This is a genomic window from Novosphingobium sp., from assembly GCF_036803765.1.
Lineage (GTDB): Bacteria > Pseudomonadota > Alphaproteobacteria > Sphingomonadales > Sphingomonadaceae > Novosphingobium.
The window spans coordinates 1-88,741 of record NZ_DAIRTS010000017.1; the positions used below are offsets into that span (position 1 = coordinate 1).

Genomic DNA, 88,741 nt, shown 5'->3' on the forward strand with positions numbered 1-88,741 from the left:
GCACCCCGACTGCGGCCCCCGTGCCCTCGGGGGCCGCAGTCGGGGTGCCGACGCCGCCGCCCGCCGAACCGCAGGTCGAGGCGCCGCCTCCCGTGGCGATGTGGACGCTGCAGGATGCCAAGGATCTGCTCTCCGCCATCCGCGGCATCGGCCAGGAAGGCCTCTATGCGCGCGATTACCAGCCCGCCGCGCTGGCCGCCGCGATCGCCCAGGGCGAAGGTGACCAGCTCAATGAACTCGCCAGCCGCCTGTTCGTGTGGCTGGCCGAGGACCTGCGCGATGGCCGCACGCCGATGCCCGCGCGCGTGCAGTGGTTCGCCGTCGATCCCGACCAGGACCTGCACCCCAATTCCGCGCTGCTGGCGCAGGCGACCGAGACGCACGACGTCAAGGGCACGCTGCGCAGCCTGCTGCCCACGCATCCCGACTATGCGCTGCTGCGCCAGGCGCTGCAGACCACGAAGGATCCCAAGCAGCTGGCGATGATCCGCGCCAACATGGACCGCTGGCGCTGGCTGGGCCACGACCTCGGCCTTCAGTACCTCATCATCAACGTGCCCGAGCAGATGCTGCGCCTGACGGTGAACAACCAGATCATTACCACCTACCGCGCCATCGTCGGCAAGCCGGGCAAGACCGCCACGCCGCAGCTGGCCGAAATGGTCGAGAACGTGGTGTTCAACCCGACCTGGACGGTGCCGCAGTCGATCGTCAAGGGTGAGGGCCTCGGCGCCGACCTGCTGGCGCATCCCGCCAAGGCCAAGCGCATGAACTATGCGGTCAAGCAGCTCTCGGACGGCACGATCCAGGTGGTGCAGCAGCCGGGCGAGAACAATTCGCTGGGCCGCGTCAAGCTCGACATGCCCAACGAGTTCGCCATCTACATCCACGACACGCCCAACCGGAACCTGTTCGCGCAGGACAACCGCGCGCTGTCGCACGGCTGCATCCGCGCCGAGCGCGCGACCGAACTGGCGATGACCATGGCGATCCTCGGTGCCGACCTGCCCAAGGACACCGCGGTCGAGTACAACCTCTCGGGCAAGTACACCAAGGTCCCGATGACCAAGCCCTTCCCGGTCTACATCACCTATTTCACGGTGGCGCGCGACGTGAACGGCACCATGCGCAACTTCACCGACCTCTACAGCCGCGACGCACCGGTGATCGCCAGCTTCGCGCAGCCGCGCCAGCTGCACACCACCCAGCGCAAGAGCAATGAGGCGGTCACCAAGCTGGACAACCCGCTTTAAGGCCTGGCGGGGCTGGTGATGGCCCCTCCACCACCGCTTCGCGGCGGTCCCCCTCCCCGCCTCACGGCAGGGAGGATCTCATAGATCCTCCCCATCCATGATGGGGAGGTGTCAGGCGCGCAGCGACTGACGGAGGGGCGAGGCCTTAAACGACCCCACCCTCAGACGAAGCCAAGACGCTCCGAATAGATCAGCCGCCCCGCCGCCAGGCGCCACATCGCCTGCGGGAAATCCGCCTCAGGCAGGGCGAAGCAGCCGTCGCTGCGGCCAAGCTTGCCCCATTTGGCCAGCATGTCGGGATTGGCGTACCATGCCGGGTGAACCACGATCGCGCGGTCCTGTGCCATGTTGTTGTCGGGGTCGACGCCGGTCAGGCGGATCGACTGGCCATACTTGCCGCGATACCATTCGTTGGTGACGAAGGCCCCGCGCGAGGTGGCCAGGCTGTTGATCTGGTTCGAGAAGAGCTTGAGGTAGCCGTCGTGCTGCGGGTCGGACCCGCGGCCGTGGCAGACGAGCAGCGAGTCGACGCGTCCGGCGACGAGATCGGCGAAGTGGAACCGTGGCAGCGACGAGGGCTGGCCGAAGTCCGCCACGCCCACGACATCGGTATGCCACAGCAGGTTGGCGACACGGTCGCGCTGCTGTGCCGCCACGGCGAGGATCTGGCGATGCTGCGGCGAGATCGACCAGGCCTGGGCAAAGGCGCGCGGGCCCGCTGCGGCGGCCAGGGCCACCCCCCCGGCGCGCAGGATTGAACGACGGGAGAGCAAGCGGTCGGCAGGAAGTTCAGGCGGCGCGTTCATAGATCCATTCGTGCCATGGTGCCCATGGGCCGAAGCTGAATGATCCTACCACGCGTCAGTTCCGCCCGACAGCCCCCAGATGCTGCAGCGCAGCGTCATCGACGCGCATGACGGTCCATTCGTCCATCATCCGGGCGCCGAGCGACTCGTAGAACGCGATCGCCGGGGCGTTCCAGTCGAGCACCGACCATTCCAGCCTTGCGCAATCCCGCTCCAGCGCGATGCCGGCGAGGTGTTGCAGCAGCGCCTTGCCCAGCCCCTTCCCGCGCGACTCGGGGCGGACGTAGAGATCTTCGAGATAGATCCCCGGCTTGCCCTCGAAGGTCGAGAAATTGTGGAAGAACAGCGCGAAGCCCTGTGCCACGCCATCGGCCTCGCCGATCACGACTTCGGCCATGGGGCGCGGCCCGAACAGGTTGCGCTCGAGCGTCGCCTCGTCGAAGCGGACCGCATGGGCCAGCTTCTCGTAGTCCGCCAGCTCGCGGATCAGGGCGGCAATCAGCGACAGGTCGGCAAGCGTCGCCGGGCGAATCGTACACGACATCGGAAATCCCCTCGAAAATCGGCTGGTGTCAGGAGGCCGGGGTGGCAGGATCGTCGAGCGCGATCCACAGCGTGAGCGGCTGGTTGGCCTCGGTCTGGATGGCTTGGACCACCGACCAGCGGTGCGGCCCGTCGCGCAAGGTCGTCTCGCCGGTTACCTTCATGCCCAGCAGCGCCAGCGCGGTATCCTTTTCCGCCGGGCTGACCACGGTCCACGCGGTCTCGCGCGAAGCCCCGTCGCGCCCGCCGGTGATGCTCTTGAGCAGCGCGACGATCTCGGCGTGGCGGCGGGCGGCTTCTGGGGCGCGGCCCAGCGATGTCAGCGCCTGCTCCGCCACGTAAAGCGCGTTGAGGTTGAGCGGATCGATCGCCAACTGGGTTTCGGCGAGGGCCAGGGCACGGGCTGGCTTGCTTTCAAGCGCGGCCATCGCCTCGGCCGATGCGGTCCACTCGGGCAAGGTGCCGCCCAGCCGCATCCGGTTGGCCTGACGCAGGCTTTGCGTATCGAAAGCGGGATCGCCCTGCTCGAAGCGGGCGAGATCAGCGCGGAACCGGGCCGGATCCTCGATCGGCGCGGCCGCGACGAGCAGCGGCGCCGCCGCCAGCCAGAGATGCTTCATCTCGAATGCCTTCACTCGCCAGCCATTCACTCGGCCGGCTCGCCCACCTTGGTGCCCGCGATCGCCGCCGCGGCATCGGCCTCGGCCTCGAGCGCGGCGGCCTTGGCCTCTACCAGCGCGACGATATGGTCGAGCATCTCTTCGGACTGGATCGTGTGATCGGTCACGCCCGAGAGATAGACCATGTGCTTGCCGTTGCCGCCACCGGTCAGCCCGATGTCGGTCTCGCGCGCCTCGCCGGGGCCGTTGACCACGCAGCCGAGCACCGACAGCGAGATCGGCGTCTTGATGTGCTGCAGCCGCTCTTCCAGCGCCTCGACCGTGCGGATCACGTCGAAGCCCTGGCGCGCACAGCTCGGGCACGAAACGACGTGAACGCCGCGGGTGCGCAGGCCCAGGCTCTTGAGGATCTCGAACCCGACGCGCACTTCCTCTTCCGGCTCGGCCGAAAGCGAGACGCGCAGCGTGTCGCCGATGCCCGCCCACAGCAGGTTGCCGATGCCGATCGCGGACTTGACGGTGCCACCGATCAACCCACCCGCCTCAGTGATGCCGAGGTGCAGCGGGCAATCGACCGCTTCGGCCAAGCCCATGTAGGCCGAGACCGCCATGAACACGTCGGAGGCCTTCACCGCCACCTTGTATTCGTGGAAATCGTGGTCCTGCAGCAGCTTGATGTGATCGATCGCGGATTCGACCAGCGCCTCGGGGCACGGCTCGCCATACTTTTCGAGCAGGTGCTTCTCGAGGCTGCCGCCGTTGACTCCGATGCGGATCGCGCAGCCGTTGGCCTTGGCCGCGCGCACGACCTCGGCGACGCGATCGGACGAGCCGATGTTGCCCGGATTGATGCGCAGGCATGCAGCGCCAGCGTCGGCCGCCTCGAGCGCGCGCTTGTAGTGGAAATGGATGTCGGCGATGATCGGGATGCGCGCGGCGCGCACGATCTTGCCCAGCGCCGCCGTGCTTTCGACATCGGGGCACGAGACACGGATGAGGTCCGCCCCCGCATCCTCGCAGCGGCGGATCTGGTCGATCGTCGCCACCGCGTCCGAGGTCAGGGTGTTGGTCATGGTCTGGACGGTGATCGGGGCGTCGCCACCCACCGGCACGTTGCCCACCATGATCTGGCGGCTCTGGCGGCGCACGATGGTGCGCCAGGGACGGATCTCGCTCATGGCGCCGGCTTATACGCGGCCCGGACGCAGGATGCTACCCGGACCTTTCGGCTCCCCCGTGTGCCGGGAGGTCAGTGCCAGCCGCAAAGCTGGACCCCGGATCAAGTCCGGAGTCCAGCTCGACAAGATGCACGACGCCGAGACCCTAAAGCCTCAGCGCATAAAGAAATTCAGGGTCGCAGTGATTGCCGACCCAGAATTCGATGTCGGCGATCTTGGCGAAGCCGAAGCGGTGGTAGAAGCGCTGGGCATCCGGGTTGTCGCTATAGACCGTCAACTGGATCTCGTCCGCCCCGCGTTCGCGCGCCACCGCGATCGCCCAGTCCATCAGGCGCCGCCCGAGGCCGCCGCCGATGCGGTCTGGGTCGGTGTAGAGCTGCTTGAGTTCGAGCGGGCGCTCGGGCGCGGTGAATTCGCGCGGCAGCGTACTGTCGAGGACGAGCTTGCAGAACGCGACCAGCGCGCCGTCCTCGGCCTCGATCACCGCCACGCGCATGCCAAGATCGGCGATCTGCCGTGCCGTGGTGGCGTCGCTGTGTGCCTCCTCCATGAAGGCGGCAAAGTCGGCCGGGTCGTAGAGGTGCTCGAACTTGGTCGAGATCGCCCGGCGCGCGAGGGCGGCGAGCGGCAGGGCATCAGCGGGCGTAGCAAGGCGCAGCGTGGTCATCGCTGCGCCATACCGCGGCTTCGCGCCGGCGCAAAGCCGGCGGATCAGTTCGCCTGGGCGACCTTGGGCGGACGAGTATAGGGCACGAACTTGTCGAGCCCGACGAACCCGCGATAGAAGCCGCTGGTGCGGTCGCGCAACTGCACCGTGTCGATCGAGCACAGCTGCGAGCCGGTCAGCCGCGTGACGAGGATGTCGTCGTCGCGCAGGCTTTCGGCCCCGACCTTGGGCCTTTGCACATAGAGCGTGCTGCCCGCGTCATAGACGATCGCGGTCTTGTCGTAGACCTGCGAGCTGGAGATCATCGGCATGGTTATGCAGTCGACCGGCTTGCCCGGCACGCGGCCGGCCAGTCGCTTGTCGAGCTGTTCCTGCGGGGTCAGGCGCGGCTTGGCCTCGGCCATCGTCCCGGCGAGCACCATGCCCCCGGCGGCGAGCGAGAGAGCCAGCATTCGTGCAAGCGTCTTCATGGTTTCGCCTCTCATCTTCGAGTCGGTCATCGATCCTCGATCGATGCCACAGTGGTGCTGAACCGGCGCTGACCGGTCGGCGTCAAGCCGTGCCACCCACGGTCAGGCCATTGACCAGCACGGTCGGCTGGCCGACGCCCGCCGGCACGCTCTGCCCGCCCTTGCCGCAGATGCCCACGCCCTCGTCGAGCGCGAAGTCGTTACCGATGCCGGTCACGCGGGTCAGCACCGTCGGCCCGTCGCCGATCAGCGTGGCGCCCTTGATCGGGTCGCCCAGCTTGCCGTCCTTGACCCGGTAGGCCTCGGTGCAGGTGAAGACGAACTTGCCGCTGGTGATGTCGACCTGCCCGCCGCCGAACGACTTGGCATAGATCCCGTCCTTGACGCGCGAGAGCAGTTCGGCCGGGTCGTCGTTGCCACCGCGCATGAAGGTGTTGGTCATGCGCGGCATCGGCGCATGGGCATAGCTTTCGCGCCGCCCGTTGCCGGTGGGGGCCACGCCCATCAGCCGCGCATTGAGCCGGTCCTGGATATAACCCTTGAGGATGCCGTCCTCGATCAGCACGTTCTCCTGCGTCGGCGTGCCCTCGTCGTCGATCGAGAGCGAGCCGCGGCGGCCCTGCCCGCCGATGCCGACGAGCGTGCCGTCGTCGACCACGGTGACCCCGGGCGCGGCCACGCGCTGGCCGATCCGGCCCGAGAAGGCACTGGTGCCCTTGCGGTTGAAATCGCCCTCGAGGCCATGGCCGACCGCCTCGTGCAGCAATACGCCGGGCCAGCCGGGTCCGACCAGCACGGTCATCTCGCCCGCCGGGGCCGCGACCGCCGAAAGGTTGACCACCGCCTGCGCCAGAGCCGTATCGATGCCGCGCTGCCAGGTCTCTTCGAGGAACAGGTCGTCGTAGAGGCGGCGCCCGCCGATCCCGAACGAGCCGGTCTCGCGCCGGCCGTTCTCCTCGACCACCACGCCGACGTTCAGCCGCACCAGCGGCCGCACGTCGTGCGCGACGAAGCCGTCGGCACGCACGATCTCGACCACTGACCACGAGCCCGACAGCGATGCCGAGACCTGGACCACGCGCGGATCGCGCGCCCGCGCCGCCGCGTCGATCTGTTCGAGCAGTCGGACCTTCGCCTCGAACGGCACGGCGTCGAGCGGCGAGGCTTCGGTATAGAGGTGGCGGTTGTTGCGGCGCGGCGGGGGCGCCGCCTGGCCCTTGGCGGGATCGAGCAGCTTGAGCGTCTCGCCCGCCCGCGCGATCGCCGCGGCGGAGATGTCATTGGCGTGGGCAAAGCCGGTCATTTCGCCCGAAACGCCGCGCAGACCGAAGCCCGCGTCGCGCGAATAGTCGGCCGTCTTGAGCCGGCCATCGTCGAACCCGAAGCTCTCGCTGGCGACGAACTGCATGTAGAGTTCGCCATCATCGCACGCGCTCAGCGCCTCGCGCGTCAGGCGCAGCGCATCATCGGGCGTCAGCAGGCCGGGGCGATAAAGCAGCGAGCGGGTGTCGGCGGATATGGTCATCCTGCCGATATAGGAGCGTCACCCGCAGATGGCCATGGCGGTGTGAAAGGAAGCGAGCGCCCGCCCGCGGCCCGACCGCCCGCGTACTTCAGGCGGCCTGTTCGGCGCCCGTGTCGGCGGGGCCACCCTTGAGCACGAAGCGGCGGTCGCAATAGCCGCACTCGACGTAGCCCTTCTCGTCGATCTCCAGCCAGACGCGCGGATGGCCGAGCGCCGAAGGCTTGAACGTGCCATTGCTGCGGATGCCGGTGGCCCCGTCGCACGACACGCGGGAGGCATCGGTGAAGATCGTTTCAGGAGGCTGGATCATGGCCAGCCGCCTAGCAAAAGCCGATGCAGCGCACAATTGGCGTTTTGCGCCAAGGCAGGGGTTTACCTCGCCCCGTTCCGGCGGCAGGAAGCTGCCCATGACTGAGCCCGCCCCCAGCATCGAGATCGCCGCCGAACCTGCCATCCGCATTCGCGACGTGGTGAAGCGGTATGCCGCCGTCGGCAAGGCGCCGGCCAAGCTCGCGCTCGACGGCGTGAGCTTCGACGTGCCGCGCGGGCAGATCTTCGGCCTGCTGGGCCCCAATGGCGCGGGCAAGTCGACGCTGATCAATACACTGGCCGGCCTCGTCCTCAAAACATCGGGAACGGTGGAGATCTGGGGCCACGACATCGACACCGACCGACGCAACGCCAAGGCCGCGATCGGCATCGTGCCGCAGGAGATCGTGTTCGACCCGTTCTTCACCCCGATCGAGGTGCTCGACATCCAGGCCGGACTCTATGGCGTTCCCAAGCCGCTGCGCCGCTCGATGGAACAGCTGCGCGCGGTGCATCTGGCCGACAAGGCCAAGGCCTATTCGCGTTCGCTGTCGGGTGGGATGAAGCGCCGCCTGCTGATCGCCAAGGCGATGGTCCACACCCCGCCGGTTCTCGTGCTCGACGAGCCGACTGCGGGCGTCGACGTCGAACTGCGGCGGCAGTTGTGGGAACTGGTGGGCGAATTGAATGCCGGCGGCGTCACCGTCGTGCTGACCACGCACTACCTCGAGGAAGCCGAGCAGCTGTGCGACCGCATCGCCATCATCAACCACGGCCGCCTGATCGCGAACAAGCCGACGCGCGAACTGGTCGGCATGGCGCGCGAGAAGGTCGTGGTCCTGACGCTGGATCGCACGCTGGACCAGGCGCCGCAGCATCCTGCCTTCCTCAAGTCGACCCTTAACGAAAGACAGGTCGAGATCACCTACGACAAGGACCGCAGCAATGCGGGCGAGGTCCTCAGTGCCATCCACGCGCTGGGTGTCAACGTGCTCGACGTCTCGACCCGCGAGGCCGATCTCGAAGACGTCTTCGTGCGCCTGACCGCCGACGCCTGAGCCCGCCTGCCGCCACGCGGTGGGATCATCGGCTTTTCGCGCCGCACAACAACGCGAACCGCTTTGTCAGGGCTGGCGCGCCTCGGGTGAACCCTTGTGCTCCAAGGCCTTGGTATCGGCCTCGCGCCAGCCGCCGCCCTGCTTGCGATAGACCGGCTTACCGCAGCGCACACAGTGCGAGGTATAGCGGAACGAGTCCCACACGACGCTGCGTCGTGACGGCTTGTGCCGGTTCAACAGGCAGGACAGATAACCGAAAATCATGTCGCGCTCGACTCCGCGGGGGGATCGGTAGGGAACGGCGAACGGCGTGGGATCCGCATGCGTTACGTACAAACCCTTAGCGTTTCGCCGGATGAAACCCAAGTCAAATCAGACTCATTCCTATACTTAAGTTAGTATCTCGGATCCGCCCCGTAAAACCCGGGATGCGAGGCCCTGCCGCCTGCCTCGCCCTTCCGGGCAGACCATGGCAGGGCTTTTCAAACGGGGGGTGGCGATGCAAAGAGGCGGCGTGATGCGAAGCCCCCCTCCCCCCTCTCGCCGCGCTCCCACCGCACCCTTCCTCGCGCCGACGCAAACGGCGGTACCGAACCGGCTTTCGCCATGCCGGGAGGCACGGGCATGAGCACCGGCGACGTCATCATCATCGGCTCGGGCGCGGCCGGCCTCACTGCGGCACTGGTCCTTGCCGAGCGCTGCCGCGTCACCGTGCTCGCCAAGGGGCGGCTCGACGGGGGATCGACGGCCTGGGCGCAGGGCGGCATCGCCGCGGTGCTCGACCAGGGCGACACCTTCGAGGATCACGTGCGCGATACGATGATCGCAGGGTGCGGCCTCAACCGGCGCGAAACGGTCGAATACGTCGTCGAACATGCGCCCGATGCCATCGCCCGGCTTGCCGAGATCGGCGTCCCCTTCAACGAGGAAGCCGGCAGCCTGCACCTGACGCGCGAGGGCGGGCATTCGCACCGCCGCATCGTCCACGTTGACGACGCCACCGGCGCTGCCGTGCAGCAGGCGCTGATCAAGGCGGCGGTCGCGCATCCCAACATCACGCTCAAGCCCGACATGGTCGCGATCGACCTCGTCACCGACCGGCACCGCGCGCACCCCAAGGGCGATCGCCGCGTGTGGGGCGTCTATGCCCTCAACACGGGCAGCGGCAAGGTCGAGTGCCTGACCGCGCGCGCGACGATCCTGGCAACCGGGGGCGCAGGGCGCACCTACCTGTTCAGCACGGCGCCGCGCGGCGCGACCGGCGACGGCATCGCCATGGCCTGGCGCGCGGGCTGCCGGGTGTCGAACATGGAATTCATGCAGTTCCACCCGACCTGCCTCTACAACCTCGAGGTCAAGAACTTCCTCATCACTGAGGCGGTGCGCGGCGAGGGCGGACATCTCAAGATCCCGCCCGGCTACCCCGGTGGCGGCGAGCGCTTCATGCCGCGCTTCGACCCGCGCGAGGAACTGGCCCCGCGCGACGTGGTGGCCCGCGCGATCGACCACGAGATCAAGCGGCTGGGGCTGGACTACGTCCACCTCGACATCAGCCACAAGGACCCGGAATTCGTACGCGGTCACTTCCCCAACATCTACGAACGCCTGCTCGGCCTCGGCATCGACATGACGCGCGAGCCGATCCCGGTGGTCCCGGCGCAGCACTATACCTGCGGCGGCGTGCTGGTGGACCTTACCGGGCGGACCGACCTCGCCGGCCTCTATGCCGTGGGGGAATGCTCGGAAAGCGGGCTGCACGGCGCCAACCGGCTTGCCTCCAACAGCCTGCTCGAATGCTTCGTGTTCGGCGATGCCGCCGCGCGCGACATCCTCGATCGCTGGGACGAATTCGCGCAGCCGCCCGAAGTGCGCGCATGGGACGAAAGCCGCGTGGCCGATTCCGACGAGGACGTGGTCATCAAGCAGAACTGGACCGAGCTGCGCCGCTTCATGTGGAACTACGTCGGCATCGTGCGCACCAACAAGCGCCTCGAACGCGCCGCGCATCGCATCAAGCTGCTCAAGAACGAGGTCAACGAGTACTACGGCAACTTCCGCGTGACCTCGGACCTGATCGAGTTGCGCAACCTGCTCCAGGCCGCCGATCTCATCGTCAAGAGCGCCCGCGCGCGCCGCGAAAGCCGCGGGCTGCACTACAACCAGGACTATCCCCAGAGCCAGCCCGCCGCCCGCGAAACGATTCTGGTCCCGAACTGAGCGCCTGTTTGCAAATTGGGGGGCCTCGTGCCGCCGCTTACCAGAAGTGGCGGCCGAGGAAGATCAGCAGCATCGCACCCAGGATCGAGGCGAGGCAGCCGGCACGGTTGAACCCCTCGCTCACCGTCCCGCGCCCGGCAAGGCTCGAGGCGAGTCCGGCGACGAGCGCGCCGCCGATGCCGAGCAGGATCGTGCGCGCCCAGCCCATCTCGATCGCGCCGGGATAGAGAAACCGGGCAACGAGGCCGACAAGCAGGCCGGAAATGAGCATCGAGATGATGTCGCGCAACGCACATGGCTCCTTGGCTGGAATGTTCCGGGGCGGGGCTTGTCCGTGCGGCCCTGCCGATGCTTAAGGCATAATCCGCAGCGCCGGTGGCCGTCCACCCCTGTGGCAGCCCTCGCCCTCGTCATGCAGAGGATGCAGCGACTGCTTCTCCATCGCCCGTCCCCTTGGATTGACACTAGTTTACTCGACGATCCTGCCATTTTGGAGGTATCCTGCCGCAAGGGGAACCCCTGCGAGAAAGGACTTTCCATGCGCAAGACCGCATTTGCCGCCATCGCCATCCTGTCGCTTTGCGCCGCGCCCGCCGTGGCGGGTGCCGCGCCGTGCAAGGACGCCAAGGGCCGCTTCATCAAGTGCCCCCCGCCCAAGGCCGCGCCAAGCAAGCCCTGCAAGGATGCCAAGGGCAAGTTCGTGAAGTGCCCCAAGTAAGCCGATAGCGCAGACCTTGCCGCAGGGGCGGGTCGCCCGGCCGGAAGGTCGCGGGCGTCCCGCCCCTGCCGCCCGCCCCTGCCGCCCGCTCTTGCCGTTTGCATCCTCGTGGAGGAAGCGACCTGGGTCGCGGTGGTGGAAATCTTGGGCGTCGGTCTGGACATTGCGATTGTCCACAACAAAGCCCGCCGCGCCCGATTTATTTCCTCCCCCCTCACTTTCCACTTGAACCGTTGAAATCCGGCGCGTCGCACCCGATTGCAGGGGGACGGCAGCGCCAGAACGAATCGTACGTACGACGAATCGCGGTGCCCCTATGGGCCACCCCCTCTTGCGTCTGGAAACGGATCAGGCACTATGGGTTGTGGTCGCAGCGGCCAACAACACCAGACCTAGTTAGCACAGGGGTCGTGATCGGGAGCGCCCCGCAGCGTCGGCAGACTTGTTTTGCCGGCGATGCCTTGCTGCCTGAGGAACAGGGGTTTTTTGACGCTGCGACGAAACGAGAGGGGAATCTGTTCCCTTTTTGTTTTCATTCATGGCATGATCGTCCCGCGCCTGAGTCGCCGGGTCCGTCATGCCGTTCGATCGGTATCGCCGGTGGCTGCGCAATCGTGCTGCCCTTGCGGTGCCGGACCAGGTGGGGCCCGGTCCATCGCGTGCGGTGGACCTCGTGTGAACGGGGAATGGACGTGAACTTCAGGACCGGCGATTTGAACGGTGAAACGGTTTCGGTGATGGAACAGGACGAACTCGGACTCGACAGCGGCACGCCCGCCAAGGCTGCCAAGCCGGCGAAGGCGGCACCCGCCGCTTCCATGAAGGGAGAGGACAGCGCGAGCGCCGACCTCGTCGCGTCAGCTGCTGCCGCGATGGCTGCGGCCATGGCGCCTGCCACCAAGGCACCGCTGGATTCCAAGACGGTCAGCGCGCGTCGCTTCACCGTCGTCACCGACGCATCGCGCGATGCCAAGCTGACCGATTTCGGCAAGGACACGCTCGACGACCGCTACCTGCTGCCCGGAGAGACCTACCAGGATCTCTTCGCGCGCGTCGCCGATGCCTATGCCGACGACGAGGGCCACGCCCAGCGCCTCTACGACTACATCTCGAACCTGTGGTTCATGCCGGCAACGCCGGTGCTGTCGAACGGCGGCACCGGGCGCGGCCTGCCGATCTCGTGCTATCTCAATTCGGTCGAGGACAGCCTCGAGGGCATCGTCAAGACCTGGAACGAGAACGTCTGGCTCGCCTCGCGCGGCGGCGGCATCGGCACGTACTGGGGCAACGTGCGCGGGATCGGCGAGAACGTCGGCCTCAACGGCAAGACCAGCGGCATCATCCCCTTCGTGCGCGTGATGGACAGCCTGACGCTGGCGATCAGCCAGGGCTCGCTGCGCCGCGGCTCGGCCGCCTGCTACCTCGACATCTCGCACCCCGAGATCGAGGAGTTCCTCGAGATCCGCAAGTCGTCGGGCGACTTCAACCGCAAGGCGCTCAACCTGCACCACGGCGTGCTGCTGACCGACGAGTTCATGGAAGCCGTGCGTGACGGCAGCGAATTCGCCCTGCGCAGCCCCAAGGACAATTCGGTGCGCGGCAAGGTCGATGCGCGCTCGCTGTTCCAGAAGCTGGTCGAGGTGCGCCTCGCCACGGGTGAGCCCTACATCGTGTTCAACGACACGGTGAACCGCACGATGCCCAAGCATCACCGCGACCTGGGCCTCAAGGTCTCGACCTCGAACCTGTGCTCGGAAATCACGCTGCCGACCGGCATCGACCATCTCGGCAACGACCGCACCGCGGTGTGCTGCCTGTCCTCGCTCAACCTCGAGACCTGGGACGAGTGGCAGGGCGACAAGCGCTTCGTCGAGGACGTGCTGCGCTTCCTCGACAACGTGCTGCAGGACTTCATCGATCGCGCGCCCGACGAGATGGCCCGTGCCAAGTATTCCGCCGCACGCGAGCGTTCGGTCGGCATGGGCGTGATGGGCTTCCACTCGTTCCTGCAGAAGAAGGGCATCGGCTTCGAGACCGCTATGGCCAAGGCCTGGAACCTCAAGATGTTCCGCCACATCGCCGCCAAGGCCGACGAGGCCTCGCTGCTGCTCGCCCAGGAACGCGGCCCCTGCCCCGACGCCGCCGACATGGGCGCCATGCAGCGCTTCTCGTGCAAGATGGCGATCGCCCCGACCGCATCGATCTCGATCATCTGCGGCGGCACCTCGGCCTGCATCGAGCCGATCCCGGCCAACATCTACACGCACAAGACCCTGTCGGGCTCGTTCGTGGTGAAGAACCCCTACCTGGAAAAGCTGCTGCGCGAGAAGTCGAAGGATTCGACCAACGTGTGGAACTCGATCCTGGAACGCGGCGGTTCGGTCCAGCACCTTGAGTTCCTCTCGGCCGACGAGAAGGCGGTCTACAAGACCAGCTTCGAGATCGACCAGCGCTGGCTGCTCGAATTCGCGGCCGATCGCACGCCCTATATCGACCAGGCGCAGTCGCTGAACCTCTACATCCCGGCCGACGTCGACAAGTGGGACCTGCTGATGCTGCACTTCCAGGCTTGGGAGAAGGGCATCAAGTCGCTCTATTACCTGCGGTCGAAGTCGGTGCAGCGCGCAGGCTTCGCCGGCGGCGTCGAGGCGGACAACACCGCCGAGGCGCGCAGGATCGAGATCGAGGTCAAGCAAACTGACTACGAGGAATGCCTGGCCTGCCAGTAAGGCCCCGGCTTCGCGATGCCGCCGGTGCGTCCGGGCGGCGGTAGCCTCCCGGGCCGCCGTCTCCCTGCGTACCGGCACGTCGCCCCCGGTTCCATCGGACATCCGCCACCATGCCCCAAGCCCTCATGATACACTTGATGACACTTCGCAGCTTGTTTTTGCGAGGCATTATCGTTCATGGACAGGTTGCGCGCGACGCAGGATGCATCATGTGCGTGGACTTTAGGGGATCGATCAATGCGCAAGTGGCACCGATGGCTATCGGTATTCTTCGGGGTGTTTCTGTTGTGGATCGCGGTGACCGGCACGTTGAGCCAGGTCGTGCCGCTGGTGATGGGCGGCGGCGAGCGCGGCCCGCCCGAGGCGCAGGGCGTGGACGCGGCGGCAGGCAAGCCCGCGTTCGTCTGCCCGCCCGACTACATGTGCCGGCCCAAGCCCAAGGGCGGTGGCCGCTCGATCGTGGGCTTGCTGCATCACCTGCACTCGGGCGAGAGCTTCGGTCCGATCGGTGTCCTGATCGGGACGCTTTCGGGCTTCGCGATGATCTTCTTCAGCTTTTCCGGCCTCTGGCTCTACATCCAGATGTGGCGCAACCGGAAGGATCGCAGCCTCAAGCCCGGCTGGTTCTGGAAGTAACCTCGAACGGAAAAAGCGCCTCGCCACTTACGACGTGGAGCGAGGCGCCTTCCGGTCGCCAGGGACGACCTAGCCGCGAAGGGGACGCGGCTTATCGTAAAGGGATATGCCCCCCTTTATTCGCCTTCTTCTTCCTCGAAGGTGAGCGCCACGTCGGCATTGGCCGAGAGGCGCACCGTGTCACCCTCGACGCCGGCCACGAGGCCGAGCGAGAGGTAGTGATGGTGGCCGGCGTGCGCGCCGCTCTTGGCCTTGGTCAGCTTGATGCGGTCGCCGTCGATGTGATCGACCGTGCCGACCGGGGCGCCGTCCGCACCGATCACGTTCATGTGTTCACGGATCTGCTGGGCGATGGGGTTGCTGTCGGTCATGGCGGGTCTCCTCGCTGTGATGTTGGTGGGCCCGCCGGCCATGGGCGCCAGCGGGCATCTGACCGGACAATGCCCCGTCCGGGGCGCCGTTCCCGCCCGTTCGGCCATCACGACACCCGCTATCAGCCAGGTAGTGTGCGACGCGCGGCGTGTTGCCTGCGCGCGAGCACGGCGCCGCCCCGCACGGCTTCCATCCCGGCCTGAACGCCCTACTTTCCAAGACATCCCAACAGGACTGCTGCCATGTCACTTCTCGAAGCCCGCAAGACCTACAAGCCCTTCGAATATCCCTGGGCCTACGAATACTGGAAGCGCCAGCAGCAGATCCACTGGATGCCCGAGGAAGTGCCGCTGGGCGAAGATTGCCGCGACTGGGCGCAGAAGCTCTCGGACCACGAGCGCAACCTGCTCACGCAGATCTTCCGCTTCTTCACCCAGGCCGACGTCGAGGTGCAGGACTGCTACCACGAGAAGTACGGCCGGGTGTTCAAGCCCACCGAGGTGAAGATGATGCTGGCCTCGTTCTCCAACATGGAGACGATCCACATCGCGGCCTATTCGCACCTGCTCGACACGATCGGCATGCCCGAGAGCGAGTACGGCATGTTCCTCGAATACGCCGAGATGAAGGACAAGCATGACTACATGCAGAACTTCGGCGTGGAGAACGACGAGGACATCGCGCGCACGCTGGCGATGTTCGGCGGCTTCACCGAGGGCCTGCAGCTGTTCGCCTCGTTCGCGATGCTGATGAACTTCCCGCGCTTCAACAAGATGAAGGGCATGGGCCAGATCGTCAGCTGGTCGGTGCGTGACGAATCGCTGCACTGCGAGGGTATCACCCGTCTGTTCAAGGAATTCTGCGCCGAGCGTCAGTGCCTGACCAAGGCGGTCAAGGAAGACATCCTCGACTGCTGCCAGAAAACCGTGCGCCTCGAGGACGCCTTCATCGACCTGGCCTTCGAGCAGGGCCCGGTGCCGGGGATGAGCGCCAAGGAAATCAAGCGCTACATCCGCTTCATCGCCGACTGGCGCCTCGGCCAGCTGGGCTTCGAGCCGATCTACATGATCGACGAGCACCCGCTGCCGTGGCTGACCCCGCTGCTCAACGGCGTCGAGCATGCCAACTTCTTCGAAACCCGCGCGACCGAGTATTCGAAGGCGGCGACGCGCGGCAACTGGAACGAGGTCTGGTCGAACTTCGACGGGCGCCGCAAGGCCAAGGCCGCCAATGCCCCGCTCGAGGTGCCCGAAATCGACATCGACATGTTCGGTGCGGCAGGGATCGCCGCCGAATAAGCGTCGCGGTCAACGCCAGAAATCAGGCCCGGTCGGAAACGTCCGGGCCTTTTTCGTACCCGGAATCAGGCGTGCTTGTCGGCCTTGCGCTGGCCGAAGCGCATGCCGCGCTCCAGGCGCGCGCGCAGCTGGGTGTAATAGGCCTCGAGAAAGGCGCGTTCGTCGCCGCGCCCGTGGCTCCAGCCGATCTTGGCGCAGATCGCCCGCGCCACGTCGACCATCGCCTCCTCGCGGTTCTCGCGCAGCACTCGCTCGAGCACCTGCAACTCGTACTCGCCATAGACCGCCAGTTCCGCCTCGCCGAAGCGGTACTGCGTGTCGGTCACGTCGCTGCGCCCCTGCGCCGCCGCCGTGCCGGTCGACAGCGCGGCCTGCAGCTTGTCGCGCCGCGCCTCAACCACCCAAGTGCCGGCCACCAGGTCGCCGGCACGCAGGGCATCGCGGTTGCAGAACGGGAACAGCACGAAGATCAGGAACCACCCTGCCCCGGCCCAGCCGGCGAATGTCGCGTCCTCGCCCTGTGCCAGCGCGCTGCTAACGAAGATCAGCGGCAGGAACAGCTCGAGATCGCGGATGAGGTTGCGCGCCACGACCGCCTCGGTCGTCAGCCGCCCGCCATCGCGCGCGGCGACGCGCAGGCCGAGTACCCGCTTGCCAGGCGTGGCCCCGCGCGGCCCCAGTTCGAAGAACAGGAACCAGACGTGGCGCGAGAGGAACATCATGACGATCCAGACCGCCGCCAGCGCCTGCGCCGCCGCCTGCGATCCGGGCAGGTGATCGATCCCGGCCGCGCGCGCCAGGCGATAGAGAATCACCGTCATGCCGATGATCGCGCCCAGCAGTAGCGTGAGATCGATCATCAGCGCGAGGGCGCGCGCGCCGCGACTGCCGATCACGAAAGGCAGCGGCACGCCTTCGGGCGTCACCACCTGCCGCTGCCGCCGCCCGGCATCGCGCACCGCATAGCGCGCCATCAGCGCCCCGTCCCGGCGGGCAACCCCGGCCGTACCCAAGGTCTCTCCGGGCGCCAGGCGAAGAAATAGGCGCACCACAGCGCCAGCATCGTGCCCCCGATCGCGAGACGCGCGAACGTGCTGTCGACCAGCTGGCGGCCGAACCCTTCGAGCAGGGCCGCGACGATGAGCATCAGCACCACGCCCACCATGACCTGCGCGGTGCGCCGCCCGGCAGCGGCCGCGGCGTCGATCACGCGCACATCGCCCGGAAAGGCCATGGCGCGGCCGATATGGATGCCCGAGGCGCCGGCGAGGAGAATGGCGAACAGCTCGGTCGTGCCGTGGATCGAGAGCCACCCGACCAGTTCGAGCGTCAGCCCCCGGCCGTGGTACAGCCACAGCAAGGCGCCGAGGCCAGCCGTGTTGTGCACCAGCAGCAGGATCGAGGGCACGCCGAACGCGAAGCCCAGCGCATAGGCGAACAGTGAGACCTGCGAATTGTTGCCGAACAGGAAGGCCGCGAACAGGCCGAGCCCGTTCTGGTCCTGCTGCCCGAACAGCGTGCGCTGCAGAGCCTCGCGGCTGGCGCCGGGCACGCGCACATCGTCACCAAGCCCACCCATCAATGTATAGAACCAGTCGGAATTGCCCGATACGAGCAGCCAGCCGACCACCGTGCCCAGCACCATGATCGCCAGCGCCAGCAGCATCTCGAAGCTCAGGCCGCGCACGGCTGCCCCCCAGCCGCCGAGAAAGAAGTGCCGCAGCCAGGCGCCCAATCCCTCGCGCGGGCCATAGAGTGCAAACCACGCGCGCCGTGCCAGCCCTTCGAGATAGGCGACGAGCGCGGCATCGAGCGACGTTTCGCGCGCAATGGCGAGGCTGGAGACCGCGGTGCGATACAGCGTCGGCAGGGCCAGCAGGTCGTCGTCCGACAGGCGGCGCAGGCGTCCGCCCTCGATCCGCGTGACGATCTGCTCGAGACGCTGCCAGTCCGCCTCACGCGCCTGGCGGAAGCGGTCGGACCGCAGCGCCGCGGCCTCGACCGCGGCGTCACCGGCCCCGCCGCGCGTGAACCAGCGCGCCATCATCCCAGGCTTCCTTCCTGCTTGACCGAAAGATAGGCGTCGATCAGCCGGTTGCCGACCTGCTGATAGGGCGCCTCGACCACGCGCACGCCCAACTGGCGCAAGCGCTGCAGCACCAGCGCACGCTGGCGCAGCAGCCCGCTGGCCGTGACGGCGCGGGCCATGCCGTCGAGATCGGCGGGTTCTGCGGTGGCGAAATCGCCCAGCTCGGCATCGGCCAGCACCACGAACAGCACGCGGTGGCGATCGAGCAGCCGCGACAGGCTTTCCACCATCAGTTCCGCACTGGTCGGATCGGTGAAGTCGGAGAACACCACGATCAGCGAGCGGCGCTGCAGCCGCGTTGCCAGCCGCGCCATGGCGAACGTGAAGTTCGGCTCCTCGCTCGTGTAGTCGAGGCTTGCGGCGGCGCGCTGCAACCGGTCGAAGTCGCGAGGTGCGGTGACGAACGGGGAAAGCACCTGGGGCCTGGCGGCAAAGCCATAGACCGCTACGCGGTCCTGCGCCTTGAGCGCGACCCAGGCCGTGGTCAGTGCCGCGGTGATCGCGCGGTCGAGCCGGGCAATGCCGTCGATCGGCTCGCACATCGCCTGCCCGCAATCGAACGCGAAGACGATCTGGTTGTTGCGCTCGGTCTCGTATTCCTTGGCGAAGAGACGACCATGGCGGGCCGAGCTTTTCCAGTCGATCCGGCGGCGGTCCATGCCGGGCTCGTAATCGGCCAGCGCCTCGAACTCAGTGCCTGCCCCCCGGATGCGGCGGGCAACGAGCCCGAACGCGGCATCGCGCAGGAAAATCTGCAGCGCCGGGCTGCGCACCGGCGCGATGTCGGGCCGCACATAGGCGACACGCGCCAGCGGCCGCACGACCTGCCGATGCCCCAGCCCGAGTGGCCCGGTCCAGCGCAGCCACAGCGCATTCACGCTGGCAGGGCCGCGGCGCTGCGGCGTCAGGATCGTGGACCCGGACCAGCCCGTCTCATCGGCGACCAGATCGACGCGGGCCTGCCCGGTCCCCGCCAACCGCGTATCGAGCGCAAGCATGGCGACCGGCGCGCCGGCAGCGCCCGACAAGCGTGCCGACAACGCGACCCGCAGCGGCTGGCCGACCTCGGCATCGGCCGGAACGGATAAGGTGACGTCATCCAGCCGCCCAGCGAACAGCGCATCGAGCAGGGCCAGCATCAGCAGCGCGACCCCGGCCGCCGGCACCACGATCCAGCCCTGCGGCGCGAAGGTCGCCACGACCAGCCCCGCCGGCGCGGTCAGCGCAAGCAGCAGCACGGTACGCACCGTGGGGTACAGCGCCGGTGCGCGCAGCCTAGGCGCGCTTAACAGGGCAGGCCAGCGTGGCTTCACCGGATCAGCGCGGCGCTTCGGTGCGCTGGACGAGATCGGCGACGATCGCCTCGGCCTGGCGTCCGTCGATCTCGGCGGCGGGGCTGAGCACCATGCGATGGCGCAGCACCGCGGTCGCCAGCGCCTTGGCGTCGTCGGGGATGACATAGTCGCGGCCTGCCAGTGCGGCGCGGGCGCGGGCCGCGCTGGCCAGCAGCACGGCGGCGCGCGGGCTCGCCCCGGCGACCAGATCGGCGCTGTCACGCGTGCCGCGCACCAGCTGCACGATGTAGTCGACCAACGGATCGGCCAGCATTACCGCGCCCAGCGCGGCTTGCGCCTCGGCCAGCCGCGCAGCATCGCACACCGCCGTCACGCCGAGGTCGGCCGGGTGGCGGCCGGTGCGCTTGTCACCGTAGCGCGCCACGATGCGCGTCTCCTCCTCGATCGAGGGATAGTCGACCAGCAGCTTGAACAGGAAGCGGTCGAGTTGCGCCTCGGGCAGCGGGTAGACGCCCTGGCTCTCGATCGGGTTTTGCGTCGCCACCACCATGAAGTGAGGGGGCAGGTGATGCACCGCGCCATCGAGCGTCACGCGGCGCTCCTGCATCGCCTCGAGCAGGGCGGCCTGGGTCTTGGGCGGGGTGCGATTGATCTCGTCGGCGAGCACGAGGTCATGGAAGATGGGCCCGCGCGTCAGCGTGAACTGGCTGGTCTGGAAGTTGAACAGGTTGGACCCGAGAATGTCGCCGGGCATCAGGTCGGGCGTGAACTGGATCCGCCCGAAGTCGAGCCCCACGGCAGTTGCGAAACTTTGCGCCAGGAACGTCTTGGCCGTGCCCGGCGGCCCTTCGAGCAGGACATGGCCGCCAGCCATCAGCGCGATCAACAGGTGGTCGACGGTCTCGACCTGGCCGATCACCGCCTTGCCGACCTCGGCACGGATCGCATCGGCAAGCGCGCGCACGGTATCGAGCTGTTCGGTCACACCAGTTCCTTTTCGAGAGCATGAAGACGCGCGGCCGCCCGCACCGCATCGGGGGAGCGGCGTGCCGCCACGAGCGCGGCGACAGCGTCGGAAAACGGGGTTTCGGCGGCGCCTGGGCGGCGCAACCGGGCATCGAGCGCGGCATCGACGGCCTCGGCGGCGCGCCCGCGCGGCAGGCCAAGGCGTGCCACCAGCCGCTCGCGCACCGCATCGGCATAAGGGCCGGTGACGAGATGCAGGCGCCGGGCGCGGCGGATAAGCCCCGCGCTGTTGACCACCAGCGTGGTCTTGCCCGGTGGCAGGGCCAGCACCGCGACTTGCGCCGGGCCGAACCGGCAGAAGGCGCGCCAGCCCACCGCGACCATGGCGAGAATCAGCCCCAGTGTCGCAGCCAGGAACGGCGGCTCGAACGCGACGGTCAGCAGGTTGCGGCCAGCGCCCAGCCCCGCCAGCGTAAGATCGAAGGTGACGGCACCGGTGCGCCCTTCGGCGGCAGTGGCGTGGAGCAGCGCGAGCGCCAGCTCCGCCCGGCCGCGGTCGGCCAGCCCCATGTTGTCGATGAGGTCAGGCTCGAACACCAGCACCAGCGGCTGCATGCCGTTGTCGTCGCCGCCGATGTCGACCCCGGCCATGGCGTTGAGCGTGGGATAATACCCGGCATCGTCGACATAGGCGGCGAGCATGCGCCCGTCGACGGTGGTCACCAGCGGAACGAGCGACTCGCCGCTGCCGGTGAGGATGGTCGTGTCCTGGGGCAGCCGGCCGCTGCGGCCGTCGGCCAAGTGCCAGCCGCGCGCCGGCCGGCCGCCGAGTGTCACGGTCACGTCGTCGAGGAAGCCCCGCCACTCGGGCGCCTGCGTCCCGGTCAGCCGGGTCCAGCCGCGCGGCCGCTTCCACTTGTCGGGCAGCGCCTCAGCCTGCCACTTGGGCGTGACGACGATCGTCGGGCCCACTTGCCGCCGCGCACTGACGATCCGCTCGATATCCGCGCCCTTGGTCTGCGGCTGCGGCGTCAGCACCAGCACACCCGGCGATGTCAGCGCGGATTGGCTGCGCGCCCGCGTCACGGACATGCCGTCTGCCTCGGCCAGCGCGGCAAGGCCCGCAAACCCGTTGAGGCCGCGCCCGCCGGCATGGCCGCCGCCGTTGTTGGCCGGCGGGCCGCCATGACCCATGTACCACAGCATGCCGACGAACAGCGCGGCGCCGATGACCAGCAGCGCCAGCACCGTGCCACGCGCGAAAGGCGGTGCGTTCATGCCAGCCGCTCCAGCGCGAAGGCGGCATAGGCGGCGCGCGCGCGATCCCATTCGCTGCGGCCCGCCGCGCGCAGGGCGTAGCGCGCCCGCTCGACCTCGTCGGCCATGACGGTGAAGGCGCGCCGCGCCGCGGCCGGCAGCGCGGCAAGCCCGGCGATCTCGCGCGCCGTGCTCGACGGCGCCACCCAATCAGGCCGTGCAGACACGATGTCGGCCACGCTGCGCCGAAGCAGGAGGTGGACTGCTTCCTCGTATTGCCCCGCCTCGGCCAGCCGGTCGGCATCCTCGAGCAGGGCGAGCGCGGCAGCGGGGGCCGGGGTCCATTCCGGGTCTGCCTGGCGCCGGTCGCGCAGGGCACGCAACCAGGGCGCCAGCGCCCCCCAGGCGAGCCAGAGCAGGGCCGCGGCCCCGGCGATGATGACCAGCAGGAGCAGCAGGTTCCACCCGCGCGCCAGCCCCAACCCGAGGGGGCCGAGGACATGGTCGCCCAGCCACACCAGGACCCGGCCGATCGCGCGCGCGATCACCTCGAGCCAGTGCGGCGGCACATAGGGGGGATCAGGCGGCGGCGGGGTGACGGGGGCGAACTGGATATCGCCCATGCCGCGCATCGTGCGCCATGCCTGGTCGGCATGGGCGACGGCATCGGCAGGCCCGCTGGCGGGCGCGACGGAAGGGACCGCAGCGGCATTGCTCACGCCGCCGTGGTCGCATGGCCGGTGCGCGGCGGCAAGCCTCGTTTGCACCACGGCGGAAGCGGCGCAGCAGAGCGCCGCTCTCGCCAGCGATCAGCCGCGCGCGCGTTCCAGCGGGTAGGAGCCAAGGATGCGCAGGTTCTTCGAGAAATACGCCAGTTCCTCGAGCGCGCGATCGACCGCCGCATCGCCCGGCGCACCGACGATGTCGGCAAAGAACATCGTCGCGGCGAAGCTGGCCCCCTTCTGGTAGCTTTCCAGCTTGGTCATGTTGACCCCATTGGTGGCGAACCCGCCCATCGCCTTGTAGAGCGCGGCGGGGATGTTGCGCACTTCGAAGACGAAGGTGGTCAGCGCGGTCCCGGCATGCTCGGCCGGATCGCGCGGGGTGCGCGAGAGCAGCACGAAGCGCGTGGTGTTGTCGTGCGCGTCTTCGATGTTGTCGGCGAGGAGATCGAGGCCATAGAGTTCGGCGGCGATGCGCGGCGCGATCGCGGCGATGCCCGGCTCGTCGCTCTCGGCCACCAGCGCCGCCGCCCCGGCGGTATCGGCATAGGCCATCGGCGTGATGCCGCGGTCGCGCATGTAGAAGCGCGACTGGCCCAGCGCCTGCGGATGGCTGTAGGCGGCCCGGATCTCGCCGGCGTCGCGGCGCGCCATCAGCGCATGGTGGATGTCGAGGAAATGCTCGCCGACGATGTAGAGGCCGCTTTCGGGCAGCAGGAAGTGGATGTCCGCGACGCGCCCGTGCTGCGAGTTCTCGATCGGGATGATCGCGTGGCCCGCCCGGCCTTCCTTCACCGCGTCGAGTGCGTCCTCGAACGAGAAGCAGGGCAGCGGCAGGCCATCGGGCAGCACTTCCATCGCCGCGCGGTGCGAATTCGCACCCGGCGCGCCCTGGAACGCGACCGCGCGCGCAGGGTTGGCAGCGGCGGCGGCGCTCATGCGTTCGACGAGCAGGCGGGCGGGTTCGGGAAAACTTTGCATCGGCCCTGCCGTTACGGCGAAACCCTGCGCCAGGGCAAGCATCAGCGCGACTGCCGTGGCTGCGGCAAATTTGTCCTGGATCACAGACGGGGTTCGCCCCTTGCCGCACATCGCGGCGCACATCGCACTTGCGCACGTGCGGGGGGCTGGGTATCGCTTCCGCAAAAGGCGCGTATCGGCAATGGGCCGGATGTTGCGCGATAAATGGGGCTGGGAATGGACGACCGTTTCAATACGATCGCGGGATGGACACTGTTTGGCGGCATCGTGGCACTGGGCCTGTCGACGTTGTCTGCCCATTACTTCCTGGCCGACAAGCCCGAGCGCCCCGAGAAGATGGGCTACGCCATCGCCGGCGTGGAGCCCGAAGGTGGAGCCGGCGCGGCCGTGCTCGAACCCATCGCCAACCGCCTCGCCAAGGCCGACGCCGCCAAGGGCGAGGCGATCTTCGCCAAGTGCAAGGCCTGCCACACCATCGACCAGGGCGCGGCCAACGGCATCGGTCCCAACTTGTGGGGCGTCGTAGGTGACGAAACCGCCGCCGGGCGCGGTGGCTATGCCTTCTCCGATTCGCTCAAGTCCAAGGGCGGCAAGTGGGACTTCGCCCGCCTCGACGAGTGGCTGACCAACCCCAAGAAGTTCGCCGACGGCACCAAGATGTCGTTCGCCGGTCTCGCCGATCCGATGGATCGCGCCAACGTCATCCTCTACCTGAACTCCAAGGGCTCGAACCAGCCGCTGCCCCCGCCCGAGGCCATGCCCGTCGCCGGTGCCGCACCCGCTGGCGGAACGGCCGCTGCCGCCGCCGTGGTGGGCGATGCCGCCAAGGGCGAGAAGGTCTTCGCCAAGTGCCAGGCTTGCCACACCATCGACCAGGGCGGCGCCAACGGCATCGGCCCCAACCTGTTCGGGGTGGCCGGTGACGCCATCGCCGAAGGCCGCGGCGGCTTCGCCTTCTCCGACGCGCTCAAGGCGCACAAGGGCACCTGGGACCAGGCGACGCTCGACCAGTGGCTGACCGCCCCGGCCAAGTTCGCACAGGGCACCAAGATGACCTTCGCCGGCCTGTCGAGCGCGCAGGATCGCGCCGACGTGATCGCCTACCTCAACAGCAAGGGCGGCAAGCTCACGCTCGCCGGCCCCGCCGCCGCACCGGCCGAGGCAGCACCGGCCAAGTAACGCCGGCACAGAAAGACTTCGATAGCGCGGGGGCGGAGTGTGCTTGCACACCCCGCCCCCGCCGTCTATCCGCCCCCCGTCGCCCGCTCCCGGGTGCTTAGGGTACCGGTTTGTCCACGATCATTCCCCTCGCCGACGTCGATCCGCAGCTGGTCGAGGACCTGCTCGATGCCGCCTTCGAGCCGGAGCGGCGCCAGCGCACCGCCTATCGCCTGCGCGAGGGCGCCGAGTGGCTGCCGGGCCTGTCGTTCGGCGCGCTGGACGAGGACGAGATGCTGGCCGGCACGATCCAGTGCTGGCCGGTCGCGCTGACCACGCCCGACGGCCGCCGCGTGCCGATGATCATGGTCGGCCCCGTCGCCGTGCTGCCGGGTCTCCAGGGCCGCGGCTACGGCAAGGCGCTCGTCACCGCCAGCCTCACCGCGATCGACCCGCGCGCACCGCTGCCGCAGGTCATGATCGGCGATCCCGATTACTACGAGCGCTTCTTCGGCTTCAGCAATGCGCATACCGGCGGCTGGCAACTGCCCGGCCCGTTCGAGGCGCATCGCCTGCTCTGCCGCACCGCCAATCCCGCCGTCCTGCCGCAAGAGGGCACGTTGGGGCCTTGGCGCGGCTGAGCAAGTCTGGCATCGGCGACCGGTGCCATACGAACCTCCCCCCGAACTGGCCGGACTCTCGCTGAGCGAGATCGCCGCGCTCGCCGAAAGCCGCCGCCTTCCCCCGCTCGACCAGTGGTCGCCCGCGCACAGCGGCGAGAGCCACATGCGCATCCTCGCCGATGGAACCTGGCTGCACGAAGGCAGCCCGATCACCCGCCCCGCCATGGTTCGCGCCTTCGCCACGCTGCTGATGCGCGATGCCGATGGCCAGCACTGGCTGGTCACCCCGCACGAGCGGCTGGCCATCGCGGTCGACGATGCCCCCTTCCAGGCGATCGACCTCGAGGTGCGCCACGATCCGGCCAATGGCGAGCCGGTGCTGGCGTTCCGCCTGAACACCGACGATGTCGTGATCTGCGGGCCCGATCATCCCTTGCGCGTCGCCGGCACGGCCGACCTGCCGGCCTTCTACCTCGCGGTGCGTCACGGCACCGAGGCGCGGCTCAACCGCAGCACGTATGGCCAGCTGATCGACCATGCCCTGACCGTCTCCCCGGCCGAGGCGCTGGCGGTGCGCAGCAAGGGCGCGGCCTTCGCGCTGGTGCCCGCCGCATGAGCCAGTCGTTGTTCGACCGGCTGAATACGCTTTACCTGACCGGCCACGCCGGCCCCGCCCCCGACCTGATCGACGACTGGCGCGTTGTGCCCGACGGCCTGCGCCCTGCCGCGGTATTGATCGCGATCACCGATCGCGTCGGCCATGGCGACGGCCCCGGCGTGCTGCTGATCCATCGCCCCAGCCACATGCGCGCACATCCCGGGCAGGCCGCCTTCCCCGGCGGCAAGATCGAGCCAGGCGAATTGCCGGTGGAGGCGGCGCTGCGCGAGGCGAACGAGGAACTGGGCATCGACCCCGCCATGGTTCGCGTGATTGGTGCGACCGACCGCTATCGCACGGGCACGGGCTACGACATCACGCCGGTGCTCGCCGTGGTGCCCGAAGGCCTGCCGATCAAGCCGAACCCCGCCGAAGTCGCCGGCTGGTTCGAGCCGCCACTGTCGCTGCTGCTCGACCGGCGTGGCCACGGCTGGATCGAGGCCGAATGGAACGGCCAGAAGGGCCGCACGATCGAAATCGTCTGGCAGGGCCACCGAATCTGGGGCGTGACCGCGGCGATCATCGCCAACCTGGCCAGGCGTCTGGCAATCGCGGACACGGCATGACAACGCTCCCCGCCGCGCCATGGACCCAGCGCGAAGACCTCGCCGCGCTCGTCGCCGCGCTCGACCCCGCCGGCGAGGGCCTGTGCCGCTGGGTGGGCGGTGCGGTGCGCGACACGCTGCTGGGGCTGCCGGTCAAGGACATCGACATGGCCACCCGCCTGCTGCCCGCGCAAACGCAAGCCCGGCTGGAGGCCGTCGGCATCCGCCAGGTGCCCACCGGCATCGCCCACGGCACAATCACGGCGGTGCTCGCCGGCGGACCGGTCGAAGTGACCACGCTGCGCCGCGACGTCGAGACCGACGGGCGGCACGCCACGGTGGCCTTTGCCAGCGAGTGGCGGGACGATGCCGCGCGGCGCGACTTCACGATCAACGCGCTCTACGCCGATCCGCGCAGCCTTGCGATCAGCGACTATCACGGCGGACTGGACGACCTCGCGGCCCGGCGGCTGCGTTTCATCGGTGATGCCGAGCAGCGCATCCGCGAGGATTACCTGCGCATCCTGCGCTATTTCCGCTTCCAGGCGCGGTTCGGCTCGTTGCCCGCCGATGCCGAGGCCGAGCGCGCCTGCGCCGCGCTGGCGGCCGGGATGAAGGGGCTGTCACGCGAGCGAATCGCGAGCGAGCTGCTCGGGCTGCTGGCGCTTCCCGATCCGGCGCCGACCCTGGCCCGCATGGCCGAGCTTGGCGTGCTGGCGCATGTCCTGCCCGAGGCAGACCCTGCCGCCCTGCCCACTCTGGTGGCGGTCGAATCGCGCGAGGGCCTGGCACCCGACGCGCTGCGCCGCATGGCAGCCCTGCTCCCGGCCGATCCGCCGGTGGTCGATCAGGTCGCCGCGCGGCTGCGCCTCTCGTCCGCACAGCGCAAGCGCCTGGCTGCGGCCGCCGCGCGGGGGGCGGAGGATACCGAGCAGAACCCGCGCACGCTGGCCTACCGTCTGGGCCGCGCGGAGGCGATCGACCGCCTCGCCCTGGCCGGGCGCGGGGTAGAGTCGCTGGCCGGATGGGACATCCCCCGCCTGCCGCTCAAGGGCGGGGACATCGTGGCGCGCGGCGTTGGCGCCGGCCCCGACGTCGCCCGCGCCTTGCGCGCGGTCGAAGGCCGCTGGATCACCGAAGGCTTCCCCGACGCGGGCCGCGTCGCCACGCTTCTGGACGAATATCTCGCCGGGCAGGCGTTGCCCCCAGACTGACCTCTTGGCGCCTGACCCTTTCGCGCCGGCCCCTCGGCCCCTCTGGCGAATCCGGTTTCATCTGCTATCGCCGGGGCATGACCGAGACCACCGACACCGCCGCCCGCTGGAGCCTTGCCATCCATGGCGGCGCCGGTGCCATGACGCCCGAGATCATGGACGCCGCCATGGCCGCCGAATACGAAGCCGCGCTTGCCACGGCGCTGGAGGCCGGCGCCGCCGTGCTGCGCGATGGTGGCAGCGCGCTCGATGCCGTCTCGGCAGCAGTCTCGGCCCTCGAGGACGATCCCCATTTCAACGCAGGGCGCGGCGCGGTGTTCACTTACCACGGCACCAACGAACTCGACGCGGCGATCATGGACGGGCGCAACCGCGCGGCGGGCGCCGTCTCGGCAGTGACGCGCACGCGCAATCCGGTGCAGCTGGCGCGCGTGGTGATGGAACAAGGGCCGCACGTCTTCCTCGCCGGCGCAGGCGCCGAGGAATTCGCCCGCGACCACGGCATGGCCGAGGTCGATCCCGCATGGTTCGCCACCGCGGAGCGCCGCTGCCAGCTCGATGAGTTCAAGTCGCGCAAGGACGGCTGGTTCGATGCCGATCTCAAGTTCGGCACCGTCGGTGCCGTCGCACGCGATGCAAACGGCGACCTTGCCGCCGCGACCTCGACCGGCGGCCTCACCGGCAAGCGCTGGAACCGCATCGGCGATTCGCCGGTGATCGGGGCTGGCACTTATGCCGACAACCGCGCCTGTGCCGTCTCGTGCACCGGCACAGGCGAGGTGTTCATCCGCGTCGGCGTGGCCCACGAGATCGCCGCGCGCATGCGGCTCGCCGGCGAAGACGTCGCCACCGCAACCCGTGCGGTGCTGGGCGAAGTCGGCCACCTCGGCGGCGTGGGCGGCATCATCGCCGTCGACGCCGAGGGCACGCTGACGCATGCCTTCAACACCAACGGCCTCTATCGTGGATTTGCCGACCACACCGGCCGCGCCGAGGTGGGAATCTTCGGCCCGGCCTGAAGCCTCAGAACACCTGAGCGCAGAGCGCGAGGTTGTCCTGCATCAGTGCCCAGATCCGGTCCTGCGCGGCGACGATGGTCGCGCGCGTCTGGTCCGGATCGGCGGCCACGCCCTCCATCCCCGCGATCAGTTCGTCGCGGAAGCCCGGCTCGCGGATGTCCACGCCCCAGTCGGTGCGACCGATGTCCTCGAGGAAGTAATTCATCTTGGGGTGCGACGAGAGCGTGAAGATCGGCCGCTTGAGGCCGAACGGAACCATCTGGCCGTGCCCGCGCATGCCGATGGTAAGGTCGGTCGACAGATAGAACTTCACGATTGCCGGCACTCCGGCATGGGCGATGTCGACCACATCGAAACCCAGGCCGAAGCGACGCAGCAGCGGCAGGAAGAACCGGTCCCGCGGATCGTGGATCGCGACCGTGACGCGCCAGCCCTTGTCGGCCATGTGCCGTGCGGCGTCGGCGATGTCCTTCACGCACTCCTCGACCCGCCCGTTGAACCGCCGCTCGACGCGGTCGTAAGCCAGGTTGATCGACAAGTGCCGGCCGGTCGCGGGCGCACTGACGACATCGGGCATGAGGTGCGACAGCACGGTGGTTGGGCAAGGCTGGTGGCGCAGCTTTGCAGCCAGTTCGGGAGGCAGGTGTTCGCTGAGCGAGCGGATCGACCCGGTGTTGCGCAGGCCCACGAAGACCGACTTGCGCACCGTCTCGACCACATGCTCGGCAAATCGTTCGGCAAAGCCGGACTGGCCATGGAAGTTGTTGTATCCGACGGCATTGAGGACCAGCGGCCGCTCGAGCCGGCGCAAGTCTTCGATGGCGATGTTCCACTGCCAGCCGGACAGGCTGCCCGAGACCGAATCCGGAATGATCAGACCGCCGCCCCCGACGACGACGGCCTTGGCCCGCGCGTTGATACGGTCGATGTCGGACGCAGCGACGGCGGAGCGCACCGGCAGCCGCGTCCAGTTCTGCGGCCCGAACCGCGTGTCGAACAACTGCCGCGTAGCCGTGAACAGCGCCGTATCACCCGCATTGCCATTGCGGTGCACGCCATAGTGGACAACGCCGCCGGCGGGCATGCCCTTGAGCCGGAACGCGCGCAGACGTCCGCGCTCGGCCGCCGCGCTCGCGGCGCGGGCCGGGAAGCCGGCGGGGTCCGTGCGCAACGCTTTCCAGATCTTGCCCAGCACGATGATTCCCCCCTGCGACAAAATAACCGGTCGCCTCGCGTATCGGGAATGCCCCGGCCGGCGTCCCAGGTCCAGTCCGCGCCTATACTGCATCGCACAAAAATGAAGTTCGCACCATTGTGGTTGCTTATTACAGCTGATACATCCGATTTGGATCTGGTTTTTGGTCAGTTCCACGGGAGCCAGTACAATGCTGCGACCGGGCAAAAACATTGCACAATTGACCGGCCTGCGCGGCATTGCTGCGTTGGGGGTGGTACTCCACCGCGCCGCGAACCAGCTGGGCGGCGACTGGTACCTGCGCGGCCAGCCGATGGTCGACGTGTTCTTCGTCCTCTCCGGCTTCGTCATGTCGTACGTCTATCTCGCCAAGGGCCCCGTGGCCTGGCCGGCGTTCGCCCGTGCGCGATTTGCCCGGATCTATCCGCTCCATATCGCGACCGCGCTGGCGATGGCGCTCGCCGGCGTCTTGCTGGCCCGCGCGTCGCACCAGCCGGCCCCCGATTGGGTAAACCCCACCCAGGCCCTGCGCGAAGCCACGCTGACCATGGCCATGCCGGTCTTCGGCGCGGACAAGCTGTGGAATTTTCCCGCCTGGTCGATCTCGGTCGAATGGTGGGTCTATTTTACGCTGTTCCCGCTGCTGGCGATCCACGGCACGCGATTGTCGACACGGCAAGCCGCGATAGTCTGGCTGGCGAGTGCGGTCGTGCTCGTTATCGTGCTGCACTTGGGCCTCGGCAAGTCGACCCGTGGCTGGCCAGCATTCGGCCGCGCGCTCGTCGGCTTTGCCGGAGGCTGGGTTGCCTGCCGTTTCGCCACGGGAACGAACCTGCGCCTGCGCGATCGCACCGTCGACTTGCTGTGCCTGGCCACGGTCATCGGCATCTACGGCACCGCGCCGCTAATCGACGACGATGCCTGGTACCTGATCCTCGTCTATCCGCTGGTGATCTTCGGTCTCGCGACCTCGGGCGGACATGCGGTACGCCTGCTGTCCAGCCGCCCGGTCGTATGGCTGGGCGACATCAGTTTCTCGATCTATCTCGTCCACTCAATCGTGCTGAACGTGTTGCAGGCAGCCGATGGCCGGATCCTGTCACTCGATACGCGGCTGGCGTGGATGGTCGCGCTGACGGGTGCGACGCTCGTGGTTGCGCCGGTGAGCTACTACCTGTTCGAGGTTCCGATGCGCCGGCTCCTGACCGGCAAACCGGCATTTTCCAGATCCAAACCGATCATCCGCACGGCCTAGGGCAAGTGCCGGTTTCTATTCGCCTTGCGACAGGACCTGTTCGACTAGCCACAGGCGGATGGCGCCGGCAAGCCCGCAGGGGGTGGGGCTGGCGATCCGCTCGGCGTCGATCCGCGCAACCAGCGCGTTGATCGGTACGCCTTCTGCGTCGGCGGCGCGACGCAGCCAGTCCCAGAACAGCGGCTCGAGGCTGATCGAGGTCTTGTGTCCGGCGATCTCGACCGAGCGCTTGACCGGGGGATGGTAGATCTCTTGCATGGTTCGAACAGGGGGGGCCAGAACCGGGGAGACGGGACCGGCGCCGCGACGGGCACCGGTCCCGCGCCGTTCAGTACATGTGCTGCCCGCCGTTAATCGACATCGTCGACCCGGTGACGAAACCGCCGTCTTCCGAGGTCAGGAAGGCGACGCCGCGGGCGATTTCGCTGGCCTGACCGAGACGGCCGGTCGGGATGCGCGCGACGATCTTTTCCAGCACCGCTGCGGGCACGGCCGCGACCATGTCGGTGTCGATGTAGCCCGGCGCGATGGCATTGACCGTCACGCCGTACTTGGCGCCTTCCTGCGCCAGCGCCTTGGTGAAGCCGTGGATGCCCGACTTGGCGGCGGCATAGTTGACCTGGCCATATTGGCCGGCCTGGCCGTTGATCGAGCCGATGTTGACGATGCGGCCCCAGCCGCGCTCGCGCATGCCCGGGAACGTCGCCTTGGCCATGTTAAAGCAACCGCCGAGGTTGATGCGCATCACCTCGTTCCAGTCGTCGTAGTTCATCTTGTGAAGCACGCCGTCGCGGGTGATGCCGGCATTGTTGACGACGATGTCGACGTCACCGACTTCGGCGGCGACGCGCGCGCAACCGTCCTGCGTCGCCTCGAAGTCACCGACGTCCCAGCGATAGGCCTTGATTCCGGTGCGGTCGGTGAACGCCTTCGCCTTCTCGTCGTTACCGGCATAATTGGCGACCACGGTACGCCCCTGCTCCTGCAGGGCGACGCAGATCGCCTCGCCGATACCCCGTGTTCCGCCCGTTACGATGGCCACTCGCGTCATTTACGGCACTCCCGTGTACTGCCTGTTCCCAAGCCGATTTTACAGGGCGCTAGGCTAGGGTTGTGACGCCGCTGCGACAAGCCTTTGCGTAACGGATCGATAAATTACTGCGACCGTATTCGATAAGAGTCGCGCAAGGTAACCGAACATTGCTGGCGCCCATGGCGCAGGCAGACAGCCACAAAAAAGGCCCGCCAAAGGCGAGCCCTGATTGATGCGATGCGGCATTCCGGATCAGAACCGGAACTGGGTTCCGAGATAGACGGCCTGGCTGTCCTGCTTGCCATCGGTCAACGGGCGCAGGCGATCGCGATCGGACGAATAGCGGATCCCCGCCGTTACATCGAGATTGCGGGTCAGGCGATAGCTGCCGCCAAAATCGACTTGGTAATTGCCCTGCGATTCCAGCGTGCGCGGCGAACGACCCGCGCGTTCCTTCTCGTCGAGCGCAATGCGCGGCGAGAGACGGCTGGGCGTGTCCGAGACCGAGGCGGCGTTCCCCGAAGCAGCGGCGAAATGGCTGATGTCGGGCATGTCGATGCGCTGCACGTCGCGGGCGAAGCTGGTGCCAAGGCCGCCGGTGCCGGCAAAGCTCTGGTAGCCGCGGGCCATGCCGAGGTTGAAGGCGTTGGGCGCGATACGCAGCGGAGCGGCCGCACCCGGTGCACCGCCCAGACCACCAAGCACGCCGCGCACCGAAATGGCGCGCGTGGCCTCGGGGTTGATGCGCACCGCGACGGTGATCGCACGCTCCGAACCATCGTCGGAGCCGGCGGGCGTGAAGCGGAAGACGCGGCTGGGTGCCACGCCGCGAACGGTGATGGCGGCGGCAAGCCGCGCATCGGCCGATGCCGGGGTGAACGAGCCGATGCCGCCGCGCGCCGCGAGGCTGACACGGGCAAGGGGCTGGAAAGTGCCAGTGACGGCGCTGCTGACGGTGGGTGCAAGAACAAGGCCGGCAACGATGCAGGTTGCCGCAAGCAACGGCATGCGGACGAGGCTGCGCGTTGCGCCCCTTTTCGCCTTGCTGCTGCCCTTGCCCGCCATGATCGTCCTGCTTCCTGTCCTGCCTGTTTGCCCCGCCAGCCGACGTAGCGCGACAGTGTAACCGTTTTCGAATCGCCCGGTTCCGGGCCATCCAGACTTGTCTTCGCCGCGTCTTTCCGCGTCCCTGATCCCATCGCCAAACGACGGAAATGTGACACGGGCATGACGCCTTCATCCCAAGTAACGCAGAAGCGCCTCGATTTCCAGATTCGCGGACAACCCTGATGCAACGATTTTCGATCTGTGGCCCTGAAGTGACAGCCCGGATGCGGTTCACCCGCAGTTCACGGCAAGACGGGCTGGACTGCGCCTCGCGACACCCTCGCGCGATCCTTTGGCGGCAGCCAAGGCCGCCCATGGCCCGCCCTCGGTCCCGCACGGTGCAACCCGCTTGCCGCGCGGCGCACCGGGGTGATAGAGGCTTGCCCCAAGCGTCGTGCGGAGGCACGGCCGATCATCATGCCCGCGCGCGGACAATGGCGCGAAGGGCCAGACAGGACAGGAATGAAGTGACGACCAGCGCCTCCGACCAGAACCGGTCTTTCGCCCCCGCAACCGCTGCTGGGCGTACCCGGACCACGATGCGTCATCCCGCCATGCGGGCCATTGCCATTTCCGCGCTCGCCCTGGCTCTCGTGGGTTGCGCCGGCCACGGCAAGCATGTCGGCAAGAACAAGGGCGCCAAGGGCAAGCCCGAACTCGCCGCCAGCCGTGTCACCACCATCGGCGTCAATGCCTACCTGTGGCGCGCCAGCCTCGATTCGCTGTCGTTCATGCCGCTCCTGCAGACCGACAGCAACGGCGGCGTCATCGTCACCGACTGGTACGCCAACCCGCGCAACCCCGGTGAGCGCATGAAGGTGACGGTCTCGATCCTCGACCAGGACCTGCGTGCCGACGCGCTGCGCGTCGCCGCCAGCCGTCAGGTCAACCAGGGCGGGGCCTGGGTCGATGTGCCGGTGCAGGCCGCCACGGTCCAGAAGCTCGAGGACGTGATCCTGACCCGCGCCCGCGACCTTCGCCGTCAGGCGATGCCCGCAGGTTGATCCCCTGGCCGGCTGATACCTCGCCGGCTGATAAGGAATTAGGGCGGCACGCGCTTGCGATAAGGCGTGCCGCCACCTAAAGCGCGGGGCATGACTTCCGCTCCTGCCGAACCCGTCCGTTTCGATCCCGCTTCCGCCGACGTGCACTGGCAGAAGGTGTGGGACGAACAGCAATCCTTCCGTGCCGACGACCAGAGCAACAAGCCGCGCAGCTATGTGCTCGAGATGTTCCCTTATCCTTCGGGGCGCATCCATATCGGCCACGTCCGCAACTATACCATGGGCGACGTGCTGGCGCGCTACAAGCGCATGACCGGCCACGAAGTGCTGCATCCGATGGGCTGGGACGCCTTCGGCATGCCGGCCGAGAACGCCGCCATGGAAAAGGGCGTGCACCCCGGCGGCTGGACGCGCGAAAACATCGCCAACATGAAGGCGCAGCTCAAGCGTCTGGGCTTCGCACTCGACTGGAGCCGAGAGATCGCGACCTGCGAGCCCGAATATTATGGCCACGAACAGGCGCTGTTCCTCGACCTCTATGCCGGCGGGCTCGTCTATCGCAAGGAATCGGCGGTCAACTGGGACCCGATCGACCACACCGTGCTCGCCAACGAGCAGGTGATCGACGGACGTGGCTGGCGCTCGGGCGCGCTGGTCGAGAAGCGCAAGCTCAACCAGTGGTTCCTCAAGATCACGGACTTCGCCGACGAGCTGTTGGCCGGCCTCGGCAGCCTCGACAAGTGGCCCGAGAAGGTCCGCCTGATGCAGGAAAATTGGATCGGCAAGAGCCAGGGCCTGGAGTTCGGCTTCACCCTGTCGAACGGCGAGCGTCTCGACGTCTACACCACTCGCCCGGACACGATCTTCGGTGCGAGCTTCGTCGCCGTGGCCGCCGATCACCCGGTCGCACAGGCGGCCGCCGCGGGCAACCAGGCCGCACTCGACTTCATCGCGCTGTGCAAGCAGGGCGGCACGACTGCCGCCGAGCTGGAAACTGCCGAGAAGCTGGGCTTCGACACCGGCCTCACCGCGGCGCATCCGTTCACCGGCGCCCCCTTGCCCGTCTACATCGCCAATTTCGTGCTGATGGACTACGGCACCGGCGCGATCATGGCGGTGCCCGGCCACGACCAGCGCGACTTCGACTTCGCGACCAAGTACGGCCTGCCGATCCTGCGCGTCGTCGCCGCTGACGCAGCCGAGGCCGACGCCCCCTTCGGCAGCGAAGCCGAGGCCGGCGACGGCGTGCTGGTCAACTCGCAATTCCTCGACGGGATGGCGGTCGCCGAGGCCAAGAAGGCGGTGATCGCCCGCGCCGAGAGCGAAGGCTGGGGCCAGGGCCGCACGGTGTGGCGCCTGCGCGACTGGGGCGTCAGCCGCCAGCGCTACTGGGGCACGCCGATCCCCTTCGTCCACTGCGAGATCTGCGGCGTGGTGCCGGTGCCCAAGAAGCACTTGCCCGTCACCCTGCCCGAGGACGTCGATTTCTCGGTGCCGGGCAACCCGCTCGACCGTCACCCGACCTGGAAGCATGTCGACTGCCCGCAGTGCGGCCACCCCGCGCGGCGCGAGACCGATACGCTCGACACCTTCGTCGACAGCTCGTGGTACTTCCTGCGCTTCGCCAGCCAGCCGGCCGACCGCCCGTTCGACCCCGAAGTCATCAAGCAGTGGCTGCCGGTAGAGCAGTACATCGGCGGGATCGAGCATGCGATCCTGCACCTGCTCTATGCCCGCTTCTGGACCCGAGCGCTGGCCCGTATCGGCAAGATCGAGGTGACCGAGCCCTTCGCCAGCCTGTTCACGCAGGGCATGGTCACGCACGAGACCTACTCGCGTGTCGACCCCGCCAATGGCCAGCCGATCTGGTATGCCCCGGCGGACGTGACGCGCAGCGGCGATGGCGCCAGCCTCAAGGCGGATGGCCAGCCGGTCGAGATCGGCCGCGTCATCAAGATGTCGAAGTCGAAGAAGAACGTGGTCGACCCCGACGACATCGTCGCGCGCTATGGTGCCGATGCGATCCGCTGGTTCATGCTGTCGGACAGCCCGCCCGAGCGCGACCTGCCGTGGTCCGAGGCCGGGATCGAGGGTTGCGGCCGCTTCGTCCAGCGGCTGTGGCGCCTGTTCGGCCAGATCGATGCAACCGCCACCGGCGAGGAGAAGGCACTCGATCGCCGCGTCCACCAGACCGTCCATGCCGTGGGCCAGGACATCGAATCGCTGGGCTTCAACAAGGCCGTGGCGCGCATCTACGAACTGACCGCCGCGATCGAGAAGGCGGCGCCCTCGGCCAGCCGCAACGCCGCGATCCGCAGCCTGCTGCTGCTGGTCTCCCCGATGATGCCGCACCTGGCCGAGGAAGTCTTCGCGCGTTTTGGCGAGGGCCTGGTGGCGGATGCAGCCTGGCCGGCGGTCGACCCGGCCCTGCTGGTCGACGACGAGGTGACCGTGGCGGTTCAGGTGAAGGGCAAGCTGCGCGACACCCTGACCGTCGCCAAGGGAACCTCGAAGGAGGACCTCGAGGCGCTTGCGCTCGCATCCGACAAGGTGCAGCGTGCGATCGACGGGGCTGACGTGAAGAAAGTGATCGTGGTGCCCGACCGGCTGGTGAACCTTGTTGTCTAAGCGCCTTTTCGCCCCCCTCCTCGCCGTCTCGTGCCTGGCGCTCGCCGGGTGCGGGCTGCAGCCCATGTATGCCGGCGGCGGCAGTGGCGCCGTGGCCCGGGCAGCCGCCAGCGTCGATGTCGCGCCGATCGCCGGCAAGTCGGGCTGGCTGGTGCGCCACGCGCTGTCGGACCGGCTTGGCTCGTCGGGCGAGGCCGCGGCCTATCGCCTCGATGTCCGCCTCGATGAAAAGCTGCAGGGCCTGGGCCAGCTGTCGGACGATACCATCACGCGCGAGCGGCGCACGATGCGCGCACGCTACCAGCTGGTGAACGTCGCGACCGGCGCGATCGTCCTCGATGCGACTGCCACCGCGGATGCCGGCCTCGACGTGGTGTCGAGCGAATATTCGGTGATCGCCGCCGAGCAGACCGCGCAGGAAAACCTCTCACGCGAACTGGCGGACCAGATCGTGACGCGCGTCGCTACGCGGCTGCGCGAGGCAAGCCGCGGCGAAGCGCCGGTCGTGGTCCCCGCGACCGCACCGCCGCCGGCACCGGCCAATGCGCCGCTGGTCGCACCGCCACCGCTGGCCCCGGGCGTGGCCGAGGCTGCCAAGCCACCCGCCGACCCGCAGTAAGGATCCGATCGCGGTGAAGGTCCAGTCGCGGTGAAAGCAACGCAGAAGACCTTTGCCGGCATGGCCGCGCGGGCCGCGCAGACCTGCCGCGTGTTCTATTTCTGCGGGCCGGACGAGGCGGGCGCGGCCGATGCCGCCGCCCGCATTGCCGCGCTGCTGGGCGATGCCGAGCGCGTCGAACTGGCCGGTGCGGAATTGCGCCGCGATCCCGTGCGCCTGGCCGACGAGGCCCGGTCGGTCTCGCTGTTCGGCGACGTACGCCAGATCCATGTCCGCACCGCCGGCGACGAGGCATTCGACGCGGTCGAAACCCTGCTGGCCAGCCCGGTCGATGGCTGGCCGGTGGTGATCGTCGCCAGCGCCGCCACCGACAAATCCCGCATCGCCAAGCTGCTGGCCGATAGAGGCGATGCGCTGGTGGGCATGTTCCATCCGCCGGACCTGCGCGCCGTGGTCGACGGCGTGCGCGACATGGCGGGGGCAGCGGGCCTTCGCATGACCGGCGACCTCGCCGAGCGGATCGCGCGTGCGACGGGACTCGACAGCCGCATGGCACGAAGCGAGGTGGAGAAGCTGGCGCTCTATCTCGATGCCAGCCCGGCCGCGCCGCGCACCGTCGATGCGGCGGCGCTCGATGCCGTGGGCGCCAGCACCGACGACGATGGCATGATGCCGGTCGTCAACACCATCCTGTCCGGCGACTCGCGTAACCTCGGTACCGAACTGGCCCGGGCGCGCGAAACCGGAATGAATCCGGTCGGCCTGCTGCTGGCTTTCGAACGTCGTGTCGCGCAATTGGCACAACTCGCCGGGCGAATGGGGCCGCGTAGCGATATCAACGCCTTCCTCGAACAGGAGATGGCGGCGCGCCGTGTATTCTTTCGAGACAAACCGGATCTCGCGATCCAGCTGAAGCGGTGGCGCGGAAAGCGTCTCGAAAGATTGCTGGAACGGCTGATATCCTTGCATCGCAGCCTCTTGTCCGACAGCCGCAATGCCGATCTCCTGCTCAGCCACGCCTTGGCCGAAATCACCCGCGCCGCCGCGCGATGAGCCCATTGCCGATGGATTTTTTCGGCAATCCGGCATAAGTGGGCGTACTTGCCAATACTACGAGACTCTGTAGATATTGCAGTGCAGCAGAGTTTTGCTTTGATGCTGGAACTTCGGTCGGCGGCAGATTCGCCTGGCCGGACGCTCTCAGACGACGGTAGGCCACGATGACCACGCTCGACCTAGAAGCACAGACGACGCAGAACCGCTCCACGCTCCAGCGCCCGGTCCCGGGCGAGCGCCTCAAGCTGCCGCTTGCGCCTGCACTCGAGCAGCGGCGCCTGCAGTGCTACGTCCTGCTGATGGCCATGGATGGCCTGATGATCGCCGCCAGCGTGCTGGGGGTCAGCTCGCTGCTGCATACCCACGTCGGCTCGGCCATCCGCCAGTTGTCGCTTCTCCTGCCGTTCTACTGGATCGCAGCCCTGGCGTTCGATGCGTATTCGATGCAGGTCCTGACGTCAGTGCGCTTTAGCCGGCGTCGCGCGCTGGTCTCGCTCGTCGCGTCCTTCACGACGCTGATCTTCCTGGCCTTCTTCGCCAAGGCTTCGGACCAGATTTCCCGCGCCGAGCTCGGCGGCAATTTCCTCGCCTGCACCATGATGCTGTTCATGGCGCGCACCTGGGTCCAGCCGCTGATCACGCGGCGCTGCGGCCCGACCGCGCAGAACGTGCTCATCCTCGATGATGGCGGCATGCCCGTGCGGATTCCGCATGCCTGGCATATCAACGCCCGCGATCACCGGCTCGTGCCCAATTGCAGCGATCCGCATATGCTCGATCGCCTGGCGATGTTCATGACCAACATGGACCGCGTGCTGGTCAGCTGCCCGCCGGAACGCCGGATGGAATGGGCCATGGTGCTCAAGGGCGCGAGCATCTCGGGCGAAATCATCGACCAGACCGTGGTCTCGATGGGCGTTCTGGGCGCACGGCGGATCAACGATACCGGATCGCTGGTTGTTTCGGCCGGGCCGCTGGGCATTCGCGGCCGTGCGGCCAAGCGCCTCATGGATCTCGCCATCGCCGGCGGGGCCGTCGTGTTCCTCGCCCCGCTGCTGCTGACCGTCGCCCTTCTGATCTATCTCGAGGATCGTGGCCCGGTCTTCTTCATGCAGCAGCGCCAGGGCCGCAACAACCGGCTGTTCTGGATCTTCAAGTTCCGCTCGATGCGCGTCGCCCAGCTCGACACCGCAGGTGCGCGTTCGGCCAGCAAGGACGACGACCGCATCACCCGAATCGGCCGGTTCATCCGTCGCACCAGCATCGACGAGCTGCCGCAGCTGCTCAACGTGATCCGCGGCGACATGAGCCTTGTCGGCCCGCGTCCGCATGCCCTGGGCTCACTCGCCGGCAGCAAGCGGTTCTGGGAAGTGGACCCGCGCTACAACCAGCGCCATTCGCTCAAGCCTGGGCTCACCGGCCTGGCGCAGGTTCGCGGCTTCCGCGGCGCCACCGATACCGAAGCGCAGCTGTCGGGACGCCTTCAGGCCGATCTGGAATACCTTGATGGGTGGACGATCTGGCGCGACGTGCAGATCATGTTCGCGACGTTCACCGTGCTGGTCCACGATCGGGCTTTCTGAGCGCGCGCACCCGCAATCCTGTTCGCCCAGACGCAGTCCTTGGGAACACCGTCTTCGTTGTTTCATTACCGGACTCAAGGAAATTGATGCGCTGCAAAACGCTCCTTGTCCGAAACGGTTGTTTCCTGTAACAGTGTCCTGTCCATCCGAATCCGGAGTAGTGCCGATGACTATCACGAAGATCGCCGCCGTCGGCGCCGTCGCCAGCCTGCTCCTGGCCGGCACCGCCCAGGCTTCCGAAACCCGCGCTTCCGTTCCTGCCGTCTCGTCGGTGGTGAGCAAGAAGCTCGTTCGCACCTCGGCGCCCGTTCGCCACCAGGCGCGCGACGCCGATACCGCCATTCTGGCTGTCGCAGCAGCTGGTGCCTTTGGCGCGGGCGTGTACTTCCTGTCGAAGAAGAACGACTCGACCGGCAGCTGATCGCGCTGTCACGTTTTCAAAAGGGCTCGCAGGCATCGGCTTGCGAGCCCTTTTCATTTGGTCCATCTGATCGACCACGAGGCTTGGCCGAAATCGGCAGGCCCGCTGCATCTTTTGGGAGAACGTGCCCGGTGACCAATGCGCCTGCGCTTTCTTCGGGCCAACGCCGCCGGCGCCGTTCACGCTCGGCGCCCCAACAGGATGCAACTTCGCCACATCGCGGCGATCGATCGCGTCGCGGCTCGGGTGGCTCGGCGAGTGCCCTGGGGCGGCCCGACTTCGGCACCGTCCTCGCGATGGCGGCAGTCTGCGCCGCGCTGGTGCTTGGCGGTGGCGGCACCACCAATCCCGTCACCGAAGCGATCCTCCAGCCCTTGCTCGTGGCACTGGTTGCCGCGCCGCTCCTCGTGTCCCGCTGGAACGAAGGGCTGGGCAGGGTTCCTGTGGCTGCCCGATGGCTGGCCCTGCTCGTCCTCGTGATTCCTGCCGCCCAACTCGTGCCGCTCCCGCCTGCGATCTGGCAGGCCCTCCCCGGACGCGCGAACGAGATCGCGGCCCTGGGCCTCATCGGCGCGCAGGACAGCTGGATGCCCTGGAGCGTGGCGCCGGCTCGCACCTTCATCTCGCTCGTGGCGATGGTGCCGCCGGTGCTGGTGATGCTCCACGTGACCAGGCTTGGCACCTCCGGCCGGACCTGGGTGTGCATCGCCACCGCTGCGCTCGGCCTCGTGTCGATGATCCTCGGCATCCTCCAGATCTCGCACGCCGGCGGAATCGGCTGGTCGCTCTATCCCTATTACAACGTCGGCAAGATCGACGGCTTCCAGGCGAACCACAATGCCGAGGCGGATGTCCTGTCGATCGCCCTCATGGCATTCGGGGTCGGGATCACGGCCTGGTTGCAGACCACGCGGACGCGTGCGGTCGCACTGCTGGCCGGAGCGGCCGGCCTTGCGCTCACCACACTCGCACTGTTCCTGACCGGATCGCGCACCGGGATCGCGCTGGCACCGCTGGCACTGGCGCTATTCGGCTTCATCGTCTGGCCTTCGCTGCGCCGGCATGTCCGGATCCGGGGCAAGCGGGCACGGCTGGCGATCGGCGCAGGCGCCGCAATGCTGGTCCTGCTCGGCGTGGCTGCGCTTGCCCGATTGTCCGCAATCAATCGCGTGCTGGACCGCTTCACTGTCCTCGAGGACAGCCGCGTCGACATCTGGACCGATACGCTCCATGCCATCGGCCGCACCTGGCCCTGGGGCGGCGGCGTTGGCGCCTTTCCGGTCCTGTTCAACGCCTCCGAGCGGCTCGAGGCCGTACGCCCGACCGAGGCAGGCCGTGCCCATTGCGACTGGCTGGAATGGACGCTGGAAGGTGGGCTTCCAGGGATCGTCGTGCTCGTGGCCGCGCTCGCCATCGTGGCAATCGCGACATGGCGGGCCGTGCGGCGCGACGTCATCGGCGACGCGCCGCGGATCGTGCGAGCGCAAACCCTGTTCGCGATCGGGGTGATGCTGCAGATCGCAGCTCATGCCATCGACGATTTTCCGATGCGCACCATGTCGCTGGCGACCCTGCTGGCTGTAGCCGTCGCCTTCCTGCTCGCGCCGATGTCCACCGCCAGCGAAGCCCCTCGGCCGCCTGACCTCGCGCCTCCGGTCGACACCGACGACGATCGGCACCCCTTGCCCACCGGCTGACCCGTTCACGCGGCGGCAAGCCCGCCGGGCGCATTGTCACGCTTGCCCAAGCCCAGAGGATGACGTCATGCCTCCCAGTGACCCGCAATCCGCCGGCCCGCATTCCGCTGGAGAGGGCGCCAGCATGCTCGCCAACCTGGCATCGCCGCGCGTGGCCCGTCGCACCGCGATGGGCGGAATCGGGCTATTGGCCTTGGCCCTGGGCGTGCGTGAGGCCGGCGCAGGACCGGGTTCGCGGTCGATCGGTGGCACCCTTCCCGATCCGACGCGCTGGCCGGACTGGACCCCCACCCCCGATGCCATCCGCGCAAGGCTCGCGCGCTTGCGCAAGCAGGCGGTGTCGGTGCGCCAATTCGGCGCACGGTGCGACGGGATCACCGATGACAGCGCGGCCTTCGCGCGGGCGATCGCCGCAGGCCCGCGCGCCCTTCTCGTCGATGGCCCGATGCGCCTTTCCCGGCCGACCATCGCCAGCCGGCCGCTGGCCGTGTTTGGCGGCGGCACCGGTCCACACATCATCTGGGACGGCGCCGACCGCGACGGCGCCATTCTGTTTCAGCCGGATGGCACGGACCCATCCGTGTTCGCGCGCGATCTTGCCCTGTCCGGGCTCCACATCGTTCGCGCCGATGGCCAGAAGCCCGGCGGCGCGCTCATCCGCGCCACCAACGTGCGGGGCATGACGGTGGCCGATTGCCGCGCGGATCGCGTCAGCCTGGCCACCATCGGCCACCTCCGGGCCAGGACCTACGACCGCACCAAGGGATCGGACACCGTCGACCCGGCCGTACTCGCCGGATTCTCCGCCACGGACACCGACGACCTCAACGAAGACATCGCGATCATCGGCAACACCGTCGATTTCGGCGTCTACATGGGTGACGTCGTCCGCTTCAACTTCGCCCGCCGCGTGCTCGTCCACGGCAACAAGGGCCGTTTTGCGCGGATCAGCTGGTGGGGTGGCGGCGCCAAGCGCCAGGAAGGCGGCATGCCCCAGTTCCTGCGCCGGGTGCGTGACGCCTGGATCGCCGAGAACGAGATCTGCAACGTCAACGGCGGGATCTATGGCAACAACGGCCAGTCGATCGCGGTCGTACGCAACACCGTATGGGACACCACCGACGTCAGCATCGATTTCGAAGGCTGCATCGACTGTATCGCCGCGAACAACACCTGCCGCAATGCCGGCAACTTTGTCTTCTCGACGTTCTACGTCGCACGCAACGTGCGGTTCGAGAACAACCAAGGCGAACAGAACGGCACGATGGCCGACATCGCGACCCGGCTGGGCGCCCAGCCGATCGGCAATCCGCGCGGCATCTACCTGACCGCCCTGCGCGGCGCGGGATTTGTCGGGATGCGGGATGCGATCGACGTCACCTTTGCCAACAACACACTGGTCTATTCGGGCACGTCGGGCCTAGGCCGTTGTCTTCCAGCTTATTTCAACCGGCTGTCCTTCATCGGGAATACGCTGCGCAACGTCGCCATGGACCTGCGCGATCGCGGCGGACAGACCCTGGTCATGACGCGCAACACGCTGACGTTCGACCGCTCTGCGCGCAATCCCGTGACCCTGCTCGCCGGCTCGGCGCCGAACGGGCGGGTAACGGCCAACGTGATTCGGATCGATTCCAACCAGCCGGAGGGATCCGTGGCGCTCGGTTATGTGGCGCCCGTCACGGCAAGCGAAGTCACCATCACGGACAACACGGTCTCCGGACGGCAACCCCTCCCGCTCGTCATTGCCGCATCCACTCCCGGCGCTCCGGTATCCGTTGCGCGCAACAGCGGTGGCCGACTCCTAACAGACAGTGCAACCGATACCCTGAGCCGGTCCGCGTCCGGGCTGCCGTCCGCACCGGCCTTTGCCGAATAGGCCTCACACCGCATCATCTGACGATCCGGTTGCGCTTGCTTGCCGGGGAACCTCGTCTATGCTGTGATGCAGCAAAGCCGGCGCCTGTAGGCACTACGGGCGCAACACGGGGGGGGGCGGGCATGCAGATCAGCTATCGGCGTGACATCGACGGGCTGCGGGCCATCGCCGTCGGTGGCGTGGTGCTCTATCATGCGGGTTGGACGGCCATTCCCGGTGGCTTTGTCGGGGTGGACATCTTCTTCGTCATATCCGGATACCTGATCTCTGGCGGCCTTTTTTCCGATGCCGGCACACGAGGCCTATCGATCGCCCGCTTCTACGAAAGAAGGATCCGCCGCATCCTTCCTGCCTATGCGGCCGTCATCCTTGCCAGCCTGGTTGCCGGCATCATGCTGCTCCTGCCCTCCGAGCTGGTCGCGCTGAGCAAAAGTGCCGTTGCAGCGACGCTCTTTGCAGCCAACATCCATTTCTGGACCGGCGCCGGATATTTTGCCGGCAATCCCCTGAGCCACCCACTCCTGCATCTGTGGTCTTTGGCCGTGGAGGAGCAATTCTACATTGTCTGGCCCCTGCTTGTAGCGGCACTCTATCGGCTTGGGCTGCAGCGCTGGCGGGTCCCGCTCATCATGGCCGGGATTGTCGCGACACTCGCGCTGTCCGAGGCGATGCTGGGCTATTCCGCCAAGACCGCGTTTTACATGGCCCCGCTGCGCGCCTGGGAATTGCTGATCGGCGCGCTTCTGGCCTGCCGTCCGACAATTACCCTTGCGCGTTCGTGGATGGCTCACGCTATCGGCGCAGTGGCGGCGATGCTGATGCTGGCGCCGATGCTGCTGCTCAGCGAGGCTTCGCGTTTCCCCGGGCTTTCCGCAGCCCCGCCATGTCTTGGCGCAGCGCTGGTCATCCTGCACGACCCCCGGCGGCCGTCCTTCCTGTCATCGCTACTGAGCCTGCGCCTCCCGGTCTGTCTCGGGATCATCTCGTACTCGCTCTACATGTGGCACTGGCCGGTCCTCTCTTTCGTCTGGTACGTTCGCGGCGGGCTACCCGATGGTATCCAGGCGATCGCGCTGGTCTCGGGCATCATCGCCATCGCGGCATTGTCGTGGCGTTTCATCGAGCAGCCGTTCCGCCGGCGCCCGCTCGACACGGCAGCGACGAAGCAATCGGCACCGCGCGCAACCACGCGCCAGACCCTGATGATCGGCGGCGCAGTGTTGTCGCTGCTTCTCCTAGTAACGGCAGCCTTCGTCGCGCTGCGCGGCCTGCCACAACGACTGCCTCCCGCGGCGGCACGGCTCGATGCCCAGCCGCGCGAGCCTTATGAAACGCACAATGGCTGCGTGTTTACCGATACGGTTCCAGTCGATGCGGGGCAGCGCTGCTTCGCTACCGCCGATCGACAGCCCGGCCCCAAGATTGTCCTCTGGGGTGATTCCTTCGCCGCACAGCACATCAAGACGATCGAAGGCCGCTTCGCCACACCGCAGCGGCAGGTCGTCTCGATCATCGCAACCGGATGCAGCCCTCTGCCCGGCACCACCCAATTTTTCGGCAAGGGCCGCGCCGATAGCCGCTGCGGACGGATGAACGCCGCGATCTTCGAGCAACTGCGGCACCGAGCGGATGTTGAGGCCGTCATCATCGGCGGTCGCTGGTCCAACCTCTACGGATTGGACGCACCCGGCGCTGCACGTGATCCGACGGCGCGCTTCCTGACGGATGCAGTGCGCCCCGAACACAGCCTGTCGACATCGCTGAACGTCATGGAGGCGTCACTCGATCACGCTGTCACCGCGCTGCGCCAACGGGGCATCGCCGTGACGCTGCTGCGCGAGCCGCCACGTTTCGCGCAGGATGTCCAACCCTGCATCGCCCGCGCGCTGTGGCATGGCCAATCACCCGACCGTTGCGCCGTTACAACAGAAGCCGAAGAACGCTTTCGGGGGCCGGTCAGCGCGGTTTTGGCACGAATTGGGGAGCGTCATCCCGATATTTTGGTTTACGATCCGGGCACCATGATGTGTCACGACGGCATATGCCGCGGTTATGCGGACCAAATCTTGTTGACCCGTGATTCTGAGCACCTAACCCGTACAGGCAGCCAGCTTGCACTAACCGGACTTCGCCTTCACCAATGACCAACGCCGACCCAGTGCACCGCCACGATGCCGCCGAGCGCAACCGCGCGAAGCCGTTGCTCGCGATGCGTACGCCATGAGGGGGCGGGATGCCGGTTATGTTTCCATGTCGCGTGCGACGGGCCCTGCCATGCGTTCGATCTGGCCGCTTGTCGGCTTTGCGGTGCTGATCGTCTTCAATCTGGCTCTGCCGAAGGGAGGGATCAAGGTATCCGACCTCCCGCTAACCTGGGGTTACCTGCTGCTCTTTGCTTTGGCGCCGGTTGCGCTGATCGGATTGATCGGAAGGCGCAACATCTCGATGATACCGATCACCCAGGCCATGGCCTGTTTCGTGCCGACCACGTTGATGGTTGTCGCCAAAGGCATGACCTATAATCTGCCCGGTCAGCAATGGCTCGTCTATGCGACCGTGTTCGGGGTTCTGGCCTGTGCCATGCTGCTGGCGCTTGTGCATTATCTGGAAGACGTTCCGGCCGAGGTGATCGGCAAGATTATCGTCTGGTCGATCCGGTTCGTGGTGCTTTGGGGGCTGATGAACTTCGTGCTCCGCATTCTCAGCGGCCAGTTCATCGAAATTCCCTACGTGACCGTCAACGCTGCGGACGTGGGAGAGACATTCCAGAAGATGAACAACCGTGGCGGCTTGATGAAGCTCGTCTCCACCTTCAACAACGGCAACATCTTCGGCGTCTGCATGCTCATCATGGCGCCGATCTATGTCTTGTTCGAAAAGCAACGTACATTCCTGGCGTTGTTCTTCGTCGCCCTCGTCTGCACGCTCAGTCGCACCGTTTGGCTCGGTATGATCGCGACGGTCCTGCTGATGATGCTGTCCGGGCAGATTCGCGTTGCGAACCCCATGCCCTGGCTAGGCGGCCTCGTGGCCCTTCTCTTGATCGTCGCATTGTTGCCGGTCATGGGTTGGACGCCGGAAAAACTGGTGGAAACCGACCTGGGCGGCCGCGACGTGGTGCTCGACGCGTTCGAGCTGACTGCGTTTGGTGCCGGACACCTCGGCATCCCGGAGTTGTTTTATTTCGGCCTGGTCCAGAGCTTCGGCATCATGGGAATGCTGTTCCCCCTGGCGGGGATGCTCTTCGCTCCGGTCTACGCACTCGTCAACTGGGCGAGCCTGAGCGCGATGCGCAAGGCCGCTGCCGTGGGTACCGCGGGTTATCTGGTGGCGGCATTGATCGACGGGGCATTCGTCTTTCCTCCGACGTTCGTCCTTTTCCTCTTCGCCTGCGGCCTGGTCTATCGCCGCGGGCTGCGCCCCGATGCCATAATGCCGAGACAAATCGCCCGAAGCGCTGCCGCAAGGCAGGGACTTGCCCGCGCGACGGTCGTTGGCAATCTGGCCGGCCGCACATTGCCCAACCGCCGCCAGATCGCTCCGTGAGGGTGCCGCTCGCCTCCGAAACGGTAGCGGCGCCGCTGACGCGGCCGGTCAAGGTCATGCACATCGCGCAGATGCTGCCGGGCGGGATCATCTCGTACCTGGAAGAGCTGCTGCCGACACAGATCGCACATTATGGCCGGGAAAACGTGCTCGCGCTCGTGGCCGCCAAGGACGCGCACATGATGTCGATGCTGGCGCCGGGCAACGTCCATACGTTTCGCGATGCCAGCCGCAGTGCCTCCGCCCTGTTCGATTTTGCGCGCCGTGCGATCAGCGTGGTGCGCGCCGAGCAGCCCGACGTGATCCACCTGCACAGTTCCTTTGCCGGTGCACTGCGCCCACTGCTGGCGATGCTGTCGCGCGGGCCGCGCCCGGCCATCGTTTATTGCGCGCATGGTTGGGCCTTCAACATGCGTACCCAGCGGTGGAAGCGCATTGCCTACACGCTGGCGGAACGCGCCTTGGCGCCCTTCGCCGATCGCACGATCTGCATTTCGGATTTCGAATATCGCAGCGCGATCGCGCATGGCCTGCCGCCCCGCAAGCTGGCGCTGATCGAGAACGCGATCGCCAGCGACGTGCCCACGGCGCCCGACGTGCCGCTGCTGTACGATCCGGCCCGCCTGAACCTCCTGTTCATAGGTCGGTTCGATGTCCAGAAAGGCTTCGACATCGCCGAGGCGGCGATGGAACGGCTGCATGGCGTGCCGGTGGTGCTGCACGCCGTCGGCGCCTGCGTCATCAGCGATGGCAGCACCATTCCGGGTCATCGCACGTCGACTGACAATATCCTGCACTATGGATGGCAGGATCGCTCCGCGGTCTACGGATTCATCGAGAAGGCCGATGTGCTCGTCATTCCATCGCGCTGGGAGGGCTTCGGCATCGTGGCGATCGAGGCGATGCGCCAGGGCAAGCCGGTCATTGCCACCGCGGTCGATGCCTTGCCCGACGTGATCCAGGACGGCGTCACCGGCCTGATCGTCCCGCCGGAAGACCCCGAGGCCCTGGCCGCCGCAATCCGCAGCATCGACCGCGCCACAATGGTGCGCTTCGGAGAGGCCGCCAGGCGCCGCTTCCACGAACGGTTCACCAGCGAGCGCCTGAACCGCGGCATCCTCGATACCTACCGCATCATTCGACGCCGCTGACCGGCTCGCGGCGGAAGAACGCGGCGACGTCGGCGGCCGAGGCTGCGACCGCCACCGGATTGCTCACCCACCCACGCAGCACTCGCCCGATACGCTTTTGCCCGAAGAGTTCGGCCACGAAGAGCGAATCGTCGAAGGCGCCAAGATCGAGCAGCGCAGTGGATACCGCCGCCACAAACGCGCGATAGCCATGGACTTCGGCGTGCGCAGCGATGCCATGGGGCAAGGCCGCCAGTTCGAGGCCGCCCACTTGCGCCAGCAGGCCCGGAAGAGCGGCTTTGTCCTCGCGCGGATGCGGCAGGTACTTCACCGGCCATGGCGATGCTGCCACGATCTGCGCCAGCCCTTCACGCCACGTGGCTCTGCCGACCAGCCGGTCCTCGACCAGCGGCGAGCCGATCACCAGCACCTGGTCCTCGACCGCCGCGCGCTGTGGCAAGGGCAGCATCAGGTCCTTGGTCGCGAAGCGGTCGCGCACGATCATCGCCCCCCGGTCGGCGCGGCGATGCAACGCGCCCTTCGGGTAGAATCCACCGGCGATCTGGACCATGCCGCGGGCCGCGTACCACCATGGCGAAGTCAGGTCGACATAGTGCGACAGGCCTTCTTCCCACAGTTCGACCGTGCCGGCATACCAGTCGAGGATCGAACGCTCGAGCGGCTCGCCTTCGAGAAAGAGGATCAGGCGTGCGATGCCCAGCCCCTCGATCTGGGACCGCACCTTCGCATAATAGCGCCGATTGGCGATGAAGTTCGAGAAATACGCGCGCGGGTTCAGCGAGAGGCGCTGTTCGCGGCCAAGGAACACGCCCCGCCCCGGAAACAGGGCGTCGACCTGCGCTGCGATATGCGCATCGCGGTACAGCACCAGATCGACCGCCGGCGCATTGTGCTGCAACAGGGCGAGGTGCAGGCTCGACCGCGCGAGCGCTGCCGTAAGTCCCGAATGCGATGTCCCCGCGTGCGATATCATCGTGTCCCCCGACGGGCCATCCCGCACCCCGTGCTTCGCATGTGCGGGATGATGCGACAAGATCGCACCATCCGCAATCGCGCGCATGGCAGCATAAGCCTCTTGCCCATGCTGCACTGCGAAAGGTCTTGCCGCTGCTGGACCGCATGCCTAGGGTTCCCGGCAGCGTTTGCGCAATTCTTCCAAAGGCCGTCACAATGATCATCGACCGCAGCACCGTTGCGTTCCGCGTCTTTGCCGAAGACCCGATCCTGGCGGCGCTCCAGAAGATTTCCGCGAACAAAGCCGGGTTCGTCGTGGTCGTCAGCGAAAGCGGACGCGTGGTGGGCACGGTAACCGATGGCGACATCCGCCGCTGGATGGCGACCAGCGCGGTGATCGACGTCAACATCGCGATCGAGAAGATCGCCAACACCGCCTTTACACAGCTGCCGATCGACACCCCGCGCGAGGCGATCGCTGCCAAGCTGAACGCCAAGGTACGCTTCGTCCCGCTGGTGGACGACTATATGCACCTCATCGCCATCGCGCGGCAGGGGGAGGCCGAATTCGCGATCGACGGACGTGCGATCGGGCCGGGTCATCCGTGCTACATCATCGCCGAGATCGGCAACAATCATAACGGCGACGTCGACCTGGCCCGCCGGCTGGTCGACCTGGCGGCCGATGCCGGTGCCGATTGCGCCAAGTTCCAGATGCGCGACATGGCCAGCCTTTACGTGGCACGTGGCAATCCCGACGATGCCAGCCAGGACCTTGGCGCGCAGTACACCCTCGACTTGCTGTCGCGCTTCAACCTTGGCGTAGAGGATCTGTACCGGGTGTTCGACCACTGTGTCGGACGCGGGATGACGCCGTTGTGCACGCCGTGGGACGAGATCTCGCTGCGTGCGCTCGAACGCTATGGCATGCAGGGTTACAAGGTCGCCTCGGCAGACTTCACCAACCACGACCTGCTGACCGAAATGGCGCGCACCGCCAAGCCGCTCATCGCCTCGACCGGCATGACCACCGAGGCGGAGATCATCGCCTCGGTCAACTTGCTGCGGCAGGAAGGCGCCTCGTTCGCGCTGCTCCACTGCAACTCGACCTACCCTGCGCCCTACAAGGACGTGAACCTCGCCTACATGAACCGGCTCAAGGAACTGGGCGATTGTCCGGTGGGCTATTCGGGCCACGAGCGTGGCTGGTTCGTGCCGGTGGCGGCGGTGGCGCTGGGTGCCAGCGTGGTGGAAAAGCACTTCACCGTCGACCGCGCCATGGAAGGCAACGATCACCGCGTCTCGCTGCTGCCCGACGAGCTCCGCGACATGGTCGAGGCGATCCGTTCGACCGAGATCGCGATGGGCTCGGCCGACGAGCGCGCGGTGACGCAGGGCGAGATGATGAACCGCGAGGTCCTCGCCAAGAGCCTCCACGCTGCTCATGATATCGCGCCCGGCACGGTCATTACCGATGCGCATATCGTCGTGCGCAGCCCGGGCCAGGGTCTCCAGCCCAACCAGCGCGCCGCGCTGGTCGGCCGCAAGGCGCAACGCCCCATCGCGGCGGGCACGCCGTTCTTCCCCACCGACATCGCCGACGCGCGGGTCGAGGCGCGCGCTTTCCGGTTCGACCGCCCCTGGGGCGTTCCGGTACGCTATCACGACTATCGCGCGATGCTCGGCCTGACCGACCTGCCCTTCCTCGAATATCACCTGTCGTACAAGGACATGGAAGAAGACCTCGGCAGATGGTTCGACGAGCCGCTGCCGATCACCTTCGCGATCCATTCGCCCGAACTGTTCGCCGGTGACCATGTGCTCGACCTTGCGGCGGCCGACGAGGCCTATCGCGCCCATTCGATCGCCGAGCTGCAGCGCGTGATCGACATCACCCGCACACTCAAGCAATGGCACGCCGGCCCCGAACGGCCGGTGATCGTCACCAACATGGGCGGCTTCAATCCCAGGGGTTTCATCCCACGCGAGGAGCGCGCCGCGCTTTACGATCGCGTGGTCGACAGCCTGTCGCGACTCGACCGCGATGGCGTGGAGATCATCCCCCAGACGATGCCGCCGTTCCCCTGGCATTTCGGCGGGCAGAGCCACCACAACCTGTTTATGGACCCGGACGAGATCGTCGCATTCTGCATGGCCAACCAGATGCGCGTCTGCTTCGACCTGTCGCACTCGCAACTGGCCTGCAATCACTTCGGCTGGTCGATGAGCGAATTCTGCGAGAAAGTCGGGCCCTATACCGCGCACCTGCATGTCGTCGATGCCAAGGGTGTCGATGGCGAGGGCCTGCAGATCGGCGAGGGGCACATGGACTTTGCCGGTATTGCGCGCATCCTCGATCGCACCTGCCCCAACGCTTCGTTCATTCCGGAAATCTGGCAGGGCCACAAGAACGGCGGCGCCGGCTTCTGGTTTGCGCTCGACAAGCTCGAACCCTGGTTCGGTACACCGGCAACCGACAACCTGGCCACCGGCGACCAGGACGCGGCCTGACCATGCCCGACCATGCCGCGCTGATCGAACCGGGGCTGACCTACGGCCTCACGCTCGGGCGCGGCGGATCCAAGGGACTGCCCGGCAAGAACGTGCGCCCGCTCGGCGGCCATCCGCTGATTGCATGGTCGGTGGCCGCGGGCATGCTGGCGCGCGGCGTCGATCGCGTGCTGTGCTCGACCGACGACGACGCCATTGCCGGTGCCGCCGCAGCGGCGGGGGCCGAGGTGCCGTTCCGCCGGCCAGCCGCCTTCGCCACCAGCGCCGCCACCGATCTCGACGTGTTCGGCCATGCGATCGCGTGGCTGGCAGAGCATGAGGGCCGACTGCCCGAGTTCTTCGTGCAACTGCGCCCGACCCAGCCGTTTCGCCAGCCGGCGTGGATCGACGCAGCGCTCGCGCGGATGAAGGCGGACCGGGCGATCACCTGCATCCGCACCATCGCACCTGCGCCGCACACCCCCTACAAGATGTGGCTCGCCGATCCGCACTTGCGGCTGTCGCCGCTGCTCTCGCTGCCCGGCGTGGCCGAACCGTTCAACATGCCGCGCCAGTCCTTGCCGGTGGTGCATTGGCATACCGGCCAGCTCGACGTGATCCGCACGACGACGCTGCTCGACGGGTCGATGACCGGCACGCATATCGAAGGGCTGGAGGTGCCCGCCGAGAGCGCCGCGGACATCGACACGCTGATCGACTTCAAGCTGGCCGAACTGCTGTTCGACGAGCAGATGCCCGGCGAACTGGTCGCCTTCCTCAACGCACGGGCGGCGTAGCGCGCCTCTCGAACAGCGCGAAGATGTCGAGCGCCATGCCGAAACGGCGGCGCACGATTATCGCCAGCAGCACGTTCCACACGAACTGCCCCGCCACCGACCCGATCGCCGCGCCAAGGTGGCCGAGCCACGGCACCAACGCGATGCAGGTGAGGAAGTTGACCGTGATGCCGGCGGCGATGCCGCGCACCGCATCATTCTCGTGCCCGGTCATCGTCAGCGCCATGGGCACCGGCCCGGTCATGGTGTTGATGACATAGCCCAGGCACATGACCAGCATCGCCGCCCAGGCCTCGCCAAAGGCCGGGCCGATCACGTGCAGCAGCTGGTGGCCGATGAGCGCATAGACCAGAGTGATGAACAGCGAGATGCCGACACCCACATACGCCGTCTGCAGCGCAACGCGGCGAAAGCCCGCCATGTCCCCCTTGCGGTACATCTCGGCCATGATCGGCCCGAGCGGCAACTGGATGACGTTGAGCGCGATCGAGGCGAACAGTGCAAAGCGCCGGGCGATGTCGAGCAGGCCGACCTGCGTACTGTCGCGCAGCCACCCGGTCAGCACCAGCGGCAACTGGTCGTTGGCCACTGCCATGATCTGCGTGACCCCCAGCACCAGCGCGGCCCGGCGCCATGCCTTGCGCGTGGCAGGACTGGCCGTTGCCGGAATCGACGATGCCTGCTTGCGCACCGCGCGGGCAGCCAGCGGGTAGACCAGCACCAGGCCGCCGACGAAGGTGGCGATGCCCAGCATGGCGCTGGGGCGGAACACCGCAAGCAAGGCCACGAACAGCACGAGGTTGAGAACCGGCGGCACGACAAGCTGGTACAACTGCCCGAGTGAGACCTGGCCCAGTCCGCGCAGCGAGCCCTGGACGAGGCGCATCTGCGCGGTCAGGGCGATGCCCAGCGCCTCGAGCAACACGGTCCATTCGAAGCCCTTGCCGCTGTATACGTTGTAAGCGATCGACAGCGGCACGAAGAGCAGGAGCATCAAGGCTGCCGACCGCCAGACCACCCAGGGCAAGGTGCGTGCAAGCGCTGCCTCGCGCTCGATTTCCTCTCCCGCGCGTGCGGCGGCGAATTCGCGCGTGGCCAGCATGTCGTAGCCCAGGCTGCACAGCGGGGCGAACAGCGTGACGTTGGCCACGACATTGGCATAGACGCCGTATTCGGTGGGTCCGAGCAGATGCCCCAGCAGGAACGACATGCCGATCGTCGTCGCCAGCCGTATGATCCAGACGCCGCCTGACCCCAGAATGCCGCGCGACAGGCGCGCCATCGCCCCCTGACCGGTGCGCAGGCGGGTCAACCGGCCGCGCCAGAGCGCTGCGTTCACGGCCCGGTCCGCACCAGTTGCACGTCGGCGAGCCGGACATCGGCCCCCGGCGCCACCCAGAAGGTCAGGACGCGAACGCTACAGGCCGCGTCGAGGGCGAAATCGCGGTAATAGCGCCCCGCCGTGCCTGTCAGGGGCAGGCCCGGACCCGCCAGCTGACGGCCATAGCCGCATCCCAGCCCGGCCTGGGCCAGCACGACCTGGCCTTCGGGCATTTCGGGCATCGCCCAGGTCAGCCGGTAGGCGCCGGGCGCCAGCACCATGGCCTGGCGCAGCACCGGCTGCGAAACCGCGCCGCTGACCCGCACGGTCACCACGCGCCCGTCGTTCGTCGCCGGGTCCAGCGTCAGCGCCATGTCGCCGCGCGCGGGCACCTGCCAGTCGAAGGCGCGCGCGCCGGTGCGCGTGGGGTCAAGCCGGGCGAATCCACCGTCGTAGACAAGGGCGGATGTCGCGCCGCAGGCCTTGCGCCACACTTCCTCGGCCTCGGGGATCAATTGCGCATTGATCAGGGAATCCGCCATGGCCCCCATCGCCGCGCAATCGAGCGCCCGCGCCGGCGTGCGGCGGATGACGTCGACCCGGTTGGCCAGTTGATCGACCGGCAAGGTCCTGGGCGCCTGGAGGAACGTCGCGCCCCAGTTGGGCTGTTCGGCGAGACGGCCGGCCAGCGCGGCGCGTCCCTCGACGCTCGCTGTCATCGCGGCAAACAAAGGATCAGCATTGGGCAGGCCGGGTGACTGGCGCAGCAGCGCATCGAGCCGTTCGGCGGCCGAATCGGCGGCGCCCAGCGCCAACCCACGATCGATCCAGAAAAGCTGGGTGTAGGGGTCGCGCCATCCCATCGTGCCCGAAACGCGGAACGCGGCCTCGGCACGGGCGGCATCACCGCTGCGCAGCGCGGACCAGCCGAGCAAACCGATCACCGAGGGATCGACCGGATCGGAAGCAAGGGCGCGGCGTGCGGCGGCTTCGGCATCGCGCGGCTGGTTCGCGGCCAGGGCATCGCTGGCATGGCGCCGGGCGGTCAGCGTATCATAGGGCCAGCCCATCACCCCGGCCAACTGCGGCACCACCAGCGATGACCGGTCGAGGCCGCTCACCACCGCGGCCACCAGGTAGATCGCAACCAGCACCAGCGCCACAGGCCGGAACCAGCGTGCCGCCCCCTGCACGGCCTCGCGCTGCGCCGCTGCGCCGGCCGGCACGATCACGCGTCCGTGTCGGACGAATAACGGTAGTAGTTATACCCGTAATATTCCGAGTAACGATTGCCCACCTTCGAGGCGTCGAACATCGTCAGCACCGCACCCAGCACGTTGGGCTGCATGGTGCGCAGTCGGCGGAGCGAGGCGCGCAGCGAGCCGCGGCGGCTGCGGTCGGACTGGACCACCATCACCACGCCATCGACCACCGCCGACATCAGCGGTGCGTCGGCAAGGCCCAGCACCGGCGGGCTGTCGATCACGACCACGTCGAAGCGTTCGCGCAACTCGGCGAGGACCTGGGTCAGGCGGCCCGAGCTGAGCAGCTCGGTCGGGCTTGGCGGGATCGGCCCCGAAGTCACCACCTGCAGGTTTTCGTTGGCGGTCGGCTGCAGCACTTCGTCGATAGTGTGCTGCGCGGTGAGCAGGCTCGACATGCCGCGATCGTTCTGCACGCCGATGGTGGTGTGCAGCGCGGGGCGGCGCATGTCGGCGTCGAGCAGCGCCACCTTGCGGCCGAGGCGCGCGAGACCTGTCGCGATCGCATAGCTGGTGGTGGACTTGCCTTCGGCCGGCTGCGAGCTGGTCACGAGCAGGGTACGCGGCAGGCCCGCCGCGCTCGAATAGAGCAGCGCGCTGCGCAGCGAGTTGTAGCCCTCGCTCATCGCCGACTTGGGATCGGCCATCGCCGCGCCCGGAGAGGTTGCGTCTACAACCTTGGGAATGACGCCGAGCAGCGGCATGCCCAGCTTTTCCTCGACATCCTCGGGGACGCGCACGGCATCGTCGAACTGGAAGCGGATCAGCACGACAAGCGCTGCCAGCACGAGGCCCGCGAACAGGCCGATCAGCACGTTGTTCACCAGGATCGGAGAACTAGGCTTGGTCGGCGGGGCGGCGTTATCGATTACGGCAATGTTGCTGGCGCTGATGCCGGCAGCGGCGTTCAGTTCCTTGAAGCGCTGGAGCAGTCCGTCGTAAAGCGAGCGGTTGGTATCGGCGTTGAGCGCCAGCAGGTTGTACTGGACCGACTGGTCCTGCTCGGCCATCGCCGAGGTGTTGATTGTCGAGACCTGCTTTTGCAGGGTGCGCTCGTTGGCGACGGCGGCATCGTACTGCTGCTTGACCGAGCCGCGGATGCTTTGCGCCACGGCGTTGATCTGCTGGTTGATCGCCGAAACCTGCGCTTTCAACTGGACGATCGTGGGATAGTCGTCGAGGTGTTTCATCCGCTCGCGCTGCAGGTCGGCTTCGGCCGAAGCGCGCGTGCCCATGAGCGAGGCGACCGTGGAGTTGGCCAGGACTTCGGGCGCGCTCAGCAGGTTGCTCCCGCTGAGAGCCGCCAGCCGCTGCTGTGCGGCAATGCGCGTTGCGGTGGCCTGGTTCGCCGAGGTGTTGAGCTGCATCAGGCTCGACATCGTCACCGGGTTGACGTCGGTCGTCGCCTGCTGGCCACCGTCGCTGCCGCTCCCACCGCTTTCGCGCACGCGGATGATTCCGACCTTGCGGGCATAAGTGTTGAGATCGTTTTCCGACTGCTCGAGCTTGGTCTTCGCCTCGGCCAGCTGGCCGGCGATGAATTCACGCGCGTAGGCGGAGCTGTCGTAGCGGCGCTGCAGGTTCGCCTGGATGAATTCGCTGGCCCAGGCATTGGCGACCTGGGCCGAAAACGCGGGACTGTTGCTGGTGAAGCTGATCGTCGCCAGTCGCGAGTTCTGCGGCAGTTCCGCTTTTACCGCCCCGATCAGCAGTTCGAGCGTATAGGCGCGAATGGCCTCGTTCGACGTGCCGGCCGCTGGCGCCGACACACCCATTGCCTCATAGAACCGGGCATTGCCGAACAACCGCAAGCGCTGCGCGACGCGCTCGGCCATCGCGCGGCTGCTCAGGATGTCGATCTGGGTCTTGAGGAACCGCTCGGTGTCCTGCGCCGATACGGTTTCCGCCATATTGGCGCTGCCCTGGTCGCTGCTGAGCACCTGGTCCGACTGGTTGTTGATCTGGACCGAAACCTGCGCGGTGTACCGCGGGGTCTGCAGCATGGTGACCGCCAGCGCCAGCGCCACGCTGATTGCCACGATCAGTCCAATGAGCCACAAGTTGGCGCGGACCACGGTGACGACCTTGCGGACGTCGAACGACGGGGCGGCGCCGCCGTAGTCCTCGTTGTCGACGAAGACATCGTAGGGCGAGCGGGAAACAACGGTTTCGACCGGAGCGTTGGACATGGTGTTCACGATACCGCCGTTGTTAGAAGCGAGTCAGGATGTTGAAGAGCGGCGCCATCGAGATGATGTCGCGATAGATCGACTTCGACTGCGAGAAGCCGACGACGATCACGTCGCCGCCGAATATCTGCGGATCGGGATCGAGGCCGGCGCGGATCCGCTTGATGTCGAACCGCGCGACCATCCGCTGTCCGTTGACGGTGCGGAACAGCATCGTCTCGTTGAGCTTGGCGATGCGGGTCGGGCTCTGCGCCATGGCGACCGCGCCCAGCAGCGTGGTCGTGCCATTGATGGGATAGGAGCCGGCGTGATTGACCTGGCCTTCGACTGACACCAGCTTTTCGGTGGCGGCGGTTACGTTCACCGCAACCTTGGGATCGCGCAGATACCGCTCGCCCAGCTTCGCCTCGATCGCGCGCGAAGCCTCGCTTGGCGACAGCCCACCGATCACGATCGAGCCGGCCAGCGGCACCTGGATCCGGCCGGCCTCGTCGACGATCAGCTTGGGAGAGCTGATGTCGGGTTCGCCGAACACGGCGACCGAGATCTCGTCGCCCGGGGCAATCACGGTATGGTCGATCGTCCGCACCGGGCCGAGCGGCGGCGCCACGGCGTAAGCGGCAGCACCGGTCGCAACCGGCGGCTGCATCTGCGGCGGGGCATCGGCCGCGATGGCGGTCACCGGCAGCGACGCCAGCGTCGTGGCGAGCATGAAGCGCGCGAGCGCGTGGCGATTGCCGGAGCCGACGGTAACGCCGGCGAAGACCGACGGGAGAACGATCGAAAACTTCACGTTACACTGCGCTCCTGCGTACTGACTCGACGCGAACCTGAACTCGTGGCCGCCATGGCATGCCGATCCTGCGCAATCGCGACAGGCCATATGCATGGAAATGCGCATATCGGGCCATGCCGCGCTGCACAAATGCAGCATCGGTCGATGAACCTGTGCCTGCGTATGTCCCCATGCTCCACCGCCCCCGTGGTGTGTGACGCGCCCTTCCCGTCCGCCGGCCATCGACCGACGCAGTGCACCATGCCACCGGCTCTAGCGAAGTACCAGCATGACGAATGCGCCGGCGTCCCATCCTCAAACGGTTCGTCGCCTTTGTGGCTCGCCCTGCCTTGCCGCGACAACGTAGGACATTGAATTAGCAGGCGTGGTACATGCGGTACCACTCGACAAACTTCGACACGCCCTCGCGGACGCTAGTGGCCGGCCGATAGCCCAGTTCGCGCTCGAGGTCGGACACGTCGGCAAAGGTATCGGGTACGTCCCCCGCCTGTAGCGGCAACAGGTTGCGTTCGGCTTTCTTCCCCAGCGCTTCCTCCAGCGCCTCGATATAGGCGGTCAGCTTGACCGGATCGTTGTTGCCGATGTTGTAGATGCGGTACGGCGCATTCGACGTTGCCGGGTCGGGCGCGGCGGGATCCCAGGCCGGGTCGGGCTGCGCCGGATGGTCGAGCGCCCGGATGACGCCTTCGACGATGTCGTCGACATACGTGAAATCGCGGGTGTGGTTACCGTGGTTGAAGACGTTGATCGGCTTGCCCTCGAGAATCGCGCGGGCAAACAGGAACAGCGCCATGTCGGGCCGTCCCCACGGCCCATAGACCGTGAAAAAGCGAAGGCCCGTGGTGGGCAGGCGATAGAGATGGCTGTAGCTGTGCGCCATCAGTTCGTTCGCCTTCTTCGTCGCGGCGTAGAACTGCAAGGGATGGTCGACACCGACATGCTCGCTGAACGGCATCGCCGTGTTGGCGCCATAGACCGAACTGGTCGAGGCATAGACGAGGTGCTCGACCCCGCCGTGCCGGCAGGCCTCGAGGATGTTGGTGAAGCCGACGATGTTGCTCTCGACGTAGGCGTGCGGGTTCTCGATCGAGTAGCGCACGCCAGCCTGGGCCGCGAGGTTCACCACCCGGCGCACTTCACCCTCGGCGAACGCCTCGGCGACCGCTGCGCGATCGGCCAGGTTGCCGCGCACGAAACGGTACGACGAGCCCGTCCGGCTTGCGGTTTCCTCGAGGATGCGCAGGCGCGCTTCCTTGATCGCGGGGTCGTAGTAGTCGTTGACCACATCGATGCCGACCACCGCATCGCCGCGTTCGAGCAGCGTGCGGGCCGTATGAAATCCGATGAAGCCGGCATTGCCGGTAACAAGAATCGCCACGCCCGAAATCTCCGTCAGGCGCAGGCAGGCCGCCCGTGCGCGCTGCGCATGCTAACCCCGACTTGCGAACAAAGCGTAACGGCCACGCAGGCCGTCCTAGGCCGCCCGGTTCAGTTCGCCTTGGACTTGGCGACGTTGAAGGTGCCCGAGACGCGGCCCGAGGGCGCGGTCGTCGCGCCGGTGGCCGAGGCCGCCCCGCCGCTGCGCCCATCGACGCTCGACAGGCCGGTGTTGAGGTCGATCACCAGGCGCCCGCCGTTAAGGGTATCCTTGCCGCGGCGCAGCGCCACGTTGCCGACCATGGTGATGATCTTGCGCGGAATGTCGTAGACCGCGCTGCTGCCGCTGGCGCGCTCGTCGCCGCGGGTGACGACCACGCCGCCGGCCGCATCGATCCGCTGGACCTGGACCGCATTGGCATCCGTATAGGCCAGCGTGGTGCGCGCGGCCTGCAGGCGCAGCGCGTCCTGCGTGATATCGACGTTGCCGGTCAGCACGACGCGCTTCTGCTTGTCCTGCAGCTCCATGCGATCGGCGCCGAAGTTGACCGGCGCGTTCGAATTGTGCCGTGCGATCGTCTGCGCATCGAGCAAGCCGGCACCGGCAACGACGCCCGCCGACAGGGCGAAGCCGCCGGCCAGCGAACGCAGCGCGAGCTGGCGCACCGAAAGGCGGACCTGCGACAGGCGGGGCGCGGCGGAAGGCGAATCGGTCATCGGCATTGCGGTCCCTCGGGTTTCATCGCGCATCACGGCTTGCCGGGCATCAGCATCTTGCCCTGGTCCATCCGCATACGCGCATGGCCTTCGAGCGTCACGGTGCGTTCGTCAAGGTCGGCCACCGCGCGGTCGGCCGAGAAGGTGCCGGTGGGCAGCTTCCCCTCGACGTGGCCATCGCTGACGAGACGACGGGTGTTGAGGTCGATCGAGGCGCCCTCGGTGATCATCCGGTAGCCGTCCGAGCTCTCGAAGTTCACGACGCCGGGCACCTTGATGAACTGGCGGCCGAAGTCATAGGCGCCTGCCTGCGTCGTCAGGATGGCCGGGCCATCCTTGAGCAGAACGCGCGCGGTCACGTCGCGCAGCTGCACCACGTCCTCACGCGCGCTGTGCTGGACGGCATTGCCCGCGGTGACCGAGAAATTGCGCCCTTCCTTGTCGGCGCCGCGATACATCGCGCTGGCCACGCGCAGGCGGTCCTGCACGACGGCGACCTTGGTGCGATCGAGCAGGAAGCTGATCTCGCCGCGCGGCGCGAGCGGGGTCAGAACCATGACCGCCAGAAGCATGCCGATCAGCCCGGGCAGGACCACGGCCAGCAGTCGCACGGTGCGATCGTGCACGCCGCCGGGCGCAGCGAAGTGCTGCCGGCGACTGCGCATCCGGTCGGCCTGGACGGTCACGGCCGCACCGCGTCGAGAAAGGAGGGCATGGTCATGAGCGGGGGGCAGTCATGATGGAGGGCGGATTACTCGTGGCTGAAGATGTCGCGATCGGCCCAGCCCGCGACATCGAGCAGGGCGCGCGTCGGCAGAAAGTCGAAACAGGCCTGCGCGGTTTCCGAACGGCCTTCGCGCGCCAGACGTTCCACGAAGATTCGATGGATCTCGTGGAGGAAGCGCACGTCGGAGGCGGCATAGTCCTGCTGCGCATCGCTCAGCACCGGGCCACCCCAGTCGCTCGACTGCTGCTGCTTGGAAATGTCCTTGCCGACCAGCTCGCGCACCAGTTCCTTGAGCCCGTGCCGATCGGTGTAGGTGCGCACCAGCTTCGAGGCGATCTTGGTGCAGAACACCGGCGTTGCCATCACGCCGAGATAGTGATGGATCGCGGCGAGGTCGAAGCGCGCGAAGTGGAACAGCTTGAGCCGAGCCGGATCGCCGAGCACGGCACGCAGGTTCGGCGCGTCGTAGCTGCTGCCAACCTTGAAGCGGACAAGATGCTCGTCGCCCCCGCCATCGGAAATCTGCACCACGCAGAGGCGATCGCGCGTGGTCACGAGCCCCATCGTCTCGGTGTCGACGGCAACGATGCCCGGCGCCAGGATATCGGCGGAGGGCAGGTCTTCTTCATGCAGGTAAACGGCCATGGCTGGTGCTTAGGCGCCTTGTGCTGCAGCGGCAACCCCGACGCTGGTCCCACAGGCCGTCTATGAGCCGTCCTGGATGCGCGCGTCGGGAACACCTGCACCACCATGCGGTTTGCAGTGCACACCGCGCCTTGTGGCGGCAACAAATGCCTCCTAACCCCTTGGCCGCTGGCAAATCGACGAAAGAGGCACAATGACGCAGACAGTTTCCGTAGCAGCGGTCATGGAAGAAAGCGGCGTGGCCTTCGGCACCAGCGGTGCGCGCGGGCTGGTCACCGCGATGACCGACCGGGTCTGCTTCACCTATACCTGCGCCTTCCTGCAGCACATGGCCGACATCGGCCAGTTCGCCCCCGGCAAGGCCGTCGCCATCGCCGGCGACCTGCGCCCGTCGAGCCCGCGCATCATGGCCGCCTGCGCCGCCGCGATTCGCCACATGGGCGGCGCCGTCGACGATTGCGGCTTCGTGCCCTCCCCCGCGGTCGCGGCCTGGGGCTTTGCCCGCGGGTTGCCCTCGCTGATGGTCACGGGCAGCCACATCCCCGACGATCGCAACGGCATCAAGTTCAACCGCGCCGACGGCGAAGTGCTCAAGCCCGACGAAGCCGCGATCCGCGGCAAGAGCGTCGAGTTGCCCGACCTGTTCGACGTCGACGGCATGCTGCGCGATTTCGCCGAACCGTCCGCGCCCTGCGACGCCGCCACCCCTTATGTGGCACGCTACGTCGACTTTTTCGGCAGCGACGCGCTCGCCGGGCTCAAGCTCGGCGTCTACCAGCATTCCGCCGTCGGCCGCGACGTGATCGTCGATATCGTGCGCGCGCTTGGCGCCGATGTGACCGCGCTCGCCCGGTCCGAACGCTTCATCCCGGTCGACACCGAAGCGGTCCGTCCCGAGGACGCCGTACTCGCGCGCCAGTGGGCCAGGGACGACGGCTTCGACGCGATCCTCTCGACCGACGGCGATTCGGACCGGCCGCTGCTGGCCGACGAAACCGGCGAATGGCTGCGCGGTGACGTGCTCGGCATCCTGTGCGCGCAGGCCCTCGGGCTCGACGCCGTGGCGACGCCGGTGAGCTCGAACTCGGCACTCGAACTGTCGGGCGCCTTCGCCGACATCGCCCGCACGCGGATCGGCTCGCCCTTCGTGATCAAGGCGATGAACGGTCTCATCGCCAAGGGCCATGCCGCCTGTGGCTACGAGGCCAACGGCGGCTTCCTGCTCGGCAGCGCGGTGACGCAGCACGGCCGCACGCTCGACGCCCTGCCGACCCGCGATGCCGTGTTGCCGATGCTCGCCGTCATCGCTGAGGCCAGGCGCCGCGGCCTCGCGCTCACCGCGCTCAAGGCAACGCTGCCCCCGCGCTATACCGCCAGCGATCGCCTGCAGAACTATCCGACCGCCAAGGGCCAGGCGCTCGTCGCAGGCCTCGCCGAGGGGGATGCGCCGCAGGTTCTCGCCAAGGTCACCGCGCTGTTCGGCAAGCTTGCGGGCAAGGCCGAGCGTTTCGATGCGACCGACGGTCTGCGCACCACCTTTGCCAGCGGCGACGTCATCCACCTGCGCCCAAGCGGCAACGCGCCCGAACTGCGTACCTATACCGAAAGCGACACGCCCGAACGCGCGCTGCAGCTCAAGGACGAGGCGCTGCGCATCCTAGCCGCGCTGCCCTGACATGCCGACGCGGCGCGAGGGTCTGCTCGCGCCGTGTCACGAAGACGTCGCATAGCACGCCTAGCCGGCTGGCACGGAGGACCCCGTGCCAGCCATTCCCCCTCGCAATCTCTCCCCCACCCGGCCCGATGCGCCGGCCAGCGCCAGGCTTACGCCGCGCGATGTGGTGCAATGGGTGGCGCTCCACGTCATGCCGCAGGAGCCGGGGGTGCGCGCCGTCCTGCGCCGCGCCGGCGTGGCCGAGGCGGACATCGACGATCTCGTCCAGGACGCCTATTGCCGGTTCGCCGCCATGACCGATGTGGCCCACATCGATCGGCCGGGCGCCTATTTCATGCAGACGGTCAAGAACTTGCGCCGCGATGCCCTGCGTCGCGCGCAGATCGTGCGGTTCGAGGATATTACGGAAAGCGCCGCGCTGTTCGTCGAGGAAGAGACGCGCGGCGTGGAAGCCGTGGTCGCCGCCCGGATGCAGTTGAGGTTGGTGGAGCGCCTGCTCGCCGCCCTGCCCGAGCGCTGCGCCACGATCTTCCGGCTCAAGCGGATCGAGGGCCTTTCGCAGAAGGCCATCGCCGCAAGGCTGGGCGTGAGCGAGAGCATCGTGGAAAACGATGTGCAGAAGGGATTGAAGGCAATCCTCAAGGGCGTAAACCACGCGGCCCCGGCTGATGGGCCGGATGACGGCAAGGAATGGACAGGCGTTGGAACAGGGCGGGCCAGTCGAACCGGTTGAAGACGCCATCGCCCTGACGGCGGCCCGGTGGGCTGCCCGGATCGACGCTGCACCCGAAGACGAAACCGATGCCGAACTTGCCGCATGGCTTGGCGCAGACCGCCGCCATGCCGGCGCGCTGCTGCGCGCCCGCGCGGCCTTGGCGATGTTCGCGCCGCCGGTGTCCGCAGCCCCGGCGACCGGCACCGTCCACCCCCTGGCACAGCCGGCACCTACGGCCACGCCGCCGGCGGGAGCGCTGCAGAACGACAGACCCTGCCGCCTCCATCGCCGCGTCGCGGCCGGCCTTGCCGGTGGGGCCATCGCCGCCGCGCTCGCCCTCGCCCTGCTGCCGCGCGGCGGGATGGCGGTCGAGACCGGGGTCGGCGAAGTGCGCCGCCTCGCGCTGGCGGACGGATCGTCGCTGGCGGTGGATGCGCGCTCGGCACTGACGGTCCGCGTCGGCACCAGCGGCCGGCGCCAAGTCGCGATGGACGGCGGGCGCGCGCTGTTCCGCGTGACGCATGATGCCGCACGCCCGTTCGAGGTCACCGCCGGCGCGGTCACGATCACGGACCTCGGCACCGTGTTCCAGGTCATCGAGGATGCGGCCAGCGGCACGGTCGATGTCATGGTCAGCGAAGGATCGGTGAGCGTCGCCGGCCCGCATGGCGTCACCCGGCTGGTCGCCGGGCAGCGCGCGCGCTTTGGTGCATCGGCCGGCGCTGCACGCGTCGTCGCGGTAGATCCTGCCGCGCTGTCGCGCACCACGGCCTGGACCGAAGGCAAACTCGAACTCGACGGTGAGCCACTGTCCGCCGCGATTGCCGAGATGAACCGGCACAATACACTGCAGATCCGTCTGGCCAGCCCCGTGCTCGCCGACGAGCCGCTCTATGGCGCCTTCCGCCTCAACGACCCCACCGCCTTTGCCGACGCCGTCGCGGCAAGCGTCGGTGCGCAGGCGCAGCGCCGCGACGATGCCCTCGTGATCTTGCGCTGAGAGCGCGATCGAGGACGTCGTTTCGCACCCGCGAAAAAAGTTCCTCGACCCTTAAGGAAAATCACCTGCCCCCTCGTCATCCCGATGTTCCCGCACTGCATCCGGGATCGTCTCAGGGGTCTTCATCATGTTCGCGCCGTTTCGCTCCGTCTCGACGCTTGCCCTGGCAGTAGCCGGGCTTTCCGCCATTCCGGCCGCCGCCCAGGCCGTGCCCGTCTCGGGCGTCGCTCTGCACGTCCCGGCGCTGCCCGTCGTCGATGCCGTCCGCCAGTTCGCCGCACAGGCCCATGTCCAGATCGTGGTCTCGGGCCACGTCGCGCAGGGCCGTCGCACCCGCGCTGTCGACGGCGTCATGGACGTGCAAGCAGCGCTGGCGCGGATGCTCGGAGAAACCGGCCTCGTCGCGCGCAGCACCGCGCCCGGCGTCTACGTGATCGTCTCGGATAAAGTGGCCCTTGCCGCCGACGCCGGCGCCGAAGCCGACGCGATGGCCCCGGGTGCCGGTGCCGGTGAGGGCGACGCCAGCGATGGCGGCTCGATCATCGTGACCGGCGTCCGCCTCGCGCAGGAGGAGGCCGCCGCCGAAAAGCAGGCCGCCCTCAACACCGTCGAGACCTTGCGCGCCAACGACGTGGGCAAGCTGCCCGACCAGAACGTGGCCGAGGCGATCAAGCGCCTGCCCGGCCTGTCAGTCGCCAACGACCAGGGCGAAGGCCGCTACGCGATCGTGCGCGGCATCGACCCCAGCCTGCTCAACGTGACGCTCAACGGCCAGACCCTGCCCGCGCCCGAACCGTCGGGCCGCCAGGTGAAGCTGGACGACCTGCCCTCGGCGATGATCCAGGCGGTCACCATCACCAAGTCGGTGCTGGCCAACCAGGATGCCAATGCGATCGCCGGCGAAGTCGCGATCCGCACCCGCACCGCGTTCGACAGCAAGGCGCCCTTCACGCTCGATGCCCGCGCCGCGGTCGGGCGTTATGACCTCAACAGGAAGAGCCCCTACGAACTCGACGGCACGATCGGCGGCCGTTTCGGCGCAGCCCAGCAGTTCGGCGCGGTGATCTCGGCCAACTATTCGCGCCGCCAGATCGAGAGCGAGAATTACCAGGGCTCGTCTGCGTGGTCCAAGGGACTGCCCGACGGCAACGGCCTGCGCGACTACAACCTGACGCGCACGCGGCTCGGCATCGTCGGCAATTTCGACTGGCACCCCTCAGAGGCGGCCAAGATCTACCTGCGCACCAGCTATTCCGAGTACAAGGACAACGAAACCCGCGACCAGAACCGGCTGGCGATCACCGACACGGCCAAGCTCGCCACCACCGCAACGGTGCTGGTGCGCCGCCGTACCGAAAACGACAACACCAAGTCGGTGACGCTCGGCGGCGAATTCTCCGACATCGCCGGGGGCAAGCTCGAGCTTTCGGGCGGCTGGACCCGCGCGGTCAAGGTCGATCCGCTGCGCAGCGAGTTCGCCTTCTCCACCGCCAAGGGCGGCGTGAGCGCCACGTACGACGCGAGCACGTATCCCTATAGCCTGACGCCCAAGACCCCGGTGTTCACGACGCCGTCGCTGCTGACCTTCAGCAAGGTCAACTTCGAGACGCGCGCCGCCGCGGAGGAAATCTGGCAGGGCCGGATCGACTACACGCATCCCATCGCGCTTGGTGACGGCAGCACGATCGCGTTCGGCGCCAAGGTGCTGACCCGCGACAAGACCGACGACCACGACCGCCTCAACTACAAGACCACGGGCAAGATCGGGGTCAGCGGGTGGAACCTGTCGACGGTCAGCTATGTCGGCGACACGCGCTTCATGGGCGGGCAGTTCCCCTTCGGCACGCGCATCGACTACAACGCCGCGCGCGCCTATTTCGACGCCAACCCCTCGGCCTCCTCGCTCGATACCGCGGGCACGCTGGCCGACAGCCTGTCGAGCGACTTCCGCGTGCGCGAAGACATCTACGCCGGCTATGCCATGGCGACGCTCAAGGCCGGCGCGCTGACGCTGGTACCGGGCCTGCGCGTCGAGCACACGCTCGACCGCGCCGATGCCAAGGTCGTCAACGGGGCATCCAAGCTCACCGACGGTTACAACAGCTTCGGCCGCAACAGCTATACCGACTACTTCCCTGGCCTGAACGCGCGCATCGACGCGGTGCGCAACCTCGTGCTGCGCGGCGCGGTGACCACCTCGATCGGGCGGCCCAACTATCCCAATCTCGCGCCCTATGTCATCGCCGACGTCAGCGGCACGACGCCGCAGGTCTCGATCGGCAATCCCGATCTGCAGCCCTATCGCGCGATCAATTACGACCTCGGCGCGGAATACTATCCGCTGCCCGGCGCGATCCTGTCGGCGGGATACTTCCACAAGGACATCCGCAATCCGATCTACACTTATGGCGCCAACCGGACCAACGTGACGCTGGGCGGGGTGACTTACGCAGCCGCGCTGGTGACGCAGCCGATCAACGTCAGCCGCGAGGCACTGTCGGGGGTCGAGTTCAACGTGCAGTTGCAGTTCACGATGCTGCCCGGCGCACTGGGCGGGTTCGGGATCTCGGCCAACTACACCCACGTCTGGGGTGAGGGCCAAGGTGGGCAGGTTCGCCCCGGCGCCATCCCGCTGGCCTATCAGTCCAAGAACCTCGGTAACGTGCAGCTGTTCTACGAAAAGTATGGCCTCTCGGCGCGCGTCGCGTTCAACTATCGCTCGTCCTATCTCGATACGCTGGGCGGCAGCGCGGGCGATGACCAGTATACCGATGGCAATGGCCAACTCGACGTCCACGCCGCCTACCAGATCCTGCCCCAGCTGACCGTCTTCGCCGACGGCACCAACCTGACCGACGCCCCGTGGCGGCGGTACCAGGGCACCACCAACCAGCTGATCGAGCGCGAGCACTATGGCGCGATGTTCCGCGGCGGCGTTCAGGTTCATTTCTGATGGCAGGTTCACTTCTGATGGCAGGTGCACGTCTAAGACCACGGGCCTTCCGGCTCACCATGCTCGCTGCCGCGCTGACGCTTCCCGGCGTCGCGGCGGCGGGGGCTACGACCGCGCGCTCCACCTTCCCCACCCCCCCTTCACTGGTGGTGGAGCGCGTGGTCGTGGTCATGCGGCACGGCGTCAGGCCACCGACCAAGGACCCCGCGATGCCGGCGGGAACGGCTGCGCAGCCTTGGCCGCGCTGGCCCGTGCCGCCGGGATGGCTCACGCCGCACGGCGCCCGCGCCGTCGCGCTGCTGGGCCAAGCCGACGCGCAGGCCCTGCGCGCGCAGCGCCTGCTTCCGGCGCGCGGCTGCCCCGCCGCCGGGACCGTGCGGGTGGTGGCGGACAGCGACCAGCGTACGATCGCCACGGCACAGGGCTGGACGCAAGCGCTGCTGCCAGGCTGCACCACCGTGATCGATCACGCCCCGCAGGACGTCGAGGACCCGCGCTTCAATGCGCTGTCGCACGGCCTTGCCCGCCTTGATCCGGCGGCGGCGGATGCCGGTATCCGCGAGGCCATCGGCCCCGACGGCCTCGGCGCGCTCGACGCCGCGATGCGGCCGATGGTCGCGCGGCTCGATGCAATTCTCTGCGGCAGCGCCACCAGGGGCTGCGGCGTCGGCGACCAGCCCTCGGCCATCGCGCCAGCGCGCCCCGGGCAGCGCCCGAAGCTGTCGGGCACGCTCGATCGCGCCTCGACGGCGGCGCATATCCTGCTGCTCGAATATGCCGATGGAAAGGCTCTGGCCGACGTGGGCTGGGGCCGCGCCACGGCGGCAGACGTCACGCGCCTGTCCACTTTTCATGCGCTGGAATTCGCGATCCTGGCCCGGCCGCGCGCGATCGCCGCGCCCAATTTCGCCGGGCTGGCGCCGATCGTGCGCAAAGGGCTGGCGGGGCCGGCGCGCGTGACGATGATCTCGGGTCACGACACCAATATCGCCAACCTTGCCGGGCTGATCGGCGCCCACTGGCGCATCCCCGGCTATGCCGCCGACGATCCGGCGCCCGGCGGCGCGCTGGTGATCGAGCAGGTGCGCGGCCACGACGGCGCGGCGCTGGTGCGGGTCCGTTATCGCGCGCAAAGCCTCGAGGGCACGCGGCGCCTGTCGCCGGCGGCGCCGGTCAGCCAGCCCATGGCCCTGCCGGGGTGCGCCCTGCCCGGCCAGCCAACGTTATGCCCGCTCGACCGCTTCGTCGCGCTGCTGGGTTGAACACGAAAAATGGCGGTCGGCGCAAGACCTGCGCTGGCCGCCATCTATTGCCGAACATGGCTTCAGTCGAAGTGGATACGGTTGGCCAGAATCACCGCCTGGGTGCGGCTGAACACGCCCAGTTTCTGCAGGATCGCGGACACGTGCGCCTTGACCGTGGTCAGCGAGACATCGAGATCGTGCGCGATCTGCTTGTTGAGCCGGCCGTGGACGAGATGATGCAGCACGACCTTCTGCTGCGGGGTGAGGCTGTCGATCCGCGCGCGGATCTGCACTTCCTCGGCCGTGCCCGGGGCTTCCTCCAGCCCGGTATCGGGGATGTAGATCTCGCCCGACATGACCTGGTGCAGCGCATCGACGATCGCGGCCCGCTTCAGGGACTTGGGCAGGAAGCCCGCAGCCCCGGCGGACAGCGCTTCCTGGACCAGCGCACGGTCGAAGCTGCCCGAGACCATCAGCACCGGGACCATCGGAAAGGCCTGGCGCAGCGTGGTCAGGCCGGACAGGCGCGTGGCGTCGGGCATGTTGAGGTCGAGCAGCACGAGATCGCATTCGCCCTGCGCGGCGAGGACCTGGCATGCTTCCTCGACGCCGGCGGCCTCGAGGATCTCGCAATCCTCGAACGTGATCGCCAGCAGGCTGCGCAGCCCGTCGCGAACGAGCGGATGATCGTCCACCACGAGGATGCGTTCGGGCGTGGCGAGAGCGGCGGCCATGCCTGCACTATCGACGCCGGTGCGCGAAACGCAAGAGGCCGCAGGCATTCGCGCGGCTGCGAGCCACTGGGCATTGCGCAGGACCGGTCCTTCCCCCGGCCCCGCGACAACGGCTCCCGGCACGAACGCCGGGAGCCGCAAGGGTGAAGGGGGAGCCAGGCTCCCCCGCGCTCCCCCCCGCATCATCATTTGGGCAGCTTGAACACCCAGAGCGCACCGCCCTGGCTGATTTCCTTGAAGGTCTTGGCGACCTCGCCACCCCACAGCGGCACGGCGCCGCCCCAGCCCGACATCACCGCGACGTACTGTTCGCCGTCCTGCTCCCAGGTGATCGGCGAGCCGACAACGCCCGAACCGGTGTTGAACTTCCACAGTTCCTGGCCGGTCTTGGCATCGAAGGCCTTGAGGTAGCCCTCGGGCGTGCCGGTGAACACGAGGTTGCCGGCGGTGGTCATCACGCCGCCCCACAGCGGAGCCTTGTTCTTGTATTCCCACACGATCTTGCCGGTCTTGGGATCCATCGCGCGCAGCGCGCCGATGTGGTCCTCGACGATCGGCTTGATCGTGAAGCTGGCGCCCAGGTAGGCCGCGCCCTTCTTGTAGGCGATCGGCGTGTTCCAGATGTCCATGCCCCAGTCGTTCGACGGGATGTAGAACAGCCCGGTCTGGTCCGAATAGGCCATCGGCATCCAGTTCTTGCCGCCGAGGAACGACGGGCTGGCGAACACGGTCTTGCCCTTGGCTTCCGACCCGGTGCCCTCGGGCGCGCCGGGGCGGTTGTCGTCGATGTAGTTGGGGCGGCCGGTCTTGGCGTTGAAGCCGTCTGCCCAGGTCGTCTGCATCACGAACTTGTTCGCGCTGACGAACTTGCCGTTGGTGCGGTCGAGCACGAAGAAGTAGCCGTTGCGGTCGGCCTTGGCGCCGAGCTTCATCGCCTTGCCGTTGATCGTGGCGTCGAACGGAATGAACTCGTTCACGCCGTCGAAGTCCCAGCCGTCGTGCGGGGTGGTCTGGTAATGCCAGACGATCTGGCCGTTGTCCGGATTGATGGCCAGCGTCGAGGCGGTGTAGAGGTTGTCGCCCTTGCGCAGGTTGCTGTTCCACGGCGCCGGGTTGCCGGTGCCGAAGTAGAGCAGGTTGGTATCCGGATCGTAGGTGCCGCCCAGCCAGGTGGCGCCGCCGCCGGTCTTCCACAGGTCGCCCGGCCAGGTCGCGTTGGTCTTGCCGGTCACGCCGTTGGGCTGGCCACGCAGGGTGCCCATGTGGCCTTCGATGACCGGGCGCGTCCAGATCAGGTCGCCGGTGTTGACATCGCGCGCCTCGACCGTGCCGACCACGCCGAATTCACCGCCCGACACACCGGTAATGACCATGCCCTTGACGATCAGCGGCGCTGCGGTCTGGCTGTAGCCGGCCTGGTAGTCGGCCACGGTCTTGTTCCACACCACCTTGCCGGTCTTGCGGTTGAGCGCGACGATGTGCGCGTCGAGCGTCGAGAAGATTACCTTGTCGCCGTAGATCGCGGCACCGCGGTTCACCACGTCGCAGCAGGGCATGATACCGTCGGGCAGGCGGGCGTTGTATTCCCAAACCTTCTCGCCGGTCCGCGCATCGAACGCGAAGAGGCGCGAGTACGAGCCGGTCACGTAGATCATGCCGTCGTAGACGATCGGCTGCGATTCCTGGCCGCGCTGCTTTTCCCCGCCGAGCGAGGCGGCATAGGCCGGAACCATCCGGGCCACGTTCGAGGTGTTGATCTTGTCGAGCGGGCTGAAGCGGTGCGCCTGCGGACCCATGCCGTACGTCAGCACGTCGTTGGTGGTCTTGGCGTCCGCCATGAGGTCGGCATCGCCCGGACCTGCTGCGGGGCCATCGGCCAGCGCCGGGGCGGCCATCGCCATCGCCAGCACACAGGCGGCCGTCGCCTTGAACATTCCCTTCATCATCACACCTCCGGTTGTCGTTCGACCTCTTGCGCGGGCCGGTCACGTTGGGGGCGATGGTGGTCTGTCGCGGCCGGTGCCCCCCTGCCTGCCCACCATGGAACCGAACCGAGACTATTCCATCGCCGCGTGCGGACAATTGGACCTTGGCACTAGGATTGCCGCCGGCGCGCTGCCGCGCTTCAGCCTGCGGCGAGCGGCGCCTGCCAGGTCACGCCGTAGCGGGTGCAGAGCGCGGCCATGCGGCCATCCTTCTGCATCGCGGTGACGATGGTATCGAGCGCATCGCCGAGCGTGCGGCTGGCTTCCTTGACCGCCATGCCGACATCCCAGCCCGGGCTGGTCATCATCGGCAGCGGCCCCTTGCGCCGGGCAAAGCCGGACGTCTGGTCCTTGAGCCCGTATTCGAGCTGCGCGGCGGTCGCCATGGCCGCGTCCGCATCGCCCTTGACCATGGCGGAGACCGCCGCAGCCCCATTGGGGAAGTGTACGACGTCCTTGGCCAGGGCGCCACCGAACTGCCCCATCAGGTAGTAGTCGGGGATCGTCGCCAGCTCGACCGCCAGCTTGTGCCCCTTGAAGGCGACAGGTGCCGCCTCGCATTCCAGCCCCTTGCCCGTCGCGCAGGCGAGGCCGAATTTCTCGCGCGCATAGGGCGCGACGATCGCCACCTGGTCGACCTGTGCTGCAAAGGCAGGATCGAACGGCACGTGCAGCATGACGTCAGCCGCCTGGAACCCCAGCAGCCCGCCGCGCCAGACCGCATTGCGCAAATCGTCCTCGACGCTCTCGTCGGCCGAGAAGATGGCGAGGTCCGCCTTGACGCCCAGCGCCTCGGCGAGGGCACGACCGAGATCGGCGTCGATGCCCCGGATCTGGCCGCCTTCGTCCCACGACCAGGGCGCGTTGTCCTGGTAGATCGCGACGCGCAGCACGCCGTTGGCCTTGACCTTGGCCAGCGGCGCGGCGTCGGCCAGCCGCGGCATCAGCGTCGCCGCCGCGGCGCCCACGGCACCGCCGAGCAGCGCACGACGGCTCAATCCCTGTCGCCCGCCCGGAATCTGGCGCCCCTGCGGCATCGCGCTTATTCCTCGTGCACGGTTTCAAGCCAGGAGCGGATCGCCCATCCGGCCTTCTGCCCCAGCACTTCGCCCATGGGCGGCATGTAGACCTTGCCGTCGCGGACCGAGCCATGCTGGTAGCGCTGCACGAACCACTCGTCGCCGCTGTCGCCCAGCTCGAGATAGCGCAGGTCGGGCGCGATGCCGCCCGAGATCGCCTCGATGCCGTGGCAGCGCGCGCAGTTCTGCGCATAGGCATGTTCACCGATCTTGATCGCCTCGGCGTTGCCGCGATAGGGATTGTGCTGCAGCCAGGTGTCGTTGTTGGGCTGGATATCGGGCAGCGCGCTCGTGTCGACCGCCTGCGGGGTCACGTCGCCATGCGCGAAGAGATGCGTGGCGCCGGTCAGCGCGAAGACGCCGGCCGCCGCGATGAGCGTCAATCGAGCCTTACGCTGCCGTCCGGGCTTTCGGCCAGTGATGGTCATCGTTGCAATCCCTTTCCCGAATCTTCAAACTTGTCCTTGCGTGGCAACGTGATGAACCATGCCGGCCAAGGCCGAAATTGACCATTGGTCGAATGCCCTGAAGGACGGTTGTGGCCTAGGTTGGGCGCCCGGGAAGAGGATTTGTCCATGCGTTTCATCGTGCGCACCGTGTTTGCCCCCTCGGCGGCGTTCCTGCTCGCCGCGCTGTGCCCGCTGGCATCCGCCGCGGCCGAGACCGTCTACGTCAGCAACGAGCGCGGCAACTCGGTCAGCGTGATCGACCCCGTCGCGGCCAAGACGATCGCCACCTGGCCGGTGGGCGAGCGGCCGCGCGGCATCGCGATCAGCAAGGATGGTCGTTTCCTGCTGGTCTGCGTCAGCAACGACAATGCGGTGAAGGTGATCGACCGACAGACCGGCAAGATCGTGCGCGAGATCGCCGCCGGGCAGGATCCCGAGCAATTCGTGCTGTCCACCGACGGCAAGACCGTCTTCGCCGCCAACGAGAACGACGCCGCGGTCAGCGCGATCGACCTGGCCAGCGGCCGCGTCGCGTTCCAGGTCGCGGTGGGCAAGGAACCCGAGGGCGTCGCGCAGAGCCCGGATGGCAAGTGGCTCGTCGTCACCTCCGAAGACGAAAGCGCGGTCTACTGGATCGACCTCGCCACGCAGCAGGTGGCCTCGGTCATGCCGACCGAAAAGCGCCCCCGCCACGTCGAGTTCACCGCCGATGGCAAGGCGCTGTGGATCGCGGCCGAGGTCGGCGGCGTGGTCCAGATCGCCGACCCGCAGACCCGCGCCATCACCGCGACCATCCCCTTCGCGATCGAGGGCGTTCAGCCCTACCGCGTCCTGCCCTGCGGCATTCGCTTCACCCCCGATGGCAAGACCGCCGTGGTCGCGCTGGGCCGCGCCGACCGCATCGCCCTGATCGACGTCGCCACGCGCACCGTGCGGCAGACCATTCCGGTGGGCAAGCGCGTGTGGCACCTCGCGCTCAGTGCCGACGGGACGCGCGCCTATACCGCGAACGGCCTGTCCGACGATGTCTCGGTAGTCGATCTTGCCGCCGGCAAGACGATCGCGACGATCCCTGCCGGAACCGCGCCATGGGGCGCCGTCGCTGCGCCGTGACAGGCGGATATCAAGGCCTGGTGTCGAAGCATTGCCGCGGTCATGGCCTGTTAAGGCGGCGCGGTGTTGATTGCCCGCGTGGCCAGCTGTTCGCGCGGCCGGCGTTGCGCGACACCCATGCTGCCCCGGACAAGGATGACCCACGGTGACCGACACTGCCTTCCCCCCTGACACGCTGTCGCGCCGCCGTATGCTGGGGTGGGTGGGCGCCGGCCTGGTCTTGCCCCTGGCCGGCGCCTGTCGCGCCAAGCCCGCGGTCGCCGCCAAGGTCTATCCGGTGCATCACACCGAGGCCGAGTGGCGCCGCCTGCTGACGCCCGAGCAGTTCTACATCCTGCGCCAGGAAGGCACCGAGCGGCCGTTCACTTCGCCGCTCAACAAGGAGCACCGCAAGGGCACCTTCGCCTGTGCCGCCGATCGCCAGCCGCTGTTTTCCTCGGCCACGAAGTTCGACAGCGGTACCGGCTGGCCCAGCTTCTGGCGGCCCCTGGCGGGTGCCGTGGCGACGACGCGCGACGGCAGCTTCGGCATGGTGCGCACCGAAGTGCACTGCACGCGCTGCGGCGGGCACCTTGGCCATGTCTTCGACGATGGTCCGCAGCCAACCGGCAAGCGCTATTGCATGAACGGCGATGCCATGGTGTTCCTCCCGGCCTGACAAGGCTTGCCTGTAAGACAGCGGACGCCGAACCGCTTTCGCAGGCGCAGCATTCGTGGCAAGGCGCGCGGCGTGATCCGCCGCCTCGCCATCATCCTGCTGATCCTCGCGCTGATCCCGACGATCTACGTGCGCCAGCCCTGGCCACCGGCCAGCCGCGATCACCGCGTGACCTATCACGATCTGCTGCCGCGCCTCGTCCGGCAGGGCATGCCTCGGCGCTTTAGCCAGCTGCAGCTGGTGGGCGCCTGGCAATTGACCAGCCGCAACCGCGACTTCGGCAATTTCTCCGGCCTGGCGGAGCGCGACTCGCGTGATCTCGTCGCGGTGAGCGATCGCAATGCGACGCTGGTGTTCACCCGCCCCGACAAACCCGCGCCGTGGCGAACCTGGCAGCGCGAGACGATCCACCCGCGCAAGCCGGCCCTCGCCAGCTTCATCGACAGCGACAGCGAATCGGTGTCGGTCGACCCGGCCGACGGCACCATGCTCGTCGGCTACGAAGGCAGCCCGCGCTTTCACCTGTTTAGCCCCGACCTGAAACACGACCGCAAGATCAAGGCGCCGGTGCTGATGGAATGGCCCAACAACCAGGGGCCGGAGGCGATGCGCCGCCTGGCCGACGGGCGCACCATCGCGATCGGTGAGGTCTATGCCCACTGGTACTCGCGCCGCCGCCACCCCGGCCTGATCTGGCCCGGCCTGCCGCGCGACAACGAGAGGCCGCAGCGTTTCGAGCTGGTCATGCCCGAGGGCTATCGCCCGGTCGAGCTGGCGCAGGCGCCCGATGGCCGGCTGCTCGTGCTCGGGCGCAAGTTCACGCTGGGCGGCTTTCGCACCGTCGTCACCACCCTGCCGACGGCCAGCGCGATTCGCGCCGGGGCGCGGGTGGAAGCGCAGCCGATCGCCTGGATCGCCGATTCGCGCATCCGCGACAACTACGAGGGCATGGTCGCCACGCGCGAGCCCGATGGCGGCACGGCGATCTGGCTGATCTCGGACAGCAACGAGATGGTCTGGCTCCAGCGCACGCTGCTGCTGAAACTGCGCTGGGAGGGGTAGTGCGGGTGCGCCGGGGCTTCGACAGGCTCAGCCCGAACGGTTGGCGGATACAGTTTACCTCGCGACCCTCGTTCGCCCTGAGCTTGTCGAAGGGCGCAAGCACTGCCCGCGCCAGCGCGGGGCTTCGACAAGCTCAGCCCGAACGGAATTGCGAGATTATCCTCCCCCCCATTCGCCCTAGCCTGTCGCAGGGCGCCAGCACTACGCTTGCCCCCCAAACGCGAAAAGGGCCGGGGAATGAACCCCGGCCCCTTCAGGCATCAACGCTGCGCAAGCCTTCAGGCGGCAGCGGCGACGGCCTTGACCAGCTCGCGCTTCACCTTGAGGGCGCGCGGGCTGAGCTTTTCGCTGTTCTGCTTGAGCAGCCAGTTGTCGAGGCCACCGTTGTGCTCCACCGAGCGCAGGCCGTGCGTCGAGACGCGGAACTTGAAGCTGCGGTCCAGCTTTTCCGACATCAGGGTGACGTTCTGCAGGTTGGGGAGGAACACGCGCTTGGTCTTGTTGTTGGCGTGGCTCACGTTGTGACCGACTTGGCGGCCCTTACCGGTCAGTTCGCAAATGCGCGACATGGCTAAAAACTCGCTTCGTGTTCTGGTGATCTGAATAAGAACCGGCGCCTTTATCGATCCGGACGGTGAAGTCAAGGATTCGCTGCAAGGCTTTTGAAAGGCGCCCCGGCGTTTCCCGTTGCTCTCCACCGTGCTAGGCGCCGAGGCACGATGACCCGCTGGCCCCTGCCCGAACCGATGAAGCTGGCGCTGACCCAGGCGCAGGCCGCCGCCGATGCGGGCGAAGTGCCGATCGGCGCGGTAATCGTCAAGGGCGGGCAGGTCATCGCCGCGGCCCACAATGCCCCGCGCGCGCAATGCGACCCCACCGCGCATGCCGAAGTGCTGGCGATTCGCGCCGCTGCGGCAAGGCTGGGGCAGGAGCGCCTGGAAGGCTGCGACCTGTGGGTCACGCTCGAGCCCTGCCCGATGTGCGCAGGCGCGATCATGCACGCGCGCATCGCCCGGGTTTACTACGCCGCACCCGATCCCAAGGGCGGCGCGGTCGAGCATGGGCCGCGCGTGTTCGAGCAGCCGACCTGCCTGCACCGGCCCGAGGTCTATGCCGGCATGGGCGAGGGCGAGGCAGCCGGCCTGCTGCGCGATTTCTTCCGCGCGCGGCGCTGATCCAGACCCAAGCGCCATTTGCGTCAACCGCCGCGCGCGGCTAAGGCCCGCCGACCATGACCGAACAGCGCGACTATCGACCCACCGTCTTCCTCCCGAAGACCGATTTCCCGATGAAGGCCGGCCTGCCGCAGAAGGAGCCGGGCATCCTGTCGCGCTGGCAGGACGAGGACCTCTACGGCCAGACCCGCGCCGCGCGCGCGGGCGCCGAGAAGTTCATTCTCCATGACGGCCCGCCTTACGCCAACGGCGACATGCACATCGGCCACGCGCTCAACCATATCCTCAAGGACATGGTGATCCGCACCCAGACGCTGCTGGGCAAGGACGCGCCCTACGTGCCCGGCTGGGACTGCCACGGCCTGCCGATCGAGTGGAAGGTCGAGGAAGAATATCGCAAGAAGAAGAAGAACAAGGACGAGGTTCCGCCCAAGGAATTCCGCGCCGAGTGCCGCGCCTATGCCCAGAAGTGGGTGGACGTGCAGCGCGAGCAGCTGAAGCGGCTCGGCATCGGTGCGGCATGGGACCGCCCCTACCTCACCATGGACTTCCAGGCCGAGGCGACGATCGTGGGCGAGCTGCTCAAGTTCGCCGAGAGCGGCCAGCTCTATCGCGGCGCCAAGCCGGTGATGTGGAGCCCGGTCGAGAAGACCGCGCTGGCCGAGGCCGAGGTGGAATACGAGGACATCGTCTCCACCCAGATCGACGTCGCCTTCGAGATCATCGATTCGCCGGTGGCCGAACTGGTCGGCGCTTATGCCGTGATCTGGACGACCACGCCGTGGACGATCCCGGTCAACCAGGCGCTCGCCTATGGGCCGGAGGTCGATTACGTCCTGGTGCAGCTGGGCGACAAGCGCATCCTGCTGGCCGAGGCGCTCGTGGCCGAAGCCGGCAAGCGCTACGGCGCTGAACTGGCGCCGGCTGGCTGGACCGGCAAGGGCGCTGACCTTGCCGGCACCATGGCGCGCCACCCGATGCATGCGCTCGGTGGCTTCTTCGCGGCGCCCCGTCCGCTGCTCGCCGGCGATTTCGTCACCACCGACAGCGGCACCGGCCTCGTCCACATGGCACCCGACCATGGCGAGGACGACTTCGCGCTGTGCAAGGCGCACGGGATCGAGCCCAAGTTCGCGGTCCAGGCCGATGGCAAGTATCGCGAGGACTGGGGCTGGCTCGGCGGCCAGGGCAGCGTCATCAACCCCAAGTTCAACGCCCCCGACGGCCCGATCTGCACGGCGCTGGCCGAGGCCGGCGCGCTGCTGGCGGCGAGTGCGGACTACAAGCACTCCTATCCGCACTCGTGGCGCTCCAAGGCGAAGGTGATCTATCGCTGCACGCCGCAGTGGTTCGTGCCGATGGACCAGGCCCGCGAGGGGGGAACCTTGCGTGAAAAGGCGCTGAAGGCGATCGCCGACACGCGCTTCGTCCCCGAAAAGGGCCGCAACCGCATCGGCGCCATGGTCGAGGGGCGCCCCGACTGGGTGCTCTCGCGCCAGCGCGCCTGGGGCGTGCCGATCACGCTGTTCGTCGATCGCAAGACCGGCCAGTACCTGGCGGATCCCGCGGTCAACGCGCGCATCATCGCCGGCGTCATGGCCGAGGGCGTCGACGCCTGGGACGACGAGCGCGCGCAGGACTATCTTGGACCTGATTACAACGCCGACGACTATGAGCGCGTCACCGACATTCTCGACGTCTGGTTCGACTCGGGCTCGACGCATGCCTTCGTGCTCGAATCCGGCCGCTGGCCCGAACTGAGCTGGCCGGCCAACCTCTACCTCGAGGGCAGCGACCAGCATCGCGGCTGGTTCCAGTCCTCGCTGCTCGAAAGCTGCGCCACGCGCGGCCGCGCGCCTTACGACGCGATCCTCACCCACGGCTTCACCATGGACGCCAAGGGCATGAAGATGTCGAAGTCGCTCGGCAATACGGTGAACCCGCTCGACCTGATGCGCGACTATGGCGCGGATATCCTGCGCCTGTGGGCACTGTCGGTCGACTTCACCGAGGACCACCGCATCGGCAAGGAGATCCTGGGCGGCGTGGCGGACCAGTACCGCAAGCTGCGCAACACCTTCCGCTACCTGCTGGGCGCGCTGGTCGATTTCGACGAGGCCGAACGCGTCGCGCCTGCCGACATGCCCGAACTCGAGCAGTACATGCTCGCGCGGCTCGGCACGCTCGATGCCACGCTGGCCAAGGCCGTCGCGGACTTCGACTTCAACACCTACACCCGCGCGCTGACCGAGTTCTGCAACGAGGACCTCTCGGCGTTCTTCTTCGATATCCGCAAGGACTCGCTCTATTGCGATGCGCCGACGGACCCGAAGCGCCGCGCCTATCGCACCGTGCTCGACACGCTGTTCCATGCACTGGTGCGCTATGCCGCGCCGGTCATGGTCTTCACCGCCGAGGAAGTGTGGCAGAGCCGCTATCCCGGCGCCTCGGTCCACCTGCTCGAATGGCCGCAGGTGCCCGCGGTGTCGGTCGACGTGGCCCGCTGGGACGCGCTGCGCGCCCTTCGCACCGCCGTCAACGAGGCGATCGAGCCGCTGCGCCGCGAGAAGGTGCTCGGCTCCGGGCTCGAGGCGAACGTCACCGTGCCCGCCGATGCGCCCGAGGCCGAACATGGCCTTGAGGGGCTGGCCGAACTGTTCATCACCGGGACAGTCGCGCGCGGGCAGGAGCTGGCCGTGACCCGGACCGAAGACCACAAGTGCGGCCGCTGCTGGCGCCACCTGCCCGACGTTGCCGAGGACGGCGCGCTGTGCGGGCGCTGCGAGACTGTCGTCGCCGCGCACGACGCGCAGGCCGGAGGTGCGGCGTGAGCCTGCTGACGCGCAATCGCACCGCAGGCTTCGCCATCGCGCTTGCGACCTTCGCGCTCGATCGCGGGATCAAGGCCTGGGTGGCCGGCCCCCTCGGCCTGCCCGATCTCGGCTCGATCTATATCACCAGCTTCTTCAACTTGCGTTGGACGCAGAACCTCGGCGTCTCGCTGGGGCTGTTCAGCGCCAGCTCGAGCGAAGGGCGCCTCGCGCTGCTGCTGATGACCGGGCTGATCGGCCTTGGCGTGTTCGTGTGGATGCTGCGCGAAAAGGCGATGGGCGAACTGACCGCGCTGGCGCTGGTGCTCGGCGGCGCGCTGGGCAACATCTACGACCGGTTCATGCGCGGCTACGTCATCGACTATGCCGACCTGCATTTCGGCGAATGGCGCCCCTTCCTGATTTTCAACCTCGCCGATGTCGCGATCTCTTTGGGCGTGCTGATCCTGCTTGCCCGCTCGCTGTTTTCGCGCGAAAAGCCCGCCTCGGGCATGCAAAGCCCTTCGGAGACTGTTTGATGCGCAAAGCCGCCGCCCTCGCCCTTCTCGTTTCGGCCGGGAGCCTTGTGTCCGCGTGCAGTTCCAACAGCTCGCTGTTCAACCGCGTGCGTCCTGACGAGTTCGCCGTCAGCCGCCAGGCACCGCTGGTCGTGCCGCCCGATTTCGCGCTGACCCCACCGAACCCCGGCGCCCCGCGTCCGCAGGACGTCGACAGCTCGAAGCAGGCGCTCGACGCCCTGTTCGGTGGCCCCGCCCCGCGCAGCGCGATCGAGACCGACGCGCTTGGCAAGGCCGGTGCCTCGGCCGCCGGCATCCGCAGCACCGTCGGCGATCCCGACACCCGCACCGTCGCCAAGGGTGCGCAGGTCAAGGACATCATCGCCGCCCCGCAGGGTGACGGTGCCGAAGCCCGGGCCTCGATCCCGGGCTGATCGCCCGCACGATTGCCGGACACGAAAAACCCCGCCTCGGCATCGAGGCGGGGTTTTTCGTGAATGCGGGCCGAGGTCAGCCGGCCCGAATCTTACTTCTTCTTTTCGGGCGCCACCGAGATGCGCACCGTCTCGCCGTTGTGACCAGGGAAGTCGGTGAACATCGCCTCGACCAGGTTGGGCACGAGGTAGGGCAGGCGGTTCGAGGTCGAAGCCGCCTCGGCCTTGCCTTCGAACAGGCGCTTGCCATCGGCACGGCGATCGATCTGCACGCTGATGCCGCTGGTGTAGACGGTCGTCACGTCGACGCCATTGTAGCCGGCACCCCAGAACGGATCGTACCAGCCATAGCCCCAGCCGCGGCCACCCCAGAAACCGGGGCCATAACGGCGGCCATAGAAGCCCGGGCCATACCACGGACCCCAGAACGGATCGGCAAACCCGGTCGAGCGGACATGCTCGCGGCCGCGGTCGACGCCGTAGCCGAACTTGACCACCAGGTCCGAGGTCTGCGGATTGCCGGGCACATAGCCGACGCGCGCCATCTGCGCCGCGACGAGGCTGGCGTACTGCGAGAATTCCAGCCCGCCGTTGTCACGCGGGTCTTCGGCCACGACGGCGAAGGTCTGGCCCGCCGGGGCCGGCAGTTCGGCCTGGAAGCGCGAAACCTTGGCGTTGAAGTTGGTCGCACAGCCCGAGAGGGCCAGGACAAGGGGAGCAGCCAGCAGCGCGAGGCGCCCAGCCCGATGCATTTTGGTCATTTGTTTTCGACTCCTCGTGCGCGCCGGCGTCCCCCGCCTCCGGCACTGGTCGTGGTGTTAGCACGACGAAACGGTACCTGCGAGGGGCTGAACGGTGTTTGAATGACAACGCACGAGGTGCTGAAACGGTTCGTGAAAACCGCACTGTGCAAGGGTGCACCAAGGGACCGTCACACAGAGGGCCGGGGACAGCGCGCGGCCGCCCCCGGCGCTGTTCAGCGCACGAGGCCGAGCGCCTCGTAAGCCTTGGTCAGCGTCGGCGTGGCGAGCGCGCGGGCCTTTTCCGCCCCATGGCGCAGGATGGCATCGAGCGCTTGCCTGTCGGCGCGCAGCTCGCGATAGCGGGCGGCCATCGGCGCCAGCTTGTCGACCAGCAATTCGCCCAGCGCCGGCTTGAACGTGCCGAAGCCCACCCCGCCGAATTGAGCTAGGACCGATGCCACGTCGGTGCCGGCCATCGCGGCATAGATCCCGACGAGGTTGCGTGCCTCGGGCCGGCCTTCAAGCCCTTCGGCCTCGCTCGGCAGCGGCTCGGGATCGGTCTTGGCCTTCTTGATCTTCTGCATGATCGTGTCGGCATCATCGACCAGATTGATGCGGCTCATCTCCGAGGGGTCGGACTTGCTCATCTTCGCGCTGCCGTCGCGCAGGCTCATGATGCGCGCCGCCTCGGGCGGGATGATCGGGTCGGGCTGGGTGAAGACAGGCGCGTCCTCGCTGGCGAAGTCGTTGTTGAACTTCTGCGCGATGTCGCGCGCCAGTTCGAGGTGCTGCTTCTGGTCCTCGCCCACGGGGACGTGCGTGGCCTGGTACAGCAGCACGTCGGCGGCCTGCAACACGGGATAAGTGAACAGTGCGACCGAGGCGCCTTCGCGGTTCTTGCCTGCCTTGTCCTTCCACTGCGTCATGCGGTTGAGCCAGCCCATCCGCGCGGTGCCGTTGAGCAGCCACTGCAGCTCGGCGTGGGCAGGCACCTGCGCCTGGTTGAACAGGATCGAGCGGTCGGGGTCGATTCCGCAGCTGACCAGCGCGGCGACCATGTCGCGGGTGTTGGCGCCCAGCTGCGCCGGCTCGTGCGGCATCGAGATGGCGTGGAGGTCGGCCAGGAAATAGAGGCAGGTCGCGCCCTTGGCGGTCCATTCGTCCTGCATCGCCACCCAGTTGCGGATCGCCCCCAGGTAGTTGCCGAGGTGGAGATTGCCGGTGGGCTGGATGCCGGAGACGATGCGCATGGAACGAGTGCCTTACGAGGTGGTGGTGGGCGCCGCGCGGCGGCGGCGGGTGAGCAGCGCGATGTCCTCGCGCGTGAACGCCCCCATGACGAGGGTGGCGAGCCCATAGACGACCACGCCCGCAGTGACCAGCACCGCCAGCGCGCCGATGCGCAAGGCCCAGCTGCCGTGGACATAGGGCATCAGCAGCCCCTGCCCCGCCCAGAGCACGCCGCCCATCGCCAGCGCGGCCAGCGCGAGGCGCGGCGCGCGGCGGCGCAGGCGGGCATCGGGGGTGAAGTGTCCGCGCCGGCGCAGCGTGCGATAGAGCATCGCGACGTTGACGGTCGAGGCGATCGCGGTGGCGAGCGGCGGCCCCATGTGCTGCAGCGGCACGATCAGGATGAGGTTGCCGACGAGGTTCACCGCCATCGACACCATAGCATAGCGCACCGGCGTCTTGGTATCATGGCGCGCGTAGTAGCCCGGCGTCAGCACCTTGACGAGGATGTAGCTGGGCAGGCCGATCGAAAACGCGGCCAGCGCCTGCGCGGTGAAATGCGTATCGGCCGGGGTATAGCGCCCATAGCCGAACAGCGCGGCGGCGATCGGCTCGCCGCACAGCACCAGCGCCATCGTGGCCGGCAGCGTCAGCAGCAACGCCAGCTCCATGCCGCGGTTCTGCGTCTCCTCGGCAGCGGCGGTCTCGCCGGCGCCGAGCTGGCGCGAGATCGTCGGCAGCAGCACCGTGCCGAGGCCGATGCCGATCAGCCCCAGCGGCAACTGGTTGAGCCGGTCGGCCATGTAGATGTACGTCACCGAGCCGTGCGCCAGCAGCTTGGCGGCCAGCGCGGTCGAGATCACGAGGTTGATCTGCACCGCCCCGGCGCCCGCAGCCGCCGGCCAGATCAGCGCGAGCAGCGCCTTCACGTCGGGGTTGAGGCGCGGGCGGCGCAAGCGCAGGCGCACGCCGTTCTGGCGGCAGGCCCAGGCCAGCCATATCAGCTGCAGCGCACCCGAGACCGACACCGCGATCGCCTGGTTGCGCGCGGTGACCAGCGGATCGGCGCTGTGGAAGCCGAGCAGCGCGACGATCAGCGTCAGGTTGAGCAGGATCGGCGCGGCAGCGTTGACCCAGAACTTGTGCAGCGAGTTGAGGATGCCGCCGAACAGCGAAACCAGGCTGATCAGCATGAGATAGGGGATGGTGAAGCGCGACAGCGTCACCGCGAAGGCGAACTGCGTGGGCGAAATGCCGTTGAAGCCGCCCGAGAGCAGCAGCGTGACCGGCCAGGCCAGCACTTCGAGGATGACCGTCAACACGATCAGCGCGGGCAGCAGCACCGCCAGCGCCTCTTCGGCAAAGCGCAAGCCGTCCGGCAGCCCGCGCCCTTCCGGGTCGCCGACCTTCTTGTTGAACATGGGGATGAACGCCGAGGCGAAGGCCCCTTCGGCGAACAGCGCGCGGAACATGTTGGGCAGCCGGAACGCGATCAGAAACGCGTCGGAGGCAAAGCCTGCGCCGACATAGCGGGCGAACAGGCTGTCGCGCACGAGGCCGAGCACGCGGCTGGCCAGCGTGAGCCCGCCGATGGTGCCGGTCGCCTTGAGGAGGTTCATCGTGGAAAGTCCCTGGGGCGGCCGGCGGCCATCAGTGGGTCAGGTATGTAGCAGGTCCAGTATCTCAGGCGTGGCCGGCCGGCTCGGCCGTGGCCATCTCGTTCGCCTGGGCCAGCTGGCTGAGGTAGAGGCCGTTGAAGTCGATGGGATCGAGCAGCAGCGGCGGATAACCCGCATCGCGCACGGCATCGGCGATGATGCGGCGGGCGAACGGGAACACCAGGCGCGGGCCTTCGGCGAACAGGAACGGGTGCGCCTGTTCCTCGGTCACGTTGCGCATGCCGATGAGCGCGCCATAGACCAGCTCGACGATGAAGGCGGTGCCCTGCGCGCCCTTGGACGTCACGTTGATCTTGAGTTCGATCTCGTGGACGTCGGGGGCCAGGTTGCGCGCGGCGATATTGAAATCGACGTGCATTTCCGGCTGCTCGGCCCACTGGTAGCTTTCGGGCGCATTCGGGTTCTCGACCGAAAGGTCCTTCACGTACTGCGAGATCAGGCCGATCGCGGGCGAGGTGTCTTCGCCATTGGCCGCGTGGTCTGCGGGCACGCTGTCGGCGCCGTCGAGGGTGAGGTTGCTGATGATGTTGCCTTCGTCGGCCATGGTCGCAAGCTTTCGATCTGTGGGTCGCCAATTGGACGTGCGCGGCGACTAGCATCGCGCGCCGCACGCGGCAATGGTTGCAGGCCGCGGACCGTCACCGCTTTTGCGACTCGTGGCAGACCATCGGCTATGCGCCGACAACAGGCCTCGTGCGTGCTGCCCGAAAGAGCGGGAGGGCATGCTCATGGAGGGATAGACGACGGGAAAGACGCGTAATTCCGGCAAAAACCGCCGATCGCGGGATTCCGGCAGGATACCGTCCACACGTTGTTCATTTGTAATTCGTACCTATTTGAGGCACGATTAACCGGTTTCCCGCCATGCAGAGACGTTCCCTGCACGGTCGGGCTTGCCACTGCGGGACATGTGCGTGTGATTGTTGAGATCGTCATCCTGGCCATGATCGCGGCCTTTCTGGGCCTGAGGCTCTATTCGGTGCTGGGTCGCCGGCCGGAGCAGAACGAGGAACCGGTACGCCGCCGGATCGAGCAGCCGGACCCGCAGGGTGCGCGCACGCCACTCGCGCCGCGCCTGCCCGAGGGATCGGTGCCGGCCGCCGGCCGCGCCGTGCCCGCCCTGCCCGAGACGCGGGACTTCGACCCCGGCGCCGAGGGCGGCATCCGCGCAATCATCGCCGCCGACCGCCGCTTCGACGTCGGCCAGTTCATGAACGGTGCGCGCAATGCCTACGGCATGGTGCTCGAGGCCTTCTGGCGCGGGGATCGCCGCGAACTCGAACAGCTTTGCGACCGCGACGTCTATGCCGGCTTTGCCGGAGCGCTCGATGCGCGCGACGCCTCGGGCGACACGCTCGACGCGCGCCTCATCCGCATCGAGGAAGCGCGTATCGTCTCGGCCGAACTGCTGGGCTCGACCGCGCGCATCACCGTGCGCTTCGTGGCCGATATCGCCATGGTCACGCGCAACAGCGACGGGCTGGTCGTTGCCGGCTCGCTCAATGATGCGATCGAGAGCCGCGACCTGTGGACCTTCTCGCGCAACCTCACCTCGAGCGATCCGGACTGGCTGCTCGACGAGACCGATGAAGCCTGACGGCTGCGCGCGCTGATTGCCGGGGGTGATCCCGTGACCCTGGTTGATCGGCGCGACGCCGACCATGCAACCGCCGAAATCGTGAGGGCCGATGCTTCTGCACCGGCCCTTCGTGTCGTGGCGGCTGCCGCCCTCGCGCTTTCCATGCTGCTCAGCGGCTGCGTGCCCAGCGTTTCGCCACCGCCCGGCGGGACGCGACCGCCCGCCAATACGGCCGCCGACGCCGTTTCGGCCGGCCTTGCACGCGGCCCAGCGATCGCCGCGCTTCAGCCGGGCAATGCCGCCGGCGCACTCGATGCCTTCGTCCTGTCGTGCCCCGGGCTGCAACGGCGCACCGACGCCAGCGGCCTGACCCGAGCCGGCGACTGGGCACCGGCCTGCGCCGCCGCGCGCACCTGGCCACGCGCGCAGGCCGCCGCCTTTTTCGCCGCCTGGTTCGAGACCGCCCGCGTCGGTGACGGCAGCAGCTTCGTCACCGGATACTACGAACCCGAGATCGCCGGCGTCCGCACCCGCCAACCGGGCTTCGACATTCCGGTCTACGGCATACCCGCCGACCTCGTGCGGGCCCGCCGCGGCGACGCCGCGCCCCTGCCCGATGGGCGCCAGCCGCTGGGCCGCTACGACGAGACCGGGCGCTTCACCGCCTATTTCGACCGCGGGCAGATCGAGGACGGCGCGCTGGCCAATCGCGGGCTGGAGATCGCCTGGGTCGCCGATGCGGCCGAACTGTTCTTCCTCCAGGTGCAAGGCTCGGGCCGGCTGCGCGCGCCCGATGGCAGCGTGATGCGGCTGGGCTATGGGGCGGTCAACGGGTGGGATTACACCGGCATCGGCACCGTCATGGCGCAGCAGGGCCTGATCGGCACCGGGCCGGGCCAATATCCCGGCTCGATGCAGGGCATCCTGCGCTACATTCACGAGCACCCGGTCGAGGGTGACGCGCTGATGCGCCAGAACCGCAGCTATGTCTTCTTCCGCGAGAATCCCGCCCCCAGCGCAGTCGGCGCCATGGGCGTGGCGGTAAGCCCGCGCACGACGCTCGCTGCCGATCCCGCGTTCGTGCCGCTTGGCGCGCCGGTCTGGCTGCAAACCGACCGTCCCAATGTCGGCGGGCTGTGGGTGGCACAGGACACCGGCGGCGCGATCAAGGGGCCGAACCGCTTCGACAGTTTCTGGGGCGCCGGCGCCGAGGCCCGGCAGGTCGCCGGTGGCATGAGCGCGCGCGGCCAGGCGCTGGTGCTGCTGCCCAAGGGCACGCTCGACCGGCTGGGGCGCTGACGATGCGGCGCAGCCCGCTCGGCCTCACGGCCGAGGAACTCGCGCTGTGGCGCAAGGTGGCCGAGACGGTCACACCCCTGCACCGGCCGCGCCCCGCCCCGGTCGAGGCGGCCTCGCCATCCGCGACAGCCCCCCTTGCAGCGGCAATGCCCGAGCCGCCGCTGCGCAAGGTGAAGGGCCGCGTTCCCCCGCCCCGGCCCTGGCTCGTATACCCATCTCCGAGCCCACGAGA

81 protein-coding genes are annotated in these 88,741 nt (G+C 67.7%); 41 read left to right on the forward strand and 40 right to left on the reverse strand.

Annotated elements, in window-relative coordinates; translation table 11 throughout:
- Positions 1–1,253: L,D-transpeptidase family protein (locus V7Q48_RS12075; RefSeq protein ID WP_442947129.1), on the forward strand; the 1,253-nt coding region annotated here is incomplete at its 5' end.
- 161 nt (positions 1,254–1,414) lie between these two features.
- On the opposite strand, the gene V7Q48_RS12080 is transcribed toward V7Q48_RS12075, so the two are convergent.
- From V7Q48_RS12080 to V7Q48_RS12115, 8 genes are all read right to left on the reverse strand, one after another.
- Positions 1,415–1,990, reverse strand: a complete 576-nt coding sequence (locus V7Q48_RS12080) for a murein L,D-transpeptidase catalytic domain-containing protein (RefSeq protein ID WP_333838420.1) — start codon at positions 1,988–1,990, stop codon at positions 1,415–1,417.
- A 124-nt stretch (positions 1,991–2,114) separates the two neighbouring features.
- On the reverse strand, positions 2,115–2,603 hold the full coding sequence (locus tag V7Q48_RS12085) for a GNAT family N-acetyltransferase (RefSeq protein ID WP_333838421.1): 489 nt from the start codon (positions 2,601–2,603) through the stop codon (positions 2,115–2,117).
- Positions 2,604–2,631: 28 nt separating this feature from the next.
- On the reverse strand, positions 2,632–3,222 hold the full coding sequence (locus tag V7Q48_RS12090; protein WP_333838422.1) for a DUF4919 domain-containing protein: 591 nt from the start codon (positions 3,220–3,222) through the stop codon (positions 2,632–2,634).
- Between the two features lie 26 nt (positions 3,223–3,248).
- Positions 3,249–4,400, reverse strand: coding sequence for a flavodoxin-dependent (E)-4-hydroxy-3-methylbut-2-enyl-diphosphate synthase (gene ispG, locus V7Q48_RS12095; RefSeq protein WP_333838423.1), 1,152 nt, complete (start codon positions 4,398–4,400; stop codon positions 3,249–3,251).
- 145 nt (positions 4,401–4,545) lie between these two features.
- Entirely contained in the window at positions 4,546–5,067 is a 522-nt protein-coding gene (locus V7Q48_RS12100) for a GNAT family N-acetyltransferase (RefSeq protein ID WP_333838424.1), read from the reverse strand.
- 44 nt (positions 5,068–5,111) lie between these two features.
- Positions 5,112–5,537, reverse strand: a complete 426-nt coding sequence (locus V7Q48_RS12105) for a hypothetical protein (RefSeq protein ID WP_333838426.1) — start codon at positions 5,535–5,537, stop codon at positions 5,112–5,114.
- An 82-nt stretch (positions 5,538–5,619) separates the two neighbouring features.
- Entirely contained in the window at positions 5,620–7,062 is a 1,443-nt protein-coding gene (gene tldD / locus V7Q48_RS12110; protein WP_333838427.1) for a metalloprotease TldD, read from the reverse strand.
- Between the two features lie 88 nt (positions 7,063–7,150).
- Entirely contained in the window at positions 7,151–7,372 is a 222-nt protein-coding gene (locus V7Q48_RS12115) for a zinc-finger domain-containing protein (RefSeq protein ID WP_333838428.1), read from the reverse strand.
- A gap of 97 nt (positions 7,373–7,469) precedes the next feature.
- Here V7Q48_RS12115 and V7Q48_RS12120 point away from each other — a divergent pair, with 97 nt between their 5' ends.
- The gene (locus V7Q48_RS12120) at positions 7,470–8,429 is read left to right on the forward strand and encodes an ABC transporter ATP-binding protein (RefSeq protein WP_333838429.1); all 960 of its coding nucleotides are present in this window, start codon (positions 7,470–7,472) and stop codon (positions 8,427–8,429) included.
- Positions 8,430–8,495: 66 nt separating this feature from the next.
- On the opposite strand, the gene V7Q48_RS12125 is transcribed toward V7Q48_RS12120, so the two are convergent.
- Entirely contained in the window at positions 8,496–8,693 is a 198-nt protein-coding gene (locus V7Q48_RS12125; protein ID WP_333838430.1) for a hypothetical protein, read from the reverse strand.
- 360 nt (positions 8,694–9,053) lie between these two features.
- Between V7Q48_RS12125 and nadB the strand changes: the two genes are divergently transcribed.
- Positions 9,054–10,646: an L-aspartate oxidase gene (nadB, locus tag V7Q48_RS12130; protein WP_333838432.1), complete on the forward strand. Its 1,593-nt coding sequence runs from the start codon at positions 9,054–9,056 to the stop codon at positions 10,644–10,646.
- 37 nt (positions 10,647–10,683) lie between these two features.
- On the opposite strand, the gene V7Q48_RS12135 is transcribed toward nadB, so the two are convergent.
- Entirely contained in the window at positions 10,684–10,935 is a 252-nt protein-coding gene (locus V7Q48_RS12135; RefSeq protein WP_333838433.1) for a GlsB/YeaQ/YmgE family stress response membrane protein, read from the reverse strand.
- A 249-nt stretch (positions 10,936–11,184) separates the two neighbouring features.
- Here V7Q48_RS12135 and V7Q48_RS12140 point away from each other — a divergent pair, with 249 nt between their 5' ends.
- From V7Q48_RS12140 to V7Q48_RS12150, 3 genes are all read left to right on the forward strand, one after another.
- Complete coding sequence (locus tag V7Q48_RS12140) at positions 11,185–11,364, forward strand: hypothetical protein (protein WP_333838434.1); 180 nt, start codon at positions 11,185–11,187, stop codon at positions 11,362–11,364.
- A gap of 818 nt (positions 11,365–12,182) precedes the next feature.
- Positions 12,183–14,093 (forward strand): ribonucleoside-diphosphate reductase subunit alpha, encoded by a 1,911-nt coding sequence (locus V7Q48_RS12145; RefSeq protein ID WP_333838513.1) that lies wholly within the window; start codon positions 12,183–12,185, stop codon positions 14,091–14,093.
- Positions 14,094–14,330: 237 nt separating this feature from the next.
- Positions 14,331–14,729, forward strand: coding sequence for a PepSY-associated TM helix domain-containing protein (locus V7Q48_RS12150; RefSeq protein WP_333838435.1), 399 nt, complete (start codon positions 14,331–14,333; stop codon positions 14,727–14,729).
- 116 nt (positions 14,730–14,845) lie between these two features.
- Here V7Q48_RS12150 and V7Q48_RS12155 read toward each other — a convergent pair whose 3' ends face one another.
- Positions 14,846–15,100, reverse strand: a complete 255-nt coding sequence (locus tag V7Q48_RS12155) for a DUF2171 domain-containing protein (RefSeq protein ID WP_333838436.1) — start codon at positions 15,098–15,100, stop codon at positions 14,846–14,848.
- A gap of 243 nt (positions 15,101–15,343) precedes the next feature.
- Between V7Q48_RS12155 and V7Q48_RS12160 the strand changes: the two genes are divergently transcribed.
- On the forward strand, positions 15,344–16,399 hold the full coding sequence (locus V7Q48_RS12160; protein ID WP_333838437.1) for a ribonucleotide-diphosphate reductase subunit beta: 1,056 nt from the start codon (positions 15,344–15,346) through the stop codon (positions 16,397–16,399).
- Between the two features lie 65 nt (positions 16,400–16,464).
- Here the strand turns inward: V7Q48_RS12160 and V7Q48_RS12165 are convergent, their stop codons facing one another.
- From V7Q48_RS12165 to V7Q48_RS12195, 7 genes are all read right to left on the reverse strand, one after another.
- Complete coding sequence (locus V7Q48_RS12165) at positions 16,465–17,373, reverse strand: RDD family protein (protein ID WP_333838438.1); 909 nt, start codon at positions 17,371–17,373, stop codon at positions 16,465–16,467.
- A complete protein-coding gene (locus V7Q48_RS12170; protein WP_333838439.1) occupies positions 17,373–18,446 on the reverse strand; it encodes a stage II sporulation protein M in 1,074 nt (357 codons plus the stop codon). Before V7Q48_RS12170 ends, V7Q48_RS12165 begins: the two co-directional genes overlap by 1 nt.
- On the reverse strand, positions 18,443–19,723 hold the full coding sequence (locus V7Q48_RS12175; RefSeq protein ID WP_442947132.1) for a DUF58 domain-containing protein: 1,281 nt from the start codon (positions 19,721–19,723) through the stop codon (positions 18,443–18,445). The genes V7Q48_RS12170 and V7Q48_RS12175 overlap by 4 nt, the downstream gene beginning before the upstream one ends.
- Positions 19,724–19,805: 82 nt before the next feature.
- Entirely contained in the window at positions 19,806–20,768 is a 963-nt protein-coding gene (locus tag V7Q48_RS12180) for an AAA family ATPase (protein ID WP_333838441.1), read from the reverse strand.
- Positions 20,765–22,027 (reverse strand): DUF4350 domain-containing protein, encoded by a 1,263-nt coding sequence (locus V7Q48_RS12185; RefSeq protein ID WP_333838442.1) that lies wholly within the window; start codon positions 22,025–22,027, stop codon positions 20,765–20,767. The genes V7Q48_RS12180 and V7Q48_RS12185 overlap by 4 nt, the downstream gene beginning before the upstream one ends.
- Positions 22,024–22,725 carry a hypothetical protein gene (locus V7Q48_RS12190; protein ID WP_333838443.1) on the reverse strand — a complete coding sequence of 234 codons (702 nt, stop codon included), beginning with the start codon at positions 22,723–22,725 and terminating at the stop codon, positions 22,024–22,026. The genes V7Q48_RS12185 and V7Q48_RS12190 overlap by 4 nt, the downstream gene beginning before the upstream one ends.
- Positions 22,726–22,815: 90 nt before the next feature.
- Positions 22,816–23,709 carry a prephenate dehydratase gene (locus tag V7Q48_RS12195; RefSeq protein WP_333838514.1) on the reverse strand — a complete coding sequence of 298 codons (894 nt, stop codon included), beginning with the start codon at positions 23,707–23,709 and terminating at the stop codon, positions 22,816–22,818.
- Positions 23,710–23,925: 216 nt separating this feature from the next.
- On the opposite strand from V7Q48_RS12195, the gene V7Q48_RS18295 reads away from it, so the two are divergent.
- From V7Q48_RS18295 to V7Q48_RS12230, 6 genes are all read left to right on the forward strand, one after another.
- Complete coding sequence (locus V7Q48_RS18295; protein WP_442947130.1) at positions 23,926–24,888, forward strand: c-type cytochrome; 963 nt, start codon at positions 23,926–23,928, stop codon at positions 24,886–24,888.
- Between the two features lie 110 nt (positions 24,889–24,998).
- Positions 24,999–25,508: a GNAT family N-acetyltransferase gene (locus tag V7Q48_RS12210; RefSeq protein WP_333838445.1), complete on the forward strand. Its 510-nt coding sequence runs from the start codon at positions 24,999–25,001 to the stop codon at positions 25,506–25,508.
- Positions 25,509–25,530: 22 nt separating this feature from the next.
- Positions 25,531–26,106, forward strand: coding sequence for a DUF1285 domain-containing protein (locus tag V7Q48_RS12215; RefSeq protein ID WP_333838446.1), 576 nt, complete (start codon positions 25,531–25,533; stop codon positions 26,104–26,106).
- A complete protein-coding gene (locus tag V7Q48_RS12220; protein WP_333838447.1) occupies positions 26,103–26,714 on the forward strand; it encodes an NUDIX hydrolase in 612 nt (203 codons plus the stop codon). The genes V7Q48_RS12215 and V7Q48_RS12220 overlap by 4 nt, the downstream gene beginning before the upstream one ends.
- Positions 26,711–27,907, forward strand: a complete 1,197-nt coding sequence (locus V7Q48_RS12225) for a CCA tRNA nucleotidyltransferase (RefSeq protein WP_333838449.1) — start codon at positions 26,711–26,713, stop codon at positions 27,905–27,907. The genes V7Q48_RS12220 and V7Q48_RS12225 overlap by 4 nt, the downstream gene beginning before the upstream one ends.
- Before the next feature lie 77 nt (positions 27,908–27,984).
- Positions 27,985–28,926 (forward strand): isoaspartyl peptidase/L-asparaginase family protein, encoded by a 942-nt coding sequence (locus tag V7Q48_RS12230; RefSeq protein ID WP_333838450.1) that lies wholly within the window; start codon positions 27,985–27,987, stop codon positions 28,924–28,926.
- Between the two features lie 4 nt (positions 28,927–28,930).
- Here the strand turns inward: V7Q48_RS12230 and V7Q48_RS12235 are convergent, their stop codons facing one another.
- A complete protein-coding gene (locus V7Q48_RS12235) occupies positions 28,931–30,121 on the reverse strand; it encodes a polysaccharide pyruvyl transferase family protein (RefSeq protein ID WP_333838452.1) in 1,191 nt (396 codons plus the stop codon).
- A 190-nt stretch (positions 30,122–30,311) separates the two neighbouring features.
- Here V7Q48_RS12235 and V7Q48_RS12240 point away from each other — a divergent pair, with 190 nt between their 5' ends.
- Positions 30,312–31,376 (forward strand): acyltransferase family protein, encoded by a 1,065-nt coding sequence (locus V7Q48_RS12240; protein ID WP_333838453.1) that lies wholly within the window; start codon positions 30,312–30,314, stop codon positions 31,374–31,376.
- A gap of 15 nt (positions 31,377–31,391) precedes the next feature.
- On the opposite strand, the gene V7Q48_RS12245 is transcribed toward V7Q48_RS12240, so the two are convergent.
- From V7Q48_RS12245 to V7Q48_RS12255, 3 genes are all read right to left on the reverse strand, one after another.
- Positions 31,392–31,634, reverse strand: a complete 243-nt coding sequence (locus tag V7Q48_RS12245) for a ribbon-helix-helix domain-containing protein (RefSeq protein ID WP_333838454.1) — start codon at positions 31,632–31,634, stop codon at positions 31,392–31,394.
- Between the two features lie 70 nt (positions 31,635–31,704).
- On the reverse strand, positions 31,705–32,427 hold the full coding sequence (phbB, locus tag V7Q48_RS12250) for an acetoacetyl-CoA reductase (RefSeq protein WP_333838455.1): 723 nt from the start codon (positions 32,425–32,427) through the stop codon (positions 31,705–31,707).
- Between the two features lie 234 nt (positions 32,428–32,661).
- The gene (locus V7Q48_RS12255) at positions 32,662–33,417 is read right to left on the reverse strand and encodes a hypothetical protein (RefSeq protein WP_333838456.1); all 756 of its coding nucleotides are present in this window, start codon (positions 33,415–33,417) and stop codon (positions 32,662–32,664) included.
- A 638-nt stretch (positions 33,418–34,055) separates the two neighbouring features.
- Here V7Q48_RS12255 and V7Q48_RS12260 point away from each other — a divergent pair.
- The 11 genes from V7Q48_RS12260 to V7Q48_RS12310 all read left to right on the forward strand — a co-directional run bounded on the left by V7Q48_RS12260 (position 34,056) and on the right by V7Q48_RS12310 (position 49,100).
- Positions 34,056–34,520: a DUF3576 domain-containing protein gene (locus tag V7Q48_RS12260; protein ID WP_442947133.1), complete on the forward strand. Its 465-nt coding sequence runs from the start codon at positions 34,056–34,058 to the stop codon at positions 34,518–34,520.
- A 90-nt stretch (positions 34,521–34,610) separates the two neighbouring features.
- On the forward strand, positions 34,611–37,148 hold the full coding sequence (gene leuS, locus V7Q48_RS12265) for a leucine--tRNA ligase (protein ID WP_333838460.1): 2,538 nt from the start codon (positions 34,611–34,613) through the stop codon (positions 37,146–37,148).
- A complete protein-coding gene (lptE, locus tag V7Q48_RS12270; RefSeq protein ID WP_333838461.1) occupies positions 37,141–37,767 on the forward strand; it encodes an LPS assembly lipoprotein LptE in 627 nt (208 codons plus the stop codon). Before leuS ends, lptE begins: the two co-directional genes overlap by 8 nt.
- Positions 37,768–37,797: 30 nt before the next feature.
- Positions 37,798–38,820, forward strand: a complete 1,023-nt coding sequence (holA, locus tag V7Q48_RS12275) for a DNA polymerase III subunit delta (protein ID WP_333838463.1) — start codon at positions 37,798–37,800, stop codon at positions 38,818–38,820.
- Positions 38,821–38,987: 167 nt separating this feature from the next.
- Entirely contained in the window at positions 38,988–40,406 is a 1,419-nt protein-coding gene (locus V7Q48_RS12280; RefSeq protein WP_333838464.1) for a sugar transferase, read from the forward strand.
- A 166-nt stretch (positions 40,407–40,572) separates the two neighbouring features.
- Positions 40,573–40,827, forward strand: coding sequence for a hypothetical protein (locus V7Q48_RS12285; protein WP_333838465.1), 255 nt, complete (start codon positions 40,573–40,575; stop codon positions 40,825–40,827).
- A 296-nt stretch (positions 40,828–41,123) separates the two neighbouring features.
- A complete protein-coding gene (locus V7Q48_RS12290; protein ID WP_333838466.1) occupies positions 41,124–42,524 on the forward strand; it encodes an O-antigen ligase family protein in 1,401 nt (466 codons plus the stop codon).
- A 124-nt stretch (positions 42,525–42,648) separates the two neighbouring features.
- Positions 42,649–44,403 carry a right-handed parallel beta-helix repeat-containing protein gene (locus V7Q48_RS12295; protein WP_333838467.1) on the forward strand — a complete coding sequence of 585 codons (1,755 nt, stop codon included), beginning with the start codon at positions 42,649–42,651 and terminating at the stop codon, positions 44,401–44,403.
- Positions 44,404–44,525: 122 nt separating this feature from the next.
- Positions 44,526–46,547, forward strand: a complete 2,022-nt coding sequence (locus tag V7Q48_RS12300; protein WP_333838469.1) for an acyltransferase family protein — start codon at positions 44,526–44,528, stop codon at positions 46,545–46,547.
- Positions 46,548–46,677: 130 nt separating this feature from the next.
- Positions 46,678–47,949, forward strand: coding sequence for a hypothetical protein (locus V7Q48_RS12305; protein ID WP_333838471.1), 1,272 nt, complete (start codon positions 46,678–46,680; stop codon positions 47,947–47,949).
- Positions 47,946–49,100: a glycosyltransferase gene (locus V7Q48_RS12310; protein ID WP_333838472.1), complete on the forward strand. Its 1,155-nt coding sequence runs from the start codon at positions 47,946–47,948 to the stop codon at positions 49,098–49,100. The genes V7Q48_RS12305 and V7Q48_RS12310 overlap by 4 nt, the downstream gene beginning before the upstream one ends.
- Here V7Q48_RS12310 and V7Q48_RS12315 read toward each other — a convergent pair.
- Positions 49,084–50,073, reverse strand: a complete 990-nt coding sequence (locus V7Q48_RS12315; protein ID WP_333838473.1) for a hypothetical protein — start codon at positions 50,071–50,073, stop codon at positions 49,084–49,086. The two genes, V7Q48_RS12310 and V7Q48_RS12315, sit on opposite strands and share 17 nt — an antisense overlap.
- 197 nt (positions 50,074–50,270) lie before the next feature.
- On the opposite strand from V7Q48_RS12315, the gene V7Q48_RS12320 reads away from it, so the two are divergent.
- On the forward strand, positions 50,271–52,565 hold the full coding sequence (locus tag V7Q48_RS12320) for an N-acetylneuraminate synthase family protein (protein WP_333838474.1): 2,295 nt from the start codon (positions 50,271–50,273) through the stop codon (positions 52,563–52,565).
- 2 nt (positions 52,566–52,567) lie between these two features.
- The gene (locus tag V7Q48_RS12325; protein WP_333838475.1) at positions 52,568–53,341 is read left to right on the forward strand and encodes an acylneuraminate cytidylyltransferase family protein; all 774 of its coding nucleotides are present in this window, start codon (positions 52,568–52,570) and stop codon (positions 53,339–53,341) included.
- Here V7Q48_RS12325 and V7Q48_RS12330 read toward each other — a convergent pair.
- The 8 genes from V7Q48_RS12330 to V7Q48_RS12365 form a co-directional block, all read right to left on the reverse strand.
- Positions 53,322–54,680 (reverse strand): lipopolysaccharide biosynthesis protein, encoded by a 1,359-nt coding sequence (locus V7Q48_RS12330; protein ID WP_333838476.1) that lies wholly within the window; start codon positions 54,678–54,680, stop codon positions 53,322–53,324. The two genes, V7Q48_RS12325 and V7Q48_RS12330, sit on opposite strands and share 20 nt — an antisense overlap.
- Positions 54,677–55,888, reverse strand: a complete 1,212-nt coding sequence (locus V7Q48_RS12335) for a hypothetical protein (protein ID WP_333838477.1) — start codon at positions 55,886–55,888, stop codon at positions 54,677–54,679. Before V7Q48_RS12335 ends, V7Q48_RS12330 begins: the two co-directional genes overlap by 4 nt.
- 2 nt (positions 55,889–55,890) lie before the next feature.
- Positions 55,891–58,113, reverse strand: coding sequence for a GumC family protein (locus V7Q48_RS12340; protein WP_333838517.1), 2,223 nt, complete (start codon positions 58,111–58,113; stop codon positions 55,891–55,893).
- 22 nt (positions 58,114–58,135) lie between these two features.
- Positions 58,136–58,906: a polysaccharide biosynthesis/export family protein gene (locus V7Q48_RS12345; RefSeq protein WP_333838479.1), complete on the reverse strand. Its 771-nt coding sequence runs from the start codon at positions 58,904–58,906 to the stop codon at positions 58,136–58,138.
- 358 nt (positions 58,907–59,264) lie between these two features.
- Entirely contained in the window at positions 59,265–60,287 is a 1,023-nt protein-coding gene (locus V7Q48_RS12350; protein WP_333838480.1) for an NAD-dependent epimerase, read from the reverse strand.
- Between the two features lie 110 nt (positions 60,288–60,397).
- Positions 60,398–61,003 carry an LptA/OstA family protein gene (locus V7Q48_RS12355; RefSeq protein WP_333838481.1) on the reverse strand — a complete coding sequence of 202 codons (606 nt, stop codon included), beginning with the start codon at positions 61,001–61,003 and terminating at the stop codon, positions 60,398–60,400.
- Between the two features lie 32 nt (positions 61,004–61,035).
- Positions 61,036–61,689, reverse strand: coding sequence for an LPS export ABC transporter periplasmic protein LptC (gene lptC, locus V7Q48_RS12360; protein WP_333838482.1), 654 nt, complete (start codon positions 61,687–61,689; stop codon positions 61,036–61,038).
- A 65-nt stretch (positions 61,690–61,754) separates the two neighbouring features.
- Positions 61,755–62,375: a ribonuclease D gene (locus V7Q48_RS12365; protein ID WP_333838483.1), complete on the reverse strand. Its 621-nt coding sequence runs from the start codon at positions 62,373–62,375 to the stop codon at positions 61,755–61,757.
- Positions 62,376–62,568: 193 nt separating this feature from the next.
- Between V7Q48_RS12365 and V7Q48_RS12370 the strand changes: the two genes are divergently transcribed.
- From V7Q48_RS12370 to V7Q48_RS12390, 5 genes are all read left to right on the forward strand, one after another.
- Positions 62,569–64,050 carry a phosphomannomutase gene (locus tag V7Q48_RS12370; RefSeq protein ID WP_333838484.1) on the forward strand — a complete coding sequence of 494 codons (1,482 nt, stop codon included), beginning with the start codon at positions 62,569–62,571 and terminating at the stop codon, positions 64,048–64,050.
- An 85-nt stretch (positions 64,051–64,135) separates the two neighbouring features.
- On the forward strand, positions 64,136–64,783 hold the full coding sequence (locus V7Q48_RS12375) for an RNA polymerase sigma factor (RefSeq protein ID WP_333838486.1): 648 nt from the start codon (positions 64,136–64,138) through the stop codon (positions 64,781–64,783).
- Positions 64,752–65,765, forward strand: a complete 1,014-nt coding sequence (locus tag V7Q48_RS12380; protein WP_333838487.1) for a FecR family protein — start codon at positions 64,752–64,754, stop codon at positions 65,763–65,765. Before V7Q48_RS12375 ends, V7Q48_RS12380 begins: the two co-directional genes overlap by 32 nt.
- Positions 65,766–65,892: 127 nt before the next feature.
- Complete coding sequence (locus V7Q48_RS12385; protein WP_333838488.1) at positions 65,893–68,718, forward strand: TonB-dependent receptor; 2,826 nt, start codon at positions 65,893–65,895, stop codon at positions 68,716–68,718.
- On the forward strand, positions 68,718–69,980 hold the full coding sequence (locus V7Q48_RS12390) for a histidine-type phosphatase (RefSeq protein ID WP_333838489.1): 1,263 nt from the start codon (positions 68,718–68,720) through the stop codon (positions 69,978–69,980). The genes V7Q48_RS12385 and V7Q48_RS12390 overlap by 1 nt, the downstream gene beginning before the upstream one ends.
- Before the next feature lie 62 nt (positions 69,981–70,042).
- Here the strand turns inward: V7Q48_RS12390 and V7Q48_RS12395 are convergent, their stop codons facing one another.
- The 4 genes from V7Q48_RS12395 to pedF all read right to left on the reverse strand — a co-directional run bounded on the left by V7Q48_RS12395 (position 70,043) and on the right by pedF (position 74,188).
- Positions 70,043–70,696, reverse strand: a complete 654-nt coding sequence (locus V7Q48_RS12395) for a response regulator transcription factor (protein WP_333838491.1) — start codon at positions 70,694–70,696, stop codon at positions 70,043–70,045.
- A 185-nt stretch (positions 70,697–70,881) separates the two neighbouring features.
- Complete coding sequence (locus V7Q48_RS12400) at positions 70,882–72,642, reverse strand: methanol/ethanol family PQQ-dependent dehydrogenase (protein WP_442947131.1); 1,761 nt, start codon at positions 72,640–72,642, stop codon at positions 70,882–70,884.
- A 179-nt stretch (positions 72,643–72,821) separates the two neighbouring features.
- Positions 72,822–73,718 (reverse strand): substrate-binding periplasmic protein, encoded by an 897-nt coding sequence (locus V7Q48_RS12405; protein WP_333838493.1) that lies wholly within the window; start codon positions 73,716–73,718, stop codon positions 72,822–72,824.
- Positions 73,719–73,723: 5 nt separating this feature from the next.
- Positions 73,724–74,188, reverse strand: a complete 465-nt coding sequence (gene pedF, locus V7Q48_RS12410; protein ID WP_333838495.1) for a cytochrome c-550 PedF — start codon at positions 74,186–74,188, stop codon at positions 73,724–73,726.
- Positions 74,189–74,335: 147 nt separating this feature from the next.
- Between pedF and V7Q48_RS12415 the strand changes: the two genes are divergently transcribed.
- The 3 genes from V7Q48_RS12415 to V7Q48_RS12425 all read left to right on the forward strand — a co-directional run bounded on the left by V7Q48_RS12415 (position 74,336) and on the right by V7Q48_RS12425 (position 77,042).
- Positions 74,336–75,322, forward strand: a complete 987-nt coding sequence (locus V7Q48_RS12415; RefSeq protein ID WP_333838497.1) for a PQQ-dependent catabolism-associated beta-propeller protein — start codon at positions 74,336–74,338, stop codon at positions 75,320–75,322.
- A 190-nt stretch (positions 75,323–75,512) separates the two neighbouring features.
- Positions 75,513–75,980, forward strand: a complete 468-nt coding sequence (msrB, locus tag V7Q48_RS12420) for a peptide-methionine (R)-S-oxide reductase MsrB (RefSeq protein ID WP_333838519.1) — start codon at positions 75,513–75,515, stop codon at positions 75,978–75,980.
- A gap of 72 nt (positions 75,981–76,052) precedes the next feature.
- Positions 76,053–77,042, forward strand: coding sequence for an esterase-like activity of phytase family protein (locus V7Q48_RS12425; protein WP_333838498.1), 990 nt, complete (start codon positions 76,053–76,055; stop codon positions 77,040–77,042).
- A 278-nt stretch (positions 77,043–77,320) separates the two neighbouring features.
- Here the strand turns inward: V7Q48_RS12425 and rpmB are convergent, their stop codons facing one another.
- Entirely contained in the window at positions 77,321–77,611 is a 291-nt protein-coding gene (gene rpmB, locus V7Q48_RS12430) for a 50S ribosomal protein L28 (protein WP_333838499.1), read from the reverse strand.
- A gap of 150 nt (positions 77,612–77,761) precedes the next feature.
- Between rpmB and V7Q48_RS12435 the strand changes: the two genes are divergently transcribed.
- The 4 genes from V7Q48_RS12435 to V7Q48_RS12450 are packed head-to-tail and all read left to right on the forward strand — an operon-like array spanning position 77,762 to position 81,979.
- Positions 77,762–78,217: a nucleoside deaminase gene (locus V7Q48_RS12435; RefSeq protein ID WP_333838500.1), complete on the forward strand. Its 456-nt coding sequence runs from the start codon at positions 77,762–77,764 to the stop codon at positions 78,215–78,217.
- Between the two features lie 56 nt (positions 78,218–78,273).
- Positions 78,274–81,048 (forward strand): isoleucine--tRNA ligase, encoded by a 2,775-nt coding sequence (gene ileS, locus V7Q48_RS12440; RefSeq protein WP_333838501.1) that lies wholly within the window; start codon positions 78,274–78,276, stop codon positions 81,046–81,048.
- A 2-nt stretch (positions 81,049–81,050) separates the two neighbouring features.
- The gene (gene lspA / locus V7Q48_RS12445; RefSeq protein ID WP_442947134.1) at positions 81,051–81,566 is read left to right on the forward strand and encodes a signal peptidase II; all 516 of its coding nucleotides are present in this window, start codon (positions 81,051–81,053) and stop codon (positions 81,564–81,566) included.
- Positions 81,566–81,979, forward strand: coding sequence for a DUF3035 domain-containing protein (locus V7Q48_RS12450; RefSeq protein WP_333838503.1), 414 nt, complete (start codon positions 81,566–81,568; stop codon positions 81,977–81,979). The genes lspA and V7Q48_RS12450 overlap by 1 nt, the downstream gene beginning before the upstream one ends.
- A gap of 92 nt (positions 81,980–82,071) precedes the next feature.
- Here the strand turns inward: V7Q48_RS12450 and V7Q48_RS12455 are convergent, their stop codons facing one another.
- From V7Q48_RS12455 to secB, 4 genes are all read right to left on the reverse strand, one after another.
- Complete coding sequence (locus V7Q48_RS12455) at positions 82,072–82,740, reverse strand: DUF4136 domain-containing protein (protein WP_333838504.1); 669 nt, start codon at positions 82,738–82,740, stop codon at positions 82,072–82,074.
- 215 nt (positions 82,741–82,955) lie between these two features.
- The gene (gene trpS / locus V7Q48_RS12460) at positions 82,956–83,972 is read right to left on the reverse strand and encodes a tryptophan--tRNA ligase (RefSeq protein ID WP_333838505.1); all 1,017 of its coding nucleotides are present in this window, start codon (positions 83,970–83,972) and stop codon (positions 82,956–82,958) included.
- 12 nt (positions 83,973–83,984) lie between these two features.
- Entirely contained in the window at positions 83,985–85,571 is a 1,587-nt protein-coding gene (gene murJ, locus V7Q48_RS12465) for a murein biosynthesis integral membrane protein MurJ (protein WP_333838506.1), read from the reverse strand.
- Between the two features lie 64 nt (positions 85,572–85,635).
- Positions 85,636–86,175, reverse strand: coding sequence for a protein-export chaperone SecB (gene secB / locus V7Q48_RS12470; RefSeq protein ID WP_333838508.1), 540 nt, complete (start codon positions 86,173–86,175; stop codon positions 85,636–85,638).
- Positions 86,176–86,547: 372 nt separating this feature from the next.
- Here secB and V7Q48_RS12475 point away from each other — a divergent pair, with 372 nt between their 5' ends.
- Both V7Q48_RS12475 and mltA read left to right on the forward strand, forming a co-directional pair.
- Positions 86,548–87,228 (forward strand): Tim44/TimA family putative adaptor protein, encoded by a 681-nt coding sequence (locus tag V7Q48_RS12475; protein ID WP_333838520.1) that lies wholly within the window; start codon positions 86,548–86,550, stop codon positions 87,226–87,228.
- Positions 87,229–87,372: 144 nt separating this feature from the next.
- On the forward strand, positions 87,373–88,509 hold the full coding sequence (gene mltA / locus V7Q48_RS12480; RefSeq protein ID WP_442947135.1) for a murein transglycosylase A: 1,137 nt from the start codon (positions 87,373–87,375) through the stop codon (positions 88,507–88,509).
- Positions 88,510–88,741 lie beyond the last annotated feature (232 nt).

Coding starts and splice junctions, on each gene's coding strand:
- V7Q48_RS12085 (WP_333838421.1), bottom strand. CDS start 2,603: ATGTCGTGTACGATTCGCCCGGCGACGCTTGCCGACCTGTCGCTGATT.
- V7Q48_RS12090 (WP_333838422.1), bottom strand. CDS start 3,222: ATGAAGCATCTCTGGCTGGCGGCGGCGCCGCTGCTCGTCGCGGCCGCG.
- ispG (WP_333838423.1), bottom strand. CDS start 4,400: ATGAGCGAGATCCGTCCCTGGCGCACCATCGTGCGCCGCCAGAGCCGC.
- V7Q48_RS12100 (WP_333838424.1), bottom strand. CDS start 5,067: ATGACCACGCTGCGCCTTGCTACGCCCGCTGATGCCCTGCCGCTCGCC.
- V7Q48_RS12105 (WP_333838426.1), bottom strand. CDS start 5,537: ATGAAGACGCTTGCACGAATGCTGGCTCTCTCGCTCGCCGCCGGGGGC.
- tldD (WP_333838427.1), bottom strand. CDS start 7,062: ATGACCATATCCGCCGACACCCGCTCGCTGCTTTATCGCCCCGGCCTG.
- V7Q48_RS12115 (WP_333838428.1), bottom strand. CDS start 7,372: ATGATCCAGCCTCCTGAAACGATCTTCACCGATGCCTCCCGCGTGTCG.
- V7Q48_RS12120 (WP_333838429.1), top strand. CDS start 7,470: ATGACTGAGCCCGCCCCCAGCATCGAGATCGCCGCCGAACCTGCCATC.
- V7Q48_RS12125 (WP_333838430.1), bottom strand. CDS start 8,693: ATGATTTTCGGTTATCTGTCCTGCCTGTTGAACCGGCACAAGCCGTCA.
- nadB (WP_333838432.1), top strand. CDS start 9,054: ATGAGCACCGGCGACGTCATCATCATCGGCTCGGGCGCGGCCGGCCTC.
- V7Q48_RS12140 (WP_333838434.1), top strand. CDS start 11,185: ATGCGCAAGACCGCATTTGCCGCCATCGCCATCCTGTCGCTTTGCGCC.
- V7Q48_RS12145 (WP_333838513.1), top strand. CDS start 12,183: ATGAAGGGAGAGGACAGCGCGAGCGCCGACCTCGTCGCGTCAGCTGCT.
- V7Q48_RS12150 (WP_333838435.1), top strand. CDS start 14,331: ATGCGCAAGTGGCACCGATGGCTATCGGTATTCTTCGGGGTGTTTCTG.
- V7Q48_RS12155 (WP_333838436.1), bottom strand. CDS start 15,100: ATGACCGACAGCAACCCCATCGCCCAGCAGATCCGTGAACACATGAAC.
- V7Q48_RS12160 (WP_333838437.1), top strand. CDS start 15,344: ATGTCACTTCTCGAAGCCCGCAAGACCTACAAGCCCTTCGAATATCCC.
- V7Q48_RS12165 (WP_333838438.1), bottom strand. CDS start 17,373: ATGGCGCGCTATGCGGTGCGCGATGCCGGGCGGCGGCAGCGGCAGGTG.
- V7Q48_RS12170 (WP_333838439.1), bottom strand. CDS start 18,446: ATGATGGCGCGCTGGTTCACGCGCGGCGGGGCCGGTGACGCCGCGGTC.
- V7Q48_RS12185 (WP_333838442.1), bottom strand. CDS start 22,027: ATGAACGCACCGCCTTTCGCGCGTGGCACGGTGCTGGCGCTGCTGGTC.
- V7Q48_RS12195 (WP_333838514.1), bottom strand. CDS start 23,709: ATGCAAAGTTTTCCCGAACCCGCCCGCCTGCTCGTCGAACGCATGAGC.
- V7Q48_RS18295 (WP_442947130.1), top strand. CDS start 23,926: ATGGACGACCGTTTCAATACGATCGCGGGATGGACACTGTTTGGCGGC.
- V7Q48_RS12220 (WP_333838447.1), top strand. CDS start 26,103: ATGAGCCAGTCGTTGTTCGACCGGCTGAATACGCTTTACCTGACCGGC.
- V7Q48_RS12225 (WP_333838449.1), top strand. CDS start 26,711: ATGACAACGCTCCCCGCCGCGCCATGGACCCAGCGCGAAGACCTCGCC.
- V7Q48_RS12230 (WP_333838450.1), top strand. CDS start 27,985: ATGACCGAGACCACCGACACCGCCGCCCGCTGGAGCCTTGCCATCCAT.
- V7Q48_RS12240 (WP_333838453.1), top strand. CDS start 30,312: ATGCTGCGACCGGGCAAAAACATTGCACAATTGACCGGCCTGCGCGGC.
- V7Q48_RS12245 (WP_333838454.1), bottom strand. CDS start 31,634: ATGCAAGAGATCTACCATCCCCCGGTCAAGCGCTCGGTCGAGATCGCC.
- phbB (WP_333838455.1), bottom strand. CDS start 32,427: ATGACGCGAGTGGCCATCGTAACGGGCGGAACACGGGGTATCGGCGAG.
- V7Q48_RS12255 (WP_333838456.1), bottom strand. CDS start 33,417: ATGCCGTTGCTTGCGGCAACCTGCATCGTTGCCGGCCTTGTTCTTGCA.
- V7Q48_RS12260 (WP_442947133.1), top strand. CDS start 34,056: ATGCGTCATCCCGCCATGCGGGCCATTGCCATTTCCGCGCTCGCCCTG.
- leuS (WP_333838460.1), top strand. CDS start 34,611: ATGACTTCCGCTCCTGCCGAACCCGTCCGTTTCGATCCCGCTTCCGCC.
- V7Q48_RS12280 (WP_333838464.1), top strand. CDS start 38,988: ATGACCACGCTCGACCTAGAAGCACAGACGACGCAGAACCGCTCCACG.
- V7Q48_RS12285 (WP_333838465.1), top strand. CDS start 40,573: ATGACTATCACGAAGATCGCCGCCGTCGGCGCCGTCGCCAGCCTGCTC.
- V7Q48_RS12290 (WP_333838466.1), top strand. CDS start 41,124: ATGGCGGCAGTCTGCGCCGCGCTGGTGCTTGGCGGTGGCGGCACCACC.
- V7Q48_RS12295 (WP_333838467.1), top strand. CDS start 42,649: ATGCTCGCCAACCTGGCATCGCCGCGCGTGGCCCGTCGCACCGCGATG.
- V7Q48_RS12300 (WP_333838469.1), top strand. CDS start 44,526: ATGCAGATCAGCTATCGGCGTGACATCGACGGGCTGCGGGCCATCGCC.
- V7Q48_RS12305 (WP_333838471.1), top strand. CDS start 46,678: ATGCGTTCGATCTGGCCGCTTGTCGGCTTTGCGGTGCTGATCGTCTTC.
- V7Q48_RS12315 (WP_333838473.1), bottom strand. CDS start 50,073: ATGATATCGCACGCGGGGACATCGCATTCGGGACTTACGGCAGCGCTC.
- V7Q48_RS12320 (WP_333838474.1), top strand. CDS start 50,271: ATGATCATCGACCGCAGCACCGTTGCGTTCCGCGTCTTTGCCGAAGAC.
- V7Q48_RS12325 (WP_333838475.1), top strand. CDS start 52,568: ATGCCCGACCATGCCGCGCTGATCGAACCGGGGCTGACCTACGGCCTC.
- V7Q48_RS12340 (WP_333838517.1), bottom strand. CDS start 58,113: ATGTCCAACGCTCCGGTCGAAACCGTTGTTTCCCGCTCGCCCTACGAT.
- V7Q48_RS12355 (WP_333838481.1), bottom strand. CDS start 61,003: ATGACCGATTCGCCTTCCGCCGCGCCCCGCCTGTCGCAGGTCCGCCTT.
- V7Q48_RS12365 (WP_333838483.1), bottom strand. CDS start 62,375: ATGGCCGTTTACCTGCATGAAGAAGACCTGCCCTCCGCCGATATCCTG.
- V7Q48_RS12370 (WP_333838484.1), top strand. CDS start 62,569: ATGACGCAGACAGTTTCCGTAGCAGCGGTCATGGAAGAAAGCGGCGTG.
- V7Q48_RS12385 (WP_333838488.1), top strand. CDS start 65,893: ATGTTCGCGCCGTTTCGCTCCGTCTCGACGCTTGCCCTGGCAGTAGCC.
- V7Q48_RS12390 (WP_333838489.1), top strand. CDS start 68,718: ATGGCAGGTTCACTTCTGATGGCAGGTGCACGTCTAAGACCACGGGCC.
- V7Q48_RS12395 (WP_333838491.1), bottom strand. CDS start 70,696: ATGGCCGCCGCTCTCGCCACGCCCGAACGCATCCTCGTGGTGGACGAT.
- V7Q48_RS12400 (WP_442947131.1), bottom strand. CDS start 72,642: ATGATGAAGGGAATGTTCAAGGCGACGGCCGCCTGTGTGCTGGCGATG.
- V7Q48_RS12405 (WP_333838493.1), bottom strand. CDS start 73,718: ATGCCGCAGGGGCGCCAGATTCCGGGCGGGCGACAGGGATTGAGCCGT.
- pedF (WP_333838495.1), bottom strand. CDS start 74,188: ATGACCATCACTGGCCGAAAGCCCGGACGGCAGCGTAAGGCTCGATTG.
- V7Q48_RS12415 (WP_333838497.1), top strand. CDS start 74,336: ATGCGTTTCATCGTGCGCACCGTGTTTGCCCCCTCGGCGGCGTTCCTG.
- msrB (WP_333838519.1), top strand. CDS start 75,513: ATGCTGGGGTGGGTGGGCGCCGGCCTGGTCTTGCCCCTGGCCGGCGCC.
- rpmB (WP_333838499.1), bottom strand. CDS start 77,611: ATGTCGCGCATTTGCGAACTGACCGGTAAGGGCCGCCAAGTCGGTCAC.
- V7Q48_RS12435 (WP_333838500.1), top strand. CDS start 77,762: ATGACCCGCTGGCCCCTGCCCGAACCGATGAAGCTGGCGCTGACCCAG.
- ileS (WP_333838501.1), top strand. CDS start 78,274: ATGACCGAACAGCGCGACTATCGACCCACCGTCTTCCTCCCGAAGACC.
- V7Q48_RS12450 (WP_333838503.1), top strand. CDS start 81,566: ATGCGCAAAGCCGCCGCCCTCGCCCTTCTCGTTTCGGCCGGGAGCCTT.
- V7Q48_RS12455 (WP_333838504.1), bottom strand. CDS start 82,740: ATGACCAAAATGCATCGGGCTGGGCGCCTCGCGCTGCTGGCTGCTCCC.
- trpS (WP_333838505.1), bottom strand. CDS start 83,972: ATGCGCATCGTCTCCGGCATCCAGCCCACCGGCAATCTCCACCTCGGC.
- murJ (WP_333838506.1), bottom strand. CDS start 85,571: ATGAACCTCCTCAAGGCGACCGGCACCATCGGCGGGCTCACGCTGGCC.
- secB (WP_333838508.1), bottom strand. CDS start 86,175: ATGGCCGACGAAGGCAACATCATCAGCAACCTCACCCTCGACGGCGCC.
- mltA (WP_442947135.1), top strand. CDS start 87,373: ATGCTGCTCAGCGGCTGCGTGCCCAGCGTTTCGCCACCGCCCGGCGGG.